Annotated in this window: 101 protein-coding genes, 2 tRNA genes and 1 pseudogene (2 of these 104 cut by a window edge); 69 read left to right on the top strand and 35 right to left on the bottom strand. The window is 71.2% G+C overall.

The genetic code is table 11. The features are described 5' to 3' along the window. The 5 genes in view from PGH47_RS27730 to PGH47_RS27750 are tightly spaced (at most 7 nt apart) and all read left to right on the top strand, a layout consistent with a single transcriptional unit that may run on beyond the window. Positions 1-24, top strand: the 3' end of a protein-coding gene (locus tag PGH47_RS27730) for a peptide ABC transporter substrate-binding protein (protein ID WP_271665668.1). It extends 1,602 nt beyond the left edge of the window; the window shows 24 of its 1,626 coding nt (coding positions 1,603-1,626); the start codon falls outside the window, past its left edge; the stop codon is at positions 22-24. Between the two features lie 7 nt (positions 25-31). Beyond that, positions 32-955, top strand: coding sequence for an ABC transporter permease (locus tag PGH47_RS27735; protein WP_271665669.1), 924 nt, complete (start codon positions 32-34; stop codon positions 953-955). Next, positions 948-1,949 carry an ABC transporter permease gene (locus PGH47_RS27740; protein WP_271665670.1) on the top strand — a complete coding sequence of 334 codons (1,002 nt, stop codon included), beginning with the start codon at positions 948-950 and terminating at the stop codon, positions 1,947-1,949. The genes PGH47_RS27735 and PGH47_RS27740 overlap by 8 nt, the downstream gene beginning before the upstream one ends. Before the next feature lie 7 nt (positions 1,950-1,956). Beyond that, positions 1,957-2,931, top strand: coding sequence for an ABC transporter ATP-binding protein (locus PGH47_RS27745; protein WP_271665671.1), 975 nt, complete (start codon positions 1,957-1,959; stop codon positions 2,929-2,931). Continuing rightward, complete coding sequence (locus tag PGH47_RS27750) at positions 2,924-3,958, top strand: ABC transporter ATP-binding protein (RefSeq protein ID WP_271665672.1); 1,035 nt, start codon at positions 2,924-2,926, stop codon at positions 3,956-3,958. The genes PGH47_RS27745 and PGH47_RS27750 overlap by 8 nt, the downstream gene beginning before the upstream one ends. A 163-nt stretch (positions 3,959-4,121) precedes the next feature. Here PGH47_RS27750 and PGH47_RS27755 read toward each other — a convergent pair whose 3' ends face one another. Continuing rightward, positions 4,122-6,242 (bottom strand): prolyl oligopeptidase family serine peptidase, encoded by a 2,121-nt coding sequence (locus PGH47_RS27755; RefSeq protein ID WP_271665673.1) that lies wholly within the window; start codon positions 6,240-6,242, stop codon positions 4,122-4,124. Positions 6,243-6,417: 175 nt separating this feature from the next. On the opposite strand from PGH47_RS27755, the gene PGH47_RS27760 reads away from it, so the two are divergent. The 8 genes from PGH47_RS27760 to PGH47_RS27795 all read left to right on the top strand — a co-directional run bounded on the left by PGH47_RS27760 (position 6,418) and on the right by PGH47_RS27795 (position 14,109). Further along, complete coding sequence (locus tag PGH47_RS27760; RefSeq protein WP_019755516.1) at positions 6,418-6,612, top strand: hypothetical protein; 195 nt, start codon at positions 6,418-6,420, stop codon at positions 6,610-6,612. Between the two features lie 22 nt (positions 6,613-6,634). After that, entirely contained in the window at positions 6,635-7,498 is an 864-nt protein-coding gene (gene mshB / locus PGH47_RS27765; protein WP_271665674.1) for an N-acetyl-1-D-myo-inositol-2-amino-2-deoxy-alpha-D-glucopyranoside deacetylase, read from the top strand. Then, complete coding sequence (locus PGH47_RS27770; protein WP_271665675.1) at positions 7,495-7,902, top strand: DUF6113 family protein; 408 nt, start codon at positions 7,495-7,497, stop codon at positions 7,900-7,902. The genes mshB and PGH47_RS27770 overlap by 4 nt, the downstream gene beginning before the upstream one ends. A gap of 160 nt (positions 7,903-8,062) precedes the next feature. Further along, a complete protein-coding gene (locus tag PGH47_RS27775) occupies positions 8,063-10,522 on the top strand; it encodes a hypothetical protein (RefSeq protein WP_271665676.1) in 2,460 nt (819 codons plus the stop codon). Between the two features lie 128 nt (positions 10,523-10,650). After that, the gene (locus PGH47_RS27780) at positions 10,651-11,583 is read left to right on the top strand and encodes an ABC transporter ATP-binding protein (RefSeq protein ID WP_271665677.1); all 933 of its coding nucleotides are present in this window, start codon (positions 10,651-10,653) and stop codon (positions 11,581-11,583) included. Continuing rightward, on the top strand, positions 11,577-12,335 hold the full coding sequence (locus tag PGH47_RS27785; RefSeq protein WP_269643229.1) for an ABC transporter permease: 759 nt from the start codon (positions 11,577-11,579) through the stop codon (positions 12,333-12,335). Before PGH47_RS27780 ends, PGH47_RS27785 begins: the two co-directional genes overlap by 7 nt. Further along, positions 12,332-13,498, top strand: a complete 1,167-nt coding sequence (locus PGH47_RS27790) for a sensor histidine kinase (protein WP_271665678.1) — start codon at positions 12,332-12,334, stop codon at positions 13,496-13,498. The genes PGH47_RS27785 and PGH47_RS27790 overlap by 4 nt, the downstream gene beginning before the upstream one ends. Then, positions 13,495-14,109 carry a response regulator transcription factor gene (locus PGH47_RS27795; protein ID WP_107903164.1) on the top strand — a complete coding sequence of 205 codons (615 nt, stop codon included), beginning with the start codon at positions 13,495-13,497 and terminating at the stop codon, positions 14,107-14,109. The genes PGH47_RS27790 and PGH47_RS27795 overlap by 4 nt, the downstream gene beginning before the upstream one ends. A 147-nt stretch (positions 14,110-14,256) precedes the next feature. Here PGH47_RS27795 and PGH47_RS27800 read toward each other — a convergent pair whose 3' ends face one another. Next, entirely contained in the window at positions 14,257-15,108 is an 852-nt protein-coding gene (locus PGH47_RS27800; RefSeq protein ID WP_271665679.1) for a transglutaminase-like domain-containing protein, read from the bottom strand. 39 nt (positions 15,109-15,147) lie between these two features. Further along, positions 15,148-16,140, bottom strand: a complete 993-nt coding sequence (locus PGH47_RS27805) for a GNAT family N-acetyltransferase (protein WP_271665680.1) — start codon at positions 16,138-16,140, stop codon at positions 15,148-15,150. 140 nt (positions 16,141-16,280) lie between these two features. Between PGH47_RS27805 and fdxA the strand changes: the two genes are divergently transcribed. Continuing rightward, the gene (fdxA, locus tag PGH47_RS27810) at positions 16,281-16,601 is read left to right on the top strand and encodes a ferredoxin (protein ID WP_030961637.1); all 321 of its coding nucleotides are present in this window, start codon (positions 16,281-16,283) and stop codon (positions 16,599-16,601) included. 143 nt (positions 16,602-16,744) lie between these two features. Further along, positions 16,745-17,839, top strand: a complete 1,095-nt coding sequence (locus tag PGH47_RS27815; RefSeq protein WP_271665681.1) for a bifunctional succinyldiaminopimelate transaminase/glutamate-prephenate aminotransferase — start codon at positions 16,745-16,747, stop codon at positions 17,837-17,839. A 189-nt stretch (positions 17,840-18,028) separates the two neighbouring features. On the opposite strand, the gene PGH47_RS27820 is transcribed toward PGH47_RS27815, so the two are convergent. Both PGH47_RS27820 and PGH47_RS27825 read right to left on the bottom strand, forming a co-directional pair. After that, entirely contained in the window at positions 18,029-18,526 is a 498-nt protein-coding gene (locus PGH47_RS27820; RefSeq protein WP_125529311.1) for an ATP-binding protein, read from the bottom strand. 376 nt (positions 18,527-18,902) lie between these two features. Next, on the bottom strand, positions 18,903-19,880 hold the full coding sequence (locus PGH47_RS27825; protein ID WP_443048540.1) for a heavy metal transporter: 978 nt from the start codon (positions 19,878-19,880) through the stop codon (positions 18,903-18,905). A 96-nt stretch (positions 19,881-19,976) separates the two neighbouring features. Here PGH47_RS27825 and dapE point away from each other — a divergent pair, with 96 nt between their 5' ends. Further along, positions 19,977-21,056 carry a succinyl-diaminopimelate desuccinylase gene (gene dapE, locus PGH47_RS27830; RefSeq protein WP_271665683.1) on the top strand — a complete coding sequence of 360 codons (1,080 nt, stop codon included), beginning with the start codon at positions 19,977-19,979 and terminating at the stop codon, positions 21,054-21,056. Positions 21,057-21,204: 148 nt separating this feature from the next. After that, the gene (locus tag PGH47_RS27835) at positions 21,205-21,963 is read left to right on the top strand and encodes a TIGR00730 family Rossman fold protein (protein WP_107903151.1); all 759 of its coding nucleotides are present in this window, start codon (positions 21,205-21,207) and stop codon (positions 21,961-21,963) included. A 45-nt stretch (positions 21,964-22,008) separates the two neighbouring features. On the opposite strand, the gene folP is transcribed toward PGH47_RS27835, so the two are convergent. After that, positions 22,009-22,869 (bottom strand): dihydropteroate synthase, encoded by an 861-nt coding sequence (gene folP, locus PGH47_RS27840; protein WP_107903148.1) that lies wholly within the window; start codon positions 22,867-22,869, stop codon positions 22,009-22,011. Between the two features lie 146 nt (positions 22,870-23,015). On the opposite strand from folP, the gene PGH47_RS27845 reads away from it, so the two are divergent. Then, complete coding sequence (locus PGH47_RS27845; RefSeq protein ID WP_271668173.1) at positions 23,016-23,366, top strand: DivIVA domain-containing protein; 351 nt, start codon at positions 23,016-23,018, stop codon at positions 23,364-23,366. Further along, the gene (locus tag PGH47_RS27850) at positions 23,363-23,950 is read left to right on the top strand and encodes a DNA-3-methyladenine glycosylase I (RefSeq protein WP_271665684.1); all 588 of its coding nucleotides are present in this window, start codon (positions 23,363-23,365) and stop codon (positions 23,948-23,950) included. The genes PGH47_RS27845 and PGH47_RS27850 overlap by 4 nt, the downstream gene beginning before the upstream one ends. A gap of 68 nt (positions 23,951-24,018) precedes the next feature. On the opposite strand, the gene PGH47_RS27855 is transcribed toward PGH47_RS27850, so the two are convergent. Next, complete coding sequence (locus tag PGH47_RS27855) at positions 24,019-24,822, bottom strand: enoyl-CoA hydratase/isomerase family protein (RefSeq protein ID WP_126902326.1); 804 nt, start codon at positions 24,820-24,822, stop codon at positions 24,019-24,021. 373 nt (positions 24,823-25,195) lie between these two features. Between PGH47_RS27855 and PGH47_RS27860 the strand changes: the two genes are divergently transcribed. Next, entirely contained in the window at positions 25,196-25,363 is a 168-nt protein-coding gene (locus PGH47_RS27860; RefSeq protein WP_003966491.1) for a DUF3117 domain-containing protein, read from the top strand. 96 nt (positions 25,364-25,459) lie between these two features. Here PGH47_RS27860 and PGH47_RS27865 read toward each other — a convergent pair whose 3' ends face one another. Next, a complete protein-coding gene (locus PGH47_RS27865) occupies positions 25,460-26,092 on the bottom strand; it encodes an O-methyltransferase (RefSeq protein ID WP_093747197.1) in 633 nt (210 codons plus the stop codon). Positions 26,093-26,393: 301 nt separating this feature from the next. Between PGH47_RS27865 and sigE the strand changes: the two genes are divergently transcribed. From sigE to PGH47_RS27890, 5 genes are all read left to right on the top strand, one after another. Then, positions 26,394-27,092, top strand: a complete 699-nt coding sequence (sigE, locus tag PGH47_RS27870) for an RNA polymerase sigma factor SigE (protein ID WP_125529651.1) — start codon at positions 26,394-26,396, stop codon at positions 27,090-27,092. Next, positions 27,089-28,060, top strand: coding sequence for an anti-sigma factor family protein (locus tag PGH47_RS27875; RefSeq protein ID WP_271665685.1), 972 nt, complete (start codon positions 27,089-27,091; stop codon positions 28,058-28,060). Before sigE ends, PGH47_RS27875 begins: the two co-directional genes overlap by 4 nt. Positions 28,061-28,374: 314 nt before the next feature. Further along, complete coding sequence (locus PGH47_RS27880; RefSeq protein WP_271665686.1) at positions 28,375-30,516, top strand: trypsin-like peptidase domain-containing protein; 2,142 nt, start codon at positions 28,375-28,377, stop codon at positions 30,514-30,516. A gap of 184 nt (positions 30,517-30,700) precedes the next feature. After that, on the top strand, positions 30,701-31,138 hold the full coding sequence (locus tag PGH47_RS27885) for a sec-independent translocase (protein WP_030946734.1): 438 nt from the start codon (positions 30,701-30,703) through the stop codon (positions 31,136-31,138). A 227-nt stretch (positions 31,139-31,365) separates the two neighbouring features. Continuing rightward, positions 31,366-32,034 (top strand): hypothetical protein, encoded by a 669-nt coding sequence (locus tag PGH47_RS27890; RefSeq protein WP_229914882.1) that lies wholly within the window; start codon positions 31,366-31,368, stop codon positions 32,032-32,034. Positions 32,035-32,195: 161 nt separating this feature from the next. Here PGH47_RS27890 and PGH47_RS27895 read toward each other — a convergent pair whose 3' ends face one another. From PGH47_RS27895 to PGH47_RS27905, 3 genes are read right to left on the bottom strand one after another with little or no spacing between them, the layout of a single operon-like run. Continuing rightward, positions 32,196-33,329 (bottom strand): Mrp/NBP35 family ATP-binding protein, encoded by a 1,134-nt coding sequence (locus PGH47_RS27895; protein ID WP_271665687.1) that lies wholly within the window; start codon positions 33,327-33,329, stop codon positions 32,196-32,198. A 42-nt stretch (positions 33,330-33,371) separates the two neighbouring features. Further along, positions 33,372-33,968, bottom strand: a complete 597-nt coding sequence (locus PGH47_RS27900) for a DUF1003 domain-containing protein (RefSeq protein WP_271665688.1) — start codon at positions 33,966-33,968, stop codon at positions 33,372-33,374. Next, positions 33,958-35,253 (bottom strand): magnesium transporter MgtE N-terminal domain-containing protein, encoded by a 1,296-nt coding sequence (locus PGH47_RS27905; protein ID WP_271665689.1) that lies wholly within the window; start codon positions 35,251-35,253, stop codon positions 33,958-33,960. The genes PGH47_RS27900 and PGH47_RS27905 overlap by 11 nt, the downstream gene beginning before the upstream one ends. Before the next feature lie 222 nt (positions 35,254-35,475). Between PGH47_RS27905 and PGH47_RS27910 the strand changes: the two genes are divergently transcribed. After that, entirely contained in the window at positions 35,476-36,222 is a 747-nt protein-coding gene (locus PGH47_RS27910; RefSeq protein WP_271665690.1) for a hypothetical protein, read from the top strand. Between the two features lie 4 nt (positions 36,223-36,226). Here PGH47_RS27910 and PGH47_RS27915 read toward each other — a convergent pair whose 3' ends face one another. Together PGH47_RS27915 and PGH47_RS27920 are read right to left on the bottom strand one after the other, a co-directional pair. Further along, positions 36,227-36,739, bottom strand: coding sequence for a hypothetical protein (locus PGH47_RS27915; RefSeq protein ID WP_271665691.1), 513 nt, complete (start codon positions 36,737-36,739; stop codon positions 36,227-36,229). A gap of 42 nt (positions 36,740-36,781) precedes the next feature. Continuing rightward, positions 36,782-37,897, bottom strand: coding sequence for a magnesium and cobalt transport protein CorA (locus PGH47_RS27920; RefSeq protein ID WP_030946715.1), 1,116 nt, complete (start codon positions 37,895-37,897; stop codon positions 36,782-36,784). A gap of 507 nt (positions 37,898-38,404) precedes the next feature. On the opposite strand from PGH47_RS27920, the gene PGH47_RS27925 reads away from it, so the two are divergent. Continuing rightward, complete coding sequence (locus PGH47_RS27925; protein WP_030946712.1) at positions 38,405-38,989, top strand: suppressor of fused domain protein; 585 nt, start codon at positions 38,405-38,407, stop codon at positions 38,987-38,989. A gap of 30 nt (positions 38,990-39,019) precedes the next feature. On the opposite strand, the gene PGH47_RS27930 is transcribed toward PGH47_RS27925, so the two are convergent. Further along, the gene (locus PGH47_RS27930; RefSeq protein WP_271665692.1) at positions 39,020-40,246 is read right to left on the bottom strand and encodes an MFS transporter; all 1,227 of its coding nucleotides are present in this window, start codon (positions 40,244-40,246) and stop codon (positions 39,020-39,022) included. Positions 40,247-40,416: 170 nt separating this feature from the next. On the opposite strand from PGH47_RS27930, the gene PGH47_RS27935 reads away from it, so the two are divergent. From PGH47_RS27935 to PGH47_RS27945, 3 genes are all read left to right on the top strand, one after another. Beyond that, on the top strand, positions 40,417-41,058 hold the full coding sequence (locus tag PGH47_RS27935) for a DUF6758 family protein (protein ID WP_030946705.1): 642 nt from the start codon (positions 40,417-40,419) through the stop codon (positions 41,056-41,058). Positions 41,059-41,243: 185 nt separating this feature from the next. Further along, positions 41,244-42,101 (top strand): PHP domain-containing protein, encoded by an 858-nt coding sequence (locus tag PGH47_RS27940; RefSeq protein WP_271665693.1) that lies wholly within the window; start codon positions 41,244-41,246, stop codon positions 42,099-42,101. A 163-nt stretch (positions 42,102-42,264) separates the two neighbouring features. Further along, on the top strand, positions 42,265-42,870 hold the full coding sequence (locus PGH47_RS27945; protein WP_093747203.1) for a MarC family protein: 606 nt from the start codon (positions 42,265-42,267) through the stop codon (positions 42,868-42,870). 98 nt (positions 42,871-42,968) lie between these two features. Here the strand turns inward: PGH47_RS27945 and PGH47_RS27950 are convergent, their stop codons facing one another. Then, on the bottom strand, positions 42,969-43,121 hold the full coding sequence (locus PGH47_RS27950) for a hypothetical protein (protein ID WP_093747204.1): 153 nt from the start codon (positions 43,119-43,121) through the stop codon (positions 42,969-42,971). A gap of 207 nt (positions 43,122-43,328) precedes the next feature. Here PGH47_RS27950 and PGH47_RS27955 point away from each other — a divergent pair, with 207 nt between their 5' ends. After that, positions 43,329-44,219, top strand: a complete 891-nt coding sequence (locus tag PGH47_RS27955; protein ID WP_030946697.1) for an NYN domain-containing protein — start codon at positions 43,329-43,331, stop codon at positions 44,217-44,219. Here PGH47_RS27955 and PGH47_RS27960 read toward each other — a convergent pair. Both PGH47_RS27960 and PGH47_RS27965 read right to left on the bottom strand, forming a co-directional pair. After that, the gene (locus PGH47_RS27960; protein WP_271665694.1) at positions 44,216-45,121 is read right to left on the bottom strand and encodes an alpha/beta fold hydrolase; all 906 of its coding nucleotides are present in this window, start codon (positions 45,119-45,121) and stop codon (positions 44,216-44,218) included. The two genes, PGH47_RS27955 and PGH47_RS27960, sit on opposite strands and share 4 nt — an antisense overlap. Before the next feature lie 337 nt (positions 45,122-45,458). Continuing rightward, positions 45,459-47,912 carry a DEAD/DEAH box helicase gene (locus PGH47_RS27965; protein ID WP_271665695.1) on the bottom strand — a complete coding sequence of 818 codons (2,454 nt, stop codon included), beginning with the start codon at positions 47,910-47,912 and terminating at the stop codon, positions 45,459-45,461. Positions 47,913-48,386: 474 nt separating this feature from the next. On the opposite strand from PGH47_RS27965, the gene PGH47_RS27970 reads away from it, so the two are divergent. Beyond that, positions 48,387-49,142 carry a ferritin-like fold-containing protein gene (locus tag PGH47_RS27970; RefSeq protein ID WP_107903099.1) on the top strand — a complete coding sequence of 252 codons (756 nt, stop codon included), beginning with the start codon at positions 48,387-48,389 and terminating at the stop codon, positions 49,140-49,142. An 84-nt stretch (positions 49,143-49,226) separates the two neighbouring features. Here PGH47_RS27970 and PGH47_RS27975 read toward each other — a convergent pair whose 3' ends face one another. The 4 genes from PGH47_RS27975 to PGH47_RS27990 form a co-directional block, all read right to left on the bottom strand. Then, positions 49,227-49,496: a hypothetical protein gene (locus tag PGH47_RS27975; RefSeq protein WP_030954030.1), complete on the bottom strand. Its 270-nt coding sequence runs from the start codon at positions 49,494-49,496 to the stop codon at positions 49,227-49,229. Positions 49,497-49,689: 193 nt separating this feature from the next. Then, on the bottom strand, positions 49,690-49,917 hold the full coding sequence (locus PGH47_RS27980) for a DUF3107 domain-containing protein (protein WP_030954031.1): 228 nt from the start codon (positions 49,915-49,917) through the stop codon (positions 49,690-49,692). A gap of 150 nt (positions 49,918-50,067) precedes the next feature. Then, entirely contained in the window at positions 50,068-50,709 is a 642-nt protein-coding gene (locus PGH47_RS27985; protein ID WP_125527064.1) for a TetR/AcrR family transcriptional regulator, read from the bottom strand. Positions 50,710-50,953: 244 nt separating this feature from the next. Then, positions 50,954-51,178 carry a hypothetical protein gene (locus tag PGH47_RS27990; RefSeq protein WP_107903095.1) on the bottom strand — a complete coding sequence of 75 codons (225 nt, stop codon included), beginning with the start codon at positions 51,176-51,178 and terminating at the stop codon, positions 50,954-50,956. A gap of 225 nt (positions 51,179-51,403) precedes the next feature. Here PGH47_RS27990 and PGH47_RS27995 point away from each other — a divergent pair, with 225 nt between their 5' ends. The 13 genes from PGH47_RS27995 to PGH47_RS28050 all read left to right on the top strand — a co-directional run bounded on the left by PGH47_RS27995 (position 51,404) and on the right by PGH47_RS28050 (position 67,633). Further along, positions 51,404-52,435, top strand: a complete 1,032-nt coding sequence (locus tag PGH47_RS27995) for an alpha/beta fold hydrolase (protein ID WP_271665696.1) — start codon at positions 51,404-51,406, stop codon at positions 52,433-52,435. An 8-nt stretch (positions 52,436-52,443) separates the two neighbouring features. After that, positions 52,444-54,099, top strand: coding sequence for a DUF3152 domain-containing protein (locus PGH47_RS28000; protein ID WP_271665697.1), 1,656 nt, complete (start codon positions 52,444-52,446; stop codon positions 54,097-54,099). A 56-nt stretch (positions 54,100-54,155) separates the two neighbouring features. Continuing rightward, positions 54,156-54,248, top strand: a complete 93-nt coding sequence (locus tag PGH47_RS43130; protein WP_312025441.1) for an Ms4533A family Cys-rich leader peptide — start codon at positions 54,156-54,158, stop codon at positions 54,246-54,248. Positions 54,249-54,460: 212 nt separating this feature from the next. Then, positions 54,461-56,179 carry an ABC transporter substrate-binding protein gene (locus PGH47_RS28005; RefSeq protein WP_271665698.1) on the top strand — a complete coding sequence of 573 codons (1,719 nt, stop codon included), beginning with the start codon at positions 54,461-54,463 and terminating at the stop codon, positions 56,177-56,179. A gap of 4 nt (positions 56,180-56,183) precedes the next feature. After that, the gene (locus PGH47_RS28010) at positions 56,184-57,170 is read left to right on the top strand and encodes an ABC transporter permease (protein WP_214334672.1); all 987 of its coding nucleotides are present in this window, start codon (positions 56,184-56,186) and stop codon (positions 57,168-57,170) included. Beyond that, a complete protein-coding gene (locus PGH47_RS28015) occupies positions 57,167-58,156 on the top strand; it encodes an ABC transporter permease (RefSeq protein WP_269645366.1) in 990 nt (329 codons plus the stop codon). Before PGH47_RS28010 ends, PGH47_RS28015 begins: the two co-directional genes overlap by 4 nt. Further along, the gene (locus PGH47_RS28020; RefSeq protein WP_271665699.1) at positions 58,153-60,105 is read left to right on the top strand and encodes a dipeptide ABC transporter ATP-binding protein; all 1,953 of its coding nucleotides are present in this window, start codon (positions 58,153-58,155) and stop codon (positions 60,103-60,105) included. The genes PGH47_RS28015 and PGH47_RS28020 overlap by 4 nt, the downstream gene beginning before the upstream one ends. Positions 60,106-60,345: 240 nt before the next feature. Continuing rightward, positions 60,346-62,055 carry a DUF3492 domain-containing protein gene (locus PGH47_RS28025; RefSeq protein WP_271665700.1) on the top strand — a complete coding sequence of 570 codons (1,710 nt, stop codon included), beginning with the start codon at positions 60,346-60,348 and terminating at the stop codon, positions 62,053-62,055. 77 nt (positions 62,056-62,132) lie between these two features. Then, positions 62,133-63,386, top strand: a complete 1,254-nt coding sequence (locus tag PGH47_RS28030) for a hypothetical protein (protein WP_271665701.1) — start codon at positions 62,133-62,135, stop codon at positions 63,384-63,386. 709 nt (positions 63,387-64,095) lie between these two features. Further along, on the top strand, positions 64,096-65,115 hold the full coding sequence (locus PGH47_RS28035; RefSeq protein ID WP_126904211.1) for an NAD-dependent epimerase/dehydratase family protein: 1,020 nt from the start codon (positions 64,096-64,098) through the stop codon (positions 65,113-65,115). Beyond that, the gene (locus tag PGH47_RS28040; protein ID WP_271665702.1) at positions 65,103-65,882 is read left to right on the top strand and encodes a spherulation-specific family 4 protein; all 780 of its coding nucleotides are present in this window, start codon (positions 65,103-65,105) and stop codon (positions 65,880-65,882) included. The genes PGH47_RS28035 and PGH47_RS28040 overlap by 13 nt, the downstream gene beginning before the upstream one ends. A 63-nt stretch (positions 65,883-65,945) precedes the next feature. Next, on the top strand, positions 65,946-67,124 hold the full coding sequence (gene moeZ / locus PGH47_RS28045) for an adenylyltransferase/sulfurtransferase MoeZ (RefSeq protein WP_107903077.1): 1,179 nt from the start codon (positions 65,946-65,948) through the stop codon (positions 67,122-67,124). A gap of 296 nt (positions 67,125-67,420) precedes the next feature. Next, positions 67,421-67,633, top strand: a complete 213-nt coding sequence (locus tag PGH47_RS28050; protein WP_271665703.1) for a hypothetical protein — start codon at positions 67,421-67,423, stop codon at positions 67,631-67,633. 1,264 nt (positions 67,634-68,897) lie between these two features. On the opposite strand, the gene PGH47_RS28055 is transcribed toward PGH47_RS28050, so the two are convergent. Continuing rightward, a complete protein-coding gene (locus PGH47_RS28055) occupies positions 68,898-69,887 on the bottom strand; it encodes an ornithine cyclodeaminase family protein (RefSeq protein ID WP_271665704.1) in 990 nt (329 codons plus the stop codon). 381 nt (positions 69,888-70,268) lie between these two features. On the opposite strand from PGH47_RS28055, the pseudogene PGH47_RS28060 reads away from it, so the two are divergent. Further along, positions 70,269-70,463, top strand: a pseudogene (locus PGH47_RS28060) (ATP-binding protein); the annotation flags it as partial. A gap of 185 nt (positions 70,464-70,648) precedes the next feature. Here PGH47_RS28060 and PGH47_RS28065 read toward each other — a convergent pair. From PGH47_RS28065 to PGH47_RS28075, 3 genes are all read right to left on the bottom strand, one after another. Further along, positions 70,649-72,199 carry an alpha/beta hydrolase gene (locus PGH47_RS28065; RefSeq protein ID WP_271665705.1) on the bottom strand — a complete coding sequence of 517 codons (1,551 nt, stop codon included), beginning with the start codon at positions 72,197-72,199 and terminating at the stop codon, positions 70,649-70,651. 222 nt (positions 72,200-72,421) lie between these two features. Next, the gene (locus tag PGH47_RS28070) at positions 72,422-73,972 is read right to left on the bottom strand and encodes an alpha/beta hydrolase (protein WP_271665706.1); all 1,551 of its coding nucleotides are present in this window, start codon (positions 73,970-73,972) and stop codon (positions 72,422-72,424) included. A 180-nt stretch (positions 73,973-74,152) separates the two neighbouring features. Then, positions 74,153-76,975, bottom strand: coding sequence for a lysylphosphatidylglycerol synthase domain-containing protein (locus tag PGH47_RS28075; protein ID WP_271665707.1), 2,823 nt, complete (start codon positions 76,973-76,975; stop codon positions 74,153-74,155). A gap of 186 nt (positions 76,976-77,161) precedes the next feature. Between PGH47_RS28075 and PGH47_RS28080 the strand changes: the two genes are divergently transcribed. The 5 genes from PGH47_RS28080 (at position 77,162) to nudC (ending at position 87,526) form a co-directional block, all read left to right on the top strand. Beyond that, positions 77,162-77,590 carry an MGMT family protein gene (locus PGH47_RS28080; protein ID WP_271665708.1) on the top strand — a complete coding sequence of 143 codons (429 nt, stop codon included), beginning with the start codon at positions 77,162-77,164 and terminating at the stop codon, positions 77,588-77,590. Positions 77,591-77,901: 311 nt separating this feature from the next. Further along, complete coding sequence (locus PGH47_RS28085; protein ID WP_271665709.1) at positions 77,902-81,417, top strand: ATP-dependent helicase; 3,516 nt, start codon at positions 77,902-77,904, stop codon at positions 81,415-81,417. A 114-nt stretch (positions 81,418-81,531) separates the two neighbouring features. After that, positions 81,532-85,011, top strand: a complete 3,480-nt coding sequence (locus PGH47_RS28090; protein WP_271665710.1) for an ATP-dependent helicase — start codon at positions 81,532-81,534, stop codon at positions 85,009-85,011. Positions 85,012-85,021: 10 nt separating this feature from the next. After that, entirely contained in the window at positions 85,022-86,425 is a 1,404-nt protein-coding gene (locus PGH47_RS28095) for a dipeptidase (RefSeq protein WP_271665711.1), read from the top strand. A 156-nt stretch (positions 86,426-86,581) separates the two neighbouring features. Then, complete coding sequence (gene nudC, locus PGH47_RS28100; RefSeq protein ID WP_271665712.1) at positions 86,582-87,526, top strand: NAD(+) diphosphatase; 945 nt, start codon at positions 86,582-86,584, stop codon at positions 87,524-87,526. A 91-nt stretch (positions 87,527-87,617) separates the two neighbouring features. On the opposite strand, the gene PGH47_RS28105 is transcribed toward nudC, so the two are convergent. Further along, positions 87,618-87,860 (bottom strand): mycoredoxin, encoded by a 243-nt coding sequence (locus PGH47_RS28105; RefSeq protein ID WP_030947039.1) that lies wholly within the window; start codon positions 87,858-87,860, stop codon positions 87,618-87,620. Positions 87,861-87,987: 127 nt separating this feature from the next. Here PGH47_RS28105 and PGH47_RS28110 point away from each other — a divergent pair, with 127 nt between their 5' ends. The 5 genes from PGH47_RS28110 to PGH47_RS28130 all read left to right on the top strand — a co-directional run bounded on the left by PGH47_RS28110 (position 87,988) and on the right by PGH47_RS28130 (position 91,942). Then, positions 87,988-90,240, top strand: coding sequence for an ATP-dependent DNA helicase UvrD2 (locus tag PGH47_RS28110; RefSeq protein WP_271665713.1), 2,253 nt, complete (start codon positions 87,988-87,990; stop codon positions 90,238-90,240). 165 nt (positions 90,241-90,405) lie between these two features. Beyond that, positions 90,406-90,732 carry a hypothetical protein gene (locus PGH47_RS28115; RefSeq protein WP_271665714.1) on the top strand — a complete coding sequence of 109 codons (327 nt, stop codon included), beginning with the start codon at positions 90,406-90,408 and terminating at the stop codon, positions 90,730-90,732. Positions 90,733-90,907: 175 nt separating this feature from the next. Next, positions 90,908-91,276: a WhiB family transcriptional regulator gene (locus tag PGH47_RS28120; protein ID WP_030947035.1), complete on the top strand. Its 369-nt coding sequence runs from the start codon at positions 90,908-90,910 to the stop codon at positions 91,274-91,276. Further along, entirely contained in the window at positions 91,273-91,596 is a 324-nt protein-coding gene (locus tag PGH47_RS28125) for a hypothetical protein (RefSeq protein WP_030947031.1), read from the top strand. Before PGH47_RS28120 ends, PGH47_RS28125 begins: the two co-directional genes overlap by 4 nt. Before the next feature lie 136 nt (positions 91,597-91,732). After that, positions 91,733-91,942, top strand: coding sequence for a hypothetical protein (locus tag PGH47_RS28130; protein WP_271665715.1), 210 nt, complete (start codon positions 91,733-91,735; stop codon positions 91,940-91,942). 96 nt (positions 91,943-92,038) lie between these two features. Here the strand turns inward: PGH47_RS28130 and PGH47_RS28135 are convergent, their stop codons facing one another. Both PGH47_RS28135 and PGH47_RS28140 read right to left on the bottom strand, forming a co-directional pair. Beyond that, positions 92,039-93,409 carry an ABC1 kinase family protein gene (locus PGH47_RS28135; RefSeq protein ID WP_271665716.1) on the bottom strand — a complete coding sequence of 457 codons (1,371 nt, stop codon included), beginning with the start codon at positions 93,407-93,409 and terminating at the stop codon, positions 92,039-92,041. Continuing rightward, a complete protein-coding gene (locus PGH47_RS28140; protein WP_271665717.1) occupies positions 93,402-94,622 on the bottom strand; it encodes a TOMM precursor leader peptide-binding protein in 1,221 nt (406 codons plus the stop codon). The genes PGH47_RS28135 and PGH47_RS28140 overlap by 8 nt, the downstream gene beginning before the upstream one ends. Before the next feature lie 280 nt (positions 94,623-94,902). Here PGH47_RS28140 and PGH47_RS28145 point away from each other — a divergent pair, with 280 nt between their 5' ends. The 4 genes from PGH47_RS28145 (at position 94,903) to PGH47_RS28160 (ending at position 98,900) form a co-directional block, all read left to right on the top strand. Continuing rightward, a complete protein-coding gene (locus tag PGH47_RS28145) occupies positions 94,903-95,499 on the top strand; it encodes a M48 metallopeptidase family protein (protein ID WP_107903052.1) in 597 nt (198 codons plus the stop codon). 211 nt (positions 95,500-95,710) lie between these two features. Continuing rightward, positions 95,711-97,435, top strand: coding sequence for a TerD family protein (locus PGH47_RS28150; RefSeq protein WP_271665718.1), 1,725 nt, complete (start codon positions 95,711-95,713; stop codon positions 97,433-97,435). Positions 97,436-97,446: 11 nt separating this feature from the next. Next, entirely contained in the window at positions 97,447-98,127 is a 681-nt protein-coding gene (locus tag PGH47_RS28155) for an AIM24 family protein (RefSeq protein ID WP_030974882.1), read from the top strand. Positions 98,128-98,144: 17 nt separating this feature from the next. Then, entirely contained in the window at positions 98,145-98,900 is a 756-nt protein-coding gene (locus tag PGH47_RS28160) for an AIM24 family protein (RefSeq protein WP_271665719.1), read from the top strand. Between the two features lie 154 nt (positions 98,901-99,054). On the opposite strand, the gene PGH47_RS28165 is transcribed toward PGH47_RS28160, so the two are convergent. Both PGH47_RS28165 and PGH47_RS28170 read right to left on the bottom strand, forming a co-directional pair. Next, the gene (locus tag PGH47_RS28165; RefSeq protein ID WP_271665720.1) at positions 99,055-99,570 is read right to left on the bottom strand and encodes an NUDIX hydrolase; all 516 of its coding nucleotides are present in this window, start codon (positions 99,568-99,570) and stop codon (positions 99,055-99,057) included. Continuing rightward, positions 99,567-101,021, bottom strand: coding sequence for a zinc-dependent metalloprotease (locus PGH47_RS28170; RefSeq protein ID WP_107903044.1), 1,455 nt, complete (start codon positions 101,019-101,021; stop codon positions 99,567-99,569). Before PGH47_RS28170 ends, PGH47_RS28165 begins: the two co-directional genes overlap by 4 nt. Before the next feature lie 192 nt (positions 101,022-101,213). Here PGH47_RS28170 and PGH47_RS28175 point away from each other — a divergent pair, with 192 nt between their 5' ends. The 4 genes from PGH47_RS28175 to PGH47_RS28190 all read left to right on the top strand — a co-directional run bounded on the left by PGH47_RS28175 (position 101,214) and on the right by PGH47_RS28190 (position 104,397). Continuing rightward, on the top strand, positions 101,214-102,335 hold the full coding sequence (locus PGH47_RS28175; protein ID WP_271665721.1) for an SDR family oxidoreductase: 1,122 nt from the start codon (positions 101,214-101,216) through the stop codon (positions 102,333-102,335). A gap of 120 nt (positions 102,336-102,455) precedes the next feature. Continuing rightward, on the top strand, positions 102,456-102,917 hold the full coding sequence (locus PGH47_RS28180) for a molybdenum cofactor biosynthesis protein MoaE (protein WP_269640813.1): 462 nt from the start codon (positions 102,456-102,458) through the stop codon (positions 102,915-102,917). Positions 102,918-103,058: 141 nt separating this feature from the next. After that, entirely contained in the window at positions 103,059-103,223 is a 165-nt protein-coding gene (locus PGH47_RS28185) for a hypothetical protein (protein ID WP_271665722.1), read from the top strand. Between the two features lie 76 nt (positions 103,224-103,299). Continuing rightward, positions 103,300-104,397, top strand: coding sequence for a YlbL family protein (locus PGH47_RS28190; RefSeq protein WP_126902912.1), 1,098 nt, complete (start codon positions 103,300-103,302; stop codon positions 104,395-104,397). Positions 104,398-104,470: 73 nt separating this feature from the next. Here PGH47_RS28190 and PGH47_RS28195 read toward each other — a convergent pair whose 3' ends face one another. Continuing rightward, positions 104,471-105,013, bottom strand: coding sequence for a PPA1309 family protein (locus PGH47_RS28195; RefSeq protein WP_271665723.1), 543 nt, complete (start codon positions 105,011-105,013; stop codon positions 104,471-104,473). A 166-nt stretch (positions 105,014-105,179) separates the two neighbouring features. Here PGH47_RS28195 and PGH47_RS28200 point away from each other — a divergent pair, with 166 nt between their 5' ends. The 4 genes from PGH47_RS28200 to PGH47_RS28215 all read left to right on the top strand — a co-directional run bounded on the left by PGH47_RS28200 (position 105,180) and on the right by PGH47_RS28215 (position 110,938). Beyond that, a complete protein-coding gene (locus tag PGH47_RS28200; protein ID WP_271668174.1) occupies positions 105,180-108,137 on the top strand; it encodes a UPF0182 family membrane protein in 2,958 nt (985 codons plus the stop codon). A 58-nt stretch (positions 108,138-108,195) separates the two neighbouring features. Further along, positions 108,196-108,269: transfer RNA gene (locus PGH47_RS28205), tRNA-Met, on the top strand. Positions 108,270-108,496: 227 nt separating this feature from the next. Continuing rightward, a complete protein-coding gene (locus tag PGH47_RS28210; protein WP_271665724.1) occupies positions 108,497-110,437 on the top strand; it encodes a tetratricopeptide repeat protein in 1,941 nt (646 codons plus the stop codon). A gap of 427 nt (positions 110,438-110,864) precedes the next feature. After that, positions 110,865-110,938 (top strand) — tRNA-Met (locus tag PGH47_RS28215). A 64-nt stretch (positions 110,939-111,002) separates the two neighbouring features. On the opposite strand, the gene PGH47_RS28220 is transcribed toward PGH47_RS28215, so the two are convergent. From PGH47_RS28220 to PGH47_RS28235, 4 genes are all read right to left on the bottom strand, one after another. After that, a complete protein-coding gene (locus tag PGH47_RS28220; protein ID WP_271665725.1) occupies positions 111,003-112,148 on the bottom strand; it encodes an ABC transporter substrate-binding protein in 1,146 nt (381 codons plus the stop codon). Beyond that, positions 112,145-113,008, bottom strand: coding sequence for an ABC transporter permease (locus PGH47_RS28225; protein ID WP_271665726.1), 864 nt, complete (start codon positions 113,006-113,008; stop codon positions 112,145-112,147). The genes PGH47_RS28220 and PGH47_RS28225 overlap by 4 nt, the downstream gene beginning before the upstream one ends. Then, positions 113,005-113,772: an ABC transporter ATP-binding protein gene (locus tag PGH47_RS28230; RefSeq protein ID WP_271665727.1), complete on the bottom strand. Its 768-nt coding sequence runs from the start codon at positions 113,770-113,772 to the stop codon at positions 113,005-113,007. Before PGH47_RS28230 ends, PGH47_RS28225 begins: the two co-directional genes overlap by 4 nt. Positions 113,773-113,986: 214 nt before the next feature. Then, complete coding sequence (locus PGH47_RS28235) at positions 113,987-114,403, bottom strand: Fur family transcriptional regulator (protein WP_030949880.1); 417 nt, start codon at positions 114,401-114,403, stop codon at positions 113,987-113,989. Positions 114,404-114,554: 151 nt separating this feature from the next. Between PGH47_RS28235 and PGH47_RS28240 the strand changes: the two genes are divergently transcribed. Continuing rightward, positions 114,555-115,343 carry the 5' portion of a catalase gene (locus PGH47_RS28240; RefSeq protein ID WP_271665728.1) on the top strand. 666 nt of this gene lie beyond the right edge of the window, so 789 of the gene's 1,455 nt are visible here — the first part of the coding sequence; its start codon is at positions 114,555-114,557; the stop codon falls past the right edge of the window.

The raw sequence follows: 115,343 nt of genomic DNA on the forward strand, positions 1-115,343 counted from the left end.
TACAACGAGATCAAGGTCGGCTGATTCCGCCATGGTCGGCTACGTGGTCCGGCGCCTGGTGCAGATGGTCCCGGTGTTCATCGGGGCCACCCTGCTGATCTTCCTCATGGTGAACGTGATGGGCGACCCCGTCGCGGGCCTGTGCGGCGACCGGCAGTGCGACCCGGCGACGGCCGCGCAGCTCAGGAAGGAGTTCGGCCTCGACAAGCCCGTGTGGCAGCAATACCTGACCTACATGGGGAACCTCTTCACCGGCGACTTCGGTACGGCCTTCAACGGCCAGGAGGTCACCGAGCTGATGTCGACGGCCTTCCCCGTCACCATCCGGCTGACCATCGTGGCGATCGTCCTCCAGGTCGTCATCGGGATCACCCTGGGCGTCGTCACCGGCCTGCGCCGCGGCCGCCCCGTCGACACCGGCGTCCTTCTGCTCACCCTCGTCGTCATCTCCGTCCCCACCTTCGTCACCGGCCTGCTGCTCCAACTGCTGCTCGGCGTGGAGTGGGGCTGGATCCGCCCGTCCGTCTCCACGGACGCCCCCTTCGGCGAGCTGATCGTGCCGGGCCTCGTCCTCGCGTCGGTCTCCCTGGCATACGTCACCCGGCTGACCCGCACCTCCATCGCGGAGAACCGGACCTCCGACTACGTCCGTACCGCGGTCGCCAAGGGCCTGCCCCGGCGCCGGGTCGTCACCCGGCACCTGCTGCGCAACTCGCTCATCCCCGTCGTCACCTTCATCGGCGCCGACATCGGCTTCCTGATGGGCGGGGCGATCGTCACCGAGCGGATCTTCAACATCCACGGCGTCGGCTACCAGCTCTACCAGGGCATCCTGCGCCAGAACACCCAGACCGTCGTCGGCTTCGTGACGGTCCTCGTCCTCGTCTTCCTCCTGTGCAACCTGGTCGTCGACCTCCTGTACGCCGTACTCGACCCGAGGATCCGCTATGCCTGAGCCGCCGCTGGAGTCCGAGGGAGCCGTCGCGGGGACCGGGGCGGCCATGGGCGCGGTGGCGGGCCTCGCCACGACCGAGGCGGAGATCCTGGAGCAGGGGCCGCCGACCGCCGACGCGGCGGCGGTCGGCGGGCCGCAGGGGACGGGCAGACCCCGGTCCCTGTGGTCCGACGCCTGGCGGGACCTGCGCCGCAACCCGGTCTTCCTGGTCTCGGCCCTGATCATCGTCTTCCTCGTCGTCATCTCCCTGTGGCCCTCGCTGATCGCCTCCGGCAACCCCCTCAAGTGCGACCTCGCCAGGGCCCAGCAGGGCGCCGGGCCGGGCCATCCCTTCGGCTACGACGGACAGGGCTGCGACGTCTACACGCGCACGGTCTACGGGGCCCGTACGTCCGTCTCGGTCGGCGTCTGCGCCACGCTCGGGGTCGCCCTGCTCGGCTCGGTCCTCGGCGCGCTCGCCGGCTTCTTCGGCGGCCTGTGGGACTCCGTCCTGTCCCGGATCACCGACGTCTTCTTCGCCATCCCGGTCGTCCTCGGCGGCCTGGTCCTGCTGTCGGTCGTCACCAGCAACAGCGTCTGGCCGGTCATCGGCTTCATCGTGCTGCTCGGCTGGCCGCAGATCTCCCGCATCGCCCGCGGCGCGGTCATCACCGCCAAACAGAACGACTACGTCCAGGCCGCCCGCGCCCTGGGCGCCTCGAACTCCCGGATCCTGCTGCGCCACATCGCCCCGAACGCGGTGGCCCCGGTGATCGTGGTCGCGACCATCGCGCTCGGCACCTACATCGCCCTGGAGGCGACCCTGTCCTACCTGGGCGTGGGTCTGAAGCCGCCCAGCGTCTCCTGGGGCATCGACATCTCGGCGGCGTCCCCCTACATCCGCAACGCCCCGCACGCCCTGCTGTGGCCCTCCGGGGCGCTCGCGGTCACCGTCCTGGCGTTCATCATGCTCGGCGACGCCGTGCGCGACGCCCTCGACCCGAAGCTGAGGTGAGCCGCCGATGCTGCTCGAAGTGCGCGATCTGCACGTGGAGTTCCGCACCAGGGACGGGATCGCCCAGGCCGTCAACGGCGTCAGCTACGGCGTGGACGCGGGCGAGACCCTCGCCGTGCTCGGCGAGTCCGGGTCCGGGAAGTCGGTGACCGCGCAGGCCGTGATGGGGATCCTCGACACACCGCCCGGCCGGATCACCGGGGGCGAGATCCTCTTCCAGGGGCGGGACCTGCTGGGTCTGAAGGAGGAGGAGCGGCGCAAGGTCCGCGGCGCCGAGATGGCGATGATCTTCCAGGACGCGCTGTCCTCCCTCAATCCCGTGCTCTCCGTGGGGGAGCAGCTCGGCGAGATGTTCGTCGTGCACCGGGGCATGTCGCGGAAGGACGCGCGGGCCAAGGCCGTCGAGCTGATGGACCGCGTGCGCATCCCGGCCGCCAAGGAGCGCGTGAAGCAGTACCCGCACCAGTTCTCCGGCGGCATGCGCCAGCGCATCATGATCGCGATGGCCCTCGCCCTCGAACCGGCACTCATCATCGCCGACGAGCCGACGACCGCCCTCGACGTCACCGTCCAGGCCCAGGTCATGGATCTGCTGGCGGAGCTGCGGCGCGAGTACGCCATGGCCCTGATCCTCATCACCCACGACCTCGGCGTGGTCGCGGACGTCGCCGACCGGATCGCGGTGATGTACGCGGGCCGCATCGTGGAGTCGGCGCCGGTCCACGACATCTACAAGGCGCCCGCCCACCCGTACACCCGCGGCCTGCTGGACTCCGTCCCGCGCCTGGACCTCAAGGGCCGCGAGCTCTACGCCATCAAGGGCCTGCCGCCCAACCTCATGGACATCCCGCGCGGCTGCGCCTTCCATCCCCGCTGCCCGATGGCCCAGGACGTGTGCCGCACCGACGTGCCCGCCCCGTACGAGGTCTCCGAGGACCGGCGCAGCGCCTGCCACCTGTGGAGGGAGTGCCTGAATGGCTGAGGCGATTCTGGAGGTCCGCGGGCTCGTCAAGCACTACCCGCTCACCCGCGGCGTCCTCCTCAGGAAACAGGTCGGCTCGGTGAAGGCGGTCGACGGCGTCGACCTCACCCTGCACCGCGGCGAGACCCTCGGCGTCGTCGGCGAGTCCGGCTGCGGCAAGTCGACCGTCGCCAGGATGCTCGTCAACCTGGAACGCCCGACCGCCGGCTCCATCAAGTACAGGGGCGAGGACATCACCCGGCTCTCCGGCCGCGCCCTGAAGGCCGTACGGCGCAACATCCAGATGGTCTTCCAGGACCCGTACACCTCCCTCAACCCCCGTATGACGGTGGGCGACATCATCGGGGAGCCGTACGAGATCCACCCCGAGGCCGCTCCCAGGGGCGACCGGCGCCGCAAGGTCCAGGAGCTGCTGGACGTGGTCGGCCTCAACCCCGAGTACATCAACCGCTATCCGCACCAGTTCTCCGGCGGCCAGCGCCAGCGCATCGGCATCGCCCGGGGTCTGGCCCTGCGCCCGGAGATCATCGTCGCCGACGAGCCGGTCTCCGCGCTGGACGTCTCCGTGCAGGCCCAGGTCATCAATCTGATGGCCCGCCTGCAGAGCGAGTTCAAGCTCTCCTACGTCTTCATCGCCCACGACCTGTCGATCGTCCGGCACATCTCCGACCGGGTCGGGGTGATGTACCTCGGCCGGATCGTGGAGACCGGCCGGGACACCGAGATCTACGACCGTCCCACGCACCCCTACACCCAGGCGCTGCTCTCCGCGGTGCCCGTGCCCGACCCGGAGGCAAGAGAGCGCCGCGAGCGGATCATCCTCACCGGCGACGTCCCGTCCCCGACGAACGTGCCCTCCGGCTGCCGCTTCCGCACCCGCTGCTGGAAGGCGCAGGACGTGTGCGCCGAGGAGGTGCCGCCGCTGGCGGTGCCGGCGCGGCCGCGGGAGCAGGGCGGCCCCGCGGGGCACGAGTCGGCGTGCCACTTCGCGGAGGAGAAGCAGGTGGTCGCGGCAAAGACGCCGTGACCGGTGCGGCCATAGTCGTACAAAGGCGCATCAACTGCGTTAACACACAGGCAACTTGGCCGACCCGATTCCGATATACGGACGCGTCAGGCTGAACAGCGTACGGCCGTGCGGGTGCCGTGAACGGACCGGGGTGCGCCATGTCACCCCGGTCCGTTGCCCGTTACGCGAGGCCGAGCGACCGCCTCAGGAAGTCGAGCTGGAGCAGCAGCAGGTTCTCCGCGACCTCCTCCTGCGGGGTCATGTGGGTCACCCCGGACAGCGGCAGCACCTCGTGCGGGCGGCCGGCGGCCAGCAGGGCCGAGGACAGCCGCAGGGAGTGGGCGACGACCACGTTGTCGTCCGCCAGCCCGTGCACGATCATCATCGGGCGGTGCGGCTCGGCCGGCTCCACCAGGCCCGTGTCGTCGATCAGCGAGTTGCGCCGGTAGACCTCCGGCTGCTGGTCGGGGTGCCCGACGTAGCGCTCCTGGTAGTGGGTGTCGTACAGGCGCAGATCGGTGACCGGGGCGCCGACGACGGCCGCGTGGAAGACGTCCGGGCGGCGCAGCACCGCGAGCCCCGCGAGATAGCCGCCGAAGGACCAGCCCCGGATCGCCACCCGGGTCAGGTCGAGCGGGAACCGCTCGGCGAGCCCCTGCAACGCGTCGATCTGGTCCTGCACCACGATCGCCGCGATGTCGTCCTTGACGGCCTTCTCCCAGGCGGGAGAGCGTCCCGGCGTGCCGCGGCCGTCGGCGACGATCACCGCGAAGCCCTGGTCGGCGAACCACTGCGAGGTCAGATGCGGGTTGTGGGCGGCCACCACCCGCTGGCCGTGCGGTCCCCCGTAGGGATCCAGCAAAACCGGGAGTGGGGTGTCACCGGCGTAGTCCCGAGGCATAAGCACGGCGCACGGGATGCGGCGTGCGCCCCCTGTGGTGAGGGTGATGCGCGGGGACAGACCGGGGTCTTCGGCATAGGAGCGGACCAAGCCAATCCCCTTTCCGTCCCGCAGTACCTGCACCGCGGCCCCGGGCCGGTCCGGCGTATGGGACACCAGCACCGTCACCCCGCCGGCGCGCACCGCCGAGTGCACGCCGGGTTCCTGTGAGACGCGCTCCACGCCGAGCTCGTTCACCCGATACACATGCACTTCGCCGATCTCGGGCTCGGCCGCCGCCTCGCCCGCCGACGCCGAGATCAGTACGTCGTCGGAGGTGACGTCCAGCACCGCGCGGACGTGCAACTGGGGTCCCGTCAGCGGGCGTTCGCCCACCGTGAGCACCCGCGCCCCGCCCTCGTCGGCAATCCGCACAAGATGCCCGGCAGGACTCCAGCAGGGCACGCCAGGGAAAAGTTCCAGCCATTGTGGATCTTCGTCGGCGTGCACCATCCGGGTCGCCCCCGTCGCCGGGTCCACGGCCAGGAACAGCTGGCTGAGCTGGTCGCGCGCCTGTACGAGCAGCAGCGGCGCCCCCGCCGCTGACCAGTGCACTCGCGCCAGATACGGATAGCGCGCCCGGTCCCAGGAGACCTCCGTACGGGCCCCGTCCAGCCCGATCACGAACAGCCGGACGTCCGCGTTCGCCGTGCCCGCCGCCGGGTACGCCACCCGCTGCGGTTCCCGCTCCGGACGCGCCGGATCGGAGATCCACCACCGGTGCACCGGCGTGTCGTCGACGCGCGCCACCAGGAGTTGGTCCGACTCGGGGCTCCACCAAAAGCCCCGGTAGCGCGCCATCTCCTCGGCCGCGATGAACTCGGCCAGCCCGTAGGTGACCCCGTCCGACTCCGGCTCGGCCAGCGCGCGGTCGCCCTCACCCTCGGCGCCCACCACCCGCAGCGCGCCCTGCGCGACATACGCGATGTGCCGTCCGTCGGGGGAGGGGCGCGGGTCGATCACCGGCCCGGGGGCCGGGAGTTCACGGGCCGTCCCGGCTTGCAGCTCGGCCGTGAAGAGCCGCCCTGACAAGGCGAAAGACGCCAACTCGACGGCGTTGTCGGTGGCGTGGCCGACGATGCCGGCGCCGCCCTCACGGCTGCGCTCGCGCCGCGCCCGCTCCTCGGGCGAGAGGTCCTCCGAGGCGCCGCCCAGCAGGGCGCGCGGGTCGGCGGCCACGCGCTCCTCACCGCTCGCCGTGTCGAGCACCCACAGCGAACTCGCCGGGTCCGTACCGGAGGTGGAGCGCAGGAACACGACACGGGAACCGTCGGGCGCCACCGCGAACGCGCGCGGCGCGCCGAGCGTGAACCTCTGGGTGCGGGCGTGCCGTCGGGGGAAGGACACAGGGTCGGTCGTCATGCCCCGACCATATTGGCCAGTGCGCCCCCTTGTGCGGCTGTGCGCCGATCGATGCGCACGTACGGATAGTTATGATCACAACCGCATAGTGGGTATGAACCTGCTGGCTGCTTGATGGATTTATCTGCCCCCATAGTCCGACCCCCGCGCTTGGGATTCTTGGAGGTGAGCCGCCGTGGCACTCTCGATTTCGGCGGTGGTGCTGCTGGCGATCATCGTCTTCCTTCTGATCAAGAAATCAGGACTGAAGGCCGGGCATGCGGTGGTGTGCATGCTGCTGGGCTTCTATCTGGCGTCCTCGACCGTCGCTCCGACCATCAGTGAGCTGACGACGAACATCGCGGGCATGATCGGAAGCATCAAGTTCTGAGCCGCCTCGTAGGGTGGGGTCCATGACGGAACTCCCCGACCGGCGTCTTCTCCTGGTGCACGCGCACCCGGACGACGAGTCGATCAACAACGGCGCGACCATGGCCAGGTACGCGGCCGAGGGTGTCAGGGTCACCCTGGTGACCTGCACCCTCGGTGAGCACGGCGAGGTCATTCCCCCGGAACTTCGGCACCTCACCGGTACCGAGCTGGGCGAACACCGCCTCGGCGAGCTCACCGCGGCGATGCGCGAACTCGGCGTCGAGGACTTCCGTCTCCTCGGCGGCAGGGGCCGTTACGAGGACTCCGGGATGATGGGCATCGCCGACAACGACGACCCCGCGAGCCTGTGGCAGGCGGACGTCGACGCGGCCGCCCGCGAGCTGGTCGAGGTCATCCTGGAGGTACGCCCCCAGGTCCTGGTCACCTACGACCCCGACGGCGGCTACGGCCACCCCGACCACATCCAGGCCCACCGCGTCGCCATGCGCGCGGCCGAGCTGGCCGTGGACGCCGGGTGGGAGATCCCCAAGGTCTACTGGAACCGGGTCCCGCGCACCGCCGCCGACGAGGCGTTCGCCCGGCTTCAGGCTGATCTGCCCGGTCTGCCCTTCGGTAAGGCCGCCACCGTCGCCGACGTGCCGGGAGTCGTCGCCGACGAGCGCGTCACCGCCGTGATCGACGGCACCGCCCACGCCGCCGCCAAGGCCGCCGCGATGCGCGCGCACGCCACCCAGATCGAGGTGGCCGAGCCGTACTTCGTGCTGTCCAACGAACTCGCGCAGCCCCTGTTCACCACCGAGTACTACGAGTTGGTGCGCGGCGAGCCGGGGGCGCGGCCGGAGTCCGACCTGTTCGCCGGTCTCACCGCCGGGGAGGCGTCATGAGCTCGATGCTCGCCCAGCCGATCAAGCTGAAGCGGCCCTCCGCCCTGCGGGCCCTCGCCTACGTGGCCCTCTTCGCGCTCGGCGCGGTGGTCGGCGTGGCCGGCGCGCTTGTGCAGCCCGCGTGGTTCCCGGGCGGTCTGCTGCTCGCCGTCGCCGGCGAGGCCGGACTGCTGCTGGGCGCCGGCCGGGCGATGGGCAGCCGCGCCGGGGCCGTCGCACCGGCCGGCGGCTGGATGATCTCCGTCATCCTGCTGACCGCCAGCCGTCCGGAGGGCGACTTCCTGTTCGGAACAGGAGTCTCCTCCTATCTCTTCCTGCTCGGCGGCATGGCCATTGCTGTGATCTGCGCCACCCTCGCTCCCGTACGGCAACCGGGTGGCGACGGCGTCCGACTTGGCAATTGACGTACCACTTCTCCACGACGTACTCGTGCGAGTCCCGTGTGGGTTTCCCAGGCGGTCGTGGGATACGCGCCAGGGGTGGCCAGTATGGTGGTGCGCGCCGCCGAGCCGACCGCAGCAATGAGGTCGAAACGGGCGGTGGAGCCAACCGGGAGAACCTGCCTTGAGTCGTGAAACTGACAGTCCGTCCTCCGGGCCCAACGGGCGCGGGGGTGCCGCGTACCCCTCGGGCACGCCGCCGTACGGGATCCCCATGGTTTCCGACAGCGCTGCGGACGAGGGCCGTTCGGCCCCGAAGCCGGAGGAACGCAAGACCGAGACGACGCTGACGACCCGGATCCGGATCAACATCCCCGGATCGCGGCCCATTCCGCCGGTCGTCGTCCGAAAGCCCGTCCCAGAAGCCGAGAATCCGGGCGAAACCGCCGAGACCCAGGCGCCGCCGCCGCCGGCCGCCACGGCCGCCGCCACGGGCAACGTCGAGCCCCCGGCCGACCCTGCTCCACCGGCGGGGGAGAAGACGAGCGACTGGTTCGCACCGCGCAAGTCCTCTGGCGGCAAGGGCGGTCAGGGCGGCCCGGCCACCAACGGCGCAGGTCTGCCCGGCGGTTCGGGCCCCGGTGCGGGCGGTCCCGCGGGCGCCGGCCCGGCCACCGGTCCCGGGCGGCCCGGCGGTGTCGTCGGCTCGATGAACGCGCCCGGCGGCCCCCGACCCGGCAGCGGGAACGGCGCACGGCCGGACGGCGGCTCCCGTCCCGGCGGCGCGGGGCTACCCGGGGCGACCGGCGGTCCCGTGGCTCCCGGCCACGGCGGCGGCACCGGCTCCTTCGACGTCACCGAGGCCCTGGCGGCCGGCCCGCTGGGCAACGGCGCCCGCCCCGGCGGCGAGGCACGCCGCGACGACCTGCCGTACTTCGCGGAGAACGGGACCGGCGCCCAGAACGGGCAGAACGGTCAGAACGGCTTCGGTGGCCAGGGCGCGCAGAGCGGCCCGAACGGCCCCGCCGGCTACGGCGCCCAGGGCGGCCCGGCCGGCTTCGACCCCGCCGCCGACTTCAACGCCCCGGGCGACTTCGGTGGCTCCAGCGACTTCAACGGTCCGAACGGCGGTGGCGGCCGAGGCGGTCCGCAGGGTCCCGCGGGCCCCACGACCGGCCCGGTCACCGGCGACGGACCGGCGGTGCCGCCGGTCGCGGGCGGCGGACAGGGCGGCCGCAGCGGTCCCGGCGGCCGCGGTCCGGGCAGTCGCGGTCCGGGCGGTCCCGGCGCTCCGGGCGCACCCGGCGGTGCCGGCATCCCCGGCATCAACGTCGGCCCGGCAGGCCCCGCGGGCCCCGGCGCCCCCGGCCCGAACGGACCCGGCCCGAACGGACCCGGCCCGAACGGTCCCGGTGCCGCCTTCAACGCCCCGGGCCAGGGCCCCGGCGCCGGTATGAGCGACGACACCGCGATCCTCACGCCGCAGAAGCCGGCCCCCGAGCCCGGCGGCCCGAACTACGGCGTCGCCGACAACGTCTCCGGCCACACCGTCACCAGCGGCATCCCGATCGTGCCCGGCGGCGCCCAGAGCGGCGGCCCCTTCGGGCCGGGCGGCACCGACACGTCGTCCGGGCCGCACACGCCCCCGAAGCTCCCCGAGCCGTCCTCGTCGAGCTCCTCGTCCTCCCGTGCGCCGAAGAAGAAGGGCCGCAACAAGCGGGCCCTGATCGTCGGCGGCGTGGTCGTCCTCGCGGGCGGCCTGTACGGCGCGGGCCTGCTGATGAACCACACCGACGTGCCCAAGGGCACCACCGTGCTCGGTGTCGACATCGGCGGCGGCACCCGCGACGACGCGGTCCGCAAGCTCAACGACGCCTTCGACGAGCGGGTCAACAAGCCGCTGAAGCTGTCCGTGGGCGGCAAGACGGTGGCCCTGCAGCCGGATCAGGCCGGGCTCCAGTTCGACATGCAGCAGACGGTCAGCACGGCCGCGAGCAGCGACTACAACCCGATCTCCGTGATCGGCTCCCTCTTCGGCAACCAGCGGGTCGTCGACCCGGTCATGCCGACCGACGAGGAGAAGCTGCACGCCGCCCTGGAGGACGCCTCCGGCGGCTCCGGCTCGGTGACCGAGGGCTCGGTCTCCTTCAAGACCGGCAAGGCGGTCGCCGTGTACGGCAAGGCCGGCCAGGGCATCGACGTCGCCGGGTCGACCACGGCGGTCGAGGAGGCGTACCGCACCCAGGTGGAGACCGGCGCGTCCGCCCCGGTGAAGGTGGCGACCACCGCCAAGCAGCCGACGGTCACCAGGGCCGAGGTCGACCGGTTCATGAAGGAGTTCGCCGAGCCGGCGATGGCCGACAAGGTCACGGTCCAGACGGACGCCGCGCACAGCATCCCGTTCGGTTCCCTGTCGCTGCCGAAGATCCTCGGCGTCAAGGCGGTCAACGGCAAGCTCGTGGACACCTACGACCTCAAGGCGCTCCAGGCGGCGTACGGTGCCACCTTCGACGGCGTGCAGATCAACGGCGCGAGCGGCAAACGCGACGTCCTTCCGCAGGATGTCGCCTCCGCCCTGCGCAAGGCGCTGCGCGGCAAGACGGCCGCGGAGCGCACCGTCACCATCGACACCGACCCGAGCTAGCGCAGCCGTTCGGACGAGGGGGCACCCGGCAACCGCCGGGTGCCCCCTCGTCGTATGACATCTGTCATCCGGCAGTCAGGACCGTCGACACTGCCGGGCCGGGCGCCCCCGCGGCCAGTCTTGAGCACATGACAACGACAGCGTTGAACACGGCGACCGAGGTGGTCGGATTCGACCGGGTGAGCAAGAGCTACGGGAGCGTCCGGGCCGTCGACGGGCTCACGCTCGCGCTGCACCCGGGGGAGACCGTGGCCCTGCTGGGCCCGAACGGGGCCGGCAAGTCGACCACGCTCGACCTGCTGCTCGGCCTCAAGCAGCCCGACAGCGGCACGGTGCGGATCTTCGGCACCGGCCCGCGCGAGGCCATCGTCGCCGGGCGGGTGGGCGCCATGCTCCAGAGCGGCGGGCTGATGGACGAGGTCACCGTCGCCGAACTGGTGCGGCTCGCCTGCGATCTGCACCCGAGGCCGTACAAGGTCTCCGACGTGCTGGCCCGCGCGGGTGTCTCGAAGATCGCCGACCGCAAGGTCGACAGGCTCTCCGGCGGCCAGGCCCAGCGCGTGCGGTTCGCCCTGGCGACCGCCGGCGACAGCGACCTGATCGTCCTGGACGAGCCGACGACCGGCATGGACGTCACCACCCGCCACGCCTTCTGGGCCACCATGCGCGAGCAGGCCGAGCAGGGCCGGACCGTCCTGTTCGCCACGCACTACCTGGAGGAGGCCGACGCCATAGCCGACCGGGTGCTCGTCCTGCACCGGGGACGGCTGCTGGCCGACGGCACGGCGGCCGAGATCAAGGCGAAGGCGGGGGCGCGGCGCGTCTCCTTCGACCTGCACGACACGGACATCGACGAGAGCGCGCTGCGCGCCCTGCCCTTCCTGACGTACCTCGACGTGTCGGGCCACACCGTCCGCATCCAGTCCTCCGACGCCGACGCCACCGTCCACGCCCTCTACGGCCTCGGCCTGTACCCCCGCAACCTCGAAGTCGCCGGGCTCGGCCTGGAGCAGGCGTTCGTCGCCATCACGGAGGCCGAGGAGGCCCGCACCTCATGCTGAGTATTTTTGCTTCGCGGGGCCTGATCAAGCTCGAACTCACCCGCGCCCTGCGCAACCGCAAGTTCCTGTTCTTCTCCGTGCTGTACCCCTCGCTGCTGTTCCTGCTCATCGCGGGCAGCGCCGACAGCACCACGAAGATCGACGGGACGGGCCTGACGCTGCCGACCTACATGATGGTGTCCATGGCGTCCTTCGGCGCCCTCACCGCCGTCCTGATGGGCAACAGCGAGCGCATCGCCAAGGAGCGGGAGGGCGGCTGGGTACGGCAGCTGCGGCTGACGACACTGCCCGGGCACGGGTACGTCCTCGCGAAGACGGCCGGCTCCGCCGTGGTCAGCCTGCCGTCGATCGTGGTCGTCTTCGTCGTCGCGGCGGCCGTGAAGGACGTACGCCTGGACGCCTGGCAGTGGCTCGCCCTGACCGGCGCGATCTGGGCCGGCAGCCTGGTCTTCGCCGCGCTCGGCGTGGCCCTCGGCTACCTCGCGAGCGGTGACGCGGTCCGCCCGATCACGATGATCACCTACTTCGGTCTCTCCATCCTCGGCGGCCTGTGGATGCCGACCACGTCCTTCCCGGGCTGGCTCCAGGACATCGCCAAGTGGGTGCCCACACACGCGTACGCTGCCCTCGGGCAGGCGATCGAACAGAGCCGGGCGCCGCACGCGAAGGACCTCGTCGTCCTCGTCGTCTCCTTCGCCCTGTTCACGGGTGGTGCGGCCTGGCTGTACCGGAAGGACACGTTGAAGGCGTGAGTGGCGAGGGAGTCGGAATCGGGCAGCGCCCGGAGAATCGCAAGCAACGGTTCGTCAAGCTCCTGTGGACCGGCATCTGGCTGGTCTACCTGAGCGCACCGGCCAGCGACCTGCTGCACGGCGGCCACAGCACGGGCGTGCGGATCCTCGGCTGGATCGGCCTCGCGGCATTCGTCACCTGGTACATGCTGCTGCTCTTCCGCACCGGCCGCGGCGAACGCAACAGCGTCGTCCTCGCCTCCCTCGGCGTTCTCGCCGCCCAGTCCACGCTCCTGGCCCTCACCCTGGGCCGGGAGTGGCTGGTGCTGTTCGTGTACGTCTCGATCGCGTCCGGCGCGGCCCTGCCGCTGCGCATGGCCCGCTGGACCATCCCGGGCGCGTCCGCGCTGATGACCCTGATCGCGTTCGCGACACCGGGCGGCAAGGAGTTCCTGGCCGGACTGCTGATCCCGGCCCTGCTGGGCGGCTTCGCCATGACCGGCGTACGCGAACTCATCCGCACCACGGTCGCGCTGCGGGAGGCCCGCGCCACGGTCGCCCAGCTGGCCGCCAACGAGGAACGCCTGCGCCTGGCACGCGACCTGCACGACCTGCTCGGCCACTCCCTGTCCCTGATCACCATCAAGAGCGAGCTGGCGGGACGCATGCTCCCCGGCCACCCCGAAAAGGCGGCCCAGCAGGTCGCCGACATCGAACAGGTCAGCCGGCAGGCCCTGGTCGACGTCCGCGAGGCCGTCTCGGGCTACCGCCGCCCCCGTCTGGCCGCCGAACTGGCGGGCGCCAGAGTCGCCCTGACGGCCGCGGAGGTGACGGCCGAGCTCCCCGCCGAGCCCGACCTCACCGGCGTCCCCGAGGACAGCGAGACGGCCCTGGCCTGGGCGCTGCGCGAGGCGGTCACCAACGTCGTACGGCACAGCGGCGCCCGGCGCTGCACGGTCGAGCTGCTGCGCCGCCAGACCCTCGACGGCCTCGTCCTGGAACTCTCCGTCGAGGACGACGGCTCCGGTGACGGGGGCGGCGGCCCCGGCCACGGTCTGACGGGCCTCACGGAACGCCTCACCAAGGCCGGCGGCACCTTGGAGGCGGGGGGCACCCGGAACGGCTTCCGTCTCACGGCCCGCGTCCCGGTGCCGGCTTCGGCGCACGTAGGATCCGCGACATGAGCCCCACGATCAAGGTCCTCCTCGCCGAGGACCAGTCGATGGTCCGCGAGGCCCTGGCCGCCCTGCTCGGCCTGGAGGACGACATCGAGGTCGTCGTCCAGGTGGCCCGCGGCGACGAGGTACTGGCCGCGGCCCGCGAGCACGCCGTGGACGTGGCGCTCCTGGACATCGAGATGCCCGGCGCGACGGGCATAGAGGCGGCGGCGCTCCTGCACCAGGAGCTGCCGTCCGTGAAGCTGGTCGTCCTGACGACCTTCGGCCGCCCCGGTTACCTGCGCAGCGCGATGGAGTCGGGCGCCGACGCCTTCCTGGTCAAGGACGCCCCCGCGGCCCAACTCGCCGAGGCGGTACGCAAGGTGCTGGCGGGGGAGCGGGTCATCGACCCCACCCTGGCGGCAGCGGCCCTGGCGGAGGGCGCCAACCCCCTGACCGACCGCGAACGAGAGGTCCTGCGAGCAGCGGAGGACGGCTCCACCAACGCCGAACTCGCGGCGACCCTGCACCTCTCCCAGGGCACGGTCCGCAACTACCTCTCCACAGCGATCCAGAAGCTGGCGGTACGGAACAGGGCGGAGGCGGTACGGATCGCGAGGGAGAAGGGCTGGCTGTAGAACGCGGATCATCGGAAGCGCCCTGAGGGGCAACGCCCCTTCAGGGGCGCGGGGCTGTATCGATTTGCGGCTCCGCCGCGTGGGCGCGACCAGCCACAACGCACCCGCAGCCGCACGACAAGAGCACCCTACGGCGAGAAGGCGACCCTAGTTCAACATCGCCCGAGCGGCCCGAGCCTCCCCCCGCACCCGCTCCGCCGCCCCCTCATCCACCTCACAGATCAACTCCGCGTACTCCTCCAACTCCACGGCCCCCGCGACGAAGTCCCCCCGCTGGACGAGCAACTGCGCCCGCTCGAACCGCAACCGCGCCGGATGTGACGGCAGCGACAGGGACAACTCCAGCGCCCACAGGGCGACATCCGTGCGCTCGGGCCGGGCCGCCGCCCACGCCCGTACGTTGTTCAGGATCCGCTGCACCACTTCCAGCGGATCGGCCGGGGTCAGCATCGACGGCTGCAACGGCGCCCCCGTGGCCCCCGCCACCAGCAGATCCGCGTCGCCGCCCGTCAGCACCCGCCCCCCGTCGAAGGGATCGGCCAGCACCTGATCGTCGGTGGGCCCGAACCCCACCACGAAATGGCCGGGCAGGGCGACCCCGTACACGGGTGCCCCCGCCCGCCGGGCCACCTCCAGCCACACCACCGACAGCAGGATCGGCAGCCCGCGCCGCCGCCGCAGCACCTCGTGCAGCAACGACGACTCCAGCCGCTGGTAGTCCGCCGCGCAGCCGCGGAACCCGTACCGCTCCCCGAGCAGCTCCCGCAGCGCGACGGCCCACGCCCGCGGTCCGCCGGGCCGGTAAGGCAGCTGCCCGGCGAGCTCGTCCAGCGTGACCTGCGCGGAGTCCATCCCGGCCTCGTCGAGCGCGCCGTCGGCCTCCGCTCCCAGCAGCAGACACAGCGTGGACAGGTCAGGCCGCTCGGACCGGGCCTCTTCGGCGAACCGCCGCCGCAGCTCGGCGGAACGTTCGGGGGTCGGGGGGTACAGGGGACGCATAGCTGGCTCGTGCCCTTTCACGGCGATCGGTACCGCTGCTCACACTGATCGATAGTGGTGGTACGCGTGATGCGCGGCGAACCCCATGCCGGCGTACAGCCCTCGCGCGCCCGCGTTGTCCGCCTCGACCTGGAGCCACGCCGCCGACGCACCCTCCTCCAGGGCCCGCCGGGCCAGCGCGGCCATCACCCGGGTGGCCAGTCCCCGCCGCCGCAGCGCCGGGTCCACCTCCACGGCGGCGAAACCGGCCCACCGCCCGTCCACGACACACCGCCCGATGGCGGCGGGCGCGCCATCCCCCTCGCCCGGGACCGTCGCGAACCACACCGACGGGCCGCTGCCCAGCACCTTCAGGGCCACCTCGCTCACCCCCTTGCGCTGATACCGCGTAAGCCAAGCGTCGTCCGCCTCCCGGGACAGCACCACTCCGGCGCCCTCGTCCCGGTCCGCGACCGGCGCCAACGCCCCGATCCACAGCTCCGCGGTGACCTCCCGGGTCCACCCCAGCCGCTCCAGCTCCGCGCACAGCAGCTCCTGCGTGCCCTCGGCCCCGGTCGCGGTCTGGACGTACGCGGGGAGCCCGCGGTCGCCGTACCAGCGCCGTACGGCGTCCAGCGCGGCCGGCAGCGGGAGGCCGGGGTCGCCGAGCGGCAGCGCCGAGTTGGCGCGGCGGGTGAACCCGGCGGCGGCACGCAGCTCCCACTCGCCGAGCCGCTCGCTCTCCACGGGCCGCCACGCGCGTGCGGAGACGCGCGCGAGTTCCTCGTAGGAGGCGGCGGGGCCGCGCCGGCGGGCCGGGGCGGGCGGCACCACCTTGCCCGCGACCAGTGACGCTTCCGGAATGTGGACGGTCTCGCCACTCTTCCGTGTGATCAGCAGCACACCGTCGTCCCATGATGCGAGAACACCCACCGTGTCGGTGAACTTCTCACCCTCGGTCGCAGGATCGTGTCGGCGGCGTACGGAGACCCGTTTGCCCACGTCAGCAGCGGTGATACGGACCTCAAGGCGCCCCGTCGCAGATATTTCCACAGGTCACTTCACCCCTCCTGTTCGGATCATGCCCAAGAACGGAGATACTAGGGGCGGGCATCGACGACGCCGCGCTCCCGCGCGCCAGGCGGCGGAGCCTGAAGAGGCCCGCCAGCGCCCTATCGAGGAGGAACGACAGCGTGACCTACGTCATCGCGCAGCCTTGTGTCGACGTCAAGGACAAGGCGTGCATCGAGGAGTGCCCGGTCGACTGCATCTACGAGGGCTCCCGGTCCTTGTACATCCACCCGGACGAATGCGTCGACTGCGGAGCCTGTGAGCCGGTGTGCCCGGTCGAGGCGATCTTCTACGAGGACGACACTCCGGAGGAGTGGAAGGACTACTACAAGGCGAACGTCGAGTTCTTCGACGAGCTCGGCTCCCCCGGCGGCGCCAGCAAGCTGGGCCTGATCGAGCGCGACCACCCCTTCATCGCCGCGCTGCCGCCGCAGGCCGAGTAATCCTCACGGCGACCCGCACAGCGTGCCGCCTCGGTCCCGTACGGCCTGATCGCCTTGATCACCGTACGGGACCGAGGCGTTGCCGTATCCGGCCGTACCGGTGACACCGGCATACCGGCAGTACCAGAAAGTGAGCCAGATCCGTGTCCGCAGTCTCCGACCGCCTTCCGACCTTTCCCTGGGACAAGCTGGAGCCGTACAAGAAGACGGCCGCCGCGCATCCGGACGGGATCGTCGACCTCTCCGTCGGCACGCCGGTCGACCCGGTCCCCGAGCTGATCCAGAAGGCGCTGATCGACGCCGCGGACTCCCCGGGCTATCCGACGGTCTGGGGCACCCCGGCGCTGCGCGACGCGATCACGGGCTGGGTGGAGCGCCGGCTGGGCGCCCGTGGGGTCACCCACCGGCACGTCCTGCCGATCGTCGGCTCCAAGGAACTGGTCGCCTGGCTCCCCACCCAGCTGGGCCTCGGCCCCGGCGACCGGGTGGCGTACCCGCGGCTGGCCTACCCGACGTACGAGGTGGGCGCCCGACTCGCCCGCGCCGAGTACGAGGTGTACGACGACCCGACCGAGCTGGACCCGCGCGGTCTGAAGCTGCTCTGGCTGAACTCGCCGTCCAACCCCACCGGCAAGGTCCTCTCCGGGCAGGAGCTGACCCGGATCGTCGCCTGGGCCCGTGAGCACGGCGTCCTGATCTTCTCCGACGAGTGCTACCTGGAGCTGGGCTGGGAGGCCGAGCCGGTCTCCGTCCTGCACCAGGACGTCAACGGCGGCTCCTACGACGGCATCGTCGCGGTGCACTCCCTGTCGAAGCGCTCGAACCTGGCGGGCTACCGGGCGGCGTTCCTGGCCGGCGACCCGGCGGTCCTCGGCCCGCTCCTGGAGATCCGTAAGCACGGCGGCATGATGACGTCGGCCCCGACCCAGGCGGCGGTCGTCGCGGCCCTCGGCGACGACGAGCACGTCCGCGTCCAGCGCGACCGCTACGCCGCCCGCCGCACGGCCCTGCGCCGGGCGCTTGAGGCCCACGGCTTCCGCATCGAGCACAGCGAGGCCAGCCTCTACCTCTGGGCCACCCGCGACGAGTCCTGCTGGGCCACCGTCGCCCACCTGGCCGACCTCGGCATCCTGGTGGCCCCCGGAGACTTCTACGGCGAGGCCGGCGCCCGCCACGTACGCGTGGCGTTCACGGCGACGGACGCCCGAGTGGAGGCGGCGGTACACCGCCTGGCGTGACGCACAGGGGAGCGGCTGCCGCCACCGCTGTGGGCAGTCGTTCCGCAGGGCGGAACGGGTGGGCACAGCCTGCAGCGCCGGGCGCCGCCCAGGCATGCCCCGGCCTCTGCCGACGTAGGCATGCAAAAAGCCGACGGGGCCCAGGGAAGTCCCTGAACCCCGTCGGCTCAAGCCAGGCGCAGCCGATCGTCAGCCGACCGGGAGGCCCTGCACCGGCAGCGAGCCGGTCGCCGGCAGGCCGCCCTGCGTGGCCGAACCCGCCGCGTCACCGAGGACGGCACCGACCGAGCCGGCCACGCCGCCCGCGGTCTGCTGCGCGGCCGCGGCACGCTCCTTGGCGACCTTGCCGCCGGTCTTCGTCACCTTGCCGCCGGCCTTCTTCGCGGCGGGCACCGCCTTCTTCGCGGCCTTGCCGCCGCTCTTGGTCACCTTGTCGCCGGTCTTGGCCGCAGCCGGGAGCGCCTTGTCGACGGCCGTGTCGACGGCGCCGCCCGCGAGTCCGGCGGCGTTCTGGGTGGCACCGTCGACGACCGTCGTGCCGTCCAGGGCGGTCAGGCCGCCGACCTGGGGGGCCTCGGGCAGTCCGGGGGCCGCACTGGCGGAGCCGGCCGCACCGACCCCGGCAGCCGCCCCCGCAGCGACGAGCAGCGCGGCACGGGCGATCCGGCGGGTCAGGGGGAGGGACATGATGCTCCTTCGACGGGTCTGTCGGATGAGAACGATGAAGTGTCCGACCCTGCCCGGCAGTTGAGCCGACTGGACTGCGGCGACTGACGGTGGACCGACTGGCTGTTGATCTCCGGGCTCGGACGCAGTGACTACCGCTCGAAGCCCGTGAAGGTTGCGGCGCGCCAATGTAAAGAGTTGGCAATGCGTCGCATTATCGCCTGCGGATAAAAACGGGCAAAGCGCGTCCTGTCCGAAAGCCCGGGGAATCCTTACAGCCCTTTGTTCTCAAGGCTTTTGACGGATTCCGAAGGAGCCGCGCGAAAACCTGCCCACACCGTCGCCGCCCGACACCTCGACCAACCCGTCGGAGTGAGTCGTCGAACCTCCGCGCGTACTACGGAGCAGTGACGATCCGGACCGCGCCCGCACCGCTTTCGGCCTCCGTGGCACCTGCCCCGGTGATCGCGCGCCACTGGCTGTCGGTGTTCCCGGCGGTCCACTGCCGACCGGCGTACGAAACCCGCTTGATGTGCAGATCCGAGGCGTTGGCCACAGCCCAGTGCGCCAGCTGCCAGCCACGCTCGCGTGCACCGCGCCCGGCGCCGGAGCCCTCGTCGGCCGGCACCGGCAGCAGCACCGTCCGGTCGTCCTGCTTGATCACGGACGGCGTCGGCGAGGGCGCCGCCTTCTCACCGCTCACCTCGGCCCCGGCCGGCTGGAGCGCGTCGCGCCCGAAGTCCCGCAGCAGCGCGTCCCGCACCGAGTCCGCCCCTGTGGCCCGGGCGGTTCCCGTACGGCCCTCGCAGGTCAGCGTGGCCGCCGAACGGCCCGTGAGGGCGGCGGCGAGCAGCGTCGCGTCCGGCTCGTGCTTGGCGTACGCCTCCGGGAAGCCGCTGCGCTGGACGCGCTGGGCGGCGACGGTGAGCGGCAGCCGCGTGTAGTCGGGGACCTTGACCAGGTGCTCGTAGAACTCGCCCGCCGAGTAGACCGGGTCGAGGATCTCCTCCTCGGTGCCCCAGCCCATCGACGGCCGCTGCTGGAACAGACCGAGGGAATCGCGGTCGCCATGGCCGATGTTGCGCAGGCCCGACTCCTGGAGCGCGGTGGCCAGCGCGATCGTGACGGCCCGCTCGGGCAGCCCGCGGCCGGTGCCGACGGCGGCGATCGTCGCCGCGTTCACCGCCTGCTCGGGCGTGAACTCGTAACCGGCGCCGTCGCCCTTGCCCGACACGACGTCGCAGCCCGGTGTCCCCGTGCCCCCGGTGACGTACTGCACCGCGAGGTAGCCCGCCACGGCGAGCAGAACCATGAAGGCCGCTCCGCGACGGAGGAGACGGCCACGACGTTTGCGAGTGGGTGACAGCTCTGGCACGTCGTACAAGGTAGCTGAGGTTACTGAGGGGTACCGGCGCAGTCGGAAATCGGTGGGAAAAGTGGGGCGACGCCACGGCGCGTTAGGGTCGGCACCATGGCCGACACCTCCCTTGACCTCACGCTGGACGCCGCGAAGCTCACCGCGCAGCTCGTCGACTTCCCCTCCGTCAGCGGCACGGAGAAGCCCCTGGCCGACGCCGTCGAGACCGCCCTGCGCGCCCTGCCGCACCTGACGGTCGAGCGGTACGGCAACAACGTCGTGGCGCGCACGCACCTGGGCCGGCCGGAGCGCGTGATCCTCGCCGGTCACATCGACACCGTGCCGATCGCGGACAACGTCCCCTCCCGGCTGGACGAGGACGGCGTCCTGTGGGGCTGCGGCACCTGCGACATGAAGTCCGGCGTCGCCGTCCAGCTCCGCATCGCCGAGACGGTCGTGGCCCCGAACCGCGACCTGACCTTCGTCTTCTACGACAACGAAGAGGTGACCGCCGAACTCAACGGCCTCAAGCACATCGCCGAGAACCGCCCGCAGTGGTTGGAGGGCGACTTCGCGGTGCTCCTTGAGCCGTCGGACGGCGAGGTCGAGGGCGGCTGCCAGGGCACGCTCAGGGTCCTGCTCAGGACCAAGGGCGAGCGCGCCCACTCCGCGCGCGGCTGGATGGGCTCGAATGCGATCCACGCGGCGTCCCCGATCCTGGCGCGCCTCGCCTCGTACGAGCCGCGGTACCCGGTGATCGACGGCCTTGAGTACCGCGAGGGCCTGAACGCGGTCGGCATCTCGGGCGGAGTGGCGGGCAACGTCATTCCCGACGAGTGCGTCGTGACCGTCAACTTCCGCTACGCCCCGGACCGCACCGAGGAGGAGGCCGTCGCCCATGTCCGCGAGGTCTTCGCCGACTGCGGCGTCGAGGAGTTCGTGGTGGACGACCACAGCGGCGGCGCGCTGCCGGGGCTGTCCCACCCGGCGGCGGCCGCGTTCATGAAGGCGGTCGGAGGCACCGCGCGGCCCAAGTACGGCTGGACGGACGTCTCCCGCTTCTCGTCCCTGGGCATCCCGGCGGTGAACTACGGTCCCGGCAATCCGCACTTGGCCCACAAGCGGGACGAACGGGTGGAAACCGCGAAGATCCTGGCGGGCGAGGAGCGGCTGAGGGCGTGGCTCACGGCGTAGCGCCCACGGGAGGCGGGGGCCCGATGCGGGCGTGGGCCTCGGGATCGCCGGGACGGCGCTCCATGGCGGACACGCTCGCGTCCCCCGTCCGTAACCCGCGTGGATCTACGCTGAGGTGGAAAGACCTGGCAAGCGGAGGGAGCGCTATATGGCTACCGGCAACCCCGAGGGCAAGAAGCAGCCACCGGAGGAGCAGCGCCTGGGACCGGTCCTGAGGCGGCGAGACCAGGTGACCGCGAGCACCACGGACCAGCGGCTGCTGGACGCGGGAGGCCCGTCGGACTGGGTCCACACCGACCCCTGGCGCGTCCTGCGCATCCAGTCGGAGTTCATCGAGGGCTTCGGCACGCTCGCCGAACTCCCGCCCGCCATCAGCGTCTTCGGCTCGGCGCGCACACCTGTGGACTCGCCCGAGTACGACGCCGGCGTCCGCCTCGGCCGCGGCCTGGTCGAGGCCGGCTGGGCCGTGATCACGGGCGGCGGACCCGGCGCCATGGAGGCGGCGAACAAGGGCGCGCTGGAGGCGAAGGGCATCTCGGTCGGTCTCGGCATCGAGCTCCCCTTCGAGCAGGGGCTCAACCCGTACGTCGACATCGGCCTGAACTTCCGGTACTTCTTCGTCCGCAAGATGATGTTCGTCAAGTACGCCCAGGGCTTCGTGGTCCTGCCCGGCGGCCTCGGCACCCTCGACGAACTCTTCGAGGCCCTCACCCTCGTCCAGACCCAGAAGGTCACCCGCTTCCCGATCGTCCTGTTCGGCAGCGCCTACTGGGGCGGCCTGGTCGACTGGCTCAAGAACACACTGATCGCCCAGGGCAAGGCCTCGGAGAAGGACCTGCTCCTGTTCCACGTCACGGACGACGTGGACGAGGCGGTCGCACTGGTGTCGAAGGAGGCCGCGCGCTAGCGGTACTCAGCCCGCCGGGTGAGTGACGGCGGGGGCGAAGCGATGTTACGCCAGCCCCCGCCGGGCCACCGCGGGCGGACGGTGGCCCGCGATCGACGCCACCATGTCCAGCACCTGCCGGGTCTCCGCCACCTCGTGGACCCGGTACACCTGCGCGCCCAGCCACGCCGACACCGCGGTCGTCGCCAGCGTCCCGACCACCCGCTCCTTGACGGGCTTGTCCAAGGTCTCGCCCACGAAGTCCTTGTTGGACAGGGAGACCAGCACCGGCCAGCCCGTCTCCACCATCTCCCCGAGCCGCCGGGTCGCCTCCAGGCTGTGCCGGGTGTTCTTCCCGAAGTCGTGCCCGGGATCGATCATGATCGACTCCCGCGGCACCCCCAGCTCCAGCGCCCGCTCGGCCAGTCCCACGGTCACCCGCAGCACATCGGCCATGATGTCGTCGTACGTCACCCGGTGCGGCCGCGTCCGGGGCTCCGCGCCTCCGGCGTGCGTGCAGACCAGCCCCACGCCGTAGCGCGCGGCGACCTCCGCGAGCCCGGGGTCCACGCCGCCCCACGCGTCGTTCAGCACATCGGCACCGGCTTCGCAGACAGCGGCGCCCACCTCGGCTCGCCAGGTGTCCACGCTGATCACGACGTCCGGGAAGCGCCGCCGCACCTCGGCCACGAACCCGACCGTGCGCCGCGCCTCCTCCTCGGCGGTCACCTCTTCGCCAGGCCCGGCCTTGACCCCGCCGATGTCGATGATGGCGGCCCCCTCGGCGACCGCCTGCTCCACGCGCGCGAGGGCGGGCTCGTCGCGGAACGTCGCCCCCTGGTCGTAGAAGGAGTCCGGGGTCCGGTTCACGATCGCCATGATCACCGGCTCGTGCGCGTCGAACTCACGCCTGCCCAGCCTGAGCATCCCCTGTGACCTCTCCCTGAGTGTCCTGGTACGTCCTGGCCTTTCGGCCGCCTGCGACCCTAACTGTCAGAGTCGCATGGCACGATCGGACCCTGACACACTCGACCGCACGCATTCACCGCACCGTGGGGGCCACAGCGATGCTCATGTTCCTGTTCCTGGTCGTCGCGCTGGCCGTCGTGGTCGCCGCGGTGACCCTCGCAGTGGTGGGCGGCGGCGAGGGCGGCGGCCCGCTGCCGGAGGCCGCGCCGGAGCGCCTCCAGGACCCGCTGCCCCCGGACCGCCCGATCGGCCGCGCCGACATCGACAGCCTCCGCTTCCCGCTCTCCGCCCGCGGCTACCGCATGGCCGACGTCGACGACGCCCTCAGCCGCCTCGGCGCCGAGCTCGCCGAGCGCGACGCCCGCATCGCCGACCTGGAGTCCGCCCTGGCGGGCGCCCGGACCTCGCCCGGCCACATCTCCATGGCCAAGCCCGCCCCGGAGGACGAGCAGTGAGCGACGGTACGGCGGTGGCGGGCCCGGACGGCGCCCTGCGCTGCCCCTGGGCCCTGTCCACCCCGGACTACGTGACGTACCACGACGAGGAGTGGGGCCGCCCGGTCCACGGGGACGACGCCCTCTTCGAACGCCTCAGCCTGGAGGCCTTCCAGTCGGGCCTGTCCTGGATCACGATCCTGCGCCGGCGTGAGGGTTTCCGCGCCGCCTTCGCCGGCTTCGAGATCGCGAAGGTCGCGACCTTCACGGACGCCGACAAGGACCGCCTCCTCGCGGATGCCGGCATCATCCGCAACCGGGCGAAGATCGAGGCGACCATGGCCAACGCACGCGCGCTGGCCGAGTGGACCCCCGGCGACCTGGACGACCTGATCTGGTCCCACGCCCCCGACCCGGCCGCCCGCCCGGCCCCGAAGACCGTGGCGGACGTCCCGGCGGTCACGCCCGAGTCGACGGCCCTGTCGAAGGCGTTGAAGAAGCGGGGCCTGCGGTTCGTGGGACCGACGACGGCGTACGCACTGATGCAGGCGTGCGGTCTGGTCGACGATCACTTGCAGGCTTGCGTCGCCAGGAGTGCCCCGTAAGGGGCGCGGGGAACCGCGCGATCAACCACGGCGAGCCCGCAGTCCCCGACGGCGCTACCGCCCCGAGCTCATCGGCCCAAATACTTTGGCTTCTCCTTGTTGACGAACGCCTGCACCGCGATCGCGTGATCCTCCGAGGACCCGGCCCGCGTCTGCAGCTCGTCCTCCTTCTCCAAGGTCTCCTCCAGCGAGTGCGACAGCCCGAAGGCCACGGCCTCCTTGATCGCGCTGTACGCCACTGTCGGCCCCTCGGCCAGCGCCCGTGCCACCTTCTCGGCCTCCGCGCGCAGCTCACCCGCGGGCACCAGCCGGTTCGCGATGCCCAGCTCGTACGCCTCCTGCGCCTTGATGTTCCGCGGGAAGAGCAGCAGGTCGGCGGCGCGACCCGGGCCGACCACCCGCGGCAGCGTCCAGGAGATGCCGGAGTCCGCGGTCAGCGCCACCCCGGCGAACGACGTGTTGAACGCGGCCGTGTCGGCCACGACCCGGTAGTCCGCGGCCAGCGCGAACCCGAAGCCCGCCCCCGCCGCGACCCCGTTCACCCCGGCCACCACCGGCTTCGGCATTCCGGCGAGCGCCCGCACGATCGGGTTGTAGTGCTCCCGGACGGTGCTCATGGTGTGCCCCGACCCGGTCTCCCGGTCGGAGATCAGCAGCCCGATGTGCTCCTTCAGGTCCTGACCCACGCAGAACGCGCGCTCCCCGGCGGCGGTCAGCAGCACGGCCCGTACGGCGTCGTCGCCCGCCGCGGCCCGGACCGCCTCCCGCAGGGCGACCTTGGCCGCGACGTTCAGTGCGTTCATCGCCTCGGGGCGGTTCAGCGTGATCGTCGCGAGTCCGTCGCTCACCTCGTAGAGCACGGTGTCGGCCATGGCGTATCCCCTCCGGTGTGCGGTTCGGTCGTACCAGTCGGTACGCGAATGTCTGAGGACAGCATGGCGGAGATCACGGACGACGGCCCTGACCGGACGTGTGACCTGCGTCAAAGAAATTGTGTCCGGTTCCGGACAGCCGAAGTGCGTGCGGTGGCGCAGTATCGCAGTCACATCGCCGAATTGAGTGGTTTTGCTCGCGTGCGTTGCCCAAGCGATGCCGACTGATGTTGGTCATCGGGTCCTGAGATGCGGGATAATGGCTTGGAAGCAATGTGTTCGATGCCGGTGTCGCGAGTCTGTGCCAGACGCGCGTGCCCTCCATGGGGCCGTCGGCTTTGACGATGAGCTGGTTTCAGGAAGGGGAACGAGCATGGCGGCCATGAAGCCGCGGACGGGCGATGGCCCGCTCGAGGTGACCAAGGAGGGGCGGGGCATCGTCATGCGCGTTCCGCTCGAAGGCGGCGGTCGGCTCGTCGTCGAGCTGACCCCTGACGAGGCCGACGCGCTCGGCGACGCCCTCAAGAAGGTCGTCGGCTGACGCGGCAGCGACCCTACCCTTTCGGCGGCCCCGGCATCGCACATGGTGCCGGGGTTGCTGCGTCCGCGGAGCCGGCCGATCCGTGGAGTCGGGCGCTCAGCGCTTGACGGCGCACAGCAGCCCGTCACCCACCGGCAGCAACGACGGCACCAGGTCCTGGCTCTCGCGCACCGCGCGCAGCAGCTCCCGGATGCGTATGACCTCGGTGGGCTGGGGGCCCGAGTCGACCGTGCGGCCGTTGGTGAAGACGCCCTCGAAGACGACCAGGCCACCCGGACGCAGCAGGCGCAACGATTCAGCGAGATAGTCGAGGAACTCCAGCCGGTCGCCGTCGCAGAAGACGAGGTCGTACCCGGCGTCCGCGAGACGCGGCAGGACGTCCAGCGCGCGGCCGGGGATGAAACGGGCGCGGTTGCTGGCGAAGCCGGAGGCGCGGAAGGCCTGGCGGGCGAACTGCTGGTGCTCCGGCTCGGGGTCGACGGTGGTCAGGACACCGTCCGGGCGCATGCCGTGCAGGAGGTGGATCCCGGAGACGCCGGTACCGGTGCCGATCTCCGCGACCGCTTTGGCGTCCACGGTGGCGGCGAGCATCCGCAGCGCGGCGCCCGTGCCGGGCGACACCGAGCGCAGCCCCGCCTCACGGGCCCGGTCCCGGGCCCAGCGCAGGACGTCGTCCTCGGCGACGTAGGCGTCGGCGAACGCCCAGCTCGTCTGCCGGTTGCCGGTAATGGCCCTCTCCTGTCCCCGTGGTTGCCTGGGCGTGACTGTATCCGTTGCGGCCGGGAACCCGCAGATGGGACCGCGCGTTTAGAGGGGTGGGAAGACGAGCGGGGGGACACAGTTGGATCACGACGACGAGCAGGGCCGTGAGCAGGCGCCGACGCGGGCGCACCAGCCGTCCCGGCCCAGATCAAATTCTCGTAAAACCGCTTATCCGGAGCTAACGGGCGAGGTGGCTATGGTAGGGGCTCCACTGGACACCACCAGAGCCGACAGGGGAGGTGCGGCTGCGCCTGTGGATCGGGGAGGAGTGCTACGGCGCTTCCTCGGATCGGCGGGCAGGCCGAAATCCGTGAACGACACCGCTGACCACAGTCACGCCGGCGACTTCGCCCAGACCGCGACCTTCTCCACCGACGCGGACGGGCAGGCGTGGACTCCGCCCACCTGGGAGGAGATCGTCAGCACGCACAGCGGCCGCGTCTACCGACTGGCGTACCGCCTGACCGGCAACCAGCACGACGCCGAGGACCTCACCCAGGAGGTCTTCGTCCGTGTCTTCCGGTCCCTGTCGACGTACACGCCGGGCACCTTCGAGGGCTGGCTGCACCGCATCACCACCAACCTGTTCCTGGACATGGTCCGCCGTAAGCAGCGCATCCGCTTCGACGCGCTCGGGGAGGACGCGGCCGAGCGGCTGCCCAGCAAGGAGCCCACGCCGCAGCAGGTCTTCAACGACGCCCACTTCGACGCGGACGTCCAGCAGGCCCTCGACACCCTCGCGCCCGAGTTCCGGGCCGCCGTCGTCCTGTGCGACATCGAAGGACTTTCGTACGAGGAGATCGCCGCGACCCTCGGCGTCAAGCTCGGCACCGTCCGCTCCCGTATCCACCGGGGCCGCTCGCAGCTGCGCAAGGCCCTCGCCCACCGGTCGCCGGAGGCGCGCGCCGAGCGCCGCTCCTTCGTGCCGCGTGTGGCCGCACTGGGGGGAGGGGGCGCGCCCGCGTGAACGACTCCCGACTCAATCCGGCCGAACGACTCCTGGCCGAGCAGCACCTGGGCGACCGACTCTCCGCCCTCGTCGACGGAGAGCTCGGTCATGAGACGCGCGAGCGGGTTCTCGCCCATGTGGCGACCTGTGCCAAGTGCAAGTCCGAGGTCGACGCGCAGCGCCGGCTGAAGAACGTCTTCGCGGAGGCGGCGCCGCCGCCTCCCTCCGAGAGCTTCCTTGCCCGCCTTCAGGGCCTCCCAGGGGGAGGTGACCTGGACGGCGGCGGCTCGCCGCTGGGCGGGGGTGGATTCGGCGGACTGTCCGGCCGGCCCGGCACCGCCGGGGCCTTCGGTGTGAAGCGCGGTGAGGGCTTCGAGTTCGGATACGTCCCCGCGGGCTCGCACGCCCCGGCGCTCCCCGCCTCCGACCGCGGCTTCCGCACCCACCCCGTGGGCCGTCCCGACACCGATCGCTCCGCGTCCTCGCGCATGCGGTTCGCGTTCGTCGCGGCGGGCGCGGTGTCGCTGGCCGCCATCGCGCTGGGCGGCGTCACGACCAGCGCGCCGACCGACGCGGAGGCCCGCGGCGGCTCCGGCGGCAGCAATGTGACGCCGGCGCGGACGCAGGGCACCGGTGCCGCGACCGCGCCCGAGAACCAGCGCCGCCGTGGGGCGGGCCCCCTGCTCGCGCAGGGACAGGGCCAGCGAAACCTCGACACCCCGGCCGCCTCGACCGAGGTGTCGGCCCCGCTGCTGCCCGGGATGCCGGACCAGGGCGCCGACCCGGACGTGCACACCCTGACGGCACCCGTGATGGCCGGCGCGGCCGCCATGTCCCCGCTGATACGTCCGCTGGGTGAGACCCCGCCGCTCACCCTGACCGCCTGGTCCCCGGACACCGGGATCACCGCGACCCCGGGTCTGCTCGCCGCACCCGTCCCCGACGCGACGTCGTCCCCCTCCGCCTCCTCGGCCACCAACCGCTGACCGGCCTCTGCGCAGCGGCCCACGAACCTGATTGAATCCGGGGTGGGCCGCGCGCCGTGCCCTGTGGGCCGGGCGCGGAGTAGAGGCACCGCGGTCGCCGTTGTCGCCGCGTGCGGGGTGGGGGAGGTAGCACGAAGTCGCCGGTTTCCCGAGGGAGACCGAGCGCGACAGCGCAGTGTCGAGTAGGCAATCAGAGCACCGGGACATCTCCCGGTGGCGGCCTGCGGAGGAACCAGGGATCGCGTCAGGGCGGGGTTCTTCTCAGGGCCCGCTTCCTACTCGGGCATCGGTCGGCAGCGAGCAGGAAGCAGAACATGAACGAGGGGAAGCCCGCGAAGGCGAAGTGGTGGAACCGACCTCGACCGCAGGGGGCCTCGGGCCGGGCGGACGGGACGACACCCACGCCGGACGAGCCGATGCCGGTGACGGCACCTGAGGGCGCGCGGGATCGGGACGGCGACTTCGAACTGCGGCCCGCCGACGCGGGTACGGGTGACGCCGTCTCCGCCGACGGTGACTTCGAACTGCGGCCCGCCGGCGCGGGTGCCGGTGACGCGGCCTCCGCCGACGGCGACTTCGAGCTGGCGCTGCCGGCGGCGAGCGGGACCGGGGAGAACAGCGCCTCCGCCGACGGTGACTTCGAGCTTCGGCCCGCTGCGGGTGGCGTGGGCGACACGGCCCCCGACGCGGGCGACTTCGAGCTGGCCAGGCCGGCCGAGGTGCCCGCACCGGCAGCGGCAGCCGTTGAGGAGCCCGCCGACCGGCCGACCGTTCCCGCAGCGCCCGTGGCGGAACACCCCAAGCCCCTCCACGACCCCGACCCCTACAGCACCCCGCCCTACGGCGAGCCCGGCCCCTGGGCACCCGCACCGCCGGTCCAGCACCCGGCGACGACACCGGCCCACGGGACGGCCGTACAGCCGCCGACGCCCGCCCACGGCACGTCGGCCGGGCCGATGCCGCCCACCACGGCCGGCGCTCCCGTCCCCGCCGTCCCCGCCCAGGAGACGCCCGCACCGGCGGCCCCTGTCATTCCGGCCCAGGCTGCGCCCCCGGAGACGACTCACGCGGCACCGCCGCCCCCCGCCATCCCCACCCAGCCCTCGCCCCACCCCCCAATTCCAGCCACTCTTGATCAACCCGGCCCCACGGCCACCCCCACTCCCACCGCCACCTCCGCCCAGACGCCAACCTCCACCGACACCGCCACCCAGACCTCCGCCCCCGCAGACACCGCACCCCCCGCCAACCCCTGGCAGAACTACGACCCCTGGGCCCGCGCGGCGCTCCCGGTCTCGCCCCTTCAGCAGAACGGGGCCGCCGTCGCCGGCAAGGAGCAGCGGCGTAAGCGGGCGAAGAAGGTGTTGTTCGTCGGGGCGTTGGTGCTGGCGCTCGTGTCCGGTGGCGTCGGCGGGGCCGTGGGGGCGTATCTGGAGCGCAACGGCGGCATGGGTGGTATCGAGCTGCCGCAGGCCGGGGCCGAGCCCGTCGGACGGGCACCGGACAGCGTCGCCGGGATCGCGGCCCGCGCACTGCCCAGTGTCGTGACCCTCCATGTGAGCGGACGCGAGGCGCAGGGCACCGGCACCGGCTTCGTGCTCGACGACCGGGGGCACATCCTCACCAACAACCACGTCGTCGAACCCGCGGGCGACGACGGCGAGATATCCGTGACCTTCCACAGCGGCGACACCGCCAAGGCCACCGTCGTCGGCCGCGACAGCGGCTACGACCTCGCCGTCGTCAAGGTCAGCGGCGTCAGCGGCCTGAAGCCCCTGCCGCTCGGCAACTCCGACAACGTCCAGGTCGGCGACCCGGTCGTCGCCATCGGCGCCCCGTTCGACCTGGAGGGCACCGTCACCTCCGGCATCATCAGTGCCAAGGAGCGGCCCATCACGGCCGGCGGCGAGAGCGGTGACGGAAGCGACGTGTCGTACGTGGACGCGTTGCAGACCGACGCCCCCATCAACCCCGGTAACTCCGGCGGCCCCCTCCTCGACGCCCGGGCCCGGGTCGTCGGCATCAACTCCGCGATCCGTTCCGCCGACACCGGATCCGACCTCGACGGCGCCCAGGCCGGCTCCATCGGCCTCGGCTTCGCCATTCCGGTGAACCAGGCCAGGCGCGTCGCCGAGGAGCTGATCAACACCGGCCACGCGACGCACCCGGTCATCGGCGTCACCCTCGACATGGACTACGCGGGCGACGGGGCCCGCGTGGGCACCAAGGGCAGCGACGGCGGCTCCGCGGTCACCGGCGGCGGTCCCGGCGACAGGGCCGGCATCGAGCCCGGCGACGTCATCACCGAGGTCGACGGGCAGCGCGTGCACTCCGGTGAGGAACTCATCGTCAAGACCCGTGCCCACCGCCCCGGCGACCGGCTGAAGCTGACGCTGAAGCGTGGCGGCAAGGAAGTCACGATCTCCCTGACGCTGGGTTCGTCGAGCGGAGGCTGAGCGGGGACCGAAGTCACAGAAACCTCTCACCGTGAGCCGTGTCACCGCCGCATCGAGGCCCTGACAAGGCAAACAACCCGGAAAACCGCACGCCCACACGCATTCGGAGGGCTCGGGACAGTACCGGTCGTAGCGGATCGCCGGGTACCGTGGAGCCGACCGAGGACATCGCAAGGAGCTTCAGGTGTTCAATGACATAGGACCGCTCGAGCTGGTGACGCTCATCGTCCTCGCCGTGCTCGTCTTCGGTCCGGACAAGCTCCCGAAACTGATCCAGGACGTCACGCGGACGATCCGTAAGATCCGCGAGTTCTCGGAGAGCGCGAAAGAGGACATCCGGCAGGAACTCGGACCGGAGTTCAAGGACTTCGAGTTCGAGGACCTCAACCCCAAGACGTTCATCCGCAAGCAGCTGGACAACGACGAACTGGGGCTCAAGGAGATCCGCAACGGCTTCGACCTCAAGAAGGAGATGGCCGAGGTCACCGACGCCGTGCACAGCCGTGAATCGGAGTCGTCGTCCTCGTCGTCGTCCGGGTCCTCCGGCGGCAGCATCGACATGACGAAGAAGCCCGAGAACCCTCGCGACGAGCGCCCGCCCTACGACGCGGACGCCACCTGAGCCGTACGAACACGGGAGCGGTCGGCACCCGTACGTGACGCTTCTCATACTCCGCCCGGGTCGCACACGGCCTGATCCCGCCCTCCGTGCGCCCTACGCGCCGGGCGCTTTCCATGCTGCTCGAAGCGGTGTGGCTATGCTGCCGAGTTGTTGTGCGGACCGGACGAGTACGCCCGAAGGGGGGCGGGCCGGGCTGGTCCGGCCAGAACGAGGAGGCGTCCGGGCACATGGAGACGACGAGTCAGACGACTAGTCGCGCAGTCGCGCAGGAACCGGCCGCGGAGAGCGGACAGCACGTCCCCTCTGCCCGGCGCACGGTCGACGGCTATCTGCTGGCGCCCTTCCCGTGGTACGGCCTCGATGAGGCCTTCACGGGGCCGCGCTGGCTGATGCAGGTCGGAACGGCGGCCGACGGGGCCGTGGAACACGGATCGATCGGGCACGGGGACGAGCCCTCCGTGCGCAACGAGGCGACCGAGGACCGGGAGAAGTTCGCGGTCGTGGTGACCGTCGCAGCGAATCCGTCCCGGCGCAGCGCCGACGGTACGGGGCTGCTGGAGGCCACCTCGGTGTCCTCGGCGGCGTGGCTCGCGGGCGTCGGGCTGCTGACGTTCACGTGGCCGGGGCAGATGGACCACACGCTGCGGGACGACTGGCTGGAGCAGCAGACGGAGACGGCGTGGGCGCTGGCCGACGATCTCGCCGGGTCGGCGTGGTCGACGCTGTCCCTGCCGGTCGACGGGGTGCCGACGCCCTTCCACTACCGCGAGTCCGAGTTCGGCTGGGTGCTGGCCGGGTCCACTCAGGCCGGGGTGCATGTGGGTGCGTACGGGCGGGGGATGAGCGCGTACGGGCTCGGGTTCGCCGTGGTCAAGGACATCAGCGCGTACGCCTAGCCAGCGGGGCTGGGCCGATGTGAGGGGCGCCGGTGGATTCGGCGCCCCTTCGCCGTGGGCCTTCGGTGTAGTCGGCGGCTGCGGGTGGTGGGGGTTGCTTTGCTCGCGCAGTTCCCCGCGCCCCTGAAGGGGCGCTCACGCGAGGCCCCTGGAGAAGCGTCCTAGAACTTGTTGCGCGGCGTGATGCCCAGGGACATGCCCGACAGGCCCCTCTGGCGGCCGCCGAGCTTGCCCGCGATGGAGCGCAGGGCCGAGCCCGCCGGGCTGTCCGGGTCCGTCAGGACGACCGGCTTGCCGTCGTCGCCGCCCTCGCGGAGGCGGACGTCGATCGGGATGCTGCCGAGAACCGGGACGTTCGCGCCGGTCGTGCGGGTGAGGCCGTCGGCGACCGTCTGGCCGCCGCCCGTGCCGAAGACGTCGACCATCTCGTCGCAGTGCGGGCAGGGCAGGCCGGACATGTTCTCGACCACGCCGACGATCTTCTGGTGGGTCTGGACGGCGATCGAGCCGGCCCGCTCGGCGACCTCGGCCGCGGCCTGCTGCGGGGTCGTCACGACCAGGATCTCGGCGTTCGGGACCAGCTGGGCGACGGAGATCGCGATGTCACCGGTGCCGGGCGGCAGATCCAGGAGCAGGACGTCCAGGTCGCCCCAGTACACGTCCGCCAGGAACTGCTGGAGAGCGCGGTGGAGCATCGGGCCGCGCCAGACGACCGGTGCGTTGCCCGGGGTGAACATGCCGATGGAGATGACCTTCACGCCGTTCGCGGACGGCGGCATGATCATGTTCTCGACCTGGGTCGGACGCCCGTCGGCGCCCAGCATGCGCGGCACGCTGTGGCCGTAGATGTCGGCGTCGACGACGCCCACCTTGAGGCCGTCGGCCGCCATCGCCGCCGCCAGGTTGACCGTGACGGAGGACTTGCCGACGCCGCCCTTGCCGGAGGCGACCGCGTACACGCGGGTCAGCGAGCCGGGCTTGGCGAAGGGGACCTCGCGCTCGGCCTGGCCGCCGCGCAGGGCGTTCGCCAGCTCCTTGCGCTGTTCGTCGCTCATCACGTCGAGCGTGACGTCGACGCCGGTGACGCCCTCGACCGCGGAGACGGCGTCCGTCACGCGCTGCGTGATCGTCTCGCGCATCGGGCAGCCGGAGACCGTCAGGTACACGGTGACCGCGACCGTACCGTCCGCACCGATCTCCACCGACTTGACCATCCCGAGTTCCGTGATGGGGCGGTTGATCTCGGGGTCGTTCACCGTCGCCAGTGCCTCGCGCACCGCGTCTTCCGTAGCCATAGGACGATGGTACGGCCCGGTAGCCATGCCCCGGAAAGGCTGTCAGCGGTCGTCTACGTCACGTCCGCGCGACCGATCCGCCGGGAATACCCCGCCCTCGCGGTGACCGTTGCCCCGCTCCTCCAGCTCTTTCATCAGATCCTGGAGCTCGGAGCGCATCCAGTCGCGGGTGGCGACCTCGCCCAGGCCGATGCGCAGCGAGGCGATCTCGCGGGTCAAATACTCGGTGTCGGCGATGGACCGCTCGTTCTGCTTGCGGTCCTGTTCGAGGTTGACCCGGTCGCGGTCGTCCTGCCGGTTCTGTGCGAGCAGGATCAGCGGGGCGGCGTAGGAGGCCTGGAGCGAGAGCATCAGGGTCAGGAAGATGAACGGGTACTCGTCGAACTTCAGCTCGCCGGGCGCGAAGACGTTCCACAGCACCCACATGATGATGACGATCGTCATCCAGACGATGAACCGTCCGGTGCCCAGGAAGCGCGCGATGCGCTCCGAGAGCCGTCCGAAGGCCTCCGGGTCCCATTCGGGCAGCAGCCGGCGGCGCGGCGGACGGGGTTGGTCGAGGCGGGTGCGGGGCGCACGGGAGGCCGCGGTGGCGCCCGAGACCGTGCGCTCGCGTGTGCCCTCGCGCTCAGGCGCCATGCCCCGACACCCCCTGGCCCGCGTCCTCGTCCAGATGGAACTCCGTCTCCCGCCAGTCCTCGGGCAGCAGATGGTCCAGCACGTCGTCGACGGTCACCGCCCCCAGCAGCGACCCCGAGTCGTCCACGACCGGGGCCGCGACCATGTCGTACGTCGCGAAGAACCCGGCGACGACCGGCAGCGCGGCATCCGGCTCCAGCGCTTCGAGCGCCTCGTCGAGCAGCGCGCTGACCAGCGTGTACGGCGGGTCGCGCAGCAGCCGCTGGAAGTGGACCGTGCCGAGATACTTGCCGGTGGGCGTCTCGTCGGGCGGGCGGCAGACGTAGACCTGGGCGGCGAGGGCCGGGGACAGGTCGGGGTTGCGGACCCGGGCGAGGGCGTCGGCGACGGTGGCGTCCGGGCGCAGGATGATCGGCTCGGTCGTCATCAGACCGCCGGCCGTGTGCTCCTCGTACGCCATCAGCCGGCGCATGTCTGCCGCGTCGGCGGGCTCCATCAGGCTCAGCAGCCGCTCCTGCTCGTCCGGCGGGAGCTCGCCGAGCAGGTCGGCCGCGTCATCCGGGTCCATGGCCTCCAGAACGTCGGCGGCGCGCTCCTCCTTGAGCTTGCCGAGGATCTCGATCTGGTCGTCCTCGGGGAGCTCCTCCAGGACATCGGCCAGTCGGTCGTCGTCGAGGGCGGCGGCGACCTCGGCGCGGCGCTTGGGGGAGAGGTGGTGCAGGACGTTGGCGAGGTCGGCGGGCCGCAGCTGCTCGAAGGTGGCCAGGAGGCTCTCGGCGCCCTGGCCCTGCTCCTCCAGGGAGAAGCCGGTGACGGCGGACCACTCGACGGTCAGCGACTCGCCCTTCGCGCGCCGCAGTGGACCGCTCCGACCGCCCTTGCGCACGAAGACCTTGTCGATCTCCCAGTCCCGGCGGGCCGGGAGCTGTCCGACCGACAGATCGAGGACGGTGACCTCCTCGCCGGTCTCGACGAGGGTGACGCGCCGGTCGAGGAGCTCGCCGAAGACGAGGCGCTCGGTGGGGCGCTGCTCGAAGCGCCGGACGTTGAGCACGCCGGTGGTGATGACCTGGCCGGACTCGATGCCGGTCACGCGGGTCATGGGCAGGAAGATTCGGCGCCGCGTGGAGAGTTCGACGACGAGGCCGAGCAGCCGCGGCGGACGCCGGCCGACCCGGAGCATGACGACCAGATCGCGGACGCGGCCCACCTGGTCGCCGCTCGGGTCGAAGACGGCGATACCGGCGAGATGCGAGACGAAGATCCGGGGCGCGCCGGCTGCCATGGCTGCGGCTCCTTTTCGTGCCGGGTGTGCGTGTTGCTGTCGAGGCTGCGCTGCCGTGCCGCCTTTTGTCGAATTGCCCGCTCGGGTGGGCTTCAGGCTAGCCCGTCCGGATCCGATACGCCCTGGTGAGAGGTCCGGACGGACCGGCTCCGCCCGGGGGGTGACGTGCGGGTACGCTGCCGTACGCCGCTCAGGTCCCACGACAGAAAGGCAGCCCCACCTGTGACTGCGATTCCCCAGGGTCGTACTCGCCGGGCCGCGCTGGTGACCGCCATCTGCGCCCTGGTCGTGTCGGGAACGGGACTGACGGGATGCAGTGAGGACCCGGACGAGGGCACCAACGGGGTCGGCAAGCTGCCGGTCGCCGAGATCCAGCGCAAGGCCCGTACGGCGGCGGACACCGCCGAAGCGGTGCACCTGTCGGGGAACCTGGTCACCAGCGGGCGGACCTACAAGCTCGACATGCAGCTGAAGTCCGACGGGGCGACGGGGTCGGTCACCGCGCAGGGGTCCACCTTCCAGTTGCTGCGGATCGGCGAGCAGCTGTATCTGAAGGCCGACTCCGGCTTCTGGAGCGACGCGGGCAACGACGGCAAGGCGGACGCCGGGGCCGTGGACAAGCTGAACGGCAAGTACGTGAGGGTGCCGCAGGGCGACCCGGCGTACAAGAAGTTCAGCGGCTTCACGGACAAGGACGTACTCCTCGGGGGCCTGCTGACGCTGCACGGCAAGGTGGCCACCGACGGCCGCCACGAGCAGGCGGGCGTGCGCACCGTGCGCATCTCCGGCGACAAGGGCTCCGGCGGCACCCTCGACGTCTCCCTGGAGGGCGTCCCGTATCCCCTGGTGCTGACCCGGGCGGGCGACGGAGGCACCCTGACCTTCTCCGACTGGGGCAAGGACTTCGCCCTGGAGAAGCCGAAGAAGGGCGACACGGTGGACTACGGCAAACAACTGCCGACGTCGTGACCGGCTAGCGGCGTCGCTTCTTCTTCAGCAGCAGCCGCGGCAGCCCCGCCGGGATCGGCCGGCGCGTCGTCGCCGCCGTCGGCAGCGGTGCCTCGGCCAGGGAGCCGTCCGGCAGCGCCCCGAGGGCCCCCGTCGGCTCCAGCCGCAGCACCCGGCACTCGCGCGCCCAGCGCCCGGGCATCGCCTCGCCGTCGGGGGCGTTCAGGCGCTTGCCCTTGAGCTCGGCGACCGTCGCCTCCCACTGCTCGGAGCCCGCCCCGAGCTCGACGACCTTCGCCGTCCAGGAGACCAGCCGGCCGCCCTTGTCCTTGCTGCGGACCGTCACCTCGGCCTCGGCCCCGTCGGCCAGCCCCGGCAGCGGCTGCTCACCGGGACCGTCGCCGACGACACACGCCGCACCCTCGTGCCACGCGTGCCACAGCGCCCGCGCCGGGGAACCGGGTCCCCTGACCCAGATGAGGCCGGACTTCTTGGTGGCCTCCTCGACGAGGGCCTGGTCGAGCAGCTCGCTTGTCATGCCCCCAAGACTATCCAGCGCCGCCGGACCGGCCGGGACCGCTCAGAGCCACCCGTTGCGCTTCAGCGTGCGGTGGATGCCGAGACAGATCGCCACCGTGACGCTGAGGATCACCGGGTAGCCGTACTTCCAGTGCGTCTCCGGCATGTAGTCGAAGTTCATGCCGTACACACCGCACACCATCGTCGGTACGGCGATGATCGCGGCCCACGACGTGATCTTCCGCATGTCCTCGTTCTGCGCGACGGACGCCTGGGCGAGGTTGGCCTGGAGGATCGAGTTGAGGAGCTCGTCGAAGCCGATGACCTGCTCGTGCACACGGGCGACATGGTCGGCGACGTCCCGGAAGTACTTCTGGATGTCGGGGTCGATCAGCCGCATCGGACGCTCGCTCAGCAGCTGCATGGGCCGCAGCAGCGGCGACACCGCCCGCTTGAACTCCAGCACCTCACGCTTGAGTTGGTAGATCCGGCCGGCGTCCGTGCCGCGCGGCGAGCCCTTGCGTCCCGGGGAGAACACCTCGGTCTCCACCTCGTCGATGTCGTCCTGCACCGCGTCGGCGACGGCGATGTACCCGTCGACGACATGGTCGGCGATGGCGTGCAGCACGGCAGAGGGGCCCTTGGCGAGCAGCTCGGGGTCGTCCTGGAGGCGGTGCCGCAGCGCCCGCAGCGAGCCCTGTCCGCCGTGCCTGACGGTGATGAAGAAGTCCCGGCCGGTGAAGCACATGACCTCGCCGGTCTCGACCACCTCGCTGTTGGCGGTGAGCTCGTCGTGCTCGACGTAGTGGATGGTCTTGAAGACGGTGAACAGGGAGTCGTCGTAGCGCTCCAGCTTGGGCCGCTGGTGCGCCTGCACCGCGTCCTCGACGGCCAGCGGGTGCAGCCCGAACTCGCCGGCGATACCGGAGAATTCGGCCTCGGTGGGCTCGTGCAGCCCGATCCACACGAAGCCGCCGTCGCGCCGCACCTGGCGCATCGCCTCGTGCGGGGTCAGCGGCTTGTCGGTCTCCAGACGGCGGCCGTCACGGTAGACGGCGCAGTCGACGACGGCCGAGGGGGTCGCGGGGTCACGGGTGGTGTCGTAGGCCCCGCTGTCCTTGCGCAGCGACGTACGGGCCGGACGGACCACGGCGCGCAGGTCTCGAATCATCGACATGAGCAGGCTCCTTCGCAACGGGCAACGAAGCTCGGAGGGCCGCAGCACGGCTGGAACTGCCCGGAATGGGGACGTCCTGACCTCAGGATGTTTGGCACGTCCACAAAGCGGGGAGCACCGCACCGTTGCGGTGGTGGGCTTCGTTGCTGATTCAGATCAGACCGATCAGGCAAAGCGAAACGAAGTGCTCTTCCGTGGGAGGACGCGAGCGTGAAAGGACGGCGGTCAGCCGGAGCGGAACAGCCGGATCAGCTACATCAGCGGCGGGAAGAGCGAGTGGTACTGCACGGTCGACTTCGATCCATGACAGCCCCACCTCCTCCGGCCGGTCCCTCGTGAGGGACGTTCCATACCCCTTTCGGGGTTCCCCGTAGGGGAGTTTTCATCGGCGTCGGGACTCGATCGCGACGCTTCTGCGTGCTGTCCCGAACACCGGGCAAGAGTATCAGCCGACTGAAGTGTCAAGGCGCTGCTTTGCCCGGTACTGACGAGTTCTATGCTCGCGGCATGGCTGATGTTCTTCCTCTGGTCGAGGCCCGGTTGCGCACCGCGCTGGGCGAACCGGGCGCCCGTGCGGCGGTCACCTTCCTCGGTACGGACCGCATCGAGGTGCTCCGTTTCCAGGAGGGCGACATCGTCCGCTACGCCACGCTCGGCATGTCCGCGCAGCCCATGAACGACCCCACCGCGGTGGTCGCCGACCCGGTCAAGGGCGCCCGCGCCGAGCTGGTCCTCTCGGTGCGCGCCGGAATCGCCGACACCGACAAGGTGCTCCGCCCGCTCGCCGTGCTCGCCGCTTCCCCGCAGGTGGAGGGCCTGATCGTGGCCCCGGGTGCCTCGCTGGACGTCGGTGAACCGCTGTGGCCCGGCGCCCCGTTCACCTCGGTCCTGGTCGCCGAGCCGGGCGGCCTGGTCGAGGACCTGGAGCTCGACGAGCCCCTCGACCCCGTGCGCTTTCTGCCGCTGCTCCCCATGACGCCGAACGAGGCGGCCTGGAAGCGGGTGCACGGCGCCCAGGCCCTCCAGGAGCGCTGGCTCACGAACGGCACGGACCTCAGGGATCCCGCCCGCAGGTCCGTACCGCTGGAGTGAGGAACCTCACCAACCGGTGGCTGAAAAGCGTCAGTTGGCGAACACGGTGACGCTGTCCTCCGTCGCGTGCCTCGTCTCCAGTTCCTCGGCCTCGCCGGTGAGCGCCCCGCGCCGTACGACGACCACGAGCGCGCCCGCGACGGCGGTGACGGCCGCCACCACGAACGGGACACGGAGACTGCCGGTCCACTCCTCGATCCGGGGCGCGAAGTAGGGCGCTGCCGCCGCCGCGAACCAGCGCACGAAGTTGTAGCCCGCGCTCGCCACCGGGCGCGGCGCGTCCGAGACGCCGAGCGCCAGCTCCGTGTAGACGGTGTTGTTCACGCCGATGAACGCGCCGGACAGGATCGTGCAGACGATGGCGGTGGTGTGGTCGCCGTAGCCGAGGACCAGTACGTCCACCGCGAGCAGCACCAGCGACCCGCCGAGCACCTTCAGCGAACCGAACCGCCTCTGCATGCGCGGCGCCACGACGACCGAGAAGACCGCCAGCAGCACACCCCAGGCGAAGAACACCGCGCCCGACCGGTACGGGCTCATGTTCAGCACGAACGGCGTGAAGGCCAGCACGGTGAAGAACGTGTAGTTGTAGAAGAACGCCGAGACCGCCGCGGACGCCAGACCACCGTGGCCGAGCGCCTTGAGCGGGTCCAGCAGCGAGGTCTTGCGGGCCGGCTTCGGCTGCTCCTTGAGGAACGCCGCGATGCACAGGAAGCCGACGGCCATCAGGAAGGCCGTGCCGAAGAACGGGTAGCGCCAGCTTGCGTCGCCGAGCAGCGCGCCCAGCAGCGGTCCGCACGCCATGCCGAGGCCGAGGGCGGACTCGTAGAGCAGGATCGCCGCCGCGCTGCCCCCGGCCGCCGCGCCGACGATGACCGCCAGGGCGGTGGAGACGAAGAGCGCGTTGCCGAGCCCCCAGCCGGCCCGGAACCCGACCAGCTCGCCGACCGATCCGGACGTGCCCGCGAGCCCGGCGAAGACCACCACGAACGCGAGGCCGAGCAGCAGTGTCCTGCGGCCGCCGATCCGGCTGGAGACGAAGCCGGTGAGCAGCATCGCGACGGCGGTGATGAGGAAGTACGAGGTGAAGAGCAGGGAGACCTGGCCGGGCGTGGCGTTCAGGCCGCCGGCGATGGACGGCAGGATCGGGTCGACGAGCCCGATGCCCATGAAGGCGACGACGGACGCGCCGGCGGTCGCCCACACGGCCCGCGGCTGTCGCAGTAGGCCGCCCGCTCCCGCGTCGAAGGGGTCCATACCGTTCTCCATTCCGGACTGAGGTGGTTGGCTGATACACAGAATAAGTTAGCCAAGCTAATTAATGCAAGTTACATCTATCTCTGCGGGATCCGGGTTTCCTGTGCCGTTCGGTCCGGATGGGTGATCGTCCTTGACGTGGCGCACAAGGGGTAGGACCGTGGGGGCCTATGAGGGGCGAACCCAGTTGCCCGAAGTGTGGTGGCCGGGTCAGGGCTCCCGGACTCTTCGCCGACACCTGGCAATGCGATGTGCACGGCACCGTGCATCCGGTGCAGCCCGTGATCCCGCCCAGCGTCGAGGCCCTCGGTGTGGTGGTGCATCGCACACAGGTGCCGGTGTGGATGCCGTGGCCGCTGCCGATCGGCTGGCTGTTCACCGGAGTCGCCAGCGCGGGTGACGACCGCAGCGGCGGCAGAGGGAGCGTGGTGGCCTGCTCAGGGCCCGGACCGCTCGGCGGCATGGGCGAGATGATCCTGGTCGCGGAGGAGCTGGGTGTCGGTCTCGGCGCGCGTTACGCGGGCATCGACGGCCCGGACCCGGGGTCGTACATGAACGTCGAGAAGCCGCCCCAGGCCAAGGTTCTCGCCGCCGGGCGTCCCACGCCGCTGTGGCATGTGTCGGGTACGCCCGACGATCGTGCCGTGTTCGCCGGTGAGGCGCTCGGGATGTGGCTGTGGGCGGTCATGTGGCCGGAGCAGTCGGGGCTGTTGATGTACGACGAGCTCGTGCTGACGGACCTGCGGGATGCGGGGGCCGAGTTGGAGCTGGTGCCCTGCGGGGCGTTGTCGCCGCGCTTGCTGGAGCCGTAGCGCCCATGGGGGTGGAGGTGCCGCTTGTCGGGCGGCTGCGGGTTGTGTGTGGCTGGTCGCGAAGTTCTCCGCGCCTCTGGGTAAGTCGTTGTAAGGGGCGCTCGCCCGTACGGGTGTGACAGTAGTCGTTGAAAATCTGGTTATCCTGGAGCGTCCACTTCCTGCCGTCCCCGTCTGGAGTTCGCGTGCGTATCGATCTGCACACCCACTCCACCGCTTCCGACGGTACGGACACGCCCGGTGAGCTGGTGCGCAATGCCGCCGCTGCCGGGCTGGAAGTCGTGGCGCTCACCGATCACGACACCACCCGTGGGTACGCCGAGGCGATCGCCGCGCTGCCGGACGGGCTCACGCTCGTCACCGGCGCCGAGCTGTCCTGTCGTATCGACGGCATCAGCATGCACATGCTGGCCTACCTCTTCGATCCCGAGGAGCCCGCGCTGCTCGCCGAGCGGGAGCTCGTGCGGGACGACCGGGTGCCCCGGGCCCAGGGCATGGTCGCCAAGCTCAACGCGCTGGGCGTGCCCGTCACCTGGGAGCAGGTGCTGCGGATCGCCGGGGACGGCTCGGTCGGGCGGCCGCACGTCGCCTCCGCACTGGTCGAGCTCGGGGTCGTCCCGAGCGTGAGCGACGCCTTCACCGAGGACTGGCTCGCCGACGGCGGGCGGGCCTACGTGGCGAAGCACGAGACCGACCCGTTCGAGGCGATCCGGCTGGTCAAGGCCGCGGGCGGGGTGACCGTCTTCGCGCATCCCGCCGCGAGCAAGCGCGGCCGTACGGTTCCGGAGTCCGCGATCGCCGAACTGGCCGCGGCCGGCCTCGACGGCATCGAGGTCGATCACATGGACCACGACCCCGACACCCGCGCCCGGCTGCGCGGGCTCGCCAGGGAGCTCGGCCTGCTGCCGACCGGGTCCAGCGACTACCACGGCAGCCGCAAGACCTGCGTGCTCGGTGAGTACACGACGGATCCCGAGGTGTACGGCGAGATCACGCGACGGGCGACCGGGGCGTTCCCCGTGCCGGGTACCGGCGGGGCCTAGGTCCTGACACCCAGGTCGATCACCTTCACGTTCGTTTCGGGGCACCCGGCGCCGCCGGTCGTGCCCGCCCGTTCCCACTCGCGGAACAACTGCCCACAGCGGTAGCGGCACTGCTCCGCGCTGCCCGCCGCGCGTTCACACTCACCTCGCAAGGCCCTCACGCATGTTCGACGTCGCCGTCTTCGGCTCCCTGTTCCTGACCCTCTTCGTCATCATGGATCCCCCCGGGATCACCCCGATCTTCCTCGCGCTCACCGCCGGCCGGCCGGCCAAGGTGCAGAAGCGGATGGCCTTCCAGGCCGTCTGTGTCGCCGGCGGTGTGATCGCGGTGTTCGGGCTCCTCGGCCACCAGATCCTCAACTACCTGCATGTCTCCGTCCCCGCGCTGATGATCGCGGGCGGGCTGCTGCTCCTGCTGATCGCGCTCGACCTGCTCACCGGCAAGACGGACGAGCCGAAGCAGACCAAGGACGTCAACGTCGCCCTGGTCCCGCTGGGCATGCCGCTGCTGGCCGGGCCCGGTGCGATCGTGTCGGTCATCCTCGCCGTGCAGAAGGCCGACAGCGTCGCCACACAGGTGTCGGTGTGGGCGGCGATCGTCGCCATCCATGTCGTGCTGTGGCTCGTGATGCGGTACTCGCTGCTGATCATCCGCGTCATCAAGGACGGCGGCGTGGTCCTGGTGACCCGGCTCGCGGGCATGATGCTGTCGGCGATCGCCGTGCAGCAGATCATCAACGGTGTGACCCAGGTGATCCAGGGCGCCTGAGCCGCAGGCGCGTGACGCTGAGGCCCGTATGCGCGAAGCCCCCGTACGCCGTCAGTGGCGTACGGGGGCTTCGAAGCTTCTGAGGTGATCCGCGGCTGTTACGAGGCCGTGGTCTCGGCGGGTCGGATCCACAGCCGCTGCCCCGTCGCGGCGGCCTGCTGAACGATCCGGTTGACGGAGGCGGCGTCCACGACGGTGCTGTCCACGGGTGTCCCGTCGAACTCGTCGAGTCGCATGATTTCGAAGCGCATCGGCTTCTCCCTTCGTCTGGTCATCCTCCTGCGGAGAACTACTCGGTTACACACCTAGACAACGTGCTTCACGTTACAAACATTCCCTACGCTAAAGAAATTTTTCGAACGACTAACTACTGACCGGTAAGGGGTTGCCCGACGATCAAGAGGAGACTGACCGGGACCGGTTGTGTTCGCAGCGTGACCGCCGGGACAATGGAGTCGATGAACGACGACCCCGGCGCACTCTCCGCCCGCATCGACCGCACCAACGAGCTGCTGCAACGCATGCTCGCCGAGGTGGCGAAGACGCCCTCCACCCATGCGATCTTCGTCGACGCGGGCTACCTCTACGCGGCCGCCGGACGGCTGGTCGCCGGGACCGAGGACCGCCGCGCCTTCGACCTGGACGCCGAGGGACTGATCGAGGCGCTCATCGACCGGGCCCGCACGATCTTCGCGGACAGCCGGCTGCTGCGCGTCTACTGGTACGACGGCGCCCGGCGCCGCATCCACACCGCCGAGCAGCAGTCGATCGCCGAACTCCCCGACGTGAAGGTGCGGCTGGGCAACCTCAACGCCAACAACCAGCAGAAGGGCGTCGATTCCCTGATCCGGACCGACCTGGAGTCCCTCGCCAGGCACCGCGCCATCAGCGACGCTGCCCTGCTCGGCGGTGACGAGGACCTGGTGTCGGCGGTCGAGGCGGCGCAGGGGTACGGGGCGCGGGTGCACCTGTGGGGGATCGAGGCGCCGGAGGGCCGCAACCAGGCCGAGCCGCTGCTCTGGGAGGTCGACAGCCAGCGCACCTTCGACCTCGACTTCTTCAAGCCGTACGTCTCCCGGCGCACGGCCGCCTACGAGGCCGCGGGAACCCGGCCCACGCGGGAGGACGTGCGGTTCGTCGGCGCGCAGATCGCGGCGAAGTGGCTCGCCGCACGCGGCCGGGAGTCACTCGTGGAACTGCTCCCCGGGCACCCCTACCTGCCCGGCTCGGTGGACCAGGACCTGCTGGTGGAGGCGGAGGGCCTGCTCCAGTACTCGCTGCGCGGGCAGGCGGACCTGCGCAGGGCGCTGCGGGACGGGTTCTGGGAGCACCTTCAGGCGCAGTACTAGGCGTCGGCCTCTTCGTCGCTCCCGGTCTCCCGCACGCTGTCCCAGAAGTCGGCGACCGCTTCGGCCGTGGGCAGGGGCCGGTCGGCGTTGGGGGAGTGCTCGGCGCCGGGGATGATCGTGCGGCGGGCCTTCAGGCGGGCGGCCATGTCGTCGAGCACCGGGACCGGCCAGGTGTCGTCGCTGGCGCCCGACAGGACGTGGAACGGCAGCGGGAGGGCGGCGAGTTCGTCGACGCGATCCGGTTCCGTGGTCAACTGACGTCCGGTGGCGAGGAGTTGGGCGGGCTTCGTGCCCAGCCAGCGGCGCCGCAGCAGGTCCTGGCCGCCGATGCCCTTGGCCGGGCCGCCGACCTCCTCGGGCGGGCCCATGGCGCGGATCGCCTCCCAGGTCTCGGCCATCGTCATCACCGCGAGCGCGTCCCGCAGGAGCTTCACGCGCTGCTGCTGGGAGTCGGAGATCTGCGCGGGGCCCGATGCCATGAGGGTGAGTGACCGGAACGGCGTGTGGTCGATGAGGACGGCCGCGCGGGCGATCTGGCCGCCCAGGGAGTGGCCGAAGAGGTGGAGCGGGGTGTCGCGGGCGCCGAGTGCCTCCGCCTGCGCCAGCACGTCCCTCGCCAACTCGCCCCGCGCGTAGGCGGATTCGTCGTCCTCCGGGCCGTCCGACTCGTGCTGCCCGCGTCCGTCGACGGCGATCGTGCGGTAACCGCGAGCCGCCAACGGCTCCTGCATCAGCGTGAAGTCCTCCTTGCTGCCGGTGAACCCGGGGAGCAGAAGGGCGGTACCGCGGGCGTCGACACCGGGCGCGACGGGGTGGTCGACGACGGCGAAGGCGCCGCGGGAGGTGTCGAGGAAGTAGGCACGGGCGTTCGGCGGCGGGGTGAAGGCGGGTTGGGAGGTCACGAGGGGGAGGGTAGCGGGTGTCCTTGAACTGCCTGAGCGCCGCGTGCGGGGGCCGGGGTGGCGGGTGGCTCGAACTTGCCGAGCCGAGCCGACCGGAGCGCCCTGCCTCGGCCGACCGAGGCTGTTGGCGCGCCGCCTGCCTCGGCTGGGAGAGGCTGTTGGCGGTGCCGCCTGCGTCGGCCGGCAGAGGCTGTTGGCAGGGGACACCGGAGACGGCAGGCCGACGCTCGGCCTGCCTCGGCTGAAGCATGCTGCCGACCGGGCCCGCCCCAACTGACCGATGAGACGCCGACGGCCCGGCCCCACACGAGGTGGGACCGGGCCGTCGTACGGGAGATCAGCTCTCCGTCGGCTCCGCGGCGGCCGTCGCCTTGCGGGTGCGGCGTGCCTTCGGCTTGGCCTCCGTGGCCTCGGCCGTGCCGGTCGCGGACTCCGCGGTGACGGTGGCCTTGCGGGTGCGGCGGCGCGGGGCCGGCGTGTCCGTGGCCGTCGGTTCGTGCGTGGCCTGGGCCGGGATGTCGGCGACCTCGCCGGTCGACGCCGCGGTCTTGCGGGTGCGGCGTGCCTTGGGCTTGGCCTCCGCGGCCTCGGCCGTGTCGGCGGCGGTCTCCGCGGCGGCCGTCGCCTTACGGGTCCGGCGCGGCTTGGCCTCGGCGGCCTCCGGCTCGGCCACGGTCGTGGCGGCTGCCTTGCGGGTGCGGCGCGGCTTGGCCTCCGTGCCCTCGGCCGTGTCCACGGCGGCCTCGGCGGTGGCCGCGGCCTTCCGCGTACGGCGTGCCTTGGGCTTGGCCTCGGCGGCTTCGGCGGTGTCGACCGCGGCCTCGGCGGCGGCAGTGGCCTTGCGGGTCCGGCGCGGCTTGGCCTCGGCGGCCTCCGGCTCCTGGGCCGTCTGGGCCGGGATGTCGGCGGCCTCGGGGGCCTCGACGGCGGCCGCGGTCTTGCGAGTGCGGCGTGCCTTCGGCTTGGCCTCGGCGGCCTCGGCCGTGTCGACGGCGGCCTCGGCCGTCGCCTTACGGGTCCGGCGGCGCGGCTTGGTCTCCGCAGCCGGGGCCTCCTGCACGGCCTCGACGGTGTCGACGGCGGCCTCGGCCGCAGCCGTCGCCTTGCGGGTGCGGCGGCGCGGCTTGGTGGCGGGCGCCTCCTCGGCCTCCGCGACCTGCGCCACGGCGGGCTCGGAAGCCTGCACGGCCTCCGCCTCGGCAGCCACGACCTCGGCCGAAGTCGCCTGCGGCTCCGCCGACTTGCGGGTACGGCGGCGGCGCGGCTTGGCCGGGGTCTCGTCCGCCGTGTCCAGCGACGGGCCCTCGGCCGTCTCGACCACGGCCTCGGCGGCGGTCGTCGCCGGGGCCGCCTCCGACACCGATCCGCCACGGGTACGGCGACGGCGGCGCGGGGTGCGCGGCTCGGCAGGGCCGGCCTCGGTGGTCTCCTCGACGGCGGCGGAGCCGTTGGCCGTCGCCGACGTCGCGTCCAGCGGGGAACCGCCGCGCGTACGGCGACGGCGGCGCGGGGTGCGCGCCGAGCGCTCACGGTCCGGCGAGGACGAACGGGACTCGTCCCGGCCGCCCCGGCCACCGCGACCGCGCGCACCGCGTCCGCCGGTCTCGCCGAGGTCCTCGACCTCCTCCGCCGCCAGCCCGGCGCGGGTGCGCTCCGAGCGGGGCAGGACGCCCTTCGTGCCGGCGGGGATCTTCAGTTCCTCGAAGAGGTGCGGGGACGTGGAGTACGTCTCCGGCGGGTCGTTGAAGTTGAGCTCCAGCGCCTTGTTGATGAGCTGCCAGCGCGGGATGTCGTCCCAGTCGACCAGCGTGATCGCCGTACCCGTGTTGCCCGCGCGGCCGGTACGGCCGATGCGGTGCAGGTACGTCTTCTCCTCTTCCGGCGACTGGTAGTTGATGACGTGCGTGACACCCTCGACGTCGATGCCGCGCGCGGCGACGTCGGTGCAGACGAGGACGTCCACCTTGCCGTTGCGGAAGGCGCGCAGCGCCTGCTCGCGGGCGCCCTGGCCGAGGTCGCCGTGGACCGCGCCGGAGGCGAAGCCGCGCTGCTGGAGCTGGTCGGCGAGGTCGGCCGCGGTGCGCTTCGTACGGCAGAAGACCATGGCCAGTCCCCGGCCGTCGGCCTGCAGTATGCGCGCGACCATCTCCGGCTTGTCCATGTTGTGCGCGCGGTAGACGTGCTGCGCGATGTTCGCGACGGTCACGCCCTCGTCGTCCGGCGCGGTGGCGCGGATGTGGGTGGGCTGCGACATGTAGCGGCGCGCGAGGCCGATGACCGCGCCCGGCATGGTCGCCGAGAACAGCATGGTCTGGCGGCGGGCCGGCAGCATGTTGATGATCTTCTCGACGTCGGGCAGGAAGCCCAGGTCGAGCATCTCGTCGGCCTCGTCGAGGACGAGCGCCTTGATGTGCTTGAGGTTGAGCTTCTTCTGGCCCGCGAGGTCCAGCAGTCGGCCCGGGGTGCCGACGATGACGTCGACGCCCTTCTTCAGGGCCTCGACCTGCGGCTCGTAGGCGCGGCCGCCGTAGATCGCGAGGACGCGGACGTTACGCACCTTGCCGGCGGTCAGCAGGTCGTTGGTGACCTGCGTGCACAGCTCGCGCGTGGGGACGACGACGAGCGCCTGCGGGGCGTCGGTGAGCGCCTCGGGCTCGGCGCGGCCGGCCTCGACGTCGGCGGGGACGGTGACGCGCTCCAGGAGCGGGAGACCAAAGCCCAGCGTCTTGCCGGTACCGGTCTTGGCCTGGCCGATGACGTCCGTGCCGGAAAGGGCGACGGGGAGGGTCATCTCCTGGATGGGGAAGGGGTTGATGATGCCGACGGCCTCAAGGGCCTCAGCGGTCTCGGGAAGGATTCCGAGCTCTCGGAAAGTCGTAGTCAGGGTGCTGCCTCTTCTGTGTGCGCGGTGCGAGGCGAGCGCGGGGGGTCTTTGACGGACCGTGCCGGGGACGTCGGCTGCCTTACGGGCTGGCCGTAGGGCACGGGACCACTGTCGACGCTCTAGCGCTCGTACCGCTGAGGGTGTCCCTCCGGTCGTCGTACGCACTGTGCCGTACGACCGAGGAGGGCTGTCGGGTCGGAGCCGATCGGGCCACCGACCGGGCATCCTCATAACGTGCGGCCCGTCGAGGTACGTCTGAGTACTCAGCGGGCGCATTACCACCATACCCCGGAAACGCGCACATGCGATGGCCGAATTGGTCACGTAGTCGGCGTCACAGTGATTGACCAGGGACTTCCGTGACGCGATGAGCGGGCTATTGTGCGCTTCATGACGACGCCTGACAACACCTCTGACGCCTCCGAGACCGCCGTCGAACACACCGGGGTCGCCGCCCAGGACTGGGCGCGGGCCTCCGCCGATCCGCAGTACCGGGCCGCTGTCGTGGACCTGCTCGGCGCGCTGGCCTACGGGGAGCTGGCGGCGTTCGAGCGTCTCGCCGAGGACGCCAAGCTGGCGCCGACGCTGGCGGACAAGGCGGAGCTGGCGAAGATGGCGTCGGCCGAGTTCCACCACTACGAGAAGCTGCGGGACCGGCTGACCGAGATCGGTGCCGAGCCGACGCAGGCGATGGAGCCGTTCGTCGCCGCGCTGGACGGGTTCCACAAGCAGACGGCGCCCTCGGACTGGCTGGAGGGGCTCGTCAAGGCGTACGTCGGCGACTCGATCGCCAGTGACTTCTACCGGGAGGTCGCGGCGCGCCTGGACTCCGACACCCGCGGGCTGGTGCTCTCCGTGCTCGACGACACCGGGCACGCGTCGTTCGCCGTAGAGAAGGTGCGGGCCGCGATCGACGCCGATCCGCGAGTCGGCGGACGGCTCGCGCTGTGGGCACGGCGGCTGATGGGCGAGGCCCTGTCGCAGTCCCAGCGAGTGGTCGCCGACCGGGACGCGCTCTCCACGATGCTGGTGGGCGGGGTCGCGGACGGCTTCGATCTCGCCGAGGTCGGGAAGATGTTCTCGCGGATCACCGAGGCCCACACGAAGCGGATGGCCGCGCTGGGGCTCGCGGCGTAGCTCCCACGGGCCCCGGGGCCGGTGGTCGACCCCGGTGGACGCCGGCCGGCAGGCGTCAGCGCTCCGGCGGCCGGTCCTCGGGGTCTACGCGGTCGCCGAGTGGCGGCGCAGTCTTCCCGCCGGGCGGACCAGCAGGGAGAGCGAGGCGGCGGAGACGACCGCCGCGCCGATCAGGATCACGAAGAGGTTGCCGAAGTCGAGCGCGGTGTGCGTGATGAAGGCGCCGAAGAGGCCGCCGGCGACACCTGTCGGGAGGACCAGCGAGCGGGCGGGCAGCCGGTGCGGCAGGCGGCGCGCGGCAGCCCACGCCAGGGCGAGGCCGAGGATCGCGGAGCTGATCGCTTCCAAGAGCATGTTGGGGTCCCTCCCACATGGCCGGCCGGCTCGAAACGGTCGTAGCCCGTCATACCCCTGACCTGCGGAATGCAATCCTCCTCTGTGAGAGGGCTGTGCGCCATTCGTGGAGGTACGACGGACGGGAAAACGGGAGGGCCCGGCGACTGGTGTCGCCGGGCCCTCCCGTTTTGTCTGCCGCGTGGGCGCCTTGTTACAGGGCGCCGAAGCCCACCTTGCGCGGAGCCGGCTCGCCGAGCTCCACATAGGCGAGGCGGTCGGCCGGGACGAGGACCTTGCGGCCGTGCTCATCCACGAGGCTGAGCAGCTGCGTCTTCCCGGCCAGCGCCTCGGACACCGCCCGCTCGACCTCATCGGCACTCTGACCGCTCTCCAGAACGATCTCGCGGGGCGCGTGCTGCACCCCGATCTTGACCTCCACGGCTATGTCCCTCCGACGGTCAGTGAAGTGCGCGACGTTCCGCGCCGTACCCAGCACACATTAGCCCGGTGAGGGGACGTGCACGCTCCGACCAAGAACGCCAACAGCGAACAGGAGGCGGGAACAAACGTGCCCGGGGGCGAGCGGGCGTCAGTGGTGCTCGATGCCGTGCAGCGGGAAGCCCGCGATGCCGCGCCACGCGAGGGACGTCAGCAGCTGCACCGCCTGGTCGCGCGGGACGCTGCGGTCGCTGTGCAGCCAGGAGCGGGCGACGACCTGCGCGAGGCCGCCGAGGCCGGAGGCCAGCAGCATCGACTCGGCGCGCGAGAGGCCGGTGTCCTCGGCGATGACCTCGCAGATCGCCTCGGCGCACTCGTTCGTGACCTTGTCGACGCGCTCGCGCACGGCGGGCTCGTTGGTCAGGTCCGACTCGAAGACCAGGCGGAAGGCGCCGCCGTCGTCCTCGACGTACGCGAAGTACGCGTCCATGGTCGCCCGTACGCGCTGCTTGTTGTCGGTCGTCGACGCGAGCGCGTTGCGTACGGCCTGGATCAGGGACTCGCAGTGCTGGTCCAGCAGCGCGAGATAGAGGTCGAGCTTGCCCGGGAAGTGCTGGTAGAGCACCGGCTTGCTGACGCCGGCGCGCTCGGCGATGTCGTCCATCGCGGCGGCGTGGTAGCCCTGCGCGACGAAGACCTCCTGGGCGGCGCCCAGCAGCTGGTTCCGTCGGGCACGGCGCGGCAGGCGCGTGCCTCGCGGGCGTGCTGCCTCTGTCTGCTCGATGGCTGTCACGCCGCCTCCCAATGTCGTCCACATGCGGTGTGCGCCGCGCCGCCATCGTACTTTTCGGTAACCCTGGTGTGCGCGGTGCGAGCGCAGAATTTCACGGACCGGACGGTGGCGAAAGTCGCGCACAAAGTTTGAAACCTGGGCAGAGCGGGCAGCAAACGGCCTCTCTCCTGCTCAGCGGCACTCTCACGGGTGGTCGTCCGGCGTCACCCGCGGTCGTTCTCTGTCACCGATGGTCGGTTCCCTGTCACCGGTAGTCGTCCTCGTCGATCGAGACGACGCGTGCCTGCTCGATCAGATCGGCCTCGTTCGCCCGGTCCCGGTCCGCGCCGGTCAGCGTGTCGTCGCGGTCGCGCCGGACATCGGCCTGCTGCTCGGCCGCGTCGGCCGCGGGGGCCTCGACGTCGAACTCCTCGGACTCGTCGGTGTCCTCGTCCACGAACGTGTCGGGGTCGGTCGGATCGACGGCCATGGCGGGCTCCCTTCCTAGAACGTCCCCGGGGGGACAGCGTCCCTGGGCGAAGCAGGGGTCCACATCCGGGTGCCCTGCCACGAGCCTAGGAGACACCGGTTTCGGACGCTATGCGATCCGCGCGGGGATCTGCGCCGGCGTCTCGCCCCTGCGAATGCCATGTACGTGACGACTTGTGACGGCGAACACATGAACCACTGCGTGATCGTCTCGTAACATTGCCGCATGTCTTCGACCGAGCTCCCGTCCGCGCCGGCCGCCAGCGTGCTCCCCAAGGTCGCGACCGTCCGGGTCGCGGAGGGTGAGCGGCTGCGATCGGTCGGACTGCCGGGGATCACGCTGACGGTGCGGTCGAGACCGCCCGCGCGAGAGGGGCTGGCGCCCGCGCTCTACGTCCATGGACTCGGCGGTTCCTCGCAGAACTGGTCGGCGCTGATGGAGCAGCTCGAGGGCGAGGTCGACTGCGAGGCCGTCGACCTGCCGGGCTTCGGCGACTCGCCGCCACCGGACGACGGCGACTACTCGATCACCGCGCACGCACGCGCGGTGATCCGTTATCTGGACGCCTCCGGCCGCGGCCCCGTGCACCTCTTCGGCAACTCGCTCGGCGGCGCCGTCACCACCCGGGTGGCCGCGGTGCGTCCCGACCTCGTCCGCACCCTCACCCTCGTGTCGCCCGCGCTGCCGGAGCTCCGCGTCCAGCGAACCGCCGTGCCGACCGCCCTGCTCTCGGTGCCCGGGGTGACCGCGCTCTTCACCCGCCTGACCCGGGGATGGACGGCGGAGCAGCGGGTCCGCGGCGTGATGCACCTCTGCTACGGGGACCCCGGGCGGGCCACGCCGGAAGGGTTCCGCAACGCGGTCGAGGAGATGGAGCGCCGGCTCCAGCTTCCGTATTTCTGGGACGCGATGACGCGTTCCGCGCGCGGGCTGGTCAACGCCTACACGCTGGGCGGCCAGCACGCGCTGTGGCGCCAGGCCGAGCGGGTGCTGGCGCCGACGCTGCTGATCTACGGCGCCCGGGACCAGCTCGTCGGCCACCGCATGAGCCGCAAGGCCACGCACAGCTTCCGCGACTCCCGGCTGCTGAGCCTGCCGGACGCCGGGCACGTGGCGATGATGGAGTACCCCGAGGTCGTCGCCCGGGCGTTCCGCGGACTCCTGGAGGAGACGGAGCAGGCGCAGGCCGTGAACCCGCGTGAGCGGGCCGCCGTCGCCGGTGACGGTGACGGCGCGACCGAGAAGGCTGGGGGCTGAGGCGCGACGTGGGACGCCACAGCCGCCGTGGGTCGGGCGCGAAACGCGACACCGCGGACACAACCGCACGACAGGGCTCCCGGGGGGCACAGCCGGACCCGGGCGCGGCCCAGCGGGGCCCGTCCGTACCCGGCGCGGGGCCCGCTGCCGGGTCCGGGAGGGTTCCCGGACCTCGCCCCGGACCGGCTCCCGGACGACAGGGGACGCCGACGCCGCCGTACGGCGGACAGGGCTTCCCCGGCGGCACGCCCGCTCATGGTTTCCCGGGATTCCCGGACGGCACGCCCGCGCACGGCGTCCCGAGGATGTCGGACGGCACCCCGGCCCACGGTTTCCCGAGGCTGCCCGACGGCACGCCCGCGCGCGGCGCCCCGAGACTGCCCGACGGCACCCCGGCGCGAGGCGTCCCCCGGTTCGCCGACGGCACCCCCGCCCGTGGTGTGCCCCGGTTCCCTGATGGAACCCCTGCCCAGGGTGTGCCCCGGTTCGCGGACGGCACCCCCGCCCACGGCGTCCCCCAGGCCCGCGGCAGTCACCCCGAGCAGCGTGAACCCGGCGGTGGCTGGGGTGAGTTGAGGGGCCGTACGGGAGTCACGTACGGCGCCACGGGGGCGGCCGGTGCGCCGCCCGCGACCGGCGTCCCCCTCCCGGGCCCCAGGCGGGCGCCGCGCTCCGAAGGGCCCCGGCAGGACTACGTCGACGCCTTCGGTGAGGACGTCGACCCCTTCGCGCCCCGGACGACCGAGACCGCGCACGCCTCCGACGCGTACGGCTCCGTCACCGACTGGGACACCAGGAGCGGTGCCGACGTCGACGACGACGCTCCGCCGACCGGCGAGCCCGCCTCGGCGCAGGGCGGCAAGGGGCGCACCTTCACCGGGATAGCCGCGGCCGCCGTCGTCACCGTGCTGGCGGTCGTCGTCGCCGGCCAGGTCGCCAAGGGGCGGGACGACGGCGAGACACAGTCGCAGTCCGCCACCGACCAGGCGCGCGACGCCCGGGACTCCGCCTCGCGCGGGGACGGGCGGCCGACGCAGTCCGGCTCCGAGGCCGTGGCACCGCTGACGTACGGCCAGAAGATGGCCGTGCCCTACCCGCTCGGCGCGACCCTCAGGGGTCCGGGGAAGTTCGACGCGATACAGGGAGTTGACAAGGCGCCGGGCAAGGGGCAGAAGTTCACCTATCGCGTGGATGTCGAGAAGGGGCTCGGGCTGGACGGCGAGCTGTTCGCCGAGGCCGTGCAGAAGACCCTCAACGACGACCGGAGCTGGGCCCACGACGGCGCCCGCACCTTCGAGCGCATCTACACCGGCAAGCCCGACTTCGTGATCACGCTGGCCAGCCCCGGTACCACCGCCGACTGGTGCGCCAAGTCCGGACTCGACACCACCGAGGACAACGTCTCCTGCGACTCGGCCTCCACCGAGCGCGTCATGATCAACGCCTACCGGTGGGCGCAGGGCTCGAAGACGTACGGCGACGACCGCATCCTCGAGTACCGGCAGATGCTGATCAACCACGAGGTCGGCCACCGGCTCGGCTTCGGCCATGTGACCTGCGACAAGGACGGCGAGCTCGCCCCGGTCATGCAGCAGCAGACCAAGTTCCTCGACCACGACGGGATCCACTGCCGGGCCAACGCCTGGGCATACCCCGGGAGTTGACAGGTGACTCGGACGTCACATTGACATGTGCAGCGAGATCATCCATATTTCTGCACATGTCGTCCCGTCACGCCTCCACTCGCGCAGCCATCGAGCTGGCGCTCATCGGCGTGACCGCTCTGTGCGTGGCCGACATCCACTGTCGCTGACGCTCGCCCTTGGCGTTCGCGTCGCGATCTCTTTCCCCCCGTGATCACGTGACCTTTTCGTCCCGTGATGTGCTCGCGGGTGCCTGACGACCCGACGGTCCGACGCCGGGGCAGACGTCTGCTCACTTCTGTCTCACTCCGCGTCACCGTGTCCCGCCATTCGATACGCAGGGCGGGATCGCGGGATCCGTCAATCCGAGAGGTCGTCTCCGATGCGTCAACCGTCCGTCATAGCGCGCCGCGTGGCCGCGGCATCCGTCAGCCTGGTCGTGGCAGCGGGCGCCGCCGCCTGCGGCCCTGAGGACAACGATGCCAAGGGTGCCGGCGGCGACTCCACGCCCCACAAGGGCGGCACGCTCACGGTCCTGAATTCCAATCCACAGCAGGACTTCGACCCCGCCCGCCTGTACACCTCCGGCGGCGGCAACGTCCCCTCCCTGGTCTTCCGCACCCTCACCACCCGCAACCGCGAGAACGGCGAGGCCGGCGCGAAGGTCGTCCCCGACCTCGCCACCGACACCGGGCGCCCCAACAAGGACGCCACCGTGTGGACGTACACCCTCAAGGAGGGTCTGAAGTACGAGGACGGCAGCCCGATCACCACGGCCGACATCAAGTACGGCATCGAGCGCTCCTTCGCGCCCGAGCTGTCCGGCGGTGCCCCCTACCTGCGGGACTGGCTGGTCGACGCCGCCGACTACCAGGGGCCGTACAAGGACAAGAAGGGCCTCGCGGCGATCGAGACGCCGGACGCGCGGACGATCGTCTTCCATCTGAACAAGCCCGAGGGCGAGTTCCCCTACCTCGCCACGCAGACCCAGTTCACGCCCGTCCCCAAGGCCAAGGACACCGGCACCAAGTACGAGGAGCACCCGGTCTCGTCGGGACCGTACAAGGTCGTGACCAACGAGAACGACGGTGAGCGGCTCGTCCTGGAGCGCAACACGCACTGGTCCGCCTCGACGGACGCCGAGCGCAAGGGCTACCCCGACAAGATCGACGTACGGTCCGGGCTCGACTCCTCCGTGATCAACCAGCGGCTGTCCGCGTCGCAGGGGACGGACGCCGCCGCGGTGACCACGGACACCAACCTCGGCCCGGCCGAGCTCGCCAAGGTGAGCGGCGACAAGGAACTGGCCGCCCGGGTCGGTACCGGTCACTTCGGTTACACGAACTACATCGCCTTCAACCCGAAGATCAAGCCGTTCGACAACGCCAAGGTGCGCCAGGCGATCTCGTACGCCATCGACCGGTCCTCGGTCGTCAACGCCGCCGGCGGCTCCGCCCTGGCCGAGCCCGCCACCACCTTCCTGCCGAACCAGAAGTCCTTCGGCTACACCGAGTACGACCACTTCCCGGCGGGTGACGCCGGTGACGCGGCCAAGGCCAAGGAACTGCTGAAGGAGGCCGGGTACGCGAAGGGCCTGACCGTCACCCTGACGCACTCCAACGCCAAGGACTTCGAGACCAGCCCCGAGATCGCGACCGCCATCCAGGACGCGCTCAAGAAGGCCGGCATCACGGTCAAGCTCCAGGGCCTGGAGGAGAACGACTACTCCGACAAGATCCACAGCGTGCAGACCGAGCCCGGGTTCTTCCTGGCGCACTGGGGTGCCGACTGGCCCTCCGGCGGTCCCTTCCTCGCCCCGATCTTCGACGGCCGGCAGATCGTCAAGGACGGCGCGAACTTCAACACGGGCCTGCTCGACGACAAGTCGGTCAACACCGAGATCGACGCGATCAACAAGCTGACCGACCTCGACGCCGCCGCCAAGCGGTGGGGCGCGCTGGACGCGAAGATCGGCGAGCAGGCGCTGACCGTGCCGCTGTTCCACCCCGTCTACAAGCGGCTGTACGGCAAGGACATCAAGAACGTCGTGATCAGCGACTGGACCGGTGTCCTGGACATCTCCCAGGTCGCGGTGAAGTAGCGCCGTGAGCGAGGCAGTTCTCGCCGTCGAGGCCCCCGGGGTGTCCGCCCCGGGGGCCTCGGGGGCCCGTCAGTTCTGGCGGCGGCTGCGGACGCAGCGCGCCGCCCTCGTCGCGGCGGTCGTCGTCGCGCTGCTCGTCCTGGTCGCGCTCGCCGCTCCGCTGCTCACCGCGATCGAGGGTCAGGATCCGACCACGTACCACCCGTCCCTGGTGGACTCCGCACGTGGCGGGGTGCCCATCGGGTCGTTCGGGGGAGCGAGCGCCGAGCACTGGCTCGGCGTCGAACCGCAGACCGGGCGGGACCTGTTCGCGCGGCTGGTGTACGGCGCCCGGGTCTCCCTCGGGGTCGCGCTGGCCGCGACCGTCGTCCAGGTCGCCATCGGTGTCGTGGTGGGTGTCGCCGCCGCGCTCGGGAGCCGCTGGGTCGACCAGGTGCTGAGCCGGTTCACCGACGTCATCGTCGCGATGCCGCTGATGATCATGGCACTGGCGCTGCTCGCGATCGTGCCGTCGAGCTTTCCGCGGCCCGTGCTGGTCGCCCTCGTCATCGGCCTGATCGCATGGGGCAACATCGCGAAGATCGTGCGCGCCCAGACGCTCACCCTCAAGGGGCTCGACTACGTCGCCGCCGCCCGGCTCAGCGGCTGGGGCACCTGGCGGATCGCCCGCCGTGAGCTGCTGCCCGGCATCGCCGCGCCGGTCATCACCTACGCGGCGCTGCTCGTGCCGGCCAACATCACCGTCGAGGCCGCCCTGTCCTTCCTGGGCGTCGGTGTGAAGCCCCCGACGCCGTCCTGGGGACAGATGCTCACCGCGGCCGACGTCTGGTACCAGGCCGCCCCGCAGTATCTGCTGCTGCCCGCCGGCGCGCTGTTCGTGACCGTCCTCGCCCTGACCGTCCTCGGCGACGGCGTGCGCACGGCGCTCGACCCCCGCGCGGCGTCCCGGCTGCGCATCGGCACCGGCCGCAAGAGGGAGGCCAAGGCATGAGCGGCTTCCTCCTGCGCCGGGTCCTGGGCGCCGTCGTCACCCTGTTCGCCATCTCGGTGATCGTCTACGTCGTCTTCTACGTCACCCCCGGCAACGTCGCCCAGATCACCTGCGGCCCGCGCTGCTCGCCCGCCCAGGTGCAGCAGGTCGCCGAGCAACTGCACCTGAACGACCCGCTGTACGCGCGCTACTGGGACTTCCTCCAGGGCCTGGTCGCCGGCCAGGACTACTCGACGGGCACGTCCGTGCAGCACTGCTCGGCGCCCTGCCTCGGGCTGTCGTACCAGAGCGACCAGCAGGTCACCGCGCTGATCCTGGCGAAGCTGCCGGTCAGCCTGTCGCTGGTGTTCGGTGCCATGGTGCTGTGGCTGATCCTCGGCGTCGGCACCGGCGTCCTGTCCGCATGGCGACGCGGCCGTCTCACCGAGCGGCTGCTGACCGGCGTCACGCTCGCGGGCGTGGCCACGCCGGTCTTCGTCATCGGCCTGGTCCTGATGATCGTCGTGTGCGGGCAGCTGCAACTGCTGCCGTTCCCGCAGTACGTCGCCTTCAGCGACGACCCCGAACAGTGGGCGTGGAACCTGCTGCTGCCCTGGCTCTCGCTCGCCCTGATCGAGGCCGCCGCGTTCGCCCGGCTGACCCGGGCGGCGATGCTGGAGACGCTGGCCGAGGACCACATCCGCACCTTCCGGGCGTACGGCGTGGGCGAGCGGTCGGTCATCGGGCGGCACGCGCTGCGCGGGGCCCTCGCGCCGGTCATCGCCCTCAACGCCAACAACTTCGGCGGCGCGGTCGGCGGCGCGGTGCTCACCGAGACCCTCTTCGGCCTGCCGGGCATCGGACAGGAACTGGTCCACGCCGTCAACGTGGTCGACCTTCCGGTCGTCGTCGGCATGGTCCTGGTCATCGGATTCTTCGTGGTCGTCGCCAACGCCGTCGCGGACGTGCTGTACGCGGTGGCCGACCGACGGGTGGTGCTGGCGTGAGCGACATCGACAAGGCCTCGGTGGGCGGGCTCGTCGAAGTGAGCGACCTGACGGTCGACTTCGGTGACCTGCGTGCCGTCGACGGCCTCACCTTCCGGCTGGCGCGCGGCGCCGCCCTCGCCCTGGTCGGCGAGTCCGGCTCCGGCAAGTCCACGGTCGCCTCGGCCCTGCTCGGGCTGCACCGCGGCACGGGCGCGCGGGTCGGCGGCTCGATCGACGTCGCCGGGGTCGACATACAGCGGGCGTCCGACGACGAGCTCCGACGGCTGCGCGGCGCCAAGGCCGCGATGGTGTTCCAGGACCCGCTGTCCTCCCTGGACCCGTACTACGCGATCGGCGACCAGATCGCCGAGGTGTACCGCGTGCACACGCGTGCCTCGCGACGCGCGGCACGCGCGCGTGCCGTCGATGTGCTGCGCCGGGTCGGCATCCCGGACGCGGCACGGCGATCCCGGTCCCGCCCGCACGAGTTCAGCGGCGGCATGCGCCAGCGCGCGCTCATCGCCATGGCGCTGGCCTGCGAGCCCGACCTGCTGATCGCCGACGAGCCGACGACCGCGCTCGACGTGACCGTCCAGGCCCAGATCCTCGACCTCCTGCACACGCTCCGCGAGGAGACCGGCATGGGGCTGCTGCTCGTCACCCATGACGTCGGCGTCGCCGCCGAGAGCGTCGACGAGGTGCTGGTCATGCGGCACGGGCGAGCGGTCGAACACGGGCCGGTCGCGGAGGTGCTGGGAGCGCCCGCGCGGTCGTACACGCGTGAACTGCTGGGTGCTGTGCCGCGGGTGGACGCGCCGCGTGCGGTCGGCGGAGCGAAGGCCGGCCTGGACGCGGAGGTCGTCTCGGAAGGGGCGATCGTCTCGGAGGGGGAGGCCGTCTCGGAAGGGCAGGTCGCCTCGGAGGGGGAGGCCGTCTCGGAAGGGCAGGCCGTCTCGGAGGGGGAGGCCGTCTCGGAAGGGCAGGTCGCCTCGGAGGGGGAGGCCGTCCCCGGTGGCACGGGCCCCGGTGGCACGGGCCCTGGCGGCACGGGCCCTGGCGGCACGGGCCCTGGCGGCACGGGCCCTGGCGGCACGGGCCCCGGTTGCGCAGGCCCCAGCGATACGGGCACCGGCGGCACGGGCACCGGCGGTACGGGCACCGGTGGCGCGGGTCCCGACGTCGTGCTTGCGGCGACCGGGCTGCGGCGTGAATTCGGGCGCGGGAAGCGGGCGTTCACGGCGGTCGACGACGTGTCGCTGACCGTCCGCCGCGGTGAGACCCTCGGCATCGTCGGGGAGAGCGGCAGCGGCAAGACGACCCTCGGGCGGATGCTGGTCGGGCTTCTGGAACCGACGGCGGGGGAGGTGCGCCACGAAGGGCAGGCGCGCGTGGGCGTGGATCCGGCCGTGCAGATGGTGTTCCAGGACCCCGTGTCCTCCCTCAACCCCCGCCGAACGGTGGGCGAGTCGATCGCCGACCCGCTTCGCGCACGCGGGGAGCGAGAAGAGGGGCGCGTCCGGGCGCGGGTGCGGGAACTGCTGGAGCGCGTGGGGCTCGAAGGGGCGCACTACGACCGCTACCCGCACGAGTTCAGCGGCGGCCAGCGCCAGCGCGTCGGCATCGCCCGGGCGCTCGCGGCCGACCCGCGCGTCATCGTCTGCGACGAGCCCGTCTCCGCGCTGGACGTCACCACGCAGGCCCAGGTCGTCGCGCTGCTCGGCGAGTTGCAGCGCGAGCTCGGCCTCGCGCTCGTCTTCGTCGCCCACGACCTCGCCGTCGTGCGGCAGGTCAGCGACCGGGTGGCGGTGATGCGGCGTGGGCGGATCGTCGAAGAGGGCCCCGCCGACGAGGTCTACGACAATCCGCAGGACCCGTACACCAAGCAGCTCCTGGCCGCCGTACCGGCACTCGATCCGCGGATCGCGGCCCAGCGGCGTGCCGCGCGACGGGAGTTGGCCGCGGTGTGATCGTCCCGACCGCTCCGTCCGCTCCGTGCGTCAGGGCAGTTCGGGTGTGACGATCCGTGCGCATTTGATCTCCTAGCGCGACGGAACGCGACCCGCACGGGAAAGTTACGACCGTTCACCCCTTTTGGTGGCGCGATGGACAACCGTCCGTCGCGCCACCGCCTTGTCCGCATACGTTCGTCCCGCTGCGAGCCGTCACGGGAACGGCGGCTCCCCTTACGGGAGATCGGGGGTGTACTCGTGCGCATCGGACTGATTGCGGAGGGCGGCTATCCGTATGTGAGCGGTGACGCCAGACTCTGGTGCGACCGGCTCGTGCGCGGGCTCGACCGGCACGAGTTCGACATCTACGCGCTCAGCCGCAGCGAGCGCCAGGAGGACGAAGGCTGGGTCCCGCTGCCGGCCCAGGTCAGCCGGGTCCGCACCGCGCCGATGTGGTCCGCCGAGGACGACGGAGTGGTGTACTGCCGTCGTGCGCGCCGCCGGTTCGCCGAGCACTACGGCGAGTTGGTGGCCGTGCTCTGCGCGGGGGGTGGCGCAGGCGCCGACGATGCCTCCGGGGAGGCGTCGGCCACTGAGGCGGACCGTTTCGGCAGTGCGCTGTACGGCCTCGCCGAACTCGCCCGCGACGAGGGCGGTCTCGTGGGAGCGCTCCGCTCCGAGGCCGCCGTACGCGCTCTGGAGCGCGCCTGCCGTTCCCGCGGTGCCCTGCGGACGGCGCGCGAGGCGCGTGTGCCCGATCTACTGGCCGTCGCCGCGCATCTGGAACGCGCCCTGCGCCCCCTCTCGCTCGACTGGTACGAGGACGACGGCCTGGGCGCCGTCGACCTGTGCCACGCCACCTCCGGCGGCTCTGCGGCCCTGCCCGGCCTGCTCGCGCGCCACTTCTGCGGCGTACCGCTGCTGCTGACCGAGTACGGCGTCCGGCTCCGCACGCACTACCTGGCCGCCCCCGACTCCTCGTCGGCCGTGCGCTCCCTGCTCGCCGCCTTCCATGGCGCGTTCGCCGCCGAGACCTACGCGCGGGCCGCCCTCGTCACGCCGGGCAACGGTCACGCCCGCCGCTGGCAGGAGCGGTGCGGCGCCGACCGCGCCAAGCTCCGCACGGTGTACCCCGGCATGGACGCCGGCCGCTTCGCGGAGGTCGGCGAGAGCGCGGCGTGCGCGGACCCGGACTCGCTGGTGTGGGTCGGCCGCGTCGAACCCGCCAAGGACCTGGTGTCGTTGCTGCACGCCTTCGCCGAGGTGCGCAAGGAGGAGCCGAAGACCCGGCTGCGGATCGTCGGCACGCCGGCCGGCCCCGAGGGGGCCGCCTACCTCGGCCACTGCCGGGCGCTTGCCGCGCAACTCTTCCCCGACGAGGCGGAGGGGCCGCACCGGGTCGGCGACAACCCCGTCTCCTTCGAGGAGATCGGTGCCCCGGACACCCCGAACCTGGCCGCCGCGTACGCCTCCGGCGCGGTGACCGTCCTGTCCAGCGTCGTCGAGGGCTTCCCCATCGGCCTGGTCGAGGCCATGTTCTGCGGTCGGGCGACGGTGTCCACGGACGTCGGCGCGGTGGTGGAGGTCATCGGCGGCACCGGGCTCGTCGTACCGCCGCGCAATCCGCGGGCGCTCGCGGAGGCGTGCGTGGCGTTGTTGCGGGACCCCGAGCGCCGTGAACGCCTGGGCGCGGCCGCACGCGCGCGTGCGCTCGAACTGTTCACCGTCGAGCAGAACGTCGCGGCATTTCACAGCATTTACCTGGAGATCGTCTCCCGTGCCCCGGTCCGCCGCGTGGTCCTCGACGACACCGGGGAACCCCTCCCCTTCGCCGTCCCGGCCGAGGCCCACGTCCCCGGCCGCTGGACGGAACGCCCCACACAGCCGACCCCCCGCAACGGCCCACCCCGCCCTCCGGGCACGCCCGTACGCGCCACGGCCATCCCTACGCCGGAGGGGGCGCGATGAGCGGGCGGGGGGAGGGGTGGCGCGTGGTGGACGGGGCCGGGGACGTGATGAGTGGCCCAGATGGAGGCGACCGTCTCTTGGGCGACCCGGGCGGGCTCGATCGGCCCGCCGCTCCGACCAGCCCCGGGGCGTGGGACGAGCGGTCGGAGGAGTGGCTCGGAGTGGACAAGGGCGTACGGGATGACGAGGCGACGGGCGGTCCCTCCACAGCGCCCGCCGAGGAATCGGCCGCTGCCCCTCGCCCCAACCGTCGAGGCGGCGCCGACCCGGTCAAGGCACTGATGCACCGCCACCGCGAGCTGTGCGAACGCGCGGTGGACCCCCTGGAGATCGCCGCCGGCCTCGAAGCCCACGGCGTCACCGACCGCACGGCCGCCCGCTTCCTGCACCGGGACGTCTTCTCCCTTGCGGAGGAGATGTACGCCCGGACGTCCCGGGACGCGGAAAGTCCCCGGGATGCCCAGCCCCTCACCACTCCCCGCGCACGAGCCGACTGGATGGTCCTCACCCTCCTGCCCGGCGCCCTCTGCGCGGCGGCCGTGACCGGCATGCACCTGACCGACGGCCAGCACCGCCTGATCGCGGCCGCCGTGGGAGTCCTCGCCGTGATCCTCGCCCTGCGCGCGGCCGTCGCCCGTGGCCCCCTGGCCGGCGGGCACGCCGCCCGCCCCACGGCCACCCGGATCTGCTGGCTCCTCGGCTACGCCCTCCTCGGCGACGGCCTCCTTCAGGCAGCCGTCGCCGGCGGCCCCGACCACCTGCCCGCCGGTACGCCCGACGGCCCCTGGCCCCTCACCGTCGCTCCCGTCCTGGCCCTCGCCCTCTCCTGCGCCCCCGCAGCCTGGTGCGCCCACCTCCTCGCCGTGCGGGCCCGTCACAAACTCTCGGCCAGCCGCGCCCTGAAGGACTTCGCCACCTCGGCGAAGCCCCTGCTCCTGGCCACGCTCGCCCTCTACCTGGGCGCCCTGACAGCCCTGCTCGCGCTGACGGCAACCGCCCTCGACGAGCCCGCCGCCTACGCCCAGACCCTCACGCTCGGCGCCCTCCTGTTCCTGTCCCGCCTCCTCACCACCCACGGCTTCACCCACGCCCCCGCCCTGGTACTCACCGCGGCGGCCTCGGCCGAGGCGACCGCCCTGGCGACCGTCTTCGCCGCCCGACTCCCCGGCTGCGACTTGCTGGGGACCCCCGTACAGACGCTCCTCGACGTATGGGGCCCGGCCGCCCTCCCCACGATGGCCTGCGGGGCAGGAGCCCTGACGCTGCTGCTGCACGCGATGCGCACCCTGACCAGGGCGTCCGCGCACACGAGGGCGGACGACGCATGCTGACGCACCACCGCCCCACGACGACCCGCCGCACCCGTGTACGGCGGGAAGCGGAAGCGCCGGGGCGTGTCCACCCACGGCGGCCCGCCCCCACACCGCCGCATGTCCGACGGCCCCCAGCCACCACCGGACCCGGCACGGACACCCCCGGCGCGGCCCGACCCACCCGGTACGTCCGGCGACCCCGAACCGCCACCGCCCCGAACCCGGACACCCCCGGCGCGGCCCCACCCGCCCGGCACGTCCGACAACACCGGACCCGGCATGGAGGCCCCGGCGCGGCCCCATCCGCCCGGCACGTCCGACAACACCGGACCCGGCACGGAGGCCCCGGTGCAGCCCGACCCGCTCGGCACGTCCGGTGGCCCCGAACCGCCACCGGACCGAGCACGCACGCCCCCGGCGCGGCCCCATCCGCCCGGCACGTCCGACAACACCGGACCCGGCACGGAGGCCCCGGTGCAGCCCGACCCGCTCGGCACGTCCGGTGGCCCCGAACCGCCACCGGACCGAGCACGCACGCCTCCGGCGCGGCCCCATCCGCCCGGCACCCCCGCAGGCCACGACAAGCGCACCCCCACCGAGCCGCGCGCGTCACCGCCGGCACCGCCCCTCACAGAACCGCTGTAACCCTCCTGCCCGAAGTCCTCGAAGGAGACCCCCAAATGATCACCTCCCGATCCGACCTCCCCTCGGCCCCGGGAGCCGCGCGATGAGAGTTCTGCTGATCGGAGCCAACGGCTATCTGGGCCGCTTCGTGGCCGACCGCCTCCTCGCCGACCCCGCGGTCCAACTCACCGCGCTGGGCCGCGGCGACGACGCCGACGTCCGTTTCGACCTCGCGTCCGGCAGCCCTGGCGCCCTCACCCGCTTCCTCGACGCGGTACACCCCGGCGTCGTCATCAACTGCGCCGGCGCCACGAGGGGCGGTGCCCGCGAACTCACCCGCCACAACACCGTCGCCGTGGCCACCGTCTGCGAGGCCCTGCGCCGCAGCGGCTGCGGCGCCCGCCTCGTCCAGATCGGCTGCGGCGCCGAATACGGCCCGAGCCAGCCCGGCTCCTCCACGGCCGAGGACGCCGTCCCCCGCCCCGGCGGCCCGTACGGCGTCAGCAAACTCGCCGCCACCGAACTGGTCCTGGGCTCCGGCCTGGACGCCGTCGTCCTGCGCGTCTTCTCACCCGCGGGCCCCGGCACCCCCGCCGGCTCCCCTCTCGGCCGCCTCGCCGAGGCCATGCGGCGCGCGATGCAGTCGGGCGACGGCGAGCTCAAACTCACCGGCCTCGGCGCCCAACGCGACTTCGTAGACGTCCGCGACGTGGCCCGCGCCGTGCACGCCGCCTCGCTCTCCGCCGCGCAGGGCGTCATCAACATCGGCTCCGGCCGCGCCGTCCGGCTGCGCGACGCCGCCGCGATCCTCGCCCGCGTGGCCGGCTACGGCGGCGCCCTCCACGAACTCGACGGCCCGCCCGGCCCGCTGCGTCCGACCATCGGCCACCCGCGGTCCGACCCGGACCACGCGACCCATGCGGCCCACGCGTCCGCGCACACCGCACACGCCGTCCACTCGACGCACGCGGCCCACGCCGCCCCCGTCGCCTACCCGGACGGCTGCGGCAGCTGGCAGCAGGCCGACGTACGCACCGCACGCGACCGGCTCGGCTGGCGCCCCCGGATCAACCTCGAGGAGTCCCTGGGCGACATCTGGATGGAGGCGGCATGCCGTATCTGACCGGCATGAAACGGGCCACGCCGAGCACCGATCTGCGCACCGGTCTCGGCGTGCCGGGCTATGCCCATCCCCTCCTCGCCCCCACCGAATGGGCCGAACTCGCCCGCCCCGGCACCCCCTTGGACTGGGTCGTCCTCAACGTTGCCGACGGCCCCGGCGCCCGCCCCGACCCGCACTGCCTCGAAGCCGCCGGCCGGCTCCGCAACGCGGGGATCCGTGTCCTGGGCAATCTCGACACCGCCCACCTCGACCGGATCCACCTCGGCACCGCCCACGGCGCCCGCGTCTTCGGCGAAGTGATCTCCAAGGCGCACCGCTACCTGGACTGGTACCGAGTCGACGGCTTCCTCCTGGACCGCTGCCCGACCGACGGCACCGCACTGCCCGAGGTCCTGCGCACCATCACCGCCCTGCGAGGGCTGCGTGACAAGGCCCACATAGTCCTGGGTCACGGCACCCACCCCCACCCCGGCTACGCCGAGTGCGCCGACCAGCTCGTCACCTTCTCCGGCCCGTGGCGGGACTACCGCTGGTCGCAGGTCGCGGAGTGGACGGCGGACTATCCCCCCGACCTTTTCTGCCATTTCGTCCACGGAGTGCCCCTCGGTCACCTCGACGAGGCACTGCGCATCGCGCGCTGGCAGGGCGCCGCGACGATCTGGTTCACCGACCACACGGACCGCGGCGGTCGCACCGATCCCTGGGAGACCATGCCCGGCTACTGGGACGAAATCGTCTCGCGGATCGGAACAGGTGTCTCGGAATGAAAAAGGCCATGGCACTGTTACCAGGAGAACAATCGTAGTGATCGACCGACCAACGGAGTCCCCGTGTCGTTGCCACCCCTGGTCGAGCCGGCCCCCGAGCTCACCGTAGACGAGGTTCGCAGGTACTCCCGCCACCTGATCATCCCCGATGTCGGGATGGACGGGCAGAAGCGGCTGAAGAACGCCAAGGTGCTCTGTGTGGGCGCCGGCGGCCTGGGCTCGCCGGCGCTGATGTACCTGGCCGCCGCGGGCGTCGGCACGCTCGGCATCGTGGAGTTCGACGAGGTCGACGAGTCGAACCTCCAGCGCCAGATCATCCACAGCCAGTCCGACATCGGCCGCTCCAAGGCCGAGTCCGCCCGCGACAGCGTCAAGGGCATCAACCCGTACGTGAACGTGATCCTCCACGAAGAGCGGCTCGAGGCCGACAACGTGATGGACATCTTCAGCCAGTACGACCTGATCGTCGACGGCACGGACAACTTCGCGACCCGCTACCTGGTCAACGACGCCTGCGTGCTGCTGAACAAGCCGTACGTGTGGGGCTCGATCTACCGCTTCGACGGCCAGGCCTCGGTCTTCTGGTCCGAGCACGGCCCCTGCTACCGCTGCCTGTACCCGGAGCCCCCGCCGCCGGGCATGGTCCCCTCCTGCGCCGAGGGCGGCGTGCTGGGCGTGCTGTGCGCGTCCATCGGCTCCATCCAGGTCAACGAGGCCATCAAGCTGCTCGCGGGCATCGGTGAGCCGCTGGTCGGCCGCCTGATGATCTACGACGCCCTGGAGATGCAGTACCGCCAGGTCAAGGTCCGCAAGGACCCGAACTGCGCCGTCTGCGGCGAGAACCCCACCGTCACCGAGCTCATCGACTACGAGGCCTTCTGCGGCGTCGTCTCCGAGGAGGCCCAGGAGGCCGCCGCCGGCTCGACGATCACTCCGAAGCAGCTCAAGGAGTGGATCGACGACGGCGAGAACATCGACATCATCGACGTCCGCGAGATCAACGAGTACGAGATCGTCTCGATCCCCGGCGCCCGACTGATCCCGAAGAACGAGTTCCTCATGGGCACCGCCCTGGAGAGCCTCCCGCAGGACAAGAAGATCGTCTTGCACTGCAAGACGGGTGTCCGCAGTGCGGAAGTTCTCGCGGTCCTGAAGTCCGCGGGCTTCGCCGACGCCGTCCACGTGGGCGGCGGCGTGATCGGTTGGGTCAACCAGATCGAGCCGGACAAGCCGGTCTACTGATCAACCTCTTTGGCGGGCTGCAGCGTTGCGCTGTGGCCCGCCTTTTTGCCGGCCTTCAGCCGTCGATGGCTGTCATGACCTGTCGACGCTGGTCACCCCCGGACGGCCCACAGACGGCCCCGCCAGTACGATCTGTGCCAGGCAGAAGCCCAGGTAGACCGCGTATATGCGGCCTCCCCAGCCGCAGGTTTGGCGCGATCACGCTGAATCCGCGGGGACGCCCCCCGAGCAGAATCCCAGCTCGGCAACAGGCACAGAAAAAGACGATCCCGCCACCCCGCGAAAGGGCGGCACTGTTGCAGGAGCGCGACCAGCTTCAGCACGCGCCGGACGATGCGTGGAAGAAATTCGTCGATCTCTCCCAGAACTCCAACGTGAAGCTGCGGCAGGCCGCCCAGGCCATCACGCAGGGCGCCTCAGGGCAGCAGATCCCCACAGCGCTTCAGGAGCACCTGGCGGCCGCCGTGAAGGCGAGGCGGGCCGGGCATGCGCGTGGAACTTCCGGGTAGCCGGGACGGTGCCTCACGGGGAAGGGCCGACGTACCTGGGGAGGTCGAAGCCCCTTCGCCTCTTCCACCAAACGACCGTCGGCGCTACGGGCAGCGGTGCGTGCGGGCGACCAGTCGCAGGGGTAACAGCAAGGGGGAGCAGCTCATCGTGCTGCGCGGCTGGCGGGCTTGCGCACAAGTGGCCAGCCACATGACGGTTTTCAAGAGCGTCGCGCTGTCACGGCCTCTCCGCATCCCGACCTGCTCGATACATCAACTAGGTCGATTTCCCATTGCGTTGGCCCACACATGGCCCACGGGCCCGCAACTGAGGCTTCCTAGTTGACCGCTCAAGCACGGCGCCATGCTTCGAACAATCGCTTACGGGCCTCTGGCGTCTCGAACTACCTGCGACCGGCCAGTGCGACGCGCCATGACCTCATCGCCTTGCCCCGTAGCCACAGATCGCCCCCGTATCGGCCGCTGACTCCGATGGTGCCGCTGTCCGAGGGCCTTGCCGATGGTCTCGGCCACGGCGGTGCGCTGAGACAACGTCAGCTGCTCCAGCAGGGCGCGAGCCTTCTCACGGTGCCGGCTTGATCAGGTCGAGTGCGTGGTCGGGATGTGACCGGTAGTGATCGATCGCGGTAGGCGTGGTTGCGTCAGCCGACGAGCGCGAGGGCCGCGTAGGGTCACCTCGCGCAGGTGGTGTAGGGCTTTCGCGCCCCAGTGCTCGCGGATGTGTTCGCTGAGCGGGGAGGGGGGCTTGGTGCCTCGTCAGATCAGTGAGGGCGTAGACCCGCTCGGGGGTGTGCCTCGCCGGTGGCCAGGACGCGGCGGCGCACGATCTGCTGGATCGGTTGTGAGCAACGGCTTCGGACACCTTGGTCATCCGAGGCCGCGTCTCGTTTCACCAACGCCGTGAAACCGACAACGCACGCCCGTCATCATGACCGTGACGTCTCGTCACCCGAGAACGTTCGAGCCCTGGGATGGTGAAGGGCTCGGCGGTCGGGGCCTTGACGTGTTTCTGGGGCCAGCCGGGCCAGGCGTCCCGCTCTGCCCGGAGTGGCGTCCTTGCTCGCTCGCGTTGCCTGATCGTTGAGTGACCTCTGGGGAAAACATCTTGGGCCCGGTGGCGCACGCCGAGGGGTGTGGCCACCCTGGAGGAGAGGGGTGGTACGAGAAGGGGCAAGATCATGGCTGCCTGGCCCAGAACCCTGCCTCTATTTGCGTGCGCAGCGACGCTGGGGGCTACCAGCTTCGCAGGGACCATGAATGGGTATCACCGCAGCGTGATCTCCTGGCCGATTGACTGCTCGCGGGCAGCGGCGACGATCAGGGCTGTGGCCGCGGCGTCCTGTACAGCCACGCCGACCGACTTGTAGAGGGTGATCTGGTCCGGCGCGGTGCGTCCCGGTTTGCTGCCGCCGATGAGTTCGCCCAGCTCGGCGTGCACGTGATCGGCTGTGATGAGGCCGTCGCGGATCGGCATGAGCAGGTCGTTGCTGCCCGTCGGGGGCGGGGCAAGCGCGGCCTGTCGCGATTCAACGCATACGAGCGCCTCGGCGACCGTGGCGTCGTCGATCTCGCGACCAACCGGGTTGTACCCCACGGACGTGATGTGCACCCCGGGTGTCAGCCAGGAACGGCGGATCACAGGTTCGACGGCGTGTGTGGTCGCGGCGGCGATGTCCGCGCCATCAAGCGCCTCGGCGTAGTTGGACACAGCCTGGACTTCGGCCTCCACTACGGCTGAGAGTTCCTCGGCCAGAGCAGCAGCTTTCGCCGGATCCCGGCCGGCCACGCGGATCTGCCTGACTGCGCGGACCCGGCAGATCGCGCGGGCGTGGGACCGGGCCTGCACGCCTGTGCCCAGGACTGCCAGCACCGTCGCGTCCGCGCGGGCCAGCAGTCGCACCGACAGCGCGGAGCAGGCGCCGGTCCGCGCTGCGGTGATGGCGGTACCGTCCAGCAGCGCAGCGGGCTCGCCAGTATCGGGATCGAACGCCACGATCAGCGCCTGATGGGTAGGCAGCCGTGCCCCGTCGTTGTGGGGGAAGAGTGACACCAGCTTGGTCATGAGCACCCCGGCCGACGGCAAAAAGCCCGGCATGGCCGCCAGGAACCCGTCGCGTTCGGGCACCAGAGCGGCGACGCGGTCGGGTACCGAGGCACGGCCCGCACTGAGGTCTGCCATCGCCGGGGCCAGGGCATCGATCAGCGAGTCCACATCGAGCAGGGCCTCGACGTGCGAACGCCCCAGAACAAGCATGCCCACCAACCTCCTGATGCCGGTCATCCGGCCAGCGACCGCACATCCAAAGCGTCGACCGCCGACCCCCGTTGCTCAAGCTGCGACACGCTGTCCTTCGTGAGCGCGTTCATGTGTACGCGCCTGAGCACAGCAGCATGTACGCCGACAACTACCGACGCACACTCGAACAACGACCGCCCTGGCTTGACGAGTTACGTGCCTGAGGTGTCTATGCGGTCACCGCACTAGCCATGGTGGAGGTCGAGGCCGCTGATGAAGAGACCGCGGTCGCGCTCCAGGAGAGGAGTTGCTCACCGGGCGGTGAGTGCGTTGAGAGACGGCCCCGCTGATCACACGATCAAGCGCGATTGCGAGAGCGACGGCCCTGCCGCACCAAACGACTTGTGCCCCGTGCCCAAGGGCTGGCCGACCACCGGCATAGTGCTCTCGAACCGCCTCAAGCGGCTTCAGCCGACCCAGGCGGTCCGTGGCGTCGTCATCGACACCGGCCGCACCCGAGAGGGCCGCTACGTCGTCATGACGCGACAAGCGGCCCCATCTGCGCACGAACAGCAGCGCTTCCCTGGTTCCTGAGTGGACAAGCAAGAGGAGCGCCCCGCCGCATGGGTGCTTCTCTTGTTGTTCGGCGGCGGCGCCCTGCGCTGGACGTGCCTCGCAGGGGCTCCTTCTTCACGAGCGGACCGCCTCGCCCGCAAGGCGAGCACCGCTCCAGCGGCGGGGGCTTCGCGCACCATGGGTGCTCGGAGCCCCCGCCGTCGTCATGAACAGACCTTGCCGTCCTTCGGTACCGTCCCCTTGAGCAGATACGCGTTCACCGTGGAGTCGACGCAGCCGCTGCCCTTGCCGTACGCGGAGTGGCCCTCGCCCTTCCAGGTGAGCATCACACCGACGCCCTTGCCGAGTTCGTCGGCCATCCTGCGGGTGCCCTCGTAGGGCGTCGCCGGGTCGCCCGTGTTGCCGACCAGCAGGATCGGCGCCGCACCCGGTGCGCTGACCTCCGGGGTGTCGTACTGGCCGGCCACCGGCCAGTCGTGGCACCAGCCGCCCGTGTCCCAGCCGAGCATGGGACCGAACACCGGCGAGACCTTCTCGAACCGCGGCAGCAGCTTCTTCGTTTCCTCGACCGTCGGCCGCTGCTTGTCGTCCAGGCACGATATGACCCGTTGCGAGTGGGTCCCCGTGCCGTAGCGGCCCGACGCGTCGCGGTCGTTGTAGTCGTCGCCGAGCGCCAGCAGTTCCGAGCCGTCGCCCCGTTCGGCCGCCTCCAGGGCGCTGGTCAGGGTCGGCCAGCTCGCCTCGCTGTACAGCGGCCTGATGATGCCGGTGAGCGCGAGCGACTCCGTGAGCTTGCGGTCGGAGGACGTCGGCATCGGGTTCGCGTCGATCCGCTTCAGCAGGTCCACGATCTTCTGGGTGCCGGCTTCCGCGCCCTGGCCGGTGGACTTCAGGTAGTTGTTCAGCGCGCGCTGGAAGCCCCTGGCCTGGTTCTCGGTGTGCCCCTCGGAGTCGGCGCTCGGGTCGACGACCGCGTCCAGGATCATCCGTCCGACGGTGCCGGGGAACAAGTGGGCGTAGACGCCGCCCAGTTCGGTGCCGTAGGAGATACCGAAGTAGTGCATCTTCCTGTCGCCGAGGACCTGGCGGATCAGGTCCATGTCGCGGGCGGTGTCTGTGGTCGACACATGTGCCATCAGCTGCCCCTCGGCCTTCCGGCAGCCCTTGCCGAACGCGACGGCGTCCTGGAAGTACGCCGTCTCCTCGGCCGGGGTGTCCGGTGTGATGTCCACCGACTCGGAGGCCTGGATCTCCTTGTCGCTACGGCAGCGCACGCCCTCGCTGGCGCCGACCCCGCGCGGGTCGAAGCTCACCAGGTCGTAGCGCTTGCCCAGTTCGGAGGCGCTGTCGGCGTACCACGGCATCGTGGAAACCCCCGAGCTGCCGGGGCCGCCGAAGTTGAACAGGAGCGAGCCGATGCGGTTGTTGCCCGTGGCCTTGGTTCGGATCAGGGCGACGTCGATCGTCCTGCCTTCAGGCTTCGCCCAGTCCAGCGGTGTCCTCAGCGTCGCGCACTGCCACTCGTCGCCGGGCGCGGGGGAGTCCCCGGTCGCCTTGCAGCCGCCCCAGTCGAGCTTCTGCGAGGTCAGTGAGGAGGGCAACGCGGTTGCGGACGAGCCGGTGGAGGGCGCCGATGAATCCGCGTCGCTCGTTCTGTCACCGGTCTGCGCGCCGTCGGACGAGCTGCCGCTGCACCCCGTCGCCAAGAGCGCGGAGGCGGCAGCCACGGCCGCCCACCGTACGAAACGCGTCATGTCGCTTCCCCCCTCGCAGGCCGTCCGCGCTGTGCCGCGGATGGCGGTCAGGCCATAGTAGGCGGATCACGAACTGGCCGTCGCAGCCTGTGGATAACTCTCTGACCTGCGGATTCGTGAGGATTGTGGCTCGCCGTCGGACGGGTTGAAGCTCGCGGTCGTGCGGATCGGGCCTCGCTGTCGTACGGGTTGGCGCTCGCTGTCGTACGGGTTGGGCCGGTCTCAGGAGCACACCGTGCCGGCCTTCGGGACCCTCCCGTCCAGCAGATAGCCGTTCACCGCGTCCTGCACGCACTTGTTCTTGCTGTCGTAGGCGCCGTGCCCCTGCCCCTTGTACGTCAGCTCGACACCGACGCCCTTGCCGAGCGCCTGCGCCATCTTCTGCGCGCCCTCGTACGGCGTCGCCGGGTCGCCCGTGTTGCCCACGACGAGGATCGGCGCCGAACCGGGCGCGCTGACGTCGGGATGCTCGGCGGCCCCTTCCACCGCCCAGTCGGTGCAGCTGAGCATGGACCAGGCGAGGGGCTCACCGAACAGGGGCGAGGCGGACCGGAACGCGGGCAGCTTCCCCTCCACGTACTCGGGCGTGTACCGCGGTTTGTCGTCGGCGCAGTTGATCGAGATGTTGGCGGCGGTGATGTTGCTGTACTCGCCGTTGTCGCTGCGCCCGTTCAGCGAGTCGGACAGCAGCATCAGGGTCATGCCGTTGCCGTCGTACGCCTCTTCGAGACCCTGGGTGAGATAGGGCCAGAAGTCCTTCGAGTACAGCGCCTGGAGGATGCCGTTGGTCGCGGCCGACTCGGTCAGCCGGCGCGGGAAGATCCCCTCGATCGGCTTCCTGTCGAGGTCCTTCAACAGCTTCGCGATGCGGTCCTTCACGTCCTGGGCGGTGTCCCCGATCGGGCAGTCCTCGACCTGGGAGGTGCAGTCCGCGGCGAAGTTGTCGAGCGCGAGCTGGAAGCCCTCGGCCTGCCCGAGCGTCCCCTGCTCGGCGTTCTGCGTCGGGTCGACCACCGCGTCGAAGACCGCGCGGCCCACCTTCTTGGGGAACAGATGGGCGTAGACGCCGCCGAGTTCGGTGCCGTAGGAGATGCCGAAGTAGTGCAGTTTGTCGTCGCCGAGTACCTGGCGCATCAGGTCCATGTCGCGTGCCGCCTCGGTGGTGGCCACGTGCGGCAGCATCTCCCCGGAGTTCTTCTCGCAGGCCGCGTTGAACCTCTTGGTGCTGTCCACGAGTTCGGTCTTCTCGGCCGTGTCGTCCGGTGTGGTGTCCTGCTGGAAGTAGGCGTCGAGCTGCTGGTCGTCCTCGCACAGCACCGGCGCGCTGCGGCCGACCCCGCGTGGGTCGAAGCTCACCAGGTCGTAGCGGGTGCGCAGCTTCTCGTACAGGTCGCCGAAGGCGGGCAGCGTGCTCACTCCGGAGCCGCCGGGCCCGCCGAAGTTGAAGATCAGCGAGCCGATGCGCCGGTTCTCGGCGCCGCTGGACTTCACCCGGATCAGATCGATGCCGATCGTGTCGCCCTCGGGGTCGTCCCAGTCACGGGGCGCCTTCATCGTGGCGCACTCCCAGGTGCCGTCGGCCGGCAGCGGGGACGGACTGCCTCCGCCGCCCTGCGCCTGGTCGGGGGCCGGGCAGGCCTTCCAGTCCAGCTCCTGAGCCGTCAGGTCCACGTCGTTCCCGGAGTCGTCGTCGCTGCAACCGGCCAGCAGGGAGGAGAGCAGCAGAGCGGTGGCGGTCAGGGCAGCGGCGCGCATCCGGGGAGGCTTCGGCATGGTCCCATCCTGAGGTCGTACGCGGTGGGGCGCTCGGGGCACGGGCCGTACGAGGTACGGCGGCGCCTCACCTTCCGGGCCCTTACAACGTACGGCGACCGGGTCCTCGTACGGCAAGCCCCCAGGGCATCTCCCGCCGCCGTGCCCGGCCTGCGCGGACTCGTCCGCGCCCCTCTCGCGCTACAGCGCGCCCTTACGGCTCAGGTGGTTGAAGGCCAGCCAGCCCGGCAGGACCGGCAGCCACAGGGTCAGCAGACGGAACAGCAGCACCGCGGGCGCGGCGACCTCGCTGGGCAGGCCCACAGCGATCAGACCGACGGTCAGGGTCGCCTCCACCGCGCCCACACCGCCCGGGGTCGGGGCGGCGGAGCCGAGCGCGTTGCCCGCGAGGAAGACGACCGCGACGCTGGCGATGCTGAGCGAGGTTCCCTCGCTGCCGAACGCCCGGATCGAAGCGTCCAGGCACATCACGAAGCAGGCCGTCAGCAGCAGCATGCCGCCGATGCCGGTGACCAGCTTCTGCGGCCGCTGGAGCACGTCGAGCATGCGCGGCACGACACCCGCGAAGAGCGACCTCACGCGCGTGACGACGAACTTCCGCAGGAACGGCACCGAGGTCACCACGAGCACCAGCACCGCCACCGTCAGCAGACCGGCGATGACGGTCCGGGACGGTGACAGCGACGGCGTCTTCTCGGTACCGGTCAGATAGCCGAAGGACAGCAGCATCAGGATGTGGCAGCCGAGCCCGAACAGCTGCGAGGCGCCGACACTCGCCACCGCGAGCCCCGGCCGCACTCCCGCGCGCTGGAGGAAGCGTGTGTTCAGGGCGACGCCGCCGACCGCGGCCGGCGCGACGATCTTCACGAACGACCCGGCGACCTGCGCCGCAACGGTCCGCCGGAACGGCACCCGCTCGGGCACGAACCCCAGCAGCGCCATGGCCGCCGCGAAGTAGCTGGCCGCCGAGAACAGCACCGCCGCGGCCACCCAGCCCCACTGGGCGTTGGCGACGAGCGGGCCGAACTCGATGTGCGTGAGCTGCGTCAGCAGGAAGTACGCGCCGATGGCACCGGCGATGACGCTGATCAGTGTGCGCGGACGCACCCGCTCCAGGCGGGCCGGCTCGACCGGAGCCTGCGGCCTGATGCGCAGCACCTCGTGCCGGATCTGCGTGAGGAGATCCTCCTCGCGCGCCTCCTCCACGGCGTCGTCGATGGCCCGCTTCTCGGCCCGCGCCTCCGCCCGCACGGTCTTCTTGTCCGGCTTGTCGAGCTTCGCGTCCGGCTTGTCGAGTACGACCTCGCTGTCGCCCGCGGCCTCCTCGTTACGGGCCAGCTTGGCCTGTCGGGATGCCTCCAGCACCGCCTCGCGCTCACGCTGCGCCCGCTCACGGGCGAGCCGGCGCAGCGTCGCGCGCGTGGAGCGGCTCAGCGCGATGGGCTGGAGCATCGGCAGACAGTCGGCGACGGCGTCGGGGCCGAGCACGCTCACCGCCGAGGACACCGCGCGCTCGGCGCCGACGCGCAGGCCGAGCGTGACCAGCAGCTGGGAGATGTCCATCCGCAGCAGCAGAGTGTTCGTCGCGATCTCACCGATCCGCAGATCTGTGATGATCACTTTGCCGGAACGATCCACCAGAATCGCGTCGCCGACGAGCCTGCGATGCGCGATCCGCCGTGACTGCAACGCCTTGACCTGGCGCCAGGTGCCCTGCAGCAGGTCGTCGGTGATCTCTTCGTCCGACAGCGAGTCCAGGGTGTGCCCGCCGGTGTGCTCGTAGACCAGCATCACGGCGTCCGGGCCGAGCTCGGAGGTGGCGATCAGCTTGGGGGCGTTCGCACCGGCCGCGATGGCCGCGTAGGCGAGCAGGGCCTCCTGCTCCAGGGCCTGGCGCAGCGACTGGAGGCTGCTGCGGGTGGCGAAGCCGCGCAGCGTCAGATTGCGCCACGCGCGATAGAAGAAGCCCTGGGCCTGCTGCTCCCGGTCGACGACCGTCACGTCCAGCGGCGGGCCGTCCTCCAGGGTGACGAAGTAGCGCCGGCCGCGGTCGGTGGTCTCCTGGGTCTCGGAGAGCTCCTCGCGGGCCGCGCTCACCGGACGGAAGCCGACGTGCCTGAGGCCCGCCATGAGCGTCCGGCCGGTGGGGCGGACGTTGGGGGAGCCGACCGCGTACAGCGTGCCGTAGGCGACGGTCCAGCCGATCAGCAGCGTCAGGAGGATCGAGAACGGCGTGGTGTAGCCGGTGACCAGCATGGAGAAGGCGTACAGGACCAGGACGGCCCACAGCACCGCACGCCAGCGGGGTCTGCGGGACATGCCCACGGCCGTCATGTACGCGATGACCGGGGCGAGATAACCGTGCACCGGGTCGGTGAGGGAGCCGACGTCGCCGGGCGAGGGCTGGGTGAGGGCGTCCCGGATGGAGTCCGGGGCGGCCCGCGCGACCCACAGGTCCGTGGCGAGTGTCACTCCGTGGGCGAGGACCGCGGCAAGGACGCCGTCGGCGATGCGCAGCCCGTCCCGCTTGATCAGCCGCTCGATCGCGAAGGCGACCGGCACCAGCAGGATCGCGATGCTGGAGACCAGCCCGGCCATCTTGCTGAAGACGTCGGGCGCCTGTCCGGTGCCCTTGTTGATGTCCTGCTCGAGTCCCGAGGTCGTGCCATGTGCGAACGCCGCGATCGCGAGGAGCAACGCGATGCCGAGCAGGCCCACCAGGAGCCGCATCAGGTCCGAGGGACGGTGCACGCGCGCGGGGAGAAGCGGTTCGTCGCCCTCGACCTCGTCGGCGTGCACCTCGTCGAGTTCCAGGTCGTCGGCGGCCTTCCCTTCGACGGCCTTGCGGCCGGCGTCGCCTGGGTCGGTGCCCTTGCCTGTCTCGCGCTTCTTGTCTTCGTCGCTGCCGGCGGCGTCCTTCTTGCCGGCGTTCGCGGTGTCGGGGCGCGACGAAGCGTCAGAGGTGCTCTCCGCGTCCTCCGGGTGCACACCCTGCTGCTTCATCGTCTCTTCTTGATCTCGTATCACCAGTCACCGCCCGCACGATGGTGGCATGCTCCACCGACACACGGGGGCATCAGGGTGCAAATGCGGGGGCGCACAGTCTGCCCGAAGCGCCGCCGCAGGGCGAGGGATACGCACAGTGGCGAGCGAGTCACATTGTCGGTGCCGTGCGGCAGGATGGGGCGGATGAGCGAGGAGAGCCTTCCGGACGACGCCCGCCCGGCCCAAGACGACGCCCGTCCGGAGTACACCGATGCCGGCCCGGAGCACGCCGGTGAGCTGCCGGAGTACGCCGAGCGGGTCCTCGAGGTCAGCGAGCTGATCCCGCCGGGGCGAGTCATGACGTACGGAGACGTCGCCGAATGGCTGGAAGAGGGCGGTCCCCGGCAGGTCGGCCGGGTGATGGCCCTCTATGGGGGAGCGGTGCCCTGGTGGCGCGTGGTCCGCTCGGACGGTGTCCTGCTGCCCGGCCACGAGCTCAGAGCCCTGGAGCAGTACCGCGCGGAGGGCACTCCCCTCAAGGAGGCGAGCAGGGCCGCCGAGGGCCACGTGCCGCGCCTGGACATGAAGCGGGCGCGGTGGGACGGCGGCGAACGCGCACAGGGTCACACCTGACAGCTTCCGACATCGCGGCGCCCGCCGTGTGAGCCGTGATCCGTAAGGGGGAAACAGGGCACGTCCGTGACATGACGTACGTTCGTGAGGCGAGGGACACACGTGACACGAGTGGCCTGAGGGATGAATCGGAAGCCCTGCTTCCGCACCATCCCGCGGCGTAGCGTCGGCTGCGCGTGTCCCCCTCACCCCGCAGTCACCGCCCTGCACACGCGCGGGGCGGCCCACCCGGCACCCGACCACCAGCCCCCGACGACGGCGCTTCGCGCCGGCAGTGACAACCTGCACTCCCACCAGGACCGGCGAACCACGTGAGCTCCTCTTTCTCCACCAGGCGCCTGTCGCACCCCCAGGTGCGACAGGGGACCCGCGGCGCTTACCGGCTGGTACGTACCCCTGCGGTCCGCGTGGCTCCCCCTCGTCTTGACGCCGCACAGCGCGCCGTGGTTGACCACGACATCGGCCCGATGCTCGTCCTCGCAGGTCCGGGCACCGGCAAGACCACCACGCTCGTCGAGTCGGTGGCGGCGCGCATCGCCCGTGGCGGGGACCCCGAGCGCATCCTGGTGTTGACGTTCAGCCGCAAGGCCGCCGTCGAACTGCGGGACCGTATGGCGCTGCGCATAGGGGCGGCACGGGCGCCGCAGGCGACCACCTTCCACTCGTTCTGCTACGCCCTCGTCCGCGCCCACCAGGACAGCGACCTGTTCACGGAACCGCTGCGGCTGCTGTCCGGCCCCGAGCAGGACGTGACCGTACGAGGGCTGCTCGCGGGCCAGCCCGACCTGGAGCGGCTCGGACTCGCCCATGTGCGCTGGCCGGACGACCTGCGCGCCTGCCTGACCACCCGTGGCTTCGCCGACGAGGTCCGCGCGGTCCTCGCCCGCAGCCGCGAGCTGGGCCTCGCGCCCGACGCCCTGGACGCCTTCGCCCGCCGCATCGGCCGCCCCGACTGGCGCGCCGCGGCAGCCTTCCTCGCCGAGTACCTGGACGTGCTCGACATGCAGGGCGTGCTCGACTACGCCGAACTGGTCCACCGCGCGGTGCTCCTCGCCCGCCGCCCCGAGACCGCGGCACGACTGTCCGCGCAGTACGACGCCGTGTACGTCGACGAGTACCAGGACACCGATCCGGCGCAGGTACGGCTGCTGCACGCGCTCGCCGGCGACGGCCGCAGCCTGGTCGCGTTCGGCGACCCCGACCAGTCGATCTACACGTTCCGGGGGGCCGACGTGAACGGCATCCTGGACTTCCCGCACGCCTTCCCGCACGCGGACGGCCACCCCGCGCCCGTCGAGGTCCTGCGCACCTCCCGCCGCTCCGGCGCCGGCCTGCTGGCCGCGACCCGGCTGCTGACCCAGCGCATGCCCCTGACCCGCCTCCCGGCGGAGAAGGTACGCGCCCACCGCGAACTCACCCCGGTCCGCGAGGGCGGCCGCGTCGAGGTCTTCACCTACCCGACGCCCGGCACCGAGCTGGACAACATCGCCGACATTCTGCGCCGCGCCCACCTTGAGGACGGCGTGCCCTGGGGCGAGATGGCAGTACTGGTGCGCGCGGGGTCGCGCACCATCCCGACGGTGCGCCGGGCGCTCACGGCCGCGGGGGTGCCCCTGGACATCGACGGCGACGACCTGCCGTTGCGGCACGAGCCCGCGGTGGCACCGCTGTTGACGGCGTTGCGGGCGGTGGCCAGGGCGGAGGCGGCCCCGCGTGGCGGCGGCGGCGACGATGCTGATGCCGCGACGGATGCAGCCTCCGACGGTGAGGGGGACGCCGGCTCTGTGGCGTCGGCCGGCGATGCGGCGGACGCGGGCGGCTCCGCGGCACAGGCTCCCGAAGAGGTGACGGAAGCGGGCGGCTCCGCGGCACAGGCTCCCGAAGAGGTGACGGAAGCGGGCGGCTCCGCTGCACACGCCCCCGAAGAGCCCGCCCCGGACGCCTGCTGGCTCGACACCGAGACCGCCCTCACCCTGCTCGCCTCCCCGCTCGCCGGGATGGACGCCGCCGACCTCCGCCGGCTCGGCCGTGCTCTGCGCGAGGAGGAGCGGGCCGCGGGCAACGCCCTGCCGCCGCCCTCGGACGACCTGCTCGCGCGGGCGCTGGCCGAGCCGGAGCGGCTGGCGGTGCACGACCCCACGTACGCGCGTGGCGCCCAGCGGCTCGGCGCACTGCTCCGCAGGGCCCGTGAACGCCTCGCGGGCGGCGGTACGGCCGAGGAGGCGCTGTGGGACCTGTGGGAGGGCGCGCCGTGGCCCGCGCGCCTGGAGCGCACCGCCCGACGCGGCGGCGCCGCCGGTCGCAACGCCGACCGTGACCTGGACGCCATGTGCGCACTGTTCGCGACAGCCGCCCGCGCGGAGGAGCGCACCGGCGGTCGCGGTGCGCTGAACTTCCTGGAGGAGATCGACGCCGAGGACATCGCCGCCGACACCCTCACGCGGCGTGCCGTACGCCCCGACGCCGTACGCCTGATGACCGCGCACCGCTCCAAGGGCCTCGAATGGCGCCTGGTCGTCGTCGCGGGCGTCCAGGAGGGCCTGTGGCCGGACCTGCGCCGCCGCGGCTCCCTCCTGGAGGCCGACCGCATCGGCCGCGACGGACTCGCCGAGCCGCTCACCCCGGGGGCGCTGCTCGCGGAGGAGCGCCGTCTGTTCTACGTCGCCGCCACACGCGCGCGTGAGCGCCTGGTCGTCACAGCGGTGAAGGGCGCGGCCGACGACGGCGACCAGCCCTCCCGCTTCCTGACCGAACTCGGCGTGGAACCGAGGGACGTCACGGGCCGCCCCCGCCGCCCACTGTCCGTCGCCGCGCTCGTCGCGGAACTGAGGGCGACGACGGTCGACCCGCGCGCCTCCGACGCCCTCAGGGAGGCCGCCGCGCGCCGGCTGGCCAGGCTGGCGGCGCTCGCCGACGAGGACGGCCGCCCGCTGGTCCCCGCCGCCCACCCGTACCGCTGGTGGGGCATGTTCGAGCCGACCGAGTCCAAGGTGCCGCTGCGCAACCGGGACCAGCCCGTCGTGCTCTCGGGCAGTGCCCTCGACCAGCTCGCCAACACCTGCGCCCTCCAGTGGTTCCTGGGTCGCGAGGTGAAGGCCGACGCGCCCGCCACCGTCGCCCAGGGCTTCGGCAACGTCGTGCACGTCCTCGCCGACGAGGTCGCCTCCGGCCACACCCCGGCCGACCTCGACGTCCTCATGGAGCGCCTCGACTCCGTGTGGAACGCGCTGGCCTTCGACGCGCCGTGGAAGTCGGCTCAGGAGAAGGGCAACGCGCGCGTGGCGCTCGAACGCTTCCTGCAGTGGCACGTGATGGACCGCGCGGGCCGTACCCCGGTGGCGAGCGAGCACGACTTCGACGTGACCCTGGAGGCAGGGGACTTCGAGGTGCGCATCCGCGGCCAGATGGACCGCGTCGAGGCCGACGGCGACGGACGCGCCTACGTGGTCGACTTCAAGACCGGCAAGCAGGCCCCCAGCGCGGCCGAGGTGGCCCGGCACCCGCAGCTCGCCGTCTACCAGCTCGCCGTCCGCGAGGGCGCCGTCGACGACGCCTTCGACGGCGCGCGCCCCGAGCCGGGCGGCGCCGAACTCGTCCAGCTGCGTCAGGGCGCCGCCAAGCGCGACGGCGGCGAGACCCTGCCCAAGGTGCAGGGACAACAGCCCCTGGACGGCCCCGAGGGGGAGTGGGTCGGCGACCTGCTCGCCACCGCGGCGGGCAAGGTCCTCGACGAACGGTTCGCACCCAGTACGGGACAACACTGTGCACACTGCGCGTTCCGGGCGTCGTGCAGTGCGCGGCCCGAAGGGCGGCACGTGGTGGAGTGACGCATCGTCAGCATCCGGAGTGATCGATCACACCACCCGTGCTGACCTGTGCTTCTTCCGGCCCGGAGGCCGGACCGGCACCGAGTGTCAGTGCCCGCCGCTAGCCTTCCTGGAGTGTCCGCCCGTATCACCGATCCCGATCAGCTCAAGGAGCTCCTCGGCATCCCGTTCACCCCGGAGCAGACGGCCTGCATCACCGCGCCGCCCGCCCCGCAGGTGATCGTGGCCGGAGCCGGGTCGGGCAAGACGACGGTGATGGCGGCCCGCGTGGTGTGGCTGGTAGGCACCGGCCAGGTCGCCCCCGAGCAGGTCCTCGGCCTGACCTTCACCAACAAGGCCGCCGGTGAACTCGCCGAGCGCGTCCGCAAGGCACTCGTCAAGGCAGGCGTCACCGACCCGGACGTCATCGACCCCGACAACCCGCCAGGCGAGCCGGTGATCTCCACCTACCACGCCTTCGCCGGCCGCCTGCTGACCGATCACGGCCTGCGCATCGGACTCGAACCGACCTCCCGGCTGCTCGCCGACGCCACCCGCTACCAGCTCGCCGCGCGCGTGCTGCGCGAGGCCCCGGGCCCCTACCCGGCCCTCACCCGCTCCTTCGCCGACCTCGTCAGCGACCTCCTCAACCTCGACGCCGAACTCGCCGAGCACCTCGTACGGCCCGAGAAGCTGCGCGCGCACGACGCCGAGCTGCTGCTCACCCTCCAGTCCGCCAAGCTCACCAACGCCGACCTGCGCAAGGTCCCCGAAGCCGCCGCCGCACGCCGTGAACTCGCCGACCTCGTGGTCCGCTACCGCGCCGCCAAACGCGAACGCGATCTGCTCGACTTCGGCGACCAGATCGCCCTGTCGGCACAGCTCTCCGCCATCCCCGAAGTGGGCCGAGTCCTGCGCGACGAGTTCCGCGTGGTCCTCCTGGACGAGTACCAGGACACCTCCGTCGCCCAACGCGTACTCCTGGCGGGCCTGTTCGGCGACGGCACCGGCCACCCCGTGACGGCCGTCGGCGACCCCTGCCAGGCGATCTACGGCTGGCGCGGCGCCTCCGTCGCCAACCTCGACGACTTCCCCGAGCACTTCGCCCACGCCGACGGCCACCCCGCCACCCGCCAGGCCCTCAGCGAGAACCGCCGCAGCGGCGGACGCCTCCTCGACCTCGCCAACGGCCTCGCGGAGCCCCTGCGCGCCATGCACGCGGGCGTGGAGGCCCTGCGCCCGGCACCCGGCGCCGAACGCGACGGCATCGTCCGCTGCGCTCTCCTGCCCACCCACGCCGAGGAGATCGACTGGATCGCCGACTCCGTCGCCCACCTCGTCAACACGGGCAAGGCACCCGGCGAGATCGCCGTCCTGTGCCGTACGGCGACCGACTTCGCCGAGATCCAGGGCGCGCTCGTCGCCCGCGACGTCCCCGTCGAGGTGGTCGGCCTGTCCGGGCTGCTCCACCTGCCCGAGATCGCCGACCTGGTCGCCGTCTGCGAGGTCCTCCAGGACCCGGGCGCCAACGCCTCCCTGGTCCGCCTGCTGAGCGGCCCCCGCTGGCGCATCGGCCCCCGAGACCTCGCTCTGCTGGGCCGCCGGGCGCGCACGCTGGTGTCGCACGCGCGCGTGGACGGCGACGACGACCCCGACCGGCGGCTCGCCGAGGCCGTCGAGGGGGTCGACCCCGCCGAGGTCATCTCGCTCGCGGACGCCCTCGACACGTTCCTGGAGACGCCGCTGGACGGCGACGGGGACGACGACGGTCTGCCCTTCTCGCCGGACGCGCGCGTGCGGTTCGCCCGACTCGCCACCGAACTGCGCGACCTGCGCCGCTCCCTGTCCGACCCGCTCATGGACGTCCTGCACCGAGTCCTCGCCGTCACCGGCCTGGAGGTCGAGCTGTCGGCCTCCCCGCACGCGCTGGCCGCCCGCCGCCGCGAGACCCTGTCCAACTTCCTCGACATCGCCGCCTCCTTCGCGGCCGGTGACAACGAGGCGAGCCTGCTCGCCTTCCTCGGCTTCCTGCGCACCGCCGCCCAGTACGAGAAGGGCCTCGACAACGCCCTCCCCGGCGGCGAGAACACCGTCAAGGTGCTCACCGCGCACAAGTCCAAGGGCCTGGAATGGGACGTCGTCGCCGTCCCCGGCCTGGTCACCGGCACCTTCCCCAGCACCCAGGGCCGCGAGAAGTGGACCGCGCAGGCCAAGGTGCTCCCGCACGAACTGCGCGGCGACACCGACACCCTCCCCGACGTCGCCTCCTGGGACTCCCGTGGCCTGAAGGCCTTCCAGGAGGCCATGAAGGACCACCAGCACACCGAGGAACTCCGCCTCGGCTACGTCACCTTCACCCGCCCCCGCTCCCTGCTCCTCGGCTCCGGCCACTGGTGGGGCCCCACCCAGAAGAAACCCCGCGGCCCCTCCGACTTCCTGCAAGCCCTGTACGACCACTGCGTCGCCGGCCACGGCGAGATCGAGGCGTGGGCGGACGAACCCGCCGAGGACGAGGAGAACCCGGCCCTGCACAGGGAGAGCGCCGACCAGCTGTGGCCCCTGCCCCTCGACACGGCAGCCCTGACCCGCCGCCGCGCGGCCGCCGAGACGGTCCTGGCCCACCTGGAGACCCTGGCTTCCCACGAGGACGGCCACCCCGCCGCGACCCACGATCCCGACGCCTACGACGACCCGGACTGGCCCCCGCCACCGGACGACGACGAGGCGTTCGCCGACGATCCGCACGACGAGGAGCCCGAGGACCCCGACGACTGGGACTCCTGGACCACCGACCGCCCCACCCCGGCCATCCCGCACCAGGCGCCACCCCCGGAGCCCGCCGGCCGCCCCCACCCCGCACAGCCGGCCCCCATCACCCCCGAGGAGGCCCGCACCCTCGCCTCCTGGGACCGCGACCTCGACGCCCTCACCGGCGAGCTCCTGCGCGCCCGCACGAGCGTCACGGACGTACCCCTGCCCGCGTCACTGACCGCGTCCCAGCTGCTGCGCCTGGCCGCCGACCCGGACGGGTTCGCACAGGAACTCGCGCGCCCCATGCCGCGCCCCCCACAACCCGCCGCACGTCGGGGCACCCGATTCCACGCCTGGGTCGAAGCCCGCTTCGAGGAACTGACGCTGCCCATGCTGGAGCCGGACGACCTCCCCGGCACCGAGGCCGAGATCGCCGACGAGCGTGACCTGGAAGCTCTCAAGGACGCCTTCGAACGCACCGAGTACGCCCACCGCACGCCCCACCGCGTCGAGGCCCCCTTCCAGCTCGCGATCGCCGGCCGCGTCGTACGGGGCCGCATCGACGCCGTCTACCGGACCGGCGACGGCGAGGGGGCGACGTACGAGATCGTCGACTGGAAGACCAACCGCACCCGCACCGCCGACCCGCTCCAGCTCGCCCTGTACCGGCTCGCCTGGGCCGAGCAGCAGGGCGTACCCCTGGAGTCCGTCGACGCCGCGTTCCTGTACGTCCGCACCGGCGAGGTCGTACGCCCGGACGACCTCCCGGGCCGTGAGGCCCTGGAGCGACTGCTCGGCGAAGAGCCCGTCGCCGAGGTGAACTGTGAGGAACCGCCCAACCAGGATGTCGGTGCGGGCCGATAGGCTCGTGACCATGAGCCAGACCCCGGACAGCGCCGTCCGCACGTACATCGAGCAGCACCGTGCCGCCTTCCTCGACGACCTCGCCGAATGGCTGCGCATCCCCTCCGTGTCGGCCCAGCCCGACCACGCGCCCGACGTACGCCGCAGCGCCGACTGGCTCGCCGCCAAGCTCAAGGAGACCGGCTTCCCGACCACCGAGGTCTGGCCCACGCCGGGCGCCCCGGCCGTCTTCGCCGAGTGGCCCTCGGACGACCCCGAAGCGCCCACGGTCCTGGTCTACGGCCACCACGACGTGCAGCCCGCCGCCCGCGAGGACGGCTGGGACAGCGAGCCCTTCGAGCCCGTCGTCCGCGAAGGGCGCCTCTACGCGCGCGGGGCAGCCGACGACAAGGGCCAGGTGTTCTTCCACACACTCGGCGTCCGCACCCACCTCGCCACCACCGGCCGCACCACCCCCGCCGTCAACCTCAAGCTGCTCGTCGAGGGTGAGGAGGAGTCCGGCTCCCCGCACTTCCGAGCCCTCGTCGAGGAGCACGCAGAGCGGCTCGCGGCCGACGCCGTGATCGTGTCCGACACCGGCATGTGGGCCGAGGACACCCCCACCGTGTGCACCGGCATGCGCGGCCTCGCCGAGTGCGAGATCCGGCTCCACGGCCCCGACCAGGACATCCACTCCGGCTCCTTCGGCGGCGCCGTCCCCAACCCGGCGACCGCCGCCGCCCGCCTGGTCGCCGCCCTGCACGACGAGCACGCACGCGTGGCGATCCCCGGCTTCTACGACGGCGTCGTCGAGCTGACCGACCGCGAGCGCGAACTCTTCGCCGAGCTGCCCTTCGACGAGGCGCGCTGGCTGCGCACCGCCAAGTCCCACGCCACCCACGGCGAGGCCGGCCTCACGACCCTGGAGCGCATCTGGGCCCGCCCGACCGCCGAGGTCAACGGCATCGGCGGCGGCTACCAGGGCCCCGGCAGCAAGACGATCATCCCCTCCTCAGCGATGGTGAAGCTCTCCTTCCGGCTCGTCGCCGGACAGGACCCCGAACACATCGAGAAGGCCGTCCGCGCCTGGGCCACCGACCAGGTGCCCGCGGGCATCCGCAGCGAGATCGCCTTCACCGGCGCCACGCGCCCGTGCCTGACGCCCCTGGACCACCCGGCCCTCCAGTCCGTCGTACGCGCCATGGGCCGCGCCTTCGAAGGCCCCGTCCGCTTCACCCGCGAAGGCGGCTCCGGACCGGCCGCCGACCTCCAGGACGTCCTCGCCGCACCCGTGCTCTTCCTCGGCATCTCCGTCCCCTCCGACGGCTGGCACGCCCCGAACGAGAAGGTCGAGCTGGACCTGCTCCTCAAGGGCGTCGAGACCACCGCCTACCTGTGGGGCGACCTCGCCGCCAACTGGCGCCATGAGCCCTGAGCCACCGGGCCCGTCCGGAGAGGCATCGGGCGCGGGGCACACTGGAGACGCCGCCCCGCACAGCCCCGCCCTGCCGCGACCGGTCACCTCCTGTCCCACGTCCCGCCGATCCGCCCACCGAAGCACACCGTTCCACTGGGGGAGTTGGAAGCACCCGTGACCACCTGGACCGACCACACCGCCGACCGACCCATCTCGCTCACCGCCCCGAGCGGCGTCGACCGAGCCGCCCACCACCGGCTCGACGAGGCCTGGCTCGCGGCAGCGTGGAGCCACCCCACAACCCGCTGCTTCGTGGTCTCCGGCGGCCAGGTCCTCATCGACGAGACGCCGGACGGGCGCACCGAACTCGTCATGACCCCCTCCTTCGAGGCCCCCCTCACCGAGGCACACCGCTACTTCCTCGGCATCGACGAGGACGGCGTCAGCTATTTCGCCCTCCAGAAGGACGCCCTGCCCGGCCGCATCGACCAGTCGGCGCGCGCGGCCGGCCTGCGCGAGGCGGGCCTGCTGCTGTCACCGCGCGACACGGGCCTGATGGTGCACGCCGTCGGCCTGGAGAACTGGCAGCGCACCCACCGCTTCTGCTCCCGCTGCGGAGAGCGCACCGTGATCGCCGCGGCCGGCCACATCCGCCGCTGCCCCGCCTGCGGCGCCGAGCACTACCCCCGCACCGACCCCGCCGTGATCATGGCCGTCACCGACGAAGACGACCGCATCCTCCTCGGCCGCCAGGTCCACTGGCCCGAGGGCCGCTTCTCCACGCTCGCCGGCTTCGTCGAGCCCGGCGAGTCCATCGAGCAGGCCGTGCGCCGTGAGGTCTTCGAGGAGGCCGGCATCACCGTCGGCCAGGTCGAGTACGTCGCCAGCCAGCCCTGGCCCTTCCCGTCCAGCCTCATGCTCGGCTTCATGGCCCACGCCACCACCACCGACGTCGAGGTCGACGGCGACGAGATCCACGAGGCCCGCTGGTTCTCACGCGAGGAACTGCGCGTCGCCTTCGAGGCCGGCGAGGTCCTGCCGCCCTACGGCATCTCCATCGCGGCCCGCCTGATCGAGCTCTGGTACGGCAAGCCACTGCCGACGAGGAACTTCGTCTGAGACGACCCTCGCCAGCGCCACGCGGACAGCACGAAGGCGGCCCCTGAAGCGCCTCAGGGACCGCCTTCCGAGGACCGCACCGAGGGTGCGGTCAGGCGCTGATCTTCTGCTTGACCTGAGCCAGCGACGGGTTCGTCATCGTCGAACCGTCCGCGAAAAGCACGGTCGGGACCGTCTGGTTTCCGCCATTCGCCTTCTCGACGAAAGACGCGGACTCGGGGTCCTGCTCGATGTTGATCTCCGTGTACGCGATGCCCTCGCGGTCCAGCTGCTTCTTCAGCCGCTGGCAGTAGCCGCACCAGGTGGTGCTGTACATCGTCACAGTGCCCTGCATGTCTCGCGCGCTCCTCTGATAGCTCGGGGGAACAGGTCGTCCAGAGGGGGAACGTACGCGACCGGGCCACCATTCCCACCCGGGGTATGGCCGCCGCGTGACGCCTGCCGCATTAGTACGACTATCAATGCCTGCCTGTGGACAACCGGCACAGCCGTCTCCGGCGACCTGGCAGCATGGCCATGTGACAGCAGCAACGCACTCCACCCTCTTCCCGCAGGCACCGGACACGGCCGACGCGGTGCTCGACGGGCTCGACCCCGAGCAGCGCGAGGTCGCCACCGCCCTGCACGGACCGGTGTGCGTACTCGCGGGCGCCGGCACCGGCAAGACAAGGGCGATCACCCACCGCATCGCCTACGGGGTCCGCGCCGGCATTCTCCAGCCCTCCAGCGTGCTCGCCGTCACCTTCACCAACCGCGCCGCCGGAGAGATGCGCGGCCGGCTCCGGCAGCTTGGCGCCGCCGGGGTCCAGGCCCGTACGTTCCACTCGGCCGCCCTGCGCCAGCTCCAGTACTTCTGGCCGAAAGCGATCGGTGGCTCCATGCCCCGACTCGTCGACCGCAAGATCCAGCTCGTCGCCGACGCGGCCGCCGCCTGCCGCATCCGCCTCGACCGCAACGAGCTGCGCGACGTCACCGCCGAGATCGAGTGGTCCAAGGTCACCCAGACCGTCCCCGCCGACTACGCCCCCGCCGCCGCCAAAGCGGGCCGCGAAGCCCCCCGCGACCCGGCCGAGATCGCCCAGATCTACAACGTCTACGAGGACCTCAAGCGCGACCGCACCGTCATGGACTTCGAGGACGTCCTGCTCCTCACCGTCGCCATCCTCCAGGACCGGCACGACATCGCCGACCAGGTCCGTTCCCAGTACCAGCACTTCGTCGTCGACGAGTACCAGGACGTCAGCCCCCTCCAGCAACGCCTGCTGGAGCTGTGGCTGGGCGAGCGGGACAACCTCTGCGTGGTCGGCGACGCCAGCCAGACGATCTACTCGTTCACAGGCGCAACCCCCGACCACCTGCTCGACTTCCGCACCCGCCACCCCGGCGCCACGGTCGTCAAACTCGTCCGCGACTACCGCTCCACCCCCCAGGTCGTCCACCTCGCCAACGGCCTGCTCGCCCAGGCCAGCGGACGCGCAGCCGACCACCGCCTGGAACTGATCTCCCAGCGCGACGCCGGCCCCGAACCCGTCTACACCGAGTACACGGACGAGCCCGCCGAGGCCGAAGGCGCCGCCCGCCGCATCCGCGAGCTCATGGCCTCCGGCGTCCCGGCCAGCGAGATCGCCATCCTGTTCCGCACGAACTCCCAGTCCGAGTCCTACGAGCAGGCCCTCGCCGACGCGGGCGTCCCCTACCAGCTGCGCGGCGCCGAGCGCTTCTTCGACCGCCCCGAAGTGCGCAAGGCCGGCATCGCCCTGCGCGGCGCGGCCCGCTTCGGCGGCAACGACACCCTCCTCGACGACGCCGTCGACCTGCCCTCCCAGGTGCGTGCCGTCCTCTCGGGGGAGGGCTGGACGACCGAGCCACCAGCCGGCTCCGGCGCCGTCAGAGAGCGCTGGGAGTCACTGGCGGCCCTGGTGAACCTCGCCCAGGACTTCGCCGCCGCCAAAACCGGCGCCACACTCGCCGACCTCGTCGCGGAACTCGACGAACGCGCCAACGCCCAGCACGCCCCGACCGTCCAGGGCGTCACCCTCGCCTCTCTGCACTCGGCCAAGGGCCTGGAGTGGGACGTCGTCTTCCTGGTCGGCGTCGCCGAGGGCATGATGCCGATCACCTACGCAAAGACCGACGAGCAGGTCGAGGAGGAACGCCGCCTCCTCTACGTCGGCGTCACCCGCGCCCGCCGTCACCTCCACGTCTCCTGGGCACTCACCCGTGCCCCCGGCGGCCGCGCCAACCGCCGCCCCAGCCGCTTCCTCGACGGACTGCGCCCCGGCTCGACCGCCACCGTGGGACGCGCTGCCGCCCGCGGCTCCGGCGGTGTCGAGCGCGGATTCACCAGCAGACCCGACGCCACCCCGAGACGGACACAGCGCAGCCCTGCCCGCTGCCGCGTCTGCGGGCGCACGCTCACCGACGCCGGCGAGATGAAGCTGATGCGCTGCGAGGACTGCCCGTCCGACATGGACGAGGGCCTCTACGAACGCCTCCGCGAATGGCGGGGCGTCCAGGCACGGCTCAGCGGACAGCCCGACTTCTGCGTCTTCACGGACAAGACTCTGATGGCCATCGCCGAGACGGAGCCGACGACTCCGGATGAGCTGGCCCGCATCCCAGGAGTCCTCAAGCGCAAGCTCGACCGCTACGGAGACGATGTGCTGGCCATCTGCGCAGGCCAGGAGCTTGAGCAGGGTCCAGACGGGGAATGATGCGAACTCGTCGAAAAAATAGTTTGCGCATGCCCCAGCAATCCCCATAGGTTCTTAGCCACGGGAACGGAGGCCTTCTCGGAGGCCCCAATTCCGTGTTGTACTTGCATACCCGTCGGACTGGCTCACCCCAGTCCCCCTAGACGCCGAGAGGAGGCGAGTCCAGTGATCAGCATCAACGCCAGCTCCATCAGCAACGTCAAAATGACCGATCGCTCGGTCGTCGCTTCCCTGTGCATGCTCGGCGCCTCGGACCAGGGCACCGGTCTGTCCGGCATCCGTGCCGTCCGGCCGGCGTCCTCCGTGTCTCTCGCGGGTCTTCCCATCCGTGAGCGCAATGAGCGACCGACCAAGGCACTGGAAGCGGCAGTAGAGGCAAGGGCGCACGCCTATGCCTTTGCAGCGACCGGTGCCGGATTCCGGAAGCAGACGACGCAGCACCACCAGATGTGGGCCTTCCGTGGGCCAGAACCCTGGAGTGATCCAGCCTGACAGTCGATCAGGCCGGCGCCTTCAGGGCCGCGGAACCCCATCCGGGATCCGCGGCCCTTCTGTTTGTCCTCGAACGGGGATGACAGAGCGAAGGGGCCTCGGGACAAAGGAAAACCCGGTACCAGCCGCCACCCGGCCCAACAGGGCCGGAACGAAAAGACGAGGAAGACCAACCGTGCAACTCGAAGCGCACGCCCCGTCAGTACCGCCCTCAGAAGCGATCCCCAAGCCCGGCCCCACGGAGGACACGACCTTGACCCCGCTCACTGCGCTCACCGCGCTCGACGACGCCATCGAGAACCTCGGCGTACCCGTCCCCTGCCGTTCCTACGACCCGGAGGTCTTCTTCGCCGAGTCGCCGGCGGACGTCGAGTACGCCAAGTCCCTCTGCCGCACCTGCCCGCTGATCGAGGCCTGCCTCGCCGGCGCCAAGGAGCGGCGTGAGCCCTGGGGCGTCTGGGGAGGCGAGCTGTTCGTCCAGGGTGTTGTCGTCGCCCGGAAGCGGCCGCGTGGCCGCCCGCGCAAGAACCCGGTCACGGCATGAACACCGCAGGCACGATCGACCGTCCCCTCACGCACGACCCCCAGAAGCAGGCCCCGATGAAGCCGTCCACCAGCGAACTCGCAGGCTCCGCGCCTGAAGACTTCACCACCAGTGGCGCGAACGACTCGCGTCAGAACAGGAACCGAGAGATGCAACTCATCCAAGAAGCCCTGGCACGTGCGCATATGCACGAGCGACAGCACGAGGCCGCGCGGGAACGCCGGGCCGTGCGCCTGGCGTCCGCGCGGCGGATGCAGCGCCGTGCCGAGCGCGCCTCGCTGCGTGCCCGTCGCGCGCTCGCCATGGCGGTCATGCAGTAATCGACCCACCGCCAAGCGGTTGCCTCCCGATCAGGGAGGCGGTGAATACACCCCGCGGGGGCCGGTCCGTACGAACGGACCGGCCCCCGCGGTGCGTTGTTCCGGCAATCGGATCAGGCGGCGTTATCGTCGCCGAGTGACGAGTCCTTCCGGAGGCAGTGACAACGGCGGCTCCGCCCCAGAGCCCCAGCCCCTCGTGTGCGCCCGATGCGGCACCGAGGCCCGGTCCCCCCAGCCCACCTGGACCTGTTCCGTGGAGAACGGCAACCGACGCTACTTCTGCGACAAGTGCTCACGGGAGAACCTGAGGGCGATCGAGGGGCGGCTGGATTCGGCTTGGTGGTAGGGCGGCAGCGGCTGTTTCACCCCTGGGGGCTTCCCCTCCCCCCCGCCCCCTCCCCTCCCCCCCCGCCCTCAGTGTCTTCAAGCAGGCTGCGTCAGCTCACGCCTCCGCCGCCGAGTCCTCCTCGGTGATCGGCTCGTCCAGGACGAAGCCCGGTAGCCATTCCTCCAGTTCCTCGCGCAGTCGTACCGTCGCGCCCAGCTGGCAGAGGACGCCGATCGTGCTCAGGGTCACCCGGTGGATGAGGAGGTACGCCGGGGGGAGGTTGAGCTGTTTGCCCAGTTGGTAGGCGGGGGAGCGGGGGTCGGCCACGCGTCCGGCCTGGCTGCGCATCCAGCCGCGGGTGAAGGTGAACTCGTCGACCTGGGCCGGTTCGATGATCGGCAGCAGGTAGTCCAGGACGGCGTCCGGCTCCAGGGCGATGGACTCCTTGACGAAGCCCTCCTCGCGGAGAAGCTCGTAGACCGCTTCCGCGTCGCCGTCCAGCGTCATGCGCAGGGAGTCGCCGATGGGCGTCGGCAGGCCGCCGGGGAGACGGTCGACCGTGCCGAAGTCCAGGACGCCCAGCCGCCACTCGCCCTTGCCGTCCGGGTCGCCCGGCAGGAGGCGGAAGTTCCCGGGGTGCGGGTCGGCGTGCAGCAGACCTGTGCGGGCCGGGCCGGAGAACAGGAAGCGGGCCAGGAGCTGGCCGGCGCGGTTGCGCTGCTCCTCGGTGCCGTCGGAGATCACCTCCGAGAGCGGGATGCCGTCGATCCACTCGGTGATCAGGACCTGCTCGCACTGATGGACCACGGCGGGGACGACGACGTCCGGATCGTCGGCGAACTCGTCCGCGTGGGCCTGCTGGGCCTGTGCCTCCAGGCCGTAGTCCAGCTCTTCCGAGACTCGGTCCTTGAGCTCGGCGATCAGTGGCTTGATGTCCATGCCGGGGATCAGCGGGCCCAGGAGCCGGGCGAAGCGGCTCAACTGGTTCAGGTCGGAGAGCAGGGCCTCGCCGGCTCCCGGGTACTGCACCTTCACCGCCACCTCGCGGCCGTCGTGCCACACCCCGCGATGCACCTGGCCGATCGAGGCGGCCGCGGCCGGCTTGTCCTCGAATTCCTCGAACAGGTCCTGCCAGTCCTCGCCGAGCCGCTCGGCCAGCACAGAGTGCACGGTGCGCGTCGGCATCGGAGGCGCCGCCTCCTGGAGCTTGGTGAGCGCCGCGCGATACGGGCCGGCGATCTCCTCGGGCAGCGCCGATTCGAAGACGGACAGGGCCTGGCCGAACTTCATCGCGCCGCCCTTGAGCTCGCCGAGCACCTTGAACATCTGCTCCGCGGTGCGCTGCTGCAGCTCGCGGCCGACGAGCTCTGCGGATTCGCCGACGATCCGCTTGCCGAGTCCCCAGGTGGCCCGTCCGGCGAAGCCGAGCGGGAGCGCGGCGAGCTTGGCGGTGCGGGTGACCGCCTTGCGGGGAAGATCAGACATGCGCCCTCCAGGTCCCAGCCAGCCGCTCCGCGTCTGCCCTACGGCGTAACTCCTTCGACGGCCGCTGCTCCGCCATTGTCTCGTGCCGCCCCGCCTCCTCGGAGGGGTGTTCTCCCTCACCTTTCTCCGTGGCGCCGCACGAGCATGCCGGATGCGCCCACACCGGACGGGCGTGCCAGGTCAGACCGGGTAGTGACACTTCCCAGCGTGCACCCGCGCTGGACGGAACCCGGCCGTCCAGAAACGTCAGGGCGTGCGCGGCGGCCAGACCGGCGACCGTAGTGGCCAAAGTGAGGTCGCAAGGTCGCACCTCACGTGCCCTTCTCGAACCCGAGCGCCACTGCGCGACCAGCCGGGGCCACGCAGGGTCCCGATCCGTGCGCCCTTCGTTGAGACAGCCGGCGCAGCCGGTCTCGCCGGGCAGTACGAGCGGGCCGACCACACCGGTTGCCTCCACGACACCGGCGTACAGATGGGGCGTACCGGAGGCGACGAGGGGTTCGGCGGCGGAAGGGGAGGGGGCGTGCACGGCGACGTCGTCCCGGGGCGCGATGATCACCAGGGAGTGGCCGGTGGTCTCCTCTCCCGGGGGCGAGTGGGGACCGCGGCGTGGTGGGCGGTCCGGTGCGCAGCGGCGGGCGGTGCGTCGCGCGGCCTCGTCCCTGCGGTCGCCGACCGTCTCCGCGGGGAGGCCGCCCGGCGCCACGTCCCAGGGCTCGACGCGGCCGACGTCGCGCACGTCGACCTCGCCCACCCCGGCTGCCGACAGCAGTGAGGCGATCATCGAGCCCACCCGGCCGGCGCCCCGTACCTGCACGCGCAGTGAGCGGCGCGCGGTCAGGCGGTTCATCGCCTCACCCGGTTCGGATGTGGTCAGGGACAGTGAGGCCAGATCGGGACGCAGGCGGTCCAGTACCTCTTTCTTGCGGCGAAGGGTGTCGCCGGCCGGGCCGCCGCCCTTCGCGTCGTCGAGCAGTCCGGCGCCTGCCAGGCGTCGCACCAGACCGTCGACATGGCCGTCCGGCAGGTCCATGCGGCGGCCTTCCTCGCGCAACAGCTCCAGCCCGCGCGTGCCGTTGAGCAGATCGAGAAAGCTGCCCGTCGCGGTGTCCATCGGACCCAGCGTCAGGGCATGTGCCGGAGTCATCCCGAATTGCACGGTGTTGAGATCGCGCCAGCCCCGCCTGAGGGACGGCTTCACCAATGGAGCCACCGCCGACCTCGACTGCTCCGTCGAAATGCCTGAATTGGTCGAATCCGTAGCGTGCATGAACCGGCCCCCGTAGCCAATTTGGAACATCCCCGTGCGCGCCGAAGAAGCTCGGTCACGGCTTCCCCGACGCCTGTCAGCATGCCCCGATACGGCGATCGGCGCCGAAAGTTGTCCACAGGCAGTGGATATTCGTCGTACAAATCAAACGCATGGTGGGGGATCGGGATCGAACCGTCCCGGAGTCGGGACTTCCCCTATGCGCAACGGGTAACGTCGGGGCGTGTCCGCCGACCCACTGCACCGCGCCGGAACACCACAGCGCAGCACGACGAGCCCGCCGCCGAGCGGCTCGGGGGCGAACGCGATCGAGGTCCGCAGGAGCGCCCGGCGTCGCCGGACGGTCTCGGCGTACCGCGAGGGCGATCGCACCGTCGTGCTCATCCCTGCCCGGATGTCCGAGGCCGAGGAACAGCGCTGGGTGAACGTCATGCTGGACAAGCTGGCCGCCCAGGAGAGCAAACGGGTCATCGGCGACGCGGAGCTGGCGGAGCGTGCCGAGCGATTGTCGGGCCAGTACCTGGAGGGCCGAGCGCGGCCCAACTCGGTGCGCTGGGTCACCAACCAGAACACCCGCTGGGGTTCGTGCACCCCGGCCGAGGGCAGCATCCGGCTTTCGCACCGGTTGCAGGGCATGCCCGAATACGTCGTCGACTACGTCCTCCTGCACGAACTCGCGCACCTCCTGGTGCCCGGCCACGGGCCCCGCTTCTGGCAGCTGCTGGAGGCGTATCCCCGCACCGAGCGGGCGAAGGGCTACCTGGAAGGCGTGGTCGCCGCCGAGCGGTTGCCCCATCTGCCCGGCGCGCGCGGCGAATAGGACCCGGGTCCCGCCGCGGCGCCGCTCCGTTCTCCGAAGGAGCCCGTGAGGCAGCCCATGGGGCAGGCCGGAAGGCTGCCCGCGAGTGGTGCTTCCGGTTCGGCCGGGCGCGGGTTGTGTACCGGGTCTGTACCGGCTTCGTCCGATGTCCGAGTTTGCCGTTAGCCTGGCGCGACGCACTTACATTCGGGATGGGGGACGGTCGTTACGCATGGCCAGGGAATTCCAACGCGGCCACAAGGCCAAGATCAGTGACCTCACCGCGGGCACGGATCTGTACGTAGGGGTACAGATCGCCGCCCCAGGGCTGAGCTTCGACATCAGCTGCTTCGGTCTCGACGCCGACGAACGGCTCTCGGACGACCGCTATTTCGTCTTCTTCAACCAACCGAAGTCCCCCGAGGAGTCCATCCAGCTCCTCGGCACCCAGGCCGGTGACACGGAGTCCTTCCGGGTCACGCTCGACAGGATCCCCCCGCAGATCCAGAAGCTGTCCTTCACGGCGACGATCGACGGCGCCGGACAGATGTCGCAGATCAGCCCCGGATACATCCGCATCGTCGCAGGTGGCGAGGAGGTGGCCCGGTACGCCTTCAACGGCTCGGAGTTCACCACCGAACGCGCCGTGATGCTGGGCGACTTCTACCTGAAGGACGTCTGGCGGTTCGCCGCCGTCGGCCAGGGCTTCGACGGCGGTCTCGAGGCGCTGCTGAAGAACTTCGGCGGCGAGGTCGCCGAGGAAGAGGCGCCCGCCGCCCCGCAGCAGCCCCAGGCCGGTGCGAATCCCAGCTTCGCCCCGCCCGCCCAGGCCGCCGCGCCGCCCGCGTTCGGTGCCCCGGCAGGAGCTCCCGCCCCGGCCCCGCAGCCGGCCCCTCCGGCGCCCGCGCCTGCCCCGGCCGGACAGGGATTCGCGCCCCCGCCGGGATCCACCCCGCCGCCGCCGAGCCCGGCGCCCTCGGTGCACGCGCAGCCGACCATCATCGCGCCCATGACGCCGCCCGGAGGCACCCCGCCGCCGCCCGCCCCGGCGCCCGCGCCCTACGGCCAGCCGGGACAGCAGCCCTACGGCCAGCCCTCGGCGCCGCCGCCTCCCGGCTACGGCTACCCCCAGGCACCCGCGGCACCTCAGGCGCCGCAGGCCCCGGCCCCGCCGCCCGGTTACGGCCAGCCGACCCCGCCTCCCGGCTACGGCCAGCAGCCCCCCTACGGGCAGGTCCCGGGCCAGCCGGCGCCCTACGGAGCCCCCCAGGGCGCCCCGCAAGGCGCGCCCCAGGGTCCCGGTGTGGCCGCCGCTCTCCAGCAGTTCAAGGAGACGCCGACCGGTCAGCGCTGGACGCAGCAGAACAAGAAGATGGTCCGCGTCGACCTCGGCATGGGCGGCCAGCCGGTGCTCGCCCGCCAGGGCAGCATGGTCCTCTACCAGGGCAAGGTCGACTTCAGCTACAAGGGCGCCGGATTCGCCGGCCGGATCGTGGGCAACGCCACCGGCCAGGAGATGCAGCTGATGCGCTGCACCGGCCAGGGCCAGGTCTTCCTCGCCGAGAACAACTCGATGGTGCACCCCATCGAGCTCCAGGGCGACGGCATCTGCGTCTCCGCCGAGAACGTCCTCGCCTTCGACGAGAGCCTCCAGTACGAGGTCCGCCGCATCGAGGGGCACGGCATCCCCGGTGGCGCGCTGTTCACGATGCAGTTCACGGGCACCGGCACCATCGTCGTCAAGACGCACGGCACGCCCGTGGTGCTGCCGGTGACGCCCACGACGTTCGCCGACTGCAACGCCGTGGTCGCCTGGTCGTCCGCCGCCCAGGTGGTCGTCTCCAGCCAGGTCCGCATGCGCCGCAACGCCTACCCCGGCGACACCGGAGAGAGCGTCAACCTCCAGTTCCGGGCCGCTCCCGGCAACTTCATCGTCGTCCAGCCGTACGAGATCTGAGGGAGCCCGTCATGAACCAGCCACTCGCGGGCTACGCCCCCGCACCTGTCACCGCCCGCATGGAGAACCACGGCAACCACATGCTGAAGGTCGCCATGCAGACCGGGAACGACCTCCTCGCGCGCGTGGGCTCGATGGTCGCCTACGAAGGGTTCGTCCAGTACGAGCCCAACCCGCCGGCCGTCCGTCAGATCGCCAAGGACTGGATGACCGGCGAGGGCGCGCCCCTGATGAAGTGCTCCGGCGACGGACTGCTCTACCTCGCCGACTACGGCGCCAACGTCGTCGTGATCAACCTCAACGGCGACGGCATCTCCGTCAACGCCACCAACCTGCTCGCCTTCGACGCGCATCTGACGTGGGGCGTCGAGCGGGTCAAGGGCCTGGCGAAGTTCGCCGGGCAGGGCCTGTGGAACACCAAGATCTCCGGGCAGGGCTGGGTCGCGCTGACCTCCCGGGGCAAGCCGATCGTCGTCGACTGCGGCGGCGGCGAGGACGAGACGTACGTCGACCCGGACGCGCTCGTCGCCTGGTCCCCGAACCTCAAGGTGAAGGGCAAGCGCAGCTTCAAGGCGCAGTCGCTCATCGGCAGGGGCAGCGGCGAGGCCTACCAGATGGCCTTCTCCGGCCAGGGCATCGTCGTCGTACAGCCCAGCGAGGACAGCACCGACCGCCTCCGGGTCCGGGGCTGAGGGGGAGCAAGGAAGCCATGCAGAGCCCGATTTTCGCCTACAACGACCAGCAGACCCAGGACCGCTGGAGCCTGCAGAACAAGCAGATGCTCCGCGTCGGCCTGGAGGGACACGACGACATCCTCGCCCGCAAGGGCACGATGGTCGCCTACCAGGGACTCGTCGAGTTCGACGCCGAGTACCAGAGCAACCAGCAGGGACGCGCGCGTGCGCACACCGGTGAGGGCCTGGACCTCATGCGCTGTCACGGACAGGGCACGGTCTACCTCGCCAACCTCAAGCAGCACGTCCATGTCATGGACGTCGAAGGGGACGGGCTGACCGTCGACAGCAGCTACGTGCTGGCGATGGACTCCTCGCTGCACCACGAGGTCATCGCCGTGGACAGCCTCTACGGCATCTCCGGCTCGGGTAAGTACCAGCTCAACATCACCGGCCGGGGCAAGGTCGCCCTCATGACCTCCGGCATGCCGCTGCTGATGCAGGTGACGCCCGACAAGTACGTGAACTGCGACGCCGACGCGATCGTCGCGTGGTCCACCGCGCTGCGGGTGCAGATGCAGGCCCAGACGCACTCCTCCGGGGTGTGGCGGCGCCGCGGCAGCACCGGCGAGGGCTGGGAGCTCAGCTTCATGGGCGCCGGCTTCGCGCTGGTCCAGCCGAGCGAACTGCTGCCTCCGCAGAACGCCCAGATCGGCTCGGGCCTCGCAGCCCAGTACGGCATGGGGCAGCAGGGAGCGCGGGGTCAGAACCAGGGCAACGTCTGGAGCTGATCGCTCCGCGGGGTTGGGCCGAGAGGTTCGGGAGCTGCGCGTCTTTGGGCGCGCGTCGTGTGTGGCTGGTCGCGCAGTTCCCCGCGCCCCTTGCGGGGCGCGACCGGCGGCCTGTGCTGAGGGGCGACCGCCTGCATCGGTCGCCCCTGCGCTTTCACAGGCGGGCGCGGGTCGCTTCCATCAGCCGCAGGACCGACTCGTCCGCCACGTCCGCCACCTCGTCGTAGGCGAACCAGCGCAGGTCCAGCGACTCGTCGCTGATCGCCTCCACGGCGCCGGCCGGGGCGAGCGCCGCATACTGGACGTCGAGGTGCCAGGCGCACGGCGTGTGATGGCGGTCCAGGCGGACCGGGCCGCCCGGCAGCAGGGACAGCCCCGCGACGCCGGACTCCTCGGCGGCCTCGCGCAGGGCGGCCGCCGCCAGCGTCTCGTCGGCCGGTTCGCAGTGGCCGCCCATCTGCAGCCACATGCGCAGCTTCTTGTGGAGGGTGAGCAGCACCCGCCCGCGTGAGGGGTCGATCACCAGCGCGCTCGCCGTGATGTGCCCGTCGCCGCAGGCCTTCCACATACCGTCCGGGTGCGTCTCCAGATGCTCCAGATACGTCCGGCGCAGCTCTTCCTGGTCCTCGTACTCCTTCAGCACGAGGACCGCGTCGTCGTACAGGCTCACTCGGTGCCGTCGCCCTTTGCGTCGCCGCCCTCGGAGTCGTCTTCCTTCTTCAGGTTCGGCTTCTCGCCGCCGCCGCTCGCGGCCTCGCCGAGCATCTTGTCCAGCTCGGAGAAGTCGAGGTGCTCGCGGTGCACGAAACCGTCCGGGTCGTCCAGGTCACCGGCCGTCGGCAGCATGTCCGGGTGCGCCCACAGGGCGTCACGGCCGTCGACACCGCGTGCGTCCGTGAGCGAGGCCCACAGGCGGGAGGCGTCACGCAGGCGCCGCGGACGCAGCTCCAGACCGATCAGCGTGGCGAACGTCTGCTCGGCCGGGCCGCCCGAGGCACGCCGTCGGCGCAGCGTCTCACGCAGCGCGTCTGCGGACGACAGACGGGGCTTGGCGGCGGCGTGGACCACCGCGTCGACCCAGCCCTCGACGAGCGCCAGAGCCGTCTCCAGACGGGCCAGGGCCGCCTTCTGCTCCGGGGTGTCCTCCGGCTGGAACATGCCCTGCTGGAGAGCGTCCTGAAGCTGCTCGGGGTTCTGCGGGTCGAACTGGCCGACCACGTCCTCGAGCTTGGCGGTGTCGACCTTGATCCCGCGCGCGTAGCCGTCGACGGCGCCGAACAGGTGCGAGCGCAGCCACGGCACGTGCGCGAAGAGGCGCTGGTGGGCGGCCTCGCGCAGGGCGAGATACAGCCGCACCTCCTCCTTCGGCACGCCCAGATCCTTGCCGAACGTCTCGATGTTCACCGGCAGCAGCGCGGCCTTGCCGGCCGGGCCGAGCGGCAGGCCGATGTCGGTGGACCCGACGACCTCGCCCGCGAGCACGCCGACGGCCTGCCCGATCTGCGTGCCGAACATGGCGCCGCCCATCGAACGCATCATGCCGATCAGCGGGCCCGCCATGGCCTGCATCTCCTCCGGCAGGACGTCGCCCATCGCGGTGCCGACGCGCTCCGCGACCGGGTCGACGAGCTCCTGCCACGCGGGCAGAGTCGCCTCGACCCACTCCGCGCGGCTCCACGCGACGGCGGTGTTCGCGCCGGACGGCAGGGACGTCGCGTCGTCCAGCCACAGGTCCGCCAGGCGTACGGCCTCCTGGACGGCGGTGCGCTCGGAGGCGCCCACGCTCGCGTCCTTGGTGCCGTCCGCGGTGCCCTGGGAGACCGTCTGGCGGGCGATCTGCTTGGCCATGTCCCAGTTCACCGGGCCGCCCTCGTACGAGAGCATCTGCCCGAGCTGCTGGAACGCGGCCCCGAGGTCGGTGGGGTTCAGCGAGCCGAACATGGCAGCGAACGGATTGTCCGCGCCAGGGCTGCCAAAGCCCCCGGCACCCGGCAGCCCGCCGAAACCGAACGGGTTGGCCGGTCCCTGACCACCACCGCTCTGCTGGTCCTTCTTCTTGCCCTCGTCGCCGTCTTCCGGCTCCTCCGGCGGAAGGCCGAATCCGAATGGGGTGTCACTCACGGGATTCCTCGGCTGTTAAGGCCACCGGCTGGCGCCGGCGGCACGACTGCCTGATAACACCACCCAGCGTAGACACCGCGAGCCGATCGGGCCTCGGTGCTTCGCCGACTCTCGGCCTGCGGCAGGATGGATGCCACCTGGTACGTACGCGTCACTCGCGTTCGTACTAAAGACAACCGCTGGAGACGCCCGGTGAGTTCCCCTGATCCGCAGGTTCGCGCAGCGCGAAACGAGTCAACCCCGCACGCCGCGCGCGGCGTGCGCGGACCCGTCGTCGCGGTGACCGGTGCCGCGTCCGGGATCGGCGCGCTGCTCACCGAGCGGCTGGTCGCGTCCGACGAGGTCAAGCAGGTCATCGCCATCGACGAGCGGCGCGGCGACTGCGCCGCGGCGCAGTGGCACATCCTGGACGTACGGGACCCCGCCATCGCCGAGAAGCTGCGGGGCGCAGACGTGGTCGTGCACCTGGCGCTCGACCTGGATCTGGAGACGGATTCGGCCGCGCGGACGGCATACAACGTTCGGGGGACGCAGACCGTCCTGACGGCCGCCGCGGCGGCCGGCGTCCACCGGGTGGTGCTGTGCACCTCGGCGATGGTCTACGGAGCGCTCGACGACAACGAGCTGCCGCTGTCCGAGGACGCCGAACTGCGGGCCACGGCCGAGGCCACCGGCGTCGGGGACCTCCTGGAGATCGAGCGACTCGCGCGCCGGGCCCCCAGGGCGCACCCGGGACTCAATGTCACAGTCGTGCGCCCCGCCGTGCTCGTGGGCGGCACCGACACCGCGCTGACCAGGTACTTCGAGTCGCCCCGGCTGCTCGTCGTCGCCGGATCCCGGCCCGCCTGGCAGTTCTGCCACGTCGAGGACCTGTGCAGTGCGCTCGAGTACGCCGTCCTGGAGAAGGTCGAGGGGGAACTCGCCGTCGGATGCGACGGCTGGCTGGAGCAGGAGGAGGTCGAGGAGCTCAGCGGGATCCGCCGGATGGAGCTGCCCTCCGCGGTCGCGCTCGGAGCGGCGGCCCGCCTGCACCGCATCGGACTGACCCCCTCCCCGGCCGGGGACCTGGCCTACACGATGTATCCGTGGGTGGTCAGCGGCAGCCGGCTGCACGACGCCGGGTGGCGGCCGCAGTGGACCAACGAGGAAGTCCTCGCGGAGCTGCTGGAAGAGGTCTCCGGCAGGCGCACGGTCGCCGGGCGGCGGCTCGGCCGCAAGGACGCCACAGCGGCCGGCGCGGCGGGCGCGACGGTGGCCCTGCTGGGCGCGGCGGCGGTCGTACGGCGGGCGCGGAAGGCCAGGCGGCGGATCTGATCGCGGGCCCGCACCACCGCATGGAGCGGGCCGAGCTGTAGGAGGCTCCAAAGCCGCACGCGCGGGTGCCGGGCGATAACGCTATTCCCCGTCCTCACGCGCGTGGGGCACGATGGGGCCATGGCACCTACCAACGATCACCCCGGTGAGCAGGGCGCTCAGGATCCCGTCAAGCTCATCGCCATTCGTGAGACGGCCCTCTCCCTGGACGAGGTCTTCCGTGCCGTCGGGGACGACGCCGCCGGTGGGACCGCGCTCTTCGTGGGCACCGTGCGCAACCACGACGGCGGTGCCGACGTCGACGAGCTCGGGTACTCGTGCCATCCCAGCGCCGAGGCCGAGATGCGGCGGATCGCCGAGAAGGTCGTCGCCGAGTACCCGGTGCGGGCGCTCGCCGCGGTCCACCGGGTCGGTGACCTCGGGGTCGGCGATCTCGCGGTCGTCGTCGCCGTCTCCTGCCCCCATCGCGGCGAGGCCTTCGAGGCGTGCCGCAAGCTGATCGACGACCTCAAGCACGAGGTGCCGATCTGGAAGCACCAGAAGTTCTCGGACGGCACGGAGGAGTGGGTCGGCGCCTGCTGAGGGACCCCTCCCGAGCACCCGCCGGCCCCGTCCACCCCACTCGGCTTGCGTAACCGCACCCCTGGCGTGAGCGTTGTCAGTGCCAGTGGTTAATCTGCTGATCAGTCAGTTGCGGTCACTCATTGGGGATGGGAGGACGGCATGGCGGCACTCGCCTGGTTGCTGATTCCGCTCGTGGTTGCGGTCATCGCCGGCCTGTGGGGCAGTTGGGCCAATCGGACCCGCAAGGCGCGGGGCGACGGCCCCGAGCTGGACGGTTACGCCCGCTTTCGCGCGGCCATGGAGAAGCCCTCGCCCCGCGCATGATCGCCGGCGCATGATCACGGAGTCGGGTTCGCGGCCCTGACGGGGCTCTGACAGGACTGTCACGTACTGTCTTGGCATGCCACGCCGCACCGCGACGATGCTCGCCTCCACTCTGATGCTGATCGCGCTCCTGTGCGCGGGAGTGTTCATTCCCGTGCCGTACGCGGAGATGTCCCCGGGGCCGACCGTCAACACCCTCGGCGATCACGACGGTGAGCCGGTGCTTCAGATCTCAGGGCGCAAGACGTACCCGACGAGCGGTCACCTCAACATGACCACCGTCCGGGTCACCAGCGCCGACTACAAGATGAACCTGGTCGAGGCGGTCTACGGCTGGCTTGCGCACGACAACAAGGTCGTGCCGCACGACACCCTCTACCCGGACGGCAAGACCGAGGAGCAGTCCACCCAGGAGAACGCCGAGGAGTTCAGCCAGTCCCAGGAGAGCGCCAAGGTCGCCGCCCTGAAGGCGCTGGACATCCCCGTGCAGAGCTGGGTGATCGTCTCGACCGTCGTCAAGGGCACCCCGGCCGAGGGCAAGCTGCACGCCGGTGACGTGATCAAGGCCGTCGACGGTACGACCGTCAAGGAGCCCGGGGACGTCGCCGAGCTGGTGACCAAGCACAAGCCCGGTCAGGACGTCGTCTTCACGATCGTGCCGGCCAAGGAGCAGGCCGCCGCGGAGAAGGAGCGCCGGACGCCGACGAAGACCGAGAAGATCACCATCAGGACCGCCGAGTCCACCGACACCGGCGACAAGCGCGCCATCGTCGGGATCTCCGCCGGGACCGACCACACCTTCCCGTTCAGCATCGACATCAAGCTCGCCGACGTCGGCGGCCCCAGCGCGGGCCTGATGTTCTCGCTCGGCCTCTACGACAAGCTCACCCCGGGCAGCCTCACCGGCGGCAAGTTCGTCGCCGGCACCGGCACCATCGACGACGCCGGCAAGGTCGGCCCCATCGGCGGCATCGAGATGAAGACCATCGCCGCGCGCGAGAAGGGCGCCCAGTACTTCCTGACGCCCGCCGACAACTGCGCGACCGCCTCCAGGGACGTCCCGGGCGGGCTCACCCTCGTCAAGGTCGACACCATCGACGACGCCCTCGGCGCCCTGAACGACATCCGTTCCGGAGACACCGCCGACCTGCCGAAGTGCACGACGAAGAGCTGAGCGACAGGCATCCGTACGACGACGGGGGCGCCCCTCACACCGAGGGGCGCCCCCGTCGTCGTACCCGAAGACCTCAGTCCTCGAAGGTCGCCTTCAGCGCGTCCGCGAGGCCCGGCACCAGGTCCGGGCCGGTGAGGACCTCGGTCGGGGTGTCCTTCTCGCGCAGGCGCAGGGCCGACTCGCGGGTGCCGTCGCGCAGGACCGCGACCGTCATGCGGACCTCCTGACGGTCCGGGTGCTCCGCCACCCACTTCGCGAGCTTGGCGTCGCTCAGGCCCTGCGGAACCTGCGCCTCGGCGGACGGCGGCAGCATCAGGCGCTCCACCGTGAGCGCGCAGCCGGCCACCGCGTCGGGCCAGGCGATCGTGCCGAGGAACTCGTCGAGCTGCTTGCCCGTTGGCATTTCGTCCTGCTCGATCGGGGTCAGGCCGGAGGACTCCTCCTCGTCCCCCAGGCCGAGCTGGGCGGCGAGGCCGGGTTCCTGGACTCGCAGCCGTGCGGTGTCGACGAGGGCGAAAAGGCGGGCGGGCTGGTCCCAGCCGAGGCCGGAGGCGTACTCGTCGATCTCGAGAACGGCCCGGGTGAGAGGGTTCGCAGCCATGGGAGTGTTGGACATGGTCACAATCCTCTCTCGTTCCTGGCCGGAATCGGGAACCGAGTAAACGGTGAGTAAGTTGCATAGATGTGGGCCCACGATCACGGGGGGCCACGGAGGGTCCACGAAGACGCGGGCCTGACCCAGACCTACAGCGAACTTCGGGGTGCGAACCTTGGCTTTCCAGATGCCGGACCGCGGCGGAGGCCCGACCGGGCCACGGATCAGAGTGGGCCGACCGTCCCGGCGTGTCCGGACCCTGCTCATGACACTGGGCGTGCTCGCCGTCCTCGGCATGGCCTTCACCATGTTCGCGGGCTTCTGGACGGACTGGCTCTGGTACCGGTCGGTGAACTACTCCTCGGTGTTCACCACCACGCTGTGGACGAAGATCGGACTCTTCTTCGTCTTCGGTCTGTTGATGGCCCTCGCGGTCGGCTTCAACATCTGGCTCGCGCACCGGCTGCGCCCGCCGCTGAGCGCCATGTCGATGGAGCAGCAGAGCCTCGACCGCTACCGCATGGGCATCGCGCCGTACAAGAAGTGGCTGCTGCTCGCGATCACCGCGCTGGTCGGCCTGATCGCCGGCGCCTCCGCCTCCAGCCAGTGGCGGACCTGGCTGATGTGGGTCAATGGCGTCCCCTTCGGTGAGAAGGACCCCCAGTTCCACCTGGACGTCGGCTTCTACGCCTTCGACCTGCCCTGGTACCGGTTCCTGCTCGGCTTCGGCTTCGCCGCGGCGATCCTCTCCGTGATCGCCGCCGCGCTCACCCACTACCTGTACGGCGGGCTGCGGATCACCAGCCCGGGCGCGCGCGCCACGGCCGCCGCGACCGGTCATCTGTCGGTCCTCATCGGCATCTTCGTCGCCCTGAAGGCCGTCGCGTACTGGCTCGACCGGTACGGACTCGCCGTGAAGTCCAGCGACTTCAAGGCGACCGACAACTGGACCGGCCTCAGGTACGTCGACGCCAACGCCTATCTGCCGGCCAAGACGATCCTGTTCTGTATCGCCGTGATCTGCGCGCTGCTGTTCTTCGCCACCCTGTGGCGGCGCACCTGGCAGCTGCCGGTGATCGGCTTCGGCCTGATGGTGCTCTCCGCGATCCTCATCGGCGGTCTGTACCCGGCGATCGTGCAGAAGTTCCAGGTCCAGCCCAACGAGCAGGCCAAGGAAGCGCCGTACGTCGAGAAGAACCTCAAGGCGACGCGCGACGCGTACGGCATCGACGGCACGCAGGTCACCGAGTACCCCGGCACGAGCAAGACCGAGGACAAGACGAAGCTGCGCGACGACGTCGACGCCACGGCGAGCATCCGCATCCTGGACCCGAACATCGTCTCGCCCACGTTCCAGCAGCTCCAGCAGATCAGGAACTACTACGCGTTCCCGACCAACCTGGACGTCGACCGGTACGCCAAGGACGGCAAGGACCAGGACACCGTCATCGGTCTGCGTGAGATCAACCTCAACGGCATCCCGAAGCGGAACTGGATCAACGACCACTTCCGGTACACCCACGGCTACGGCGTGGTCGCCGCCGAGGGCACCAGCGCCGACTCCCAGGGCCGGCCGGACTTCACCGAGTCCGACCTGCCGTCCAAGGGTGACCTCGGGACGTACGAGCAGCGGGTCTACTACGGCGAGAAGACCACGATGTACTCGATCGTCGGCGGTCCCCAGAAGGAGATCGACTACTCCGACGACAGCGGTGAGAAGACCTACAGCTACAAGGCCGACAGCGGCGTAAGCCTCTCCAACCCGGTCAACCGGGCCGCGTACGCTGTGGCGTTCGGCGAGCCGCAGATCCTGTACTCGGGCGCGATCGGCGACGGTTCGCGCATCCTGTACAACCGCACGCCCAAGGAGCGCGTCGAGGCGGTCGCCCCGTGGCTGACCATCGACGGCGACGCCTACCCGGCGGTCGTGGACGGCCGTATCCAGTGGATCGTCGACGCGTACACGACGACGAACGGCTACCCGTACTCGTCCCGTACGACCCTCGGTGACACCACGGCCGACTCGCTGACCGCCACCAACGACAACCGCGCGGTGGTGGCCCAGCAGAACCAGGTCAACTACATCCGCAACTCGGTGAAGGCGACCGTCGACGCCTACACCGGTGAGGTCAAGCTCTACCAGTGGGACACCAAGGACCCGGTCCTGAAGACCTGGATGAAGGCCTTCCCGGGCACCGTGGAGTCCAAGAGCAAGATCTCCAAGGCTCTGATGGATCATCTGCGTTACCCGCAGGATCTGTTCAAGGTCCAGCGCGAGCTGCTCACCCGCTACCACGTGAAGGACGCCACGACGTTCCTCAGCGGCAGCGAGGTCTGGCAGGTGCCGGACGACCCGACCAACAAGTCGGGCAGTGCCACACCGCCGTACTACCTGAGCATGAAGATGCCCGACCAGGCGGCGCAGGCGTTCTCGCTGACGACGACGTTCACACCGAACGGCCGGGACAACCTCAGTGGCTTCATGGCGGTCGACGCCGAAGCGGGCACCAGCGACTACGGCAAGATCAGAATTCTGAAACTGCCGACCAACACCACCGTCAACGGCCCCAGTCAGGTCCAGAGCCAGTTCAACTCCGAACAGGACATCGCCGAGACCATCAGGCTGCTCAGAGGCGGCGACTCCGAGGTCGAGTACGGCAACCTGCTCGCGGTGCCACTGGACGGCGGACTGCTGTATGTGGAGCCGGTCTACGTACGCGGTGGCGGACTCAAGTACCCGTTGCTGCGCAAGGTGCTGGTCTCCTACGGCGGCAACACCGCCTTCGAGGACACGCTCGACGAGGCCCTGAGCAAGGTCTTCGGAGCGGAGGGCGCGACCACCCAGCCACCGGACGAGGGTGATGAGGACGGTGGCGGTACGACACCTCCGCCGACGTCCAGCAACCCCACGGTCCAGGACGCGCTCGACGACGCCCAGAAGGCCTTCGAGTCCGGCCAGGACGCCCTGAAGAAGGGTGACTGGGAGGCGTACGGCAAGGCGCAGAAGGACCTGGAGGACGCGCTCAGGCGGGCCGAGGACGCGCAGTCGCAGCCGGACAGGACCGGCGGCGGCGCGGGCAGTGGCGGTGAGAGCGCGAGCCCGAGTTCGAGTCCCAAACCGAGCGGCAGTCCCACCGGCACCTAGGGACGCCAGGTTGATCGAATAGCCCACCCCGCGCCGTGATACGGTTGCTTCACAACGGCGCGGGGTGGAGCAGCTCGGTAGCTCGCTGGGCTCATAACCCAGAGGTCGCAGGTTCAAATCCTGTCCCCGCTACTGAAGTCGGCGAACATTTCGTACGACAGCGAAGGCCCGGATCCTCCAAGGATCCGGGCCTTCGTGGTGTGCGAACGCATGTGCCGGGGGCCGGGACGCTCGTGCCGCCGTGGGGAGTTGGGAGAACTGTGTTTGACTTGTCTCTCTGTGGGCATGTCGACAAAACGCTGAAGTGACCTTACGGGCTGCGGTATACCAGGTGTACCCGGGTTGCAGGTGGTGCGACGATGGACGTTATGGGGGACAAGGCAACTCTGTTGGAGACAGGGCGGTTTGTGCAGCCTGCCGACTTTGTGCAGTCGACGGGCGAATTGGTGCAGCCGGAGCACGATGCCTCGCGTCCGACGGACGGTGCCTCGCAGCCGGTGGCCGAACTCGTACGACCGGAGGCCGACTTCGCCGTCGACCGGCCGGCGGACCAGGACGAGACGGGGGAGGCCGCCGAGGAGGCCCGGCAGCTGCTCGCCGCGGAGACCGGTGACGTCGAGGCGATGAGCGTACTCGGGGCCATGCTGCTGCGTCGCGGCGACCTCGACGGAGCCGAGCCGCACCTGAGGGCCGCGACCGCGGCGGGGGACCGGGCGGCCGCGAACAATCTGGGAGTGCTGCTGCACCAGCGCGGCTACGCCGACGAGGCCGCCGGGTGGTGGCGGATCGCCGCCGTCGCCGGTTCGGCCGCGGCCGCGCACGCGCTGGGGCGCCATCACCGTGAGCGGGGCGACGAGCCCGCCGCCGAGTACTGGCTGCGGCAGTCCGCCGAGCAGGGGCACACGCTGGGCGCGTACGCGCTCGCCGATCTGCTGGAGCACCGCAGCGACTCCAGGGCCGAGCAGTGGATGCGGGTCGCCGCGGAGCGCGGGCACCGTGAGGCGGCGTACCGGCTGGCGCGTGCGCTCGACCGGCAGGTGACGCGGACGGGCGAGGACGGCGCCGACAACGGTGTCGAGCCGGACGCGGCCGTGCTGGACGAGGTCGAACAGTGGTACCGGCAGGCCGCGGCGCGTGGGCACCGCAGGGCCGCGCTGCACCTCGGGGCGATCCTGGAGAAGCGTGGGGAGCTCAAGGAGGCCGGGCGCTGGTACCTGACGTCCGCCAAGGACGGTGAGGCGCGGGCCGCCTGCGCGCTCGGGTTCCTGCTGCGGGACGCCGGGGACACCGAGAGCGCCGCCGTGTGGTGGCTGCGGGCCGCGCAGGACGGCGACGGCAACGCCGCGAACGCGCTGGGCGCGCTGCACGCCGAGCGCGGTGAGACGCAGACCGCCGAGCGGTGGTACCGGGCCGCGATGGACGCCGGTGACGTCAACGGCGCGTACAACCTCGGGCTGCTCTGCGCTGAGCAGACGCGTACCGCGCAGGCCGAGCAGTGGTACCGGCGGGCGGCTTACGCCGGGCATCGCGAGGCGGCGAACGCGCTGGCGATCCTGCTGCTCCAGGTCGGCGACACGACGGGTGCCGAACCGTGGTTCTCCAAGGCCGCGGAGGCGGGGAGCGTGGACGCCGCGTTCAACCTGGGGATCCTGTACGCCGGGCGGGGCGAGGAGCGGGCCGCGCTGCGGTGGTACGAGCGGGCGGCTGCCGCCGGGCACACCGAGGCGGCGCTCCAGGTCGGGATCGCGCGGCTGCGGGACGGGGACGAGCCGGCCGCGGAGCGGCATCTGCGGTGTGCGGCCGGGGGTGGCAGTGCGGAGGGGGCCTATCGTTTGGCGACCGTGCTGGATGCCCGGCGGCCGCCGGAGCCGGCGCATGAGCTGGGCGAGCCGGTGCGTGAGAAGGCCGAGTGCGAGGAGTGGTACGAGCGGGCTGCCTCGCAGGGGCATCGGCGGGCGCAGGTGCGGGTCGGGATGCTGGCCGCGGCTCGGGGGGACGTGGTGGAGGCGGCTCGGTGGTACCGGGCGGCCGCGGAGGCAGGGTCGCGCAACGGTGCGTTCAATCTGGGGCTGCTGCTGGCCAGGGAGGGCAGTGAGCCCGAGGCCGCGGTGTGGTGGACGCGGGCGGCTGACGCCGGGCACGGGCGGTCGGCTTTGCGGCTCGCCCTGGTCTACGCGCGTCGCGGTGAGCTTGCGGAGGGGCAGCGGTGGGCCGACCGGGCGGTGAGTCTGGGGCCGGCGGAGGTCGCCGAGCGGGCGGCGCGGTTGCGGGACGCTCTGCGGGAGGAGCTGTCTGCTTGAGGGGGCCGGTGAGGGTCGTGCCGGGTGCGGGGTGTTGTGGCCGGCGCCTTGGGTCTCGCCCCCGCCGCCCCTACCCGTACCTCCCCCCAAGCTCTCGGCTTCGCTCGAGCAGGGGGACCCCCATCCAGGGGCGCTGCCCCTTCGACCCCGGACTGCTTCTGGGGCTGCCGCCCCAGACCCCGCTTCGGCCTGAACGGCCTCGTCCTCAAACGCCGGACGGGCTGGGAGGGGGCGGGCCGCCGCTGAAAGGCGAGCGGGAAGCAGGGCGGCACGAAGGGCCGCGTGAAGAAAAGCGGTCCCGTGCTGAAACGCGAGCGGTGAGGGGGAGCCGGCCGGTGCCGAAAGGTGCTGGTCAGCCCCCCGCCCCCGCCGTCCGCCAAGCGATTTGCCTCTGCTCGCGGTGTTGACGTAATGTTGCATTCACCGACGCGGGGTGGAGCAGCTCGGTAGCTCGCTGGGCTCATAACCCAGAGGTCGCAGGTTCAAATCCTGTCCCCGCTACTGAAGGCCTAGGGCCGGGATCCATATGGATCCCGGCCCTAGGTGTTTTTGCGGGCCAGGCATGTCAGGGCCGGTGGCCTACCGCCTCCTCGTACAGGGCTCGGTTGACCGTTCGGGACTCCGGCAAGGGGGATCCCTCTGCCACGCCCTGGGCCTTGTACGCCGACTGGAGGCGGGTCGTCGTGCCGGAGCGGATCTCCCAGTCCATGAGCAGGGACGGGGTGGATTCGAGGACGGACTCCTCCGCCTTGAGGAGTTTCGCCAGGTATGTGACGAAGGTCGCATCTTGCTTGTAGTCCGAGGCGAAGTACGAGTTCAGCGTGCGGATGTAGGCCCTCAGGAGGGCCACTCCGGCGTCCACGTCGTCCTGGAGGAGCGAGGGGCCGTAGAGCATGCCGCCCAGGGGCTCGCCCCGCGGCTGGCCGCCGAGGAAGGCGTACCCCTGCTCGCCGTCCACCTTGCGCCAGACCGGGTCCAGGAGCCACGCGGAGTCGACGCCGCCGTTCTGGAGGGCCGTGAGGACGTCGGCCGAGCCGAGTTGCTGGTACTGGATGTCGGCAAGGCCGCCGCCGTGCTTCTCCAGCGCCTTCTCCATCGGGTAAGCGATGACCGACCCCTTGCCGATCATCGTGCCCATCCTGCGGCCGGCCATCGCCACCTGGCTCGCGCTCTCCCCCTCCTTCAGGCGCACCCACAGGCCGCTCTTCGACTTCGGCGCCGGTGAGAAGTTCCCGGCGACCCACTTGATGTCGAAGCCGCCCTTGACGCCGTTCATGACGGCCGCCTCCGGGGCCGCCCACAGCGCGTCGATGTCGCCCTTCGCGAGCAGGGGCAGCGCGTCCGGGGTCGGCAGGACCTTCAGCGTGACGTCGAGGCCCTCTTTCTTGAACTCCCCCTTGTCGAGCGCCACTTGCAGCGGAGCGACGTACTCCGCACTCAGCGTCCCCGTCGCGATCGTCAGCTTGCGGGGCTCGGACAGCGGCTGCGGGGAAGGTGCGCCGGGCAGACAGCGGGCCGGTGTGCGGGTGGGGGAGAGGTCCTCGGGGTCCGTCCACGCCTTCGTGCCGCAGCCCTCGACCGGGCGGATCGTGCGGTCGCCGGCGGCGGCCTTCGACGAAGAGTCCGACTCGTACGGGGACGAGCACGCCGCCGACGCCAGCAGGGCCCCCGCGGCGAGGAGGACGCCGTACACATGTGGCCTTCCTCTCATGACTGGCCCCTTCCTCGGTCTCTCGGTGCCCAGGGTGTGAGCAGGCGGCCGGCGAAGCGGATCAGTTCGGAGAACAGGACTCCGAGGATCGCGACGCAGACGATGCCGACGAACATGACGTCGTTCTGGAACAGCGCGCGCGAGTCGAAGATCAGATGGCCCAGGCCGTTCGTCGCGGCGATCTGCTCCGACGCGACGATGACCAGCACCGCCACACCCGCCGCGATGCGCGCGCCCACCAGGACGGAGGGGAGCGAGGCGGGCAGCAGGACATGGCGGAACATCTGCCATCGCGAGGCGCCGAAGACCTGGCCGGCGTCACGGTGGCCGGACGGGATGGACATCACCGCCGACATGGTCGAGATCCACACGAAGAAGAACACCGTCGCCGCCACCAGGGCCACCTGCGGGCCCTCACCCAGGCCGAACATGTTCAGGAAGACCGGCAGCAGGGCCAGCTTCGGTACGACGTACAGGGCGTCCAGCAGCGGCTCCAGCGCCGCGCGTACCAGGGACAGGGAGCCCATGAGCAGGCCCAGGGCGTAGCCCGCCGCCGTGCCGACCGCGTATCCGGCGAGGACCCGCTTCAGGGTCGCCCACACGTCCGGCCACAGTTCGCCGGCCGCGGCCCGGTCCCAGCCGTCGGCGAGGATCGTGGACGGGGCCGGGTAGACACGGTCGTCGATCCAGGCCCGGGTCGCGGCCAGCTGCCACAGCAGGAGCAGCGCGACGGGCACGGCGAGCGCCAGCGACAGCTCCAGTGCGCGCCTGCGGCGGTGGGTGCGGGTGGGGTGGAGTTCGCGCGGGCCCGGGCGGCGGACCAGGACCGACTCGGCGGGCGGCTTCGTGAGCGTCGTCATGCCGGCACGGCCTCCTTCCGCAGCAGGTCCCACAGTTCGCTCTTCAGGGCGGTGAACTCGGGCGTCGCTCGGATCTCGCCGGTGCGCGGACGCGGGAAGGGCGGGCGGTGCTCGGCGATGATCCGGCCCGGCCGGGCGGACATGACCAGGACACGGTCGCCGAGGACGATGGCCTCCTCCAGGCTGTGCGTGATGAAGAGCGTGGTCGTCCTCAAGGACTGGGTGATGTCCAGGAGTTCGTCCTGGAGGATCGTCCGCAGCTGGGCGTCGAGCGCGGCGAAGGGCTCGTCCATCAGCAGGATCTCGGGCTCCACGGCGAGCGCTCGGGCGATCGCCACGCGCTGGCGCATCCCGCCGGAGAGGGCCGCCGGGTAGGCGTCCGCGAAGTCCGACAGGCCCATGCGGGACAGCCAGTCGTCGGCGCGGGCGTTCGCCTCGCGGCGCGGGACGCGCTGGATGTCCAGGCCGAAGCGGACGTTGGCGCGGACGGACTTCCAGTCGTAGATGCCGTAGTCCTGGAAGATCATCGCCGCCGGTCGCGGGCTCGTGGCACGGATCTCCAGGGTGCCGGTGCTGGGGCGGAGCAGGCCCGCGGCGATGCGCAGCAGGGTCGACTTGCCGCAGCCGGAGGGGCCGACGACACAGACGAACTCGCCGTGGGCGACGGTCAGATCGAGGGGGCCGAGGGCGTCGACCGTGCGGGGGGTTCGGCCGAAGGTGCGGGTCAGGTCGTTGGCGCTGAGTTTGGGGTACGGCTCTCCCACTTCTGTCTCCTTGCGGAGTGCGGTACGGACGTGTGGGTGCCGTCGACGATATGACGACCCGTCAGATTCCGGAACCCCGCCTGCAACCCGGCCCGCACCCGGCTCGCCCGCACCCTGTCCGCCCGCACCCGGCCCTCCCGTAATCCCACCCCGCGCCCCGGGCAGCACAAAGCCCCGGCACTCGTCGGTGCCGGGGCTCGGAGAAGGTGGCGGGCTAGGCCTTCGCGCAGTTCGGGCAGATGCCGCGGTACGTCACCTCGACGTCCGAGACCGTGAAGCCGAAGCGCTCGGAGGCGGGGAGGTCGGCCATCGGGTTGCCCGTGGGGTGGACGTCCCGGATGGAGCCGCACTGGGCGCAGACCAGGTGGTGGTGGGGCCGGTGGGCGTTCGGGTCGTACCGCTTGGCGCGCTTGTCGGTGGAGACCTCGAGGACCTCGCCGAGGGTGACCAGCTCGCCCAGCGTGTTGTAGACGGTCGCCCGGGAGATCTCGGGCAGCTTGGCGACGGCCCGCGCGTGCACCTCGTCCGCCGTCAGGTGGACGTGATCGCCGGCGAGAACCTCGGCCACGACACGGCGCTGCGCGGTCATCCGCCATCCGCGTCCGCGCAGCCGTTCCAGAAGGTCACTCATGCAGACACCTTAACAGAGAAGGACCAGGTTCCGAATGGGTGTGACTTTGGAGGTCAGCTTGACTTAGACAATGTCCAAGATAGGATCGAGATCGTCTTTGGCCAATGGACAGGAGTGGCCGGAGTTGCTCGAAACGACGCAGGAGGCGCACGTGACCCAGGGACCGCTCACGACGGAGGCCGGAGCTCCGGTCGCCGACAACCAGAACAGCGAGACCGCGGGCATCGGCGGCCCGGTCCTCGTCCAGGACCAGCTCCTGCTGGAGAAGCTCGCCCACTTCAACCGGGAGCGCATCCCGGAGCGTGTGGTGCATGCGCGCGGCGCCGGCGCCTACGGCACCTTCACGGTGACCGCCGATGTCAGCCGGTACACGCGCGCCGCCTTCCTCTCCGAGGTCGGCAAGCAGACGGAGACGTTCCTGCGCTTCTCGACGGTGGCCGGCAACCTCGGTGCGGCGGACGCCGTCCGTGACCCGCGCGGCTGGGCGCTGAAGTTCTACACCGAGGAGGGCAACTACGACCTCGTCGGCAACAACACCCCGGTGTTCTTCATCAAGGACGCCATCAAGTTCCCGGACTTCATCCACACCCAGAAGCGCGACCCGTACACGGGCTCGACCGAGCCGGACAACGTCTGGGACTTCTGGAGCCTGAGCCCCGAGTCGACGCACCAGGTGACCTGGCTGTTCGGCGACCGCGGCATCCCGGCGTCGTACCGCCACATGAACGGCTACGGCTCGCACACCTACCAGTGGAACAACGAGGCCGGCGAGGTCTTCTGGGTCAAGTACCACTTCAAGACCGACCAGGGCATCAGGAACCTCACCCAGGAGGAGGCCAACCGGCTCGCCGGTGAGGACCCCGACTCCCACCAGCGCGACCTGCGTCAGGCCATCGAGCGAGGGGAGTTCCCGAGCTGGACCGTGCAGGTGCAGATCATG

Origin of the sequence: Streptomyces sp. HUAS 31, assembly GCF_028198125.1 — a bacterium.
Lineage (GTDB): Bacteria > Actinomycetota > Actinomycetes > Streptomycetales > Streptomycetaceae > Streptomyces > Streptomyces chartreusis.

Coding starts and splice junctions, on each gene's coding strand:
- PGH47_RS27735 (WP_271665669.1), top strand. CDS start 32: ATGGTCGGCTACGTGGTCCGGCGCCTGGTGCAGATGGTCCCGGTGTTC.
- PGH47_RS27740 (WP_271665670.1), top strand. CDS start 948: ATGCCTGAGCCGCCGCTGGAGTCCGAGGGAGCCGTCGCGGGGACCGGG.
- PGH47_RS27745 (WP_271665671.1), top strand. CDS start 1,957: ATGCTGCTCGAAGTGCGCGATCTGCACGTGGAGTTCCGCACCAGGGAC.
- PGH47_RS27750 (WP_271665672.1), top strand. CDS start 2,924: ATGGCTGAGGCGATTCTGGAGGTCCGCGGGCTCGTCAAGCACTACCCG.
- PGH47_RS27755 (WP_271665673.1), bottom strand. CDS start 6,242: ATGACGACCGACCCTGTGTCCTTCCCCCGACGGCACGCCCGCACCCAG.
- mshB (WP_271665674.1), top strand. CDS start 6,635: ATGACGGAACTCCCCGACCGGCGTCTTCTCCTGGTGCACGCGCACCCG.
- PGH47_RS27770 (WP_271665675.1), top strand. CDS start 7,495: ATGAGCTCGATGCTCGCCCAGCCGATCAAGCTGAAGCGGCCCTCCGCC.
- PGH47_RS27780 (WP_271665677.1), top strand. CDS start 10,651: ATGACAACGACAGCGTTGAACACGGCGACCGAGGTGGTCGGATTCGAC.
- PGH47_RS27785 (WP_269643229.1), top strand. CDS start 11,577: ATGCTGAGTATTTTTGCTTCGCGGGGCCTGATCAAGCTCGAACTCACC.
- PGH47_RS27795 (WP_107903164.1), top strand. CDS start 13,495: ATGAGCCCCACGATCAAGGTCCTCCTCGCCGAGGACCAGTCGATGGTC.
- PGH47_RS27800 (WP_271665679.1), bottom strand. CDS start 15,108: ATGCGTCCCCTGTACCCCCCGACCCCCGAACGTTCCGCCGAGCTGCGG.
- PGH47_RS27820 (WP_125529311.1), bottom strand. CDS start 18,526: ATGTCCCTCCCCCTGACCCGCCGGATCGCCCGTGCCGCGCTGCTCGTC.
- dapE (WP_271665683.1), top strand. CDS start 19,977: ATGGCCGACACCTCCCTTGACCTCACGCTGGACGCCGCGAAGCTCACC.
- PGH47_RS27835 (WP_107903151.1), top strand. CDS start 21,205: ATGGCTACCGGCAACCCCGAGGGCAAGAAGCAGCCACCGGAGGAGCAG.
- folP (WP_107903148.1), bottom strand. CDS start 22,869: ATGCTCAGGCTGGGCAGGCGTGAGTTCGACGCGCACGAGCCGGTGATC.
- PGH47_RS27845 (WP_271668173.1), top strand. CDS start 23,016: ATGTTCCTGTTCCTGGTCGTCGCGCTGGCCGTCGTGGTCGCCGCGGTG.
- PGH47_RS27855 (WP_126902326.1), bottom strand. CDS start 24,822: ATGGCCGACACCGTGCTCTACGAGGTGAGCGACGGACTCGCGACGATC.
- PGH47_RS27860 (WP_003966491.1), top strand. CDS start 25,196: ATGGCGGCCATGAAGCCGCGGACGGGCGATGGCCCGCTCGAGGTGACC.
- PGH47_RS27880 (WP_271665686.1), top strand. CDS start 28,375: ATGAACGAGGGGAAGCCCGCGAAGGCGAAGTGGTGGAACCGACCTCGA.
- PGH47_RS27890 (WP_229914882.1), top strand. CDS start 31,366: ATGGAGACGACGAGTCAGACGACTAGTCGCGCAGTCGCGCAGGAACCG.
- PGH47_RS27895 (WP_271665687.1), bottom strand. CDS start 33,329: ATGGCTACGGAAGACGCGGTGCGCGAGGCACTGGCGACGGTGAACGAC.
- PGH47_RS27900 (WP_271665688.1), bottom strand. CDS start 33,968: ATGGCGCCTGAGCGCGAGGGCACACGCGAGCGCACGGTCTCGGGCGCC.
- PGH47_RS27905 (WP_271665689.1), bottom strand. CDS start 35,253: ATGGCAGCCGGCGCGCCCCGGATCTTCGTCTCGCATCTCGCCGGTATC.
- PGH47_RS27915 (WP_271665691.1), bottom strand. CDS start 36,739: ATGACAAGCGAGCTGCTCGACCAGGCCCTCGTCGAGGAGGCCACCAAG.
- PGH47_RS27920 (WP_030946715.1), bottom strand. CDS start 37,897: ATGTCGATGATTCGAGACCTGCGCGCCGTGGTCCGTCCGGCCCGTACG.
- PGH47_RS27925 (WP_030946712.1), top strand. CDS start 38,405: ATGGCTGATGTTCTTCCTCTGGTCGAGGCCCGGTTGCGCACCGCGCTG.
- PGH47_RS27930 (WP_271665692.1), bottom strand. CDS start 40,246: ATGGACCCCTTCGACGCGGGAGCGGGCGGCCTACTGCGACAGCCGCGG.
- PGH47_RS27935 (WP_030946705.1), top strand. CDS start 40,417: ATGAGGGGCGAACCCAGTTGCCCGAAGTGTGGTGGCCGGGTCAGGGCT.
- PGH47_RS27945 (WP_093747203.1), top strand. CDS start 42,265: ATGTTCGACGTCGCCGTCTTCGGCTCCCTGTTCCTGACCCTCTTCGTC.
- PGH47_RS27950 (WP_093747204.1), bottom strand. CDS start 43,121: ATGCGCTTCGAAATCATGCGACTCGACGAGTTCGACGGGACACCCGTG.
- PGH47_RS27955 (WP_030946697.1), top strand. CDS start 43,329: ATGAACGACGACCCCGGCGCACTCTCCGCCCGCATCGACCGCACCAAC.
- PGH47_RS27965 (WP_271665695.1), bottom strand. CDS start 47,912: ATGACCCTCCCCGTCGCCCTTTCCGGCACGGACGTCATCGGCCAGGCC.
- PGH47_RS27975 (WP_030954030.1), bottom strand. CDS start 49,496: ATGCTCTTGGAAGCGATCAGCTCCGCGATCCTCGGCCTCGCCCTGGCG.
- PGH47_RS27990 (WP_107903095.1), bottom strand. CDS start 51,178: ATGGCCGTCGATCCGACCGACCCCGACACGTTCGTGGACGAGGACACC.
- PGH47_RS27995 (WP_271665696.1), top strand. CDS start 51,404: ATGTCTTCGACCGAGCTCCCGTCCGCGCCGGCCGCCAGCGTGCTCCCC.
- PGH47_RS43130 (WP_312025441.1), top strand. CDS start 54,156: ATGTCGTCCCGTCACGCCTCCACTCGCGCAGCCATCGAGCTGGCGCTC.
- PGH47_RS28005 (WP_271665698.1), top strand. CDS start 54,461: ATGCGTCAACCGTCCGTCATAGCGCGCCGCGTGGCCGCGGCATCCGTC.
- PGH47_RS28015 (WP_269645366.1), top strand. CDS start 57,167: ATGAGCGGCTTCCTCCTGCGCCGGGTCCTGGGCGCCGTCGTCACCCTG.
- PGH47_RS28035 (WP_126904211.1), top strand. CDS start 64,096: ATGAGAGTTCTGCTGATCGGAGCCAACGGCTATCTGGGCCGCTTCGTG.
- PGH47_RS28040 (WP_271665702.1), top strand. CDS start 65,103: ATGCCGTATCTGACCGGCATGAAACGGGCCACGCCGAGCACCGATCTG.
- PGH47_RS28055 (WP_271665704.1), bottom strand. CDS start 69,887: ATGCTTGTTCTGGGGCGTTCGCACGTCGAGGCCCTGCTCGATGTGGAC.
- PGH47_RS28065 (WP_271665705.1), bottom strand. CDS start 72,199: ATGACGCGTTTCGTACGGTGGGCGGCCGTGGCTGCCGCCTCCGCGCTC.
- PGH47_RS28070 (WP_271665706.1), bottom strand. CDS start 73,972: ATGCCGAAGCCTCCCCGGATGCGCGCCGCTGCCCTGACCGCCACCGCT.
- PGH47_RS28075 (WP_271665707.1), bottom strand. CDS start 76,975: ATGAAGCAGCAGGGTGTGCACCCGGAGGACGCGGAGAGCACCTCTGAC.
- PGH47_RS28080 (WP_271665708.1), top strand. CDS start 77,162: ATGAGCGAGGAGAGCCTTCCGGACGACGCCCGCCCGGCCCAAGACGAC.
- PGH47_RS28095 (WP_271665711.1), top strand. CDS start 85,022: ATGAGCCAGACCCCGGACAGCGCCGTCCGCACGTACATCGAGCAGCAC.
- PGH47_RS28105 (WP_030947039.1), bottom strand. CDS start 87,860: ATGCAGGGCACTGTGACGATGTACAGCACCACCTGGTGCGGCTACTGC.
- PGH47_RS28110 (WP_271665713.1), top strand. CDS start 87,988: ATGCCTGCCTGTGGACAACCGGCACAGCCGTCTCCGGCGACCTGGCAG.
- PGH47_RS28125 (WP_030947031.1), top strand. CDS start 91,273: ATGAACACCGCAGGCACGATCGACCGTCCCCTCACGCACGACCCCCAG.
- PGH47_RS28135 (WP_271665716.1), bottom strand. CDS start 93,409: ATGTCTGATCTTCCCCGCAAGGCGGTCACCCGCACCGCCAAGCTCGCC.
- PGH47_RS28150 (WP_271665718.1), top strand. CDS start 95,711: ATGGCCAGGGAATTCCAACGCGGCCACAAGGCCAAGATCAGTGACCTC.
- PGH47_RS28155 (WP_030974882.1), top strand. CDS start 97,447: ATGAACCAGCCACTCGCGGGCTACGCCCCCGCACCTGTCACCGCCCGC.
- PGH47_RS28160 (WP_271665719.1), top strand. CDS start 98,145: ATGCAGAGCCCGATTTTCGCCTACAACGACCAGCAGACCCAGGACCGC.
- PGH47_RS28180 (WP_269640813.1), top strand. CDS start 102,456: ATGGCACCTACCAACGATCACCCCGGTGAGCAGGGCGCTCAGGATCCC.
- PGH47_RS28185 (WP_271665722.1), top strand. CDS start 103,059: ATGGCGGCACTCGCCTGGTTGCTGATTCCGCTCGTGGTTGCGGTCATC.
- PGH47_RS28190 (WP_126902912.1), top strand. CDS start 103,300: ATGCCACGCCGCACCGCGACGATGCTCGCCTCCACTCTGATGCTGATC.
- PGH47_RS28195 (WP_271665723.1), bottom strand. CDS start 105,013: ATGTCCAACACTCCCATGGCTGCGAACCCTCTCACCCGGGCCGTTCTC.
- PGH47_RS28200 (WP_271668174.1), top strand. CDS start 105,180: ATGCCGGACCGCGGCGGAGGCCCGACCGGGCCACGGATCAGAGTGGGC.
- PGH47_RS28210 (WP_271665724.1), top strand. CDS start 108,497: ATGGACGTTATGGGGGACAAGGCAACTCTGTTGGAGACAGGGCGGTTT.
- PGH47_RS28220 (WP_271665725.1), bottom strand. CDS start 112,148: ATGAGAGGAAGGCCACATGTGTACGGCGTCCTCCTCGCCGCGGGGGCC.
- PGH47_RS28225 (WP_271665726.1), bottom strand. CDS start 113,008: ATGACGACGCTCACGAAGCCGCCCGCCGAGTCGGTCCTGGTCCGCCGC.
- PGH47_RS28235 (WP_030949880.1), bottom strand. CDS start 114,403: ATGAGTGACCTTCTGGAACGGCTGCGCGGACGCGGATGGCGGATGACC.